The sequence below is a fragment of the Erwinia plantamica genome, from assembly GCF_043420595.1.
Taxonomy (GTDB): domain Bacteria; phylum Pseudomonadota; class Gammaproteobacteria; order Enterobacterales; family Enterobacteriaceae; genus Erwinia; species Erwinia aeris.
The window spans coordinates 167,510-279,330 of record NZ_JBGCUC010000006.1 but is presented as its reverse complement, the minus strand read 5'-3'; the positions used below and the strand labels follow the sequence as shown (position 1 = coordinate 279,330).

At 54.8% G+C, this 111,821-nt stretch carries 116 protein-coding genes, 1 tRNA gene and 3 pseudogenes (2 of these 120 running past the window's edge); 63 read left to right on the top strand and 57 right to left on the bottom strand.

What is annotated here, in order from left to right; all coding sequences use genetic code 11:
* The 10 genes from miaB to AB3U87_RS08780 form a co-directional block, all read left to right on the top strand.
* Positions 1-318, top strand: the 3' portion of a protein-coding gene (gene miaB / locus AB3U87_RS08825) for a tRNA (N6-isopentenyl adenosine(37)-C2)-methylthiotransferase MiaB (RefSeq protein ID WP_253454906.1). 1,107 nt of this gene lie to the left of the window's left edge; the window shows 318 of its 1,425 coding nt (coding positions 1,108-1,425); its start codon lies off the left edge, out of view; it ends in the stop codon at positions 316-318.
* 212 nt (positions 319-530) lie between these two features.
* Positions 531-1,592, top strand: coding sequence for a PhoH family protein (locus tag AB3U87_RS08820; protein WP_253454907.1), 1,062 nt, complete (start codon positions 531-533; stop codon positions 1,590-1,592).
* The gene (gene ybeY, locus AB3U87_RS08815) at positions 1,589-2,059 is read left to right on the top strand and encodes an rRNA maturation RNase YbeY (RefSeq protein ID WP_301252594.1); all 471 of its coding nucleotides are present in this window, start codon (positions 1,589-1,591) and stop codon (positions 2,057-2,059) included. The genes AB3U87_RS08820 and ybeY overlap by 4 nt, the downstream gene beginning before the upstream one ends.
* 67 nt (positions 2,060-2,126) lie before the next feature.
* Positions 2,127-3,005 (top strand): CNNM family magnesium/cobalt transport protein CorC, encoded by an 879-nt coding sequence (gene corC, locus AB3U87_RS08810; protein WP_125288572.1) that lies wholly within the window; start codon positions 2,127-2,129, stop codon positions 3,003-3,005.
* A gap of 7 nt (positions 3,006-3,012) precedes the next feature.
* Positions 3,013-4,545: an apolipoprotein N-acyltransferase gene (gene lnt / locus AB3U87_RS08805; protein WP_253454909.1), complete on the top strand. Its 1,533-nt coding sequence runs from the start codon at positions 3,013-3,015 to the stop codon at positions 4,543-4,545.
* Positions 4,546-4,681: 136 nt separating this feature from the next.
* On the top strand, positions 4,682-4,903 hold the full coding sequence (locus tag AB3U87_RS08800) for a hypothetical protein (protein WP_253454910.1): 222 nt from the start codon (positions 4,682-4,684) through the stop codon (positions 4,901-4,903).
* Positions 4,904-4,982: 79 nt separating this feature from the next.
* On the top strand, positions 4,983-5,885 hold the full coding sequence (locus AB3U87_RS08795; protein ID WP_394148853.1) for an amino acid ABC transporter substrate-binding protein: 903 nt from the start codon (positions 4,983-4,985) through the stop codon (positions 5,883-5,885).
* 190 nt (positions 5,886-6,075) lie between these two features.
* On the top strand, positions 6,076-6,816 hold the full coding sequence (locus AB3U87_RS08790; RefSeq protein ID WP_253454913.1) for an amino acid ABC transporter permease: 741 nt from the start codon (positions 6,076-6,078) through the stop codon (positions 6,814-6,816).
* Complete coding sequence (gltK, locus tag AB3U87_RS08785) at positions 6,816-7,493, top strand: glutamate/aspartate ABC transporter permease GltK (RefSeq protein WP_253454914.1); 678 nt, start codon at positions 6,816-6,818, stop codon at positions 7,491-7,493. Before AB3U87_RS08790 ends, gltK begins: the two co-directional genes overlap by 1 nt.
* The gene (locus tag AB3U87_RS08780) at positions 7,494-8,219 is read left to right on the top strand and encodes an amino acid ABC transporter ATP-binding protein (protein ID WP_253454915.1); all 726 of its coding nucleotides are present in this window, start codon (positions 7,494-7,496) and stop codon (positions 8,217-8,219) included.
* A gap of 104 nt (positions 8,220-8,323) precedes the next feature.
* Here AB3U87_RS08780 and AB3U87_RS08775 read toward each other — a convergent pair whose 3' ends face one another.
* Positions 8,324-8,806, bottom strand: coding sequence for a zinc ribbon-containing protein (locus AB3U87_RS08775; protein ID WP_253454916.1), 483 nt, complete (start codon positions 8,804-8,806; stop codon positions 8,324-8,326).
* A gap of 241 nt (positions 8,807-9,047) precedes the next feature.
* Here AB3U87_RS08775 and leuS point away from each other — a divergent pair, with 241 nt between their 5' ends.
* The 14 genes from leuS (at position 9,048) to lipA (ending at position 23,166) form a co-directional block, all read left to right on the top strand.
* The gene (gene leuS / locus AB3U87_RS08770; RefSeq protein WP_394148852.1) at positions 9,048-11,630 is read left to right on the top strand and encodes a leucine--tRNA ligase; all 2,583 of its coding nucleotides are present in this window, start codon (positions 9,048-9,050) and stop codon (positions 11,628-11,630) included.
* 14 nt (positions 11,631-11,644) lie between these two features.
* Positions 11,645-12,238 (top strand): LPS assembly lipoprotein LptE, encoded by a 594-nt coding sequence (gene lptE / locus AB3U87_RS08765; RefSeq protein ID WP_301252591.1) that lies wholly within the window; start codon positions 11,645-11,647, stop codon positions 12,236-12,238.
* Positions 12,235-13,266, top strand: a complete 1,032-nt coding sequence (gene holA / locus AB3U87_RS08760) for a DNA polymerase III subunit delta (RefSeq protein WP_253454919.1) — start codon at positions 12,235-12,237, stop codon at positions 13,264-13,266. Before lptE ends, holA begins: the two co-directional genes overlap by 4 nt.
* Positions 13,259-13,918 (top strand): nicotinate-nucleotide adenylyltransferase, encoded by a 660-nt coding sequence (gene nadD / locus AB3U87_RS08755; protein ID WP_253454920.1) that lies wholly within the window; start codon positions 13,259-13,261, stop codon positions 13,916-13,918. The genes holA and nadD overlap by 8 nt, the downstream gene beginning before the upstream one ends.
* 161 nt (positions 13,919-14,079) lie before the next feature.
* Positions 14,080-14,217, top strand: a complete 138-nt coding sequence (locus AB3U87_RS08750) for a hypothetical protein (protein ID WP_394148851.1) — start codon at positions 14,080-14,082, stop codon at positions 14,215-14,217.
* Positions 14,218-14,627: 410 nt separating this feature from the next.
* Positions 14,628-14,945: a ribosome silencing factor gene (gene rsfS, locus AB3U87_RS08745; RefSeq protein WP_253454921.1), complete on the top strand. Its 318-nt coding sequence runs from the start codon at positions 14,628-14,630 to the stop codon at positions 14,943-14,945.
* Between the two features lie 3 nt (positions 14,946-14,948).
* Positions 14,949-15,419, top strand: a complete 471-nt coding sequence (rlmH, locus tag AB3U87_RS08740; RefSeq protein ID WP_253454922.1) for a 23S rRNA (pseudouridine(1915)-N(3))-methyltransferase RlmH — start codon at positions 14,949-14,951, stop codon at positions 15,417-15,419.
* 28 nt (positions 15,420-15,447) lie between these two features.
* Positions 15,448-17,352, top strand: coding sequence for a peptidoglycan DD-transpeptidase MrdA (gene mrdA, locus AB3U87_RS08735; RefSeq protein WP_253454923.1), 1,905 nt, complete (start codon positions 15,448-15,450; stop codon positions 17,350-17,352).
* Between the two features lie 2 nt (positions 17,353-17,354).
* Positions 17,355-18,467, top strand: coding sequence for a peptidoglycan glycosyltransferase MrdB (gene mrdB, locus AB3U87_RS08730; RefSeq protein ID WP_253454924.1), 1,113 nt, complete (start codon positions 17,355-17,357; stop codon positions 18,465-18,467).
* A gap of 9 nt (positions 18,468-18,476) precedes the next feature.
* Entirely contained in the window at positions 18,477-19,616 is a 1,140-nt protein-coding gene (gene rlpA, locus AB3U87_RS08725; protein ID WP_394148850.1) for an endolytic peptidoglycan transglycosylase RlpA, read from the top strand.
* A gap of 133 nt (positions 19,617-19,749) precedes the next feature.
* On the top strand, positions 19,750-20,961 hold the full coding sequence (gene dacA, locus AB3U87_RS08720) for a D-alanyl-D-alanine carboxypeptidase DacA (protein ID WP_253454926.1): 1,212 nt from the start codon (positions 19,750-19,752) through the stop codon (positions 20,959-20,961).
* 109 nt (positions 20,962-21,070) lie between these two features.
* Positions 21,071-21,334: a DUF493 family protein YbeD gene (gene ybeD / locus AB3U87_RS08715; RefSeq protein WP_013201269.1), complete on the top strand. Its 264-nt coding sequence runs from the start codon at positions 21,071-21,073 to the stop codon at positions 21,332-21,334.
* 76 nt (positions 21,335-21,410) lie between these two features.
* On the top strand, positions 21,411-22,061 hold the full coding sequence (gene lipB, locus AB3U87_RS08710) for a lipoyl(octanoyl) transferase LipB (RefSeq protein WP_253454927.1): 651 nt from the start codon (positions 21,411-21,413) through the stop codon (positions 22,059-22,061).
* 139 nt (positions 22,062-22,200) lie between these two features.
* A complete protein-coding gene (gene lipA, locus AB3U87_RS08705; RefSeq protein ID WP_253454928.1) occupies positions 22,201-23,166 on the top strand; it encodes a lipoyl synthase in 966 nt (321 codons plus the stop codon).
* Positions 23,167-23,239: 73 nt separating this feature from the next.
* On the opposite strand, the gene tatE is transcribed toward lipA, so the two are convergent.
* The 6 genes from tatE to AB3U87_RS22605 form a co-directional block, all read right to left on the bottom strand.
* Entirely contained in the window at positions 23,240-23,446 is a 207-nt protein-coding gene (gene tatE, locus AB3U87_RS08700) for a twin-arginine translocase subunit TatE (protein WP_125288552.1), read from the bottom strand.
* A gap of 280 nt (positions 23,447-23,726) precedes the next feature.
* Complete coding sequence (locus AB3U87_RS08695; protein ID WP_301252587.1) at positions 23,727-24,530, bottom strand: deaminated glutathione amidase; 804 nt, start codon at positions 24,528-24,530, stop codon at positions 23,727-23,729.
* Positions 24,530-24,985: a GNAT family N-acetyltransferase gene (locus tag AB3U87_RS08690; protein ID WP_253454930.1), complete on the bottom strand. Its 456-nt coding sequence runs from the start codon at positions 24,983-24,985 to the stop codon at positions 24,530-24,532. Before AB3U87_RS08690 ends, AB3U87_RS08695 begins: the two co-directional genes overlap by 1 nt.
* 673 nt (positions 24,986-25,658) lie before the next feature.
* Positions 25,659-25,868 carry a transcription antiterminator/RNA stability regulator CspE gene (gene cspE / locus AB3U87_RS08685; RefSeq protein WP_004156612.1) on the bottom strand — a complete coding sequence of 70 codons (210 nt, stop codon included), beginning with the start codon at positions 25,866-25,868 and terminating at the stop codon, positions 25,659-25,661.
* Between the two features lie 150 nt (positions 25,869-26,018).
* Positions 26,019-26,594 carry a lipid IV(A) palmitoyltransferase PagP gene (pagP, locus tag AB3U87_RS08680; RefSeq protein ID WP_253454931.1) on the bottom strand — a complete coding sequence of 192 codons (576 nt, stop codon included), beginning with the start codon at positions 26,592-26,594 and terminating at the stop codon, positions 26,019-26,021.
* 806 nt (positions 26,595-27,400) lie between these two features.
* Positions 27,401-27,484 carry a small membrane protein YohP gene (locus AB3U87_RS22605; RefSeq protein ID WP_445084017.1) on the bottom strand — a complete coding sequence of 28 codons (84 nt, stop codon included), beginning with the start codon at positions 27,482-27,484 and terminating at the stop codon, positions 27,401-27,403.
* 426 nt (positions 27,485-27,910) lie between these two features.
* On the opposite strand from AB3U87_RS22605, the gene AB3U87_RS08675 reads away from it, so the two are divergent.
* Positions 27,911-28,156: a hypothetical protein gene (locus AB3U87_RS08675; RefSeq protein ID WP_253454932.1), complete on the top strand. Its 246-nt coding sequence runs from the start codon at positions 27,911-27,913 to the stop codon at positions 28,154-28,156.
* Positions 28,157-28,188: 32 nt separating this feature from the next.
* Here AB3U87_RS08675 and AB3U87_RS08670 read toward each other — a convergent pair whose 3' ends face one another.
* Together AB3U87_RS08670 and AB3U87_RS08665 are read right to left on the bottom strand one after the other, a co-directional pair.
* A complete protein-coding gene (locus AB3U87_RS08670; RefSeq protein ID WP_253454933.1) occupies positions 28,189-28,602 on the bottom strand; it encodes a CesT family type III secretion system chaperone in 414 nt (137 codons plus the stop codon).
* An 18-nt stretch (positions 28,603-28,620) separates the two neighbouring features.
* On the bottom strand, positions 28,621-29,529 hold the full coding sequence (locus tag AB3U87_RS08665) for a hypothetical protein (protein ID WP_253454934.1): 909 nt from the start codon (positions 29,527-29,529) through the stop codon (positions 28,621-28,623).
* Positions 29,530-29,660: 131 nt separating this feature from the next.
* Here AB3U87_RS08665 and AB3U87_RS08660 point away from each other — a divergent pair, with 131 nt between their 5' ends.
* Positions 29,661-30,605, top strand: coding sequence for a lytic transglycosylase domain-containing protein (locus AB3U87_RS08660; RefSeq protein ID WP_301252579.1), 945 nt, complete (start codon positions 29,661-29,663; stop codon positions 30,603-30,605).
* 48 nt (positions 30,606-30,653) lie between these two features.
* Here AB3U87_RS08660 and AB3U87_RS08655 read toward each other — a convergent pair whose 3' ends face one another.
* Positions 30,654-31,295 (bottom strand): hypothetical protein, encoded by a 642-nt coding sequence (locus AB3U87_RS08655; protein WP_301729848.1) that lies wholly within the window; start codon positions 31,293-31,295, stop codon positions 30,654-30,656.
* Positions 31,296-31,699: 404 nt separating this feature from the next.
* Here AB3U87_RS08655 and AB3U87_RS08650 point away from each other — a divergent pair, with 404 nt between their 5' ends.
* From AB3U87_RS08650 to AB3U87_RS08600, 11 genes are all read left to right on the top strand, one after another.
* A complete protein-coding gene (locus AB3U87_RS08650) occupies positions 31,700-32,659 on the top strand; it encodes a sigma 54-interacting transcriptional regulator (RefSeq protein WP_253454937.1) in 960 nt (319 codons plus the stop codon).
* Positions 32,660-32,766: 107 nt separating this feature from the next.
* Positions 32,767-32,997 (top strand): hypothetical protein, encoded by a 231-nt coding sequence (locus tag AB3U87_RS08645; RefSeq protein ID WP_253454938.1) that lies wholly within the window; start codon positions 32,767-32,769, stop codon positions 32,995-32,997.
* A 73-nt stretch (positions 32,998-33,070) separates the two neighbouring features.
* Positions 33,071-33,433, top strand: coding sequence for an EscI/YscI/HrpB family type III secretion system inner rod protein (locus tag AB3U87_RS08640; RefSeq protein ID WP_301252577.1), 363 nt, complete (start codon positions 33,071-33,073; stop codon positions 33,431-33,433).
* 6 nt (positions 33,434-33,439) lie between these two features.
* Complete coding sequence (gene sctJ, locus AB3U87_RS08635) at positions 33,440-34,213, top strand: type III secretion system inner membrane ring lipoprotein SctJ (protein WP_253454940.1); 774 nt, start codon at positions 33,440-33,442, stop codon at positions 34,211-34,213.
* Positions 34,214-34,216: 3 nt separating this feature from the next.
* Positions 34,217-34,795 carry a type III secretion protein HrpD gene (locus AB3U87_RS08630; RefSeq protein ID WP_394148849.1) on the top strand — a complete coding sequence of 193 codons (579 nt, stop codon included), beginning with the start codon at positions 34,217-34,219 and terminating at the stop codon, positions 34,793-34,795.
* The gene (sctL, locus tag AB3U87_RS08625; protein ID WP_301252576.1) at positions 34,782-35,372 is read left to right on the top strand and encodes a type III secretion system stator protein SctL; all 591 of its coding nucleotides are present in this window, start codon (positions 34,782-34,784) and stop codon (positions 35,370-35,372) included. Before AB3U87_RS08630 ends, sctL begins: the two co-directional genes overlap by 14 nt.
* A gap of 96 nt (positions 35,373-35,468) precedes the next feature.
* Positions 35,469-35,696, top strand: a complete 228-nt coding sequence (locus tag AB3U87_RS08620) for a type III secretion protein HrpF (protein ID WP_253454943.1) — start codon at positions 35,469-35,471, stop codon at positions 35,694-35,696.
* Entirely contained in the window at positions 35,683-36,066 is a 384-nt protein-coding gene (locus AB3U87_RS08615) for a type III secretion system chaperone (protein ID WP_253454944.1), read from the top strand. The genes AB3U87_RS08620 and AB3U87_RS08615 overlap by 14 nt, the downstream gene beginning before the upstream one ends.
* A 13-nt stretch (positions 36,067-36,079) precedes the next feature.
* Complete coding sequence (gene sctC / locus AB3U87_RS08610; RefSeq protein WP_253454945.1) at positions 36,080-38,173, top strand: type III secretion system outer membrane ring subunit SctC; 2,094 nt, start codon at positions 36,080-36,082, stop codon at positions 38,171-38,173.
* Between the two features lie 11 nt (positions 38,174-38,184).
* On the top strand, positions 38,185-38,370 hold the full coding sequence (hrpT, locus tag AB3U87_RS08605; protein WP_125288536.1) for an HrpT family type III secretion system protein: 186 nt from the start codon (positions 38,185-38,187) through the stop codon (positions 38,368-38,370).
* Complete coding sequence (locus AB3U87_RS08600; protein ID WP_253454947.1) at positions 38,367-38,684, top strand: hypothetical protein; 318 nt, start codon at positions 38,367-38,369, stop codon at positions 38,682-38,684. Before hrpT ends, AB3U87_RS08600 begins: the two co-directional genes overlap by 4 nt.
* Before the next feature lie 278 nt (positions 38,685-38,962).
* Here the strand turns inward: AB3U87_RS08600 and sctU are convergent, their stop codons facing one another.
* Both sctU and sctT read right to left on the bottom strand, forming a co-directional pair.
* Positions 38,963-40,048, bottom strand: coding sequence for a type III secretion system export apparatus subunit SctU (sctU, locus tag AB3U87_RS08595; protein ID WP_253454948.1), 1,086 nt, complete (start codon positions 40,046-40,048; stop codon positions 38,963-38,965).
* Positions 40,048-40,848: a type III secretion system export apparatus subunit SctT gene (gene sctT / locus AB3U87_RS08590; protein WP_394148848.1), complete on the bottom strand. Its 801-nt coding sequence runs from the start codon at positions 40,846-40,848 to the stop codon at positions 40,048-40,050. The genes sctU and sctT overlap by 1 nt, the downstream gene beginning before the upstream one ends.
* 405 nt (positions 40,849-41,253) lie before the next feature.
* Between sctT and AB3U87_RS08585 the strand changes: the two genes are divergently transcribed.
* Positions 41,254-43,023 carry a hypothetical protein gene (locus AB3U87_RS08585; protein ID WP_253454950.1) on the top strand — a complete coding sequence of 590 codons (1,770 nt, stop codon included), beginning with the start codon at positions 41,254-41,256 and terminating at the stop codon, positions 43,021-43,023.
* 282 nt (positions 43,024-43,305) lie between these two features.
* Here AB3U87_RS08585 and sctS read toward each other — a convergent pair whose 3' ends face one another.
* Genes sctS through sctW form a run of 9 tightly spaced genes read right to left on the bottom strand, consistent with a single transcriptional unit; the run spans position 43,306 to position 51,831 of the window.
* On the bottom strand, positions 43,306-43,566 hold the full coding sequence (gene sctS / locus AB3U87_RS08580; protein ID WP_253454951.1) for a type III secretion system export apparatus subunit SctS: 261 nt from the start codon (positions 43,564-43,566) through the stop codon (positions 43,306-43,308).
* 7 nt (positions 43,567-43,573) lie between these two features.
* The gene (gene sctR / locus AB3U87_RS08575; RefSeq protein ID WP_125288530.1) at positions 43,574-44,227 is read right to left on the bottom strand and encodes a type III secretion system export apparatus subunit SctR; all 654 of its coding nucleotides are present in this window, start codon (positions 44,225-44,227) and stop codon (positions 43,574-43,576) included.
* 4 nt (positions 44,228-44,231) lie between these two features.
* Positions 44,232-45,251 (bottom strand): FliM/FliN family flagellar motor switch protein, encoded by a 1,020-nt coding sequence (locus AB3U87_RS08570; protein WP_253454952.1) that lies wholly within the window; start codon positions 45,249-45,251, stop codon positions 44,232-44,234.
* The gene (locus tag AB3U87_RS08565) at positions 45,248-45,850 is read right to left on the bottom strand and encodes a type III secretion system HrpP C-terminal domain-containing protein (RefSeq protein ID WP_253454953.1); all 603 of its coding nucleotides are present in this window, start codon (positions 45,848-45,850) and stop codon (positions 45,248-45,250) included. The genes AB3U87_RS08570 and AB3U87_RS08565 overlap by 4 nt, the downstream gene beginning before the upstream one ends.
* The gene (locus tag AB3U87_RS08560; protein ID WP_301252571.1) at positions 45,847-46,308 is read right to left on the bottom strand and encodes a type III secretion protein; all 462 of its coding nucleotides are present in this window, start codon (positions 46,306-46,308) and stop codon (positions 45,847-45,849) included. Before AB3U87_RS08560 ends, AB3U87_RS08565 begins: the two co-directional genes overlap by 4 nt.
* Positions 46,292-47,653, bottom strand: coding sequence for a type III secretion system ATPase SctN (gene sctN, locus AB3U87_RS08555; protein ID WP_394148847.1), 1,362 nt, complete (start codon positions 47,651-47,653; stop codon positions 46,292-46,294). The genes AB3U87_RS08560 and sctN overlap by 17 nt, the downstream gene beginning before the upstream one ends.
* Entirely contained in the window at positions 47,650-48,552 is a 903-nt protein-coding gene (locus tag AB3U87_RS08550) for an FHA domain-containing protein (protein WP_394148846.1), read from the bottom strand. The genes sctN and AB3U87_RS08550 overlap by 4 nt, the downstream gene beginning before the upstream one ends.
* 10 nt (positions 48,553-48,562) lie before the next feature.
* A complete protein-coding gene (gene sctV / locus AB3U87_RS08545; protein ID WP_301252567.1) occupies positions 48,563-50,671 on the bottom strand; it encodes a type III secretion system export apparatus subunit SctV in 2,109 nt (702 codons plus the stop codon).
* Positions 50,668-51,831 (bottom strand): type III secretion system gatekeeper subunit SctW, encoded by a 1,164-nt coding sequence (sctW, locus tag AB3U87_RS08540; protein ID WP_253454958.1) that lies wholly within the window; start codon positions 51,829-51,831, stop codon positions 50,668-50,670. The genes sctV and sctW overlap by 4 nt, the downstream gene beginning before the upstream one ends.
* Positions 51,832-52,112: 281 nt before the next feature.
* Here sctW and AB3U87_RS08535 point away from each other — a divergent pair, with 281 nt between their 5' ends.
* From AB3U87_RS08535 to AB3U87_RS08525, 3 genes are all read left to right on the top strand, one after another.
* On the top strand, positions 52,113-52,655 hold the full coding sequence (locus tag AB3U87_RS08535; protein WP_253454959.1) for an RNA polymerase sigma factor: 543 nt from the start codon (positions 52,113-52,115) through the stop codon (positions 52,653-52,655).
* A gap of 192 nt (positions 52,656-52,847) precedes the next feature.
* On the top strand, positions 52,848-54,338 hold the full coding sequence (locus AB3U87_RS08530; protein ID WP_253454960.1) for a PAS domain-containing sensor histidine kinase: 1,491 nt from the start codon (positions 52,848-52,850) through the stop codon (positions 54,336-54,338).
* Entirely contained in the window at positions 54,335-54,976 is a 642-nt protein-coding gene (locus tag AB3U87_RS08525) for a response regulator (protein WP_253454961.1), read from the top strand. The genes AB3U87_RS08530 and AB3U87_RS08525 overlap by 4 nt, the downstream gene beginning before the upstream one ends.
* Here AB3U87_RS08525 and AB3U87_RS08520 read toward each other — a convergent pair.
* Positions 54,954-56,075: a hypothetical protein gene (locus AB3U87_RS08520; RefSeq protein ID WP_253454962.1), complete on the bottom strand. Its 1,122-nt coding sequence runs from the start codon at positions 56,073-56,075 to the stop codon at positions 54,954-54,956. The genes AB3U87_RS08525 and AB3U87_RS08520 overlap by 23 nt on opposite strands.
* A gap of 702 nt (positions 56,076-56,777) precedes the next feature.
* Between AB3U87_RS08520 and AB3U87_RS08515 the strand changes: the two genes are divergently transcribed.
* A complete protein-coding gene (locus AB3U87_RS08515; RefSeq protein ID WP_301729851.1) occupies positions 56,778-56,999 on the top strand; it encodes a hypothetical protein in 222 nt (73 codons plus the stop codon).
* A 622-nt stretch (positions 57,000-57,621) separates the two neighbouring features.
* On the opposite strand, the gene gntT is transcribed toward AB3U87_RS08515, so the two are convergent.
* Positions 57,622-58,941 carry a gluconate transporter gene (gene gntT / locus AB3U87_RS08510; RefSeq protein ID WP_394148845.1) on the bottom strand — a complete coding sequence of 440 codons (1,320 nt, stop codon included), beginning with the start codon at positions 58,939-58,941 and terminating at the stop codon, positions 57,622-57,624.
* A gap of 316 nt (positions 58,942-59,257) precedes the next feature.
* Positions 59,258-59,602 (bottom strand): hypothetical protein, encoded by a 345-nt coding sequence (locus AB3U87_RS08505; protein WP_253454966.1) that lies wholly within the window; start codon positions 59,600-59,602, stop codon positions 59,258-59,260.
* A 590-nt stretch (positions 59,603-60,192) separates the two neighbouring features.
* Between AB3U87_RS08505 and AB3U87_RS08500 the strand changes: the two genes are divergently transcribed.
* From AB3U87_RS08500 to AB3U87_RS08480, 5 genes are all read left to right on the top strand, one after another.
* Complete coding sequence (locus tag AB3U87_RS08500; RefSeq protein ID WP_125288515.1) at positions 60,193-61,617, top strand: cytochrome ubiquinol oxidase subunit I; 1,425 nt, start codon at positions 60,193-60,195, stop codon at positions 61,615-61,617.
* Position 61,618: 1 nt separating this feature from the next.
* Positions 61,619-62,626, top strand: a complete 1,008-nt coding sequence (cydB, locus tag AB3U87_RS08495; protein WP_125288514.1) for a cytochrome d ubiquinol oxidase subunit II — start codon at positions 61,619-61,621, stop codon at positions 62,624-62,626.
* A gap of 22 nt (positions 62,627-62,648) precedes the next feature.
* Complete coding sequence (locus AB3U87_RS08490; RefSeq protein ID WP_125288513.1) at positions 62,649-62,798, top strand: DUF2474 domain-containing protein; 150 nt, start codon at positions 62,649-62,651, stop codon at positions 62,796-62,798.
* A gap of 216 nt (positions 62,799-63,014) precedes the next feature.
* Entirely contained in the window at positions 63,015-63,269 is a 255-nt protein-coding gene (locus AB3U87_RS08485; RefSeq protein ID WP_125288512.1) for a CsbD family protein, read from the top strand.
* Positions 63,270-63,614: 345 nt separating this feature from the next.
* Entirely contained in the window at positions 63,615-64,946 is a 1,332-nt protein-coding gene (locus AB3U87_RS08480) for a carbohydrate porin (protein WP_394148844.1), read from the top strand.
* Between the two features lie 85 nt (positions 64,947-65,031).
* Here AB3U87_RS08480 and AB3U87_RS08475 read toward each other — a convergent pair whose 3' ends face one another.
* The 3 genes from AB3U87_RS08475 to pqqU all read right to left on the bottom strand — a co-directional run bounded on the left by AB3U87_RS08475 (position 65,032) and on the right by pqqU (position 70,959).
* Positions 65,032-66,135 carry an ABC transporter substrate-binding protein gene (locus AB3U87_RS08475; RefSeq protein ID WP_301252557.1) on the bottom strand — a complete coding sequence of 368 codons (1,104 nt, stop codon included), beginning with the start codon at positions 66,133-66,135 and terminating at the stop codon, positions 65,032-65,034.
* A 171-nt stretch (positions 66,136-66,306) separates the two neighbouring features.
* Entirely contained in the window at positions 66,307-68,700 is a 2,394-nt protein-coding gene (locus tag AB3U87_RS08470) for a glucose/quinate/shikimate family membrane-bound PQQ-dependent dehydrogenase (protein ID WP_369895017.1), read from the bottom strand.
* Positions 68,701-68,847: 147 nt separating this feature from the next.
* The gene (pqqU, locus tag AB3U87_RS08465; protein ID WP_394148856.1) at positions 68,848-70,959 is read right to left on the bottom strand and encodes a TonB-dependent receptor PqqU; all 2,112 of its coding nucleotides are present in this window, start codon (positions 70,957-70,959) and stop codon (positions 68,848-68,850) included.
* Between the two features lie 463 nt (positions 70,960-71,422).
* Between pqqU and AB3U87_RS08460 the strand changes: the two genes are divergently transcribed.
* The 3 genes from AB3U87_RS08460 (at position 71,423) to AB3U87_RS08450 (ending at position 73,679) form a co-directional block, all read left to right on the top strand.
* Complete coding sequence (locus AB3U87_RS08460; protein WP_253454970.1) at positions 71,423-71,803, top strand: hypothetical protein; 381 nt, start codon at positions 71,423-71,425, stop codon at positions 71,801-71,803.
* 41 nt (positions 71,804-71,844) lie between these two features.
* Positions 71,845-72,981 carry an iron-containing alcohol dehydrogenase gene (locus AB3U87_RS08455; protein ID WP_394148843.1) on the top strand — a complete coding sequence of 379 codons (1,137 nt, stop codon included), beginning with the start codon at positions 71,845-71,847 and terminating at the stop codon, positions 72,979-72,981.
* A gap of 305 nt (positions 72,982-73,286) precedes the next feature.
* Complete coding sequence (locus AB3U87_RS08450) at positions 73,287-73,679, top strand: RcnB family protein (RefSeq protein WP_253454972.1); 393 nt, start codon at positions 73,287-73,289, stop codon at positions 73,677-73,679.
* A 100-nt stretch (positions 73,680-73,779) separates the two neighbouring features.
* Here the strand turns inward: AB3U87_RS08450 and AB3U87_RS08445 are convergent, their stop codons facing one another.
* The 11 genes from AB3U87_RS08445 to AB3U87_RS08395 form a co-directional block, all read right to left on the bottom strand.
* Positions 73,780-73,977, bottom strand: coding sequence for a hemolysin XhlA (locus AB3U87_RS08445; RefSeq protein WP_253454973.1), 198 nt, complete (start codon positions 73,975-73,977; stop codon positions 73,780-73,782).
* Positions 73,978-74,261: 284 nt separating this feature from the next.
* Positions 74,262-74,705 (bottom strand): RcnB family protein, encoded by a 444-nt coding sequence (locus AB3U87_RS08440; protein WP_253454974.1) that lies wholly within the window; start codon positions 74,703-74,705, stop codon positions 74,262-74,264.
* A 188-nt stretch (positions 74,706-74,893) separates the two neighbouring features.
* Complete coding sequence (locus AB3U87_RS08435) at positions 74,894-75,298, bottom strand: type III secretion system chaperone (RefSeq protein WP_301729860.1); 405 nt, start codon at positions 75,296-75,298, stop codon at positions 74,894-74,896.
* A gap of 11 nt (positions 75,299-75,309) precedes the next feature.
* Entirely contained in the window at positions 75,310-80,406 is a 5,097-nt protein-coding gene (locus AB3U87_RS08430) for an AvrE-family type 3 secretion system effector (protein WP_301729861.1), read from the bottom strand.
* 285 nt (positions 80,407-80,691) lie between these two features.
* The gene (locus tag AB3U87_RS08425) at positions 80,692-81,945 is read right to left on the bottom strand and encodes a c-type cytochrome (RefSeq protein ID WP_394148842.1); all 1,254 of its coding nucleotides are present in this window, start codon (positions 81,943-81,945) and stop codon (positions 80,692-80,694) included.
* Between the two features lie 6 nt (positions 81,946-81,951).
* Positions 81,952-83,721: a GMC family oxidoreductase gene (locus AB3U87_RS08420; RefSeq protein ID WP_125288500.1), complete on the bottom strand. Its 1,770-nt coding sequence runs from the start codon at positions 83,719-83,721 to the stop codon at positions 81,952-81,954.
* A 34-nt stretch (positions 83,722-83,755) separates the two neighbouring features.
* Positions 83,756-84,481, bottom strand: coding sequence for a gluconate 2-dehydrogenase subunit 3 family protein (locus AB3U87_RS08415; RefSeq protein WP_253454978.1), 726 nt, complete (start codon positions 84,479-84,481; stop codon positions 83,756-83,758).
* Positions 84,482-84,785: 304 nt separating this feature from the next.
* Positions 84,786-85,280, bottom strand: a complete 495-nt coding sequence (locus AB3U87_RS08410) for a DUF1198 family protein (protein ID WP_253454979.1) — start codon at positions 85,278-85,280, stop codon at positions 84,786-84,788.
* Between the two features lie 98 nt (positions 85,281-85,378).
* On the bottom strand, positions 85,379-85,645 hold the full coding sequence (locus tag AB3U87_RS08405; RefSeq protein WP_253454980.1) for a hypothetical protein: 267 nt from the start codon (positions 85,643-85,645) through the stop codon (positions 85,379-85,381).
* A 192-nt stretch (positions 85,646-85,837) separates the two neighbouring features.
* Positions 85,838-86,797: a chemotaxis protein gene (locus AB3U87_RS08400; protein WP_301252398.1), complete on the bottom strand. Its 960-nt coding sequence runs from the start codon at positions 86,795-86,797 to the stop codon at positions 85,838-85,840.
* Positions 86,798-87,119: 322 nt separating this feature from the next.
* Positions 87,120-87,485 carry a helix-turn-helix domain-containing protein gene (locus AB3U87_RS08395; protein ID WP_394148841.1) on the bottom strand — a complete coding sequence of 122 codons (366 nt, stop codon included), beginning with the start codon at positions 87,483-87,485 and terminating at the stop codon, positions 87,120-87,122.
* A gap of 633 nt (positions 87,486-88,118) precedes the next feature.
* Between AB3U87_RS08395 and AB3U87_RS08390 the strand changes: the two genes are divergently transcribed.
* From AB3U87_RS08390 to AB3U87_RS08375, 4 genes and pseudogenes are all read left to right on the top strand, one after another.
* A complete protein-coding gene (locus tag AB3U87_RS08390) occupies positions 88,119-88,901 on the top strand; it encodes an ATP-grasp domain-containing protein (RefSeq protein WP_394148840.1) in 783 nt (260 codons plus the stop codon).
* 253 nt (positions 88,902-89,154) lie between these two features.
* The gene (locus AB3U87_RS08385; protein WP_370734501.1) at positions 89,155-89,289 is read left to right on the top strand and encodes a hypothetical protein; all 135 of its coding nucleotides are present in this window, start codon (positions 89,155-89,157) and stop codon (positions 89,287-89,289) included.
* A 465-nt stretch (positions 89,290-89,754) separates the two neighbouring features.
* Positions 89,755-89,859 (top strand): annotated as a pseudogene (locus AB3U87_RS08380) (DUF3289 family protein); the annotation flags it as partial.
* Positions 89,860-89,894: 35 nt separating this feature from the next.
* Positions 89,895-90,299, top strand: a complete 405-nt coding sequence (locus AB3U87_RS08375) for a DUF943 family protein (RefSeq protein WP_394148855.1) — start codon at positions 89,895-89,897, stop codon at positions 90,297-90,299.
* Positions 90,300-90,372: 73 nt separating this feature from the next.
* Here the strand turns inward: AB3U87_RS08375 and hxsD are convergent, their stop codons facing one another.
* Entirely contained in the window at positions 90,373-90,621 is a 249-nt protein-coding gene (gene hxsD, locus AB3U87_RS08370; protein WP_394148839.1) for a His-Xaa-Ser system protein HxsD, read from the bottom strand.
* Positions 90,622-90,991: 370 nt separating this feature from the next.
* Here hxsD and AB3U87_RS08365 point away from each other — a divergent pair.
* Positions 90,992-91,269 (top strand): annotated as a pseudogene (locus tag AB3U87_RS08365) (tyrosine-type recombinase/integrase); the annotation flags it as partial.
* Between the two features lie 666 nt (positions 91,270-91,935).
* On the opposite strand, the gene AB3U87_RS08360 reads toward AB3U87_RS08365, so the two are convergent.
* The 3 genes from AB3U87_RS08360 to AB3U87_RS08350 all read right to left on the bottom strand — a co-directional run bounded on the left by AB3U87_RS08360 (position 91,936) and on the right by AB3U87_RS08350 (position 95,158).
* Positions 91,936-93,015, bottom strand: a complete 1,080-nt coding sequence (locus tag AB3U87_RS08360; protein WP_394148838.1) for a hypothetical protein — start codon at positions 93,013-93,015, stop codon at positions 91,936-91,938.
* Between the two features lie 177 nt (positions 93,016-93,192).
* The gene (locus tag AB3U87_RS08355) at positions 93,193-93,930 is read right to left on the bottom strand and encodes a hypothetical protein (RefSeq protein ID WP_394148837.1); all 738 of its coding nucleotides are present in this window, start codon (positions 93,928-93,930) and stop codon (positions 93,193-93,195) included.
* A 337-nt stretch (positions 93,931-94,267) separates the two neighbouring features.
* A complete protein-coding gene (locus AB3U87_RS08350) occupies positions 94,268-95,158 on the bottom strand; it encodes a LysR substrate-binding domain-containing protein (protein ID WP_394148836.1) in 891 nt (296 codons plus the stop codon).
* A gap of 156 nt (positions 95,159-95,314) precedes the next feature.
* Between AB3U87_RS08350 and AB3U87_RS08345 the strand changes: the two genes are divergently transcribed.
* The 4 genes from AB3U87_RS08345 (at position 95,315) to AB3U87_RS08330 (ending at position 98,577) form a co-directional block, all read left to right on the top strand.
* Positions 95,315-96,160 carry an MBL fold metallo-hydrolase gene (locus AB3U87_RS08345; RefSeq protein ID WP_370734469.1) on the top strand — a complete coding sequence of 282 codons (846 nt, stop codon included), beginning with the start codon at positions 95,315-95,317 and terminating at the stop codon, positions 96,158-96,160.
* Between the two features lie 473 nt (positions 96,161-96,633).
* Positions 96,634-97,071: a hypothetical protein gene (locus AB3U87_RS08340; RefSeq protein WP_394148835.1), complete on the top strand. Its 438-nt coding sequence runs from the start codon at positions 96,634-96,636 to the stop codon at positions 97,069-97,071.
* A 39-nt stretch (positions 97,072-97,110) separates the two neighbouring features.
* Positions 97,111-97,734, top strand: coding sequence for a hypothetical protein (locus tag AB3U87_RS08335; RefSeq protein WP_394148834.1), 624 nt, complete (start codon positions 97,111-97,113; stop codon positions 97,732-97,734).
* A gap of 339 nt (positions 97,735-98,073) precedes the next feature.
* Positions 98,074-98,577 (top strand): hypothetical protein, encoded by a 504-nt coding sequence (locus tag AB3U87_RS08330; RefSeq protein WP_394148833.1) that lies wholly within the window; start codon positions 98,074-98,076, stop codon positions 98,575-98,577.
* A 179-nt stretch (positions 98,578-98,756) separates the two neighbouring features.
* On the opposite strand, the gene AB3U87_RS08325 is transcribed toward AB3U87_RS08330, so the two are convergent.
* The 14 genes and pseudogenes from AB3U87_RS08325 to AB3U87_RS08260 form a co-directional block, all read right to left on the bottom strand.
* Positions 98,757-98,981, bottom strand: a complete 225-nt coding sequence (locus tag AB3U87_RS08325; protein WP_394148832.1) for a hypothetical protein — start codon at positions 98,979-98,981, stop codon at positions 98,757-98,759.
* On the bottom strand, positions 98,971-99,189 hold the full coding sequence (locus AB3U87_RS08320; RefSeq protein ID WP_394148831.1) for a hypothetical protein: 219 nt from the start codon (positions 99,187-99,189) through the stop codon (positions 98,971-98,973). Before AB3U87_RS08320 ends, AB3U87_RS08325 begins: the two co-directional genes overlap by 11 nt.
* The gene (locus AB3U87_RS08315) at positions 99,182-99,400 is read right to left on the bottom strand and encodes a hypothetical protein (RefSeq protein ID WP_394148830.1); all 219 of its coding nucleotides are present in this window, start codon (positions 99,398-99,400) and stop codon (positions 99,182-99,184) included. Before AB3U87_RS08315 ends, AB3U87_RS08320 begins: the two co-directional genes overlap by 8 nt.
* The gene (locus AB3U87_RS08310) at positions 99,400-99,831 is read right to left on the bottom strand and encodes a hypothetical protein (protein WP_394148829.1); all 432 of its coding nucleotides are present in this window, start codon (positions 99,829-99,831) and stop codon (positions 99,400-99,402) included. Before AB3U87_RS08310 ends, AB3U87_RS08315 begins: the two co-directional genes overlap by 1 nt.
* A 201-nt stretch (positions 99,832-100,032) precedes the next feature.
* Positions 100,033-100,137: pseudogene (locus AB3U87_RS08305) on the bottom strand (phage terminase small subunit P27 family); the annotation flags it as partial.
* Positions 100,138-100,586: 449 nt separating this feature from the next.
* Positions 100,587-103,370, bottom strand: a complete 2,784-nt coding sequence (locus AB3U87_RS08300) for a DUF927 domain-containing protein (protein ID WP_394148828.1) — start codon at positions 103,368-103,370, stop codon at positions 100,587-100,589.
* On the bottom strand, positions 103,363-103,719 hold the full coding sequence (locus AB3U87_RS08295) for a hypothetical protein (protein ID WP_394148827.1): 357 nt from the start codon (positions 103,717-103,719) through the stop codon (positions 103,363-103,365). Before AB3U87_RS08295 ends, AB3U87_RS08300 begins: the two co-directional genes overlap by 8 nt.
* Complete coding sequence (locus AB3U87_RS08290) at positions 103,716-104,048, bottom strand: transcriptional regulator (RefSeq protein WP_394148826.1); 333 nt, start codon at positions 104,046-104,048, stop codon at positions 103,716-103,718. The genes AB3U87_RS08295 and AB3U87_RS08290 overlap by 4 nt, the downstream gene beginning before the upstream one ends.
* Complete coding sequence (locus AB3U87_RS08285) at positions 104,041-104,748, bottom strand: host cell division inhibitor Icd-like protein (RefSeq protein ID WP_394148825.1); 708 nt, start codon at positions 104,746-104,748, stop codon at positions 104,041-104,043. Before AB3U87_RS08285 ends, AB3U87_RS08290 begins: the two co-directional genes overlap by 8 nt.
* Positions 104,748-105,335, bottom strand: coding sequence for a BRO-N domain-containing protein (locus AB3U87_RS08280; protein ID WP_394148824.1), 588 nt, complete (start codon positions 105,333-105,335; stop codon positions 104,748-104,750). The genes AB3U87_RS08285 and AB3U87_RS08280 overlap by 1 nt, the downstream gene beginning before the upstream one ends.
* A gap of 13 nt (positions 105,336-105,348) precedes the next feature.
* The gene (locus tag AB3U87_RS08275; RefSeq protein WP_394148823.1) at positions 105,349-105,768 is read right to left on the bottom strand and encodes a hypothetical protein; all 420 of its coding nucleotides are present in this window, start codon (positions 105,766-105,768) and stop codon (positions 105,349-105,351) included.
* Entirely contained in the window at positions 105,768-105,971 is a 204-nt protein-coding gene (locus AB3U87_RS08270) for a helix-turn-helix transcriptional regulator (RefSeq protein ID WP_394148822.1), read from the bottom strand. Before AB3U87_RS08270 ends, AB3U87_RS08275 begins: the two co-directional genes overlap by 1 nt.
* Positions 105,972-106,628: 657 nt before the next feature.
* Entirely contained in the window at positions 106,629-107,843 is a 1,215-nt protein-coding gene (locus AB3U87_RS08265; protein WP_394148821.1) for a tyrosine-type recombinase/integrase, read from the bottom strand.
* Between the two features lie 166 nt (positions 107,844-108,009).
* Positions 108,010-108,086, bottom strand: a tRNA-Arg gene (locus tag AB3U87_RS08260).
* A gap of 183 nt (positions 108,087-108,269) precedes the next feature.
* On the opposite strand from AB3U87_RS08260, the gene folD reads away from it, so the two are divergent.
* Together folD and ybcJ are read left to right on the top strand one after the other, a co-directional pair.
* Positions 108,270-109,136: a bifunctional methylenetetrahydrofolate dehydrogenase/methenyltetrahydrofolate cyclohydrolase FolD gene (gene folD / locus AB3U87_RS08255; RefSeq protein WP_253454987.1), complete on the top strand. Its 867-nt coding sequence runs from the start codon at positions 108,270-108,272 to the stop codon at positions 109,134-109,136.
* Positions 109,136-109,348 (top strand): ribosome-associated protein YbcJ, encoded by a 213-nt coding sequence (gene ybcJ, locus AB3U87_RS08250; protein WP_301252378.1) that lies wholly within the window; start codon positions 109,136-109,138, stop codon positions 109,346-109,348. Before folD ends, ybcJ begins: the two co-directional genes overlap by 1 nt.
* Before the next feature lie 91 nt (positions 109,349-109,439).
* On the opposite strand, the gene cysS is transcribed toward ybcJ, so the two are convergent.
* Positions 109,440-110,828, bottom strand: a complete 1,389-nt coding sequence (gene cysS / locus AB3U87_RS08245; RefSeq protein WP_394148820.1) for a cysteine--tRNA ligase — start codon at positions 110,826-110,828, stop codon at positions 109,440-109,442.
* Positions 110,829-111,059: 231 nt separating this feature from the next.
* Here cysS and ppiB point away from each other — a divergent pair, with 231 nt between their 5' ends.
* Positions 111,060-111,554: a peptidylprolyl isomerase B gene (gene ppiB, locus AB3U87_RS08240; protein ID WP_125288486.1), complete on the top strand. Its 495-nt coding sequence runs from the start codon at positions 111,060-111,062 to the stop codon at positions 111,552-111,554.
* Positions 111,554-111,821, top strand: the start of a protein-coding gene (lpxH, locus tag AB3U87_RS08235) for a UDP-2,3-diacylglucosamine diphosphatase (RefSeq protein WP_394148819.1). The gene runs 458 nt beyond the window's last position; only the first 268 of its 726 coding nucleotides appear in the window; its start codon is at positions 111,554-111,556; the stop codon falls past the right edge of the window. Before ppiB ends, lpxH begins: the two co-directional genes overlap by 1 nt.

Sequence of the window (111,821 nt, the reverse complement as noted above, 5' to 3'; positions counted from 1 at the left end):
AACCAGCAGGCGATGGCATGGAGCCGCCGGATGCTGGGCACCGTTCAGCGTATCCTGGTGGAAGGCACCTCGCGTAAGAACGTGATGGAGCTGTCCGGCCGTACGGAAAACAACCGCGTGGTGAACTTTGAAGGCACGCCAGAGATGATCGGCAAGTTTGTGGATGTTGAGATCGTCGATGTCTATACCAACTCGCTGCGCGGCAAAGTCGTACGTACCGAAGAGGAAATGGGCCTGCGCACTATTGAATCCCCGGCTTCCGTAATTGCGCGCACGCGCAAGGAAAACGAGCTGGGCGTTGGCCTGTTCCAGCCCTGATCCCACCGAATTTTTGCGGCGAATCTCACAGGTTCGCCGCCTGAAAACGCGTACGCGGCTTGCTTTCTGCGCACTGTGCCCAAATATCTTCACCTGCGCTTGCGCATTAGGGCGCAGCCATAAATAATTCCCTTATGGTCACGGCGTTACCGGCGTGACCAGCCTGTAAAAAGCCATCCTCAACCTGGCCCTGAGCGACCCAAAGGATTAGTTTGAATATTGAAACACGCGAAATCACTTTAGATCCTGCTGATAATCATCGCCTGCTGAGCCTGTGCGGCCCGTTCGACGACAATATCAAGCAGCTGGAACGCCGGTTAGGCATTGAGATTAATCGTCGCGATAACGCCTTTAAGCTGACGGGCAAATCACTGATTGTCGACGCCGCCGTTCGTATTCTGCGCGACCTTTATGTCGATACGGCTCCCGTACGCGGCAATATCCCGGATATCGATCCCGAGCAGATCCATCTGGCGATCAAAGAGAGCCGGGTGCTGGAACAGTCGGCGGAGAGCGTGCCGGAATATGGCAAAGCGGTCACCATCAAGACCAAACGCGGCGTCATCAAACCGCGTACGCCTAACCAGGCGCAGTACGTGGCAAATATGCTCGATCACGATATCACTTTTGGTGTCGGCCCGGCCGGTACCGGGAAAACTTACCTGGCGGTAGCCGCGGCGGTAGACGCGCTGGAGCGTCAGGAAGTGCGCCGTATCCTGCTGACGCGTCCGGCGGTGGAAGCTGGCGAAAAGCTGGGCTTTCTGCCCGGCGATCTGAGCCAGAAGGTCGATCCTTACCTGCGTCCGCTGTATGACGCCCTGTTTGAAATGCTGGGCTTCGAGCGCGTGGAAAAGCTGATTGAGCGCAACGTGATTGAAGTCGCGCCGCTGGCCTATATGCGCGGCCGCACGCTGAACGACGCCTTTATCATTCTGGATGAAAGTCAGAACACCACCATCGAACAGATGAAGATGTTCCTGACCCGCATCGGCTTCAACTCCAAAGCGGTCATCACCGGCGACGTCACGCAGATTGACCTGCCGCGCAACCTGAAATCGGGCCTGCGTCACGCGATTGAAGTGCTGGCCGACGTGGAAGAGATCAGCTTTAACTTCTTCCACAGCGAGGACGTTGTGCGTCACCCGGTGGTCGCCCGCGTGGTTATCGCCTATGAAGCCTGGGAAGCCGCCGACCAGAAGCGCCGTGACGCGCTGGCCGAAGAACGTAAACGCGAGGCGCTGGCGCTGCAGCAGGCCGCGCAGGAGCAGAAATGAGTACCGTAATACTGGATTTACAGCTGGCGTGCGAACAGCCGGAAGGTTTACCGGCCGAAGCGGATTTTCAGCGCTGGCTGGAAGCGGTGCTGCCGCAGTTTCAGGAAGAAAGCGAAGTAACGATCCGCGTGGTGGATGAGGCAGAAAGCCGCGAGCTGAACCACACCTATCGCAGCAAGGACAAACCCACTAACGTGCTGTCGTTTCCTTTTGAAGCGCCGCCGGGCATTGAGCTGCCGCTGCTGGGCGACCTGATCATCTGTCGCCAGGTGGTGGAGCAGGAAGCGGCAGAGCAGGAAAAACCGCTGCTGGCGCACTGGGCGCATATGGTCATTCACGGCAGCCTGCATCTGCTGGGCTATGATCATATCGAAGATGACGAAGCCGAAGAGATGGAGGCGATCGAGACCGAGATAATGCTTGCTCTTGGTTATGCCGACCCGTACATTTCGGAGAAAGAGTTCTAAACCGCGTCCCTTCCCCACCGGAAGGGACACCCTTAATCTCAGCAAGAGTGACAGAAACAAAAACGCCATGAGCGATGACCATTCACAGAACAACGACAGTCCCAGTAGCAAAAAGGGATTTTTCACCCTTATCCTCAACCAGCTGTTTCACGGTGAGCCTAAAAACCGCGACGATCTGCTGGAGCTAATCCGCGATTCCGAGCAGAACGAGCTGATAGACCAGGATACCCGCGACATGCTCGAAGGGGTCATGGATATCGCTGAACAGCGCGTGCGTGACATTATGATCCCGCGCTCGCAGATGGTGACGCTGAAGCGTAACCAGTCGCTCGACGAGTGCCTGGATACCATTATCGAATCCGCCCACTCGCGCTTTCCGGTTATCAGCGAAGATAAGGATCATGTCGAAGGCATTCTGATGGCGAAAGATTTGCTGCCTTTTATGAGTAGCGAATCCGCCCCGTTCAGCATCGAAAAAGTGCTGCGTCCGGCCGTAGTGGTGCCGGAGAGCAAGCGCGTCGACCGGATGCTGAAAGAGTTTCGCTCGCAGCGCTACCATATGGCGATTGTGATTGATGAGTTCGGCGGCGTATCCGGTCTGGTCACCATTGAAGATATTCTGGAGCTGATCGTCGGCGAAATCGAAGACGAATATGATGACGAGGAAGATCGCGATATTCGTCAGCTGAGCCGTCATACCTACACCATCCGCGCCCTGACGCCGATTGAAGATTTCAACGAGGTCTTTGAAACGCACTTCAGCGATGAGGAAGTGGATACTATCGGCGGGCTGGTGATGCAGGCGTTCGGGCATCTGCCCGCGCGCGGCGAAAGCATCGAAATTGAAGGCTATCAGTTCAAGGTCGCCATGGCCGACAGCCGCCGTATTATTCAGGTGCACGTCAAAATTCCGGAAAACGCGACGCAACCGATACTGGAAGAATAATTTCCCTATGGCTATTGCCTCTTTATACCAGCGCCAGCGGGTTCGCCTGCTTTTAGCGCTGCTGACGGGTGCCGCTGGCACCCTGGCGTTTTCGCCTTATGATTTCTGGCCCGCCGCGCTGGTTTCGCTTTGCGGCCTGCTGGCGCTGACCCTTAACCGCTCGACGCGCCAGGCAACCGCTATCGGTTTCGTCTGGGGTTTCGGCCTGTTCGGCAGCGGCGTTAACTGGGTCTATGTCAGTATCGCCACGTTTGGCGGCATGCCTGGCCCGGTCAACGTTTTTCTGGTGATCCTGCTGGCGGCTTACCTTGCGCTCTACACCATGCTGTTTGCCGCTCTGCTGAACCGGCTGTTCCCCAAAACCTCGCTGACGCGGCTGGCGCTGGCCGCGCCCGTACTGTGGCAAATCACCGAGTTTCTGCGCGGCTGGGTGCTCACTGGCTTCCCGTGGCTGCAATTTGGCTACAGCCAGATTGACGGGCCGCTAAAAGGGCTGGGGCCGCTGACGGGCGTGGAGGGCATTACCTTTGTCCTGACCATCGTCGCCGGGCTGGTGGTCTTTGCTGCGGCAAAACGCAGCTGGATAGCGGCCGTCGGCGCGCTGGCGCTGCTGCTGCTGCCCTGGCCGCTGCGCATGATTAGCTGGTATCAGCCGCAGCCCGGACGCACGGTAAATGTCGCGCTGGTGCAGGGCAACATTCCTCAGTCGCTGAAATGGGATCCCAACCAGCTTATCAACACGCTGAAAACCTATACAGCGCTGACGCGGCCTTACGTTAATAAGACGCCGCTGATTATCTGGCCGGAGTCGGCTATTCCCGATCTGGAAACCAATCAGCAGCCTTTCCTGCAAACCATAGACCGCGAGCTGCGTTCCCAGGGCAGCAGCCTGATCACGGGTATTGTCGATTCGCGACTGGAAAATAATCGCTATCACGATTACAACTCGATCATTGTGCTGGGTGATAAACAGCCCTACAGCTACGAAAGCGGCAGCCGCTACCAGAAAAACCATCTGGTGCCATTTGGCGAATTCGTGCCGCTGGAGGCGTTATTGCGTCCGCTGGCGCCCTTTTTCGATCTGCCAATGTCTTCGTTTAGCCGTGGCGCCTATCGCCAGCCGCAGCTCCAGGCGGGCGGCTATAAGCTGACGGCGGCAATTTGCTATGAAATCGTGCTGGGCCAGCAGCTGCGGGATAATTTCCGTCCCGATACCGATTTTCTGCTGACTATCTCTAACGATGCCTGGTTCGGTCATTCCATTGGGCCGTGGCAGCATTTCCAGATGGCGCGGATGCGCGCGCTGGAGCTGGGCCGACCGCTGCTGCGCGATACCAACAACGGCGTGACGGCGGTAATTGATGCGGACGGCAGCGCGGAAGAGATGATCCCGCAATTTGTTCCGGATGTACTGGCAACCGGCGTTACGCCAACCCGTGGACTTACGCCGTACGCGCGTTTCGGCAACTGGACGGTATGGATTGTGACAGCGCTGTTTGCTGCGGCCGCCCTGTTTACCGGCCGGCGGAACAGACGCTGATAGTTAAAGCGCAGGGCGTTTTGCCGGCTCCCTGCGCTTTATTTCCTCCATGCCTTTCACATCCCGTTTTTCTGCTTTCTTCCGAACCTTTCCCGCGTAAAAACCACTCACAACAAAGCCATACGGAAAATCTGGCATGGCGATTGCAATTTATTTCCCGACTACGCTGAAAACGTCAGCGACAGCGACCGGCTGGCCGGAAATGCACCATAACTGCTCGTCCTCTGCGCCACCAGCGGGCAGCCCTTCAGGCAATGCATTATTTTGGTGCGGCACGCTTCGCAAAACCGAAACTTTATTGTTTCATACCGTTAACATTCAGCTATGTTATGGCTATCCGGCGCGGCCCTGGCGCTGAAAATACAACAATAAACGGTTACAAACACAACATCACAATCGGCGCACCGTTATGGCGCTTTACAACGAAGGAGTTGGAGATGAAATTTCGGAAAACTGGGCTGTGCCTGCTGGTACTGGCTGGCCTGTCCTCCGCCGTGGCTCACGCAGCTGATGCCCCGCAAAGCACGCTGGACAAAATTGCCAAAAACGGCGTTATCGTCGTCGGCCATCGTGAGTCTTCCGTTCCTTTTTCTTACTATGACAACCAGCAAAAAGTCGTCGGCTATTCGCAGGATTATTCCAACGCCATCGTGGCGGCGATCAAAGCCAAACTGAACAAGCCCGATCTGCAGGTGAAAATGCTGCCGATCACCTCGCAAAACCGTATCCCGCTGCTGCAAAACGGCACCTATGATTTTGAGTGCGGCTCTACCACTAATAACGCGGAACGTCAGCAACAGGCGGCCTTCTCCAATACCGTCTTTGTTATCGGCACCCGTTTGCTGGTGAAAAAAGGCAGTCCGATTAAGGATTTCCCGGATTTGAAAGGCAAAACCGTGGTGGTCACTTCCGGCACTACCTCTGAGATCCTGCTGCACAAGCTGAACGACGAGAAGAAGCTGGAGATGCGTATCATCAGCGCTAAAGATCACGGCGACTCGTTCCGTACGCTGGAAAGCGGCCGTGCCGTCGCCTTTATGATGGACGATGCGCTGCTGGCAGGCGAACGCGCCAAGGCCAAAAAACCGGATAACTGGGAAATCGTAGGCACGCCGCAGTCGAAAGAAGCCTACGGCTGTATGTTGCGCAAAGGCGATACCGCCTTTAAACAGCTGATGGATGAAACCATCGCTAAAGCGCAGACGTCAGGCGAGGCGACAAAATGGTTCGACAAATGGTTTACCCAGCCTATTCCGCCTAAAAACCTGAATATGAACTTCGCGCTTTCTGAAGATATGAAAGCCACGTTCAAAACACCGAATGATAAGGCGCTGAATTAATAACAAAAATAAGGGCGGCGTGCCGCCTTTGATTGTTGAACACGGGCAAGGACAGACAGCGGCCTGAAAAGTTCGGCACCAACAAGCCGACAGTCAGGCTGACGTTTGCCGCGGTCGTTCCCCACGGTAAACACGCCTCTCATCAATCTTCAGGGTAGCGCTGCTACCCTTTTTTCTACCGGAGTGACTTATGTCTATTGATTGGAACTGGGGTATTTTCCTGCAGCAGGCCCCGTTCGGTAATACCACCTATCTGGGATGGCTGTGGTCCGGCTTTCAGGTCACCATCGCCGTCTCCGTCTGCGCCTGGATCATCGCCCTCTGTGTCGGATCGCTGTTCGGTATTTTGCGTACCGTACCCAACCGCTGGCTTTCCGCTCTTGGCACTTGCTACGTGGAGCTGTTCCGCAACGTACCGCTGATCGTACAGTTTTTTATCTGGTATCTGGTGGTGCCGGAGCTGCTGCCGGAAAGCGTCGGCATGTGGTTTAAGTCAGAGCTGGATCCCAATATTCAGTTTTTCACCTGTTCTGTACTCTGCCTGGGCCTGTTCACCGCCGCTCGCGTCTGCGAACAGGTGCGCGCTGCCATTCAGTCGCTGCCGCGCGGTCAGAAGAATGCCGGCCTGGCAATGGGATTGACGCTGCCGCAAACCTACCGCTACGTGCTGCTGCCCAACGCCTACCGGGTAATTGTGCCGCCGATGACCTCGGAAATGCTGAACCTGGTAAAAAACTCCGCTATCGCCTCAACCATCGGGCTGGTCGATATGGCGGCACAGGCGGGTAAACTGCTGGATTATTCCGCGCACGCTTATGAATCCTTTACCGCAATCACCGTGGCCTACATCGCCATTAACGTCGTAATCATGCTGCTGATGAGCCTGGTCGAACGCAAAGTGCGCCTGCCCGGCGGCATGGGAGGCAAATAATGTACGAGTTTGACTGGAGCACCATTGTTCCCAATCTGCCCTACCTGATTAACGGCATGATTATCACGCTGAAAATCACCGCTATCGCCGTGGTGTTCGGCATTATCTGGGGCACGCTGCTGGCCGTGATGCGGCTGTCGAGATTTAAGCTCGTCAGCTGGTTCGCCAAACTGTACGTTAACCTGTTCCGCTCCGTCCCGCTGGTGATGGTGCTGCTCTGGTTTTATCTGGTGGTGCCCAGCTTTTTACAGCAGGTGCTGGGGATCTCCCCTAAAACCGATATCCGGCTGATCTCCGCAATGGTCGCCTTCGCCTTGTTTGAAGCCGCCTACTATTCGGAAATTATCCGCGCGGGCATTTTGAGTATCGCGGGCGGTCAGGGCAAGGCCGCGCTGGCGCTGGGCATGACGCAGTGGCAGGCGATGCAGCTGATTATTCTGCCGCAGGCGTTTCGCGCCATGGTGCCGCTGCTGCTGACTCAGGGTATCGTGCTGTTTCAGGATACTTCGCTGGTGTACGTCCTCAGCCTTGCCGACTTCTTCCGCACCGCCGACACTATCGGCATCAATAACGGCACCGAGATCGAGATGGTGCTGTTTGCCGGCGCGGTTTACTTTGTTATCAGCCTTAGCGCTTCGCTTTTGGTCAGCTATCTGAAGAAAAAAAGGACGGTTTAAATGATTACCCTGAAAAACGTTTCTAAGTGGTATGGTCACTTTCAGGTACTGACCGACTGCTCTACCGAAGTTAAAAAAGGCGAAGTGGTCGTGGTCTGCGGCCCTTCCGGCTCCGGCAAATCGACGCTGATCAAAACGGTCAACGGTCTTGAACCCGTTCAGCAAGGCAGCATCGCCGTCAACGGCACGGCGGTGACGGAGAAGAAAACTAATCTGGCGCAGCTGCGCGCGAAAGTCGGCATGGTTTTCCAGCATTTTGAGCTTTTCCCGCATCTGACGATTGTGGAAAACCTGACGCTGGCGCAGGTTAAAGTGCTCAGGCGTAATAAAGAAGAGGCGCGTCAGAAAGGCCTGAAGCTGCTGGAGCGCGTAGGGCTGTCTGCGCACGCCAATAAACATCCCGGTCAGCTTTCCGGCGGTCAGCAGCAGCGCGTGGCTATCGCCCGGGCGCTCTGTATGGATCCCGTCGCGATGCTGTTTGATGAACCCACTTCCGCGCTGGATCCGGAAATGATCAACGAAGTGTTGGATGTAATGGTCGAGCTGGCGAACGAAGGCATGACCATGATGGTGGTGACGCACGAGATGGGCTTTGCCCGCAAAGTGGCGAACCGGGTGATCTTTATGGATGAGGGCAAAATTATTGAGGATTCGCCGAAAGACGATTTCTTTAATAATCCCAGCTCCGATCGTGCGAAAGATTTCTTAGCCAAAATTCTGCACTAGTCCCTGAGCCAGCGCGGGCAGTAAAAAGGCCCGGCGCTTTAAATGGAATTCGACCCAGGATCTGCCGCGCGGGCAGTAAAGCAGCCCGCGCGTTTACCTGCTGCTCAGGGTTCAAAAGCCTGACGCTGAAACTGATCGTTGCCGCATTCCGGACAGCGCGTCAGCGTTTCCGGCGTATAGATAGCTCGGGTAAACTGGCATTTTTCGCAGACCAGATTGCCCAACCCGACCACCTCGCCGCTCTGATAAACGCCGTGATGATTTAAATCCTGGAAAACCTCGCGCCACTCCAGCTGGCTCTTGTCGGTGATATCCGCCAGTTCTTTCCAGACGCTTTCCCGAATAACCCGCATAAAAACGCTGTCGCCGCTGTCCGCCTGATTTTCCGTATAGCTGCGGGCGAACTCTTCCAGATCGCGGCGCACGGCGCGGGTAACGTCGTCAATCTGACTGCGCGTCAGTTCGCCGCGATTATTCATGCGCTGCCGGGCGGCCTCCACCAAAGCATCAATATCATGCTCGCCTTTATTAATTCTCTCGGTCAGAGAGGAAACCAGTTCACGATAATACTGAGCAACCTTGTTCATTTTATCTCCTGAGCGTGCCGATATATGCTTCATTCAGTTTAGCGCTAAACGGATTATTGCAGCGGGACGGCGGTGAAATTTGCCTGCCATCTTCCAGCTTGCAGAGAAATGCCCGTTGTCGGGGCGGTTACTGTTGTTGCGCCGGGGGCGGATCAGCTATGCTATGCGGATCTGAACGAACATTAAGCCCGGCGCGACTCACCAGGTGCCCGGCGCTATTTACAAAGGACCACTGGCTGCCATGCAAGAGCAATATCGCCCGGAAGAGATAGAATCCCGTGTTCAACAGCACTGGGACGAGAAGCAAACCTTTAAAGTCACCGAAGAGGAAGGCAAAGAGAAGTACTACTGCCTCTCCATGCTGCCCTATCCTTCTGGCCGCCTACATATGGGCCACGTGCGTAACTACACCATCGGCGACGTGATCTCCCGCTATCAGCGCATGTTGGGCAAAAACGTGCTGCAGCCTATCGGCTGGGATGCGTTTGGCCTGCCTGCCGAAGGCGCCGCGGTAAAAAACAACACCGCGCCAGCGCCGTGGACCTACGACAATATCGCCTATATGAAGAACCAGCTTAAGCTGCTGGGCTTTGGCTATGACTGGAGCCGCGAACTGGCAACCTGCCAGCCGGAATACTATCGCTGGGAGCAGTGGTTCTTCACCAAACTGTATGAAAAAGGCCTGGTCTACAAAAAAACCTCCGCCGTTAACTGGTGCCCGAATGACCAGACCGTGCTGGCTAACGAACAGGTTATCGACGGCTGCTGCTGGCGCTGCGACAGCAAGGTCGAGCGTAAAGAGATCCCGCAGTGGTTTATCAAAATCACCGCCTATGCCGACGAGCTGTTAAACGATCTGGACACGCTGGAAAGCTGGCCTGAGCAGGTCAAAACCATGCAGCGCAACTGGATTGGCCGCTCCGAAGGCGTGGAAATCACCTTTGACGTCAAGGACAGTGAAGAGAAGCTGACCGTCTATACCACGCGTCCGGATACCTTTATGGGCGTGACCTATCTGGGTGTTGCTGCCGGTCATCCGCTGGCCATCCAGGCCGCAATGAACAACCCCGTGCTGGCGGATTTCATCGCTGAATGCCGCAACACCAAAGTCGCCGAAGCAGAAATGGCGACAATGGAGAAAAAAGGCATGGCGACCGGTCTGTTCGCCACGCATCCGCTGACCGGCGAACAGCTGCCGGTGTGGGTCGCCAACTTCGTGCTGATGGAATACGGCACCGGCGCGGTGATGGCCGTTCCGGGCCACGATCAGCGTGACTGGGAGTTTGCCACCAAATACGATCTGCCGGTGAAGCCGGTTATCCTCAATGCGGACGGCAGCGAGCCGGATCTGAGCGCGGCAGCGATGACCGAAAAAGGCACGCTGTTCAACTCCGGCGAATTCGACGGCCTCTCCTATGAAGAAGGCTTTAACGCCATCGCCACCCGCCTGGCGGAGAAAGGCGTGGGTGAGCGCAAGGTCAATTACCGCCTGCGCGACTGGGGCGTTTCCCGTCAGCGCTACTGGGGCGCGCCAATCCCTATGGTAACGCTGGAGGACGGCACGGTTATGCCGACGCCGGAAGATCAGCTGCCGGTGATCCTGCCGGAAGATGTCACCATGGACGGCATCACCAGCCCGATTAAAGCCGATCCCGAGTGGGCAAAAACCACCGTCAACGGCCGGCCGGCGCTGCGTGAAACCGACACCTTCGACACCTTCATGGAGTCATCCTGGTACTACGCGCGCTATACCTGCCCGGATTTCGACAAAGGGATGCTGGATCCGGCTGCGGCCAACTACTGGCTGCCGGTCGATCAGTATGTAGGCGGCATCGAGCACGCGATCATGCACCTGCTTTACTTCCGCTTCTTCCACAAGCTGCTGCGCGACGCCGGTCTGGTCAGCTCCAATGAGCCAGCCAAACGCCTGCTCTGCCAGGGCATGGTGCTGGCTGACGCCTTCTACTGGCTGGGCGCCAACGGCGAGCGCAACTGGGTATCGCCGGTTGACGTAACCGTCGAGCGCGACGAAAAAGGCCGCATCGTGAAGGCCACCGACGAAGCGGGCCACGAGCTGGTGTACGCGGGCATGAGCAAAATGTCCAAGTCGAAAAACAACGGTATCGATCCACAGGTCATGGTCGAGCGCTACGGCGCGGATACCGTGCGTCTGTTTATGATGTTCGCCTCTCCGGCCGAAATGACGCTGGAATGGCAGGAGTCCGGTGTGGAAGGCGCTAACCGCTTCCTGAAGCGCGTGTGGAAGCTGGTCTTTGAACATACTGCGAAAGGCCCGGCTGGCGCGATCGACCTGAACAGCCTTAATGAAGATCAGAAGTCGCTGCGTCGCGATCTGCACAAAACCATCGCTAAAGTCTCGGACGATATTGGCCGTCGCCAGACCTTTAACACCGCCATCGCCGCCATTATGGAGCTGATGAACAAACTGGCGCGCGCGCCGCAGGAAGAACCGCAGGATCGGGCGCTGATGCATGAAGCGCTGCTGGCCGTCGTGCGTATGCTCTATCCTTTCACCCCGCACGCCTGCTTCACCCTGTGGGAAGCGCTGGGCGGCGAAGGCGAAGTGGATAACGCGCCGTGGCCGCAGGCTGACGACGCCGCAATGGTAGAGGATTCTCTGCTGGTGGTGGTGCAGGTAAATGGCAAGGTTCGCGGCAAGATCACCGTTCCGGCGGATGCGACTCAGGAGCAGGTGCAGGCGCGTGCCGCACAGGAGCATCTGGTCGCAAAATATCTTGATGGCGTAACTATTCGTAAAGTGATTTACGTTCAGGGCAAGCTGCTTAACCTGGTCGTGGGTTAATGTCAGGAGGAAGCGTGCGACAGATTATCTCTTTGCTTATCGCCGGGCTGGTGTTGCTTACCGCCGGCTGTGGCTATCACCTGCGCGGAACCACGTCGGTTCCGCACGAAATGAAAACCATGATCGTGGATACGGGCGATCCGTACGGGCCGCTGGCGCGTGCCGTTCGTGAGCAGCTGCGTCTTAACAACGTAACCGTGCTGGAAAAACCGGGCCTGCGCAAAGACGTGCCGTCGCTACGTCTGGGTACGGAAACTCAGGGACGCGACACCGCGTCTATTTTCCAGGATGGTAAAACCGCCGAGTACTCGCTGGTGATGACCGTTAACGCGCAGGTATTGATCCCGAATAAAGGCATCTATCCGCTGAGCGCCACGGTTTATCGCTCCTTCTTTGATAACCCGCTGGCGGCGCTGGCGAAAGATTCCGAGCAGGACATCATCATCAGTGAAATGCGCGTGCAGGCTGCCCAGCAGCTGGTGCGTAAGCTGCTGACCGTCCACGCGGCGGAAAACGACAGCTCCGTCAATACGCTGGGGAATTCACCGCCTGCGATTGACCAGACTTCATCGCGCGCTGTTTTACCAGATAGCTCTTACGCCAGATGATCAGGATCTATCCTGAACAGCTTGTCGCGCAGCTCCGTGAGGGGCTGCGCGCCTGCTATATTCTGAGCGGTAATGAACCGCTGCTGCTGCAGGAGGCGCAGGATGCCGTACGAGCCAGCGCCCAGCAGCAGGGCTTCACCGAACATTTCAGCGTCGCGGTCGATCAACAGACCGACTGGGACGCCATCTATTCAACCTGTCAGGCGCTCAGCCTGTTCGCCAGCCGCCAGACGCTGCTTTTATCGCTGCCGGAAAACGGCCCGAATGCCGCGATAGCGGAAAAGCTGCTGACGCTGTCCACGCTGCTGCACGAGGATATTCTGCTGCTGCTGCGCGCGCCTAAACTGACCAAAGCTCAGGAAAACAGCGCGTGGTTTAAAGCGCTCAGCGTCAACGCGGTTATCGTGCCCTGTCAGACGCCCGAGCAGGCTCAGCTGCCTCGCTGGGTAAACGCGCGCGCGAAAAGCATGCGGCTGACGGTGGACGATGCAGCCGTGCAGCTGCTCTGCTACTGCTACGAAGGCAATCTGCTGGCGCTGTCGCAGGCGCTGGAACGCCTTTCGCTGCTCTGGCCGGACGGCAAATTAACGCTGCCCAGAGTGGAACAGGCGGTTAATGACGCCGCCCATTTTACGCCCTTTCACTGGGTGGATGCGCTGCTGGCCGGCAAAAGCAAGCGGGCGCAGCATATTTTGCGCCAGCTGAAAGCGGAAGAGAGCGAGCCGGTGATCCTGCTGCGCACGCTGCAAAGAGAGCTGCTGACATTGCTGACGCTACAGCGGCAAATGCAGCAGGCGCCGCTGCGCACGCTGTTTGACCAGCATCGCGTCTGGCAGAACCGTCGCCCGCTGTTTACGGAGGCCCTGCAGCGGCTGACGGCGAAACAGCTGGCGCAGGCGGTGAGGCTGCTGACGCGTATCGAACTGACGATCAAGCAGGATTATGGTCAGGCTGTCTGGCGCGAACTGGAAACGCTGTCGCTGCTGCTCTGCACCACTGCTTTTCCCGAGACCTTCTGCGATGACTGAACCGGCCACGCTCCAGGCGCTGTTTGGCGGCACCTTCGATCCTGTCCACTACGGCCATCTTCGCCCGGTGGAAACGCTGGCCGCCCGGCTTGGCCTGCAAAAGATTACCCTGTTGCCCAACAACGTGCCGCCCCATCGCCCTCAGCCGGAAGCCTCTCCGGCCCAGCGCGTAAAAATGCTTTCTCTGGCTATCGCTAATAATTCACTTTTTGATATCGACCAGCGCGAATTACAGCGTCAGACTCCCTCGTGGACGATTGATACATTAATTGAGCTTCGCCGGGAGCGTGGAGAACAGCAGCCGCTGGGGTTTATTATCGGTCAGGATTCCCTGCTGACGCTGCATAAATGGCATCGCTGGCAGGAGCTGCTGGATTATTGCCATCTGCTGGTTTGTAAACGTCCCGGCTATGCCGAAAACATGGCCACGCCGGAACAGCAGCACTGGCTTGACACGCACCGCACAGAAGATATTTCGCGGCTGCATCATTTTCCCGCCGGATCGGTTTTTCTTGCTGATACGTTGCTGCTGCCGATTTCCGCTACCGAGATCCGGCAACGCCGCCGCGCCGGCCTTTCCTGCGACGGGATGCTGCCAGAGGCAGTGATTAACTGGATAAACCAGCAAAATCTTTATCCGGCACAAAAATAATTATTTCGTTCATAACGCTGCTTTATATCCCTTAAATAAAGCAGCGGATTTTGTACGAAGCTGATTCAGCCTTTTTACAGAATGCCTTTCCTTTTTTATCAAGCCTTTACTTTTAGCAAAACTTGTCCTTCTTATAAGCGCATTGGATTAAAGCGGCTGGCATGGTGCCTGGTTTCGGCGTAACGGCGCAGGTCATCAACGGTCGTGTCGAGTGCGGCGGCAGCGCCCTGCCCATCTACCGGGAAATGAACTGGGATTACAACGCAAAAAAATCCGGGCGGCAAAAGCTACGCCTGTAAGCGGGTAGGTTAGCAAACGCCTTATAGCGCCTTCAAAAAAGGCGACTATACCGAATGCGTTAAAACGCATTTTCCCGCCCTGGTGATAACCGACAAATAACCGTTAACGGCATAAAGCTACAACTTCGTTAACACAGGCGGAAGAGCCGTTGCGCGCTTACGCTTTTTTCTTTCTGTCGACGGCCGTACCTCTGCGGCCGTCATCTCTTCTCCGGGGCAACTATCGGCCCGGCAGCCATTGACTCTCAGCCGGGGGCTGTTATTCTCCGCTGCCATGTTTTTTACCCGGCGGCTACACAAGCTCACAATTATTCGACTCAGGAACGTGGATCTTCCGCGCCGACGTGGGATAATAGCGCTTCCGCCTGGCGGACAGACATCTCATTCAACCGTATTCAGAGGGGAACCTTTTGCAAGGTCAAGCACTCCAGGAATTCGTCATCGATAAAATTGACGATTTGAAAGGCCAGGATATTGTCACTGTTAACGTACAGGGCAAATCCAGTATCACCGACTGCATGATTATCTGTACCGGTACCTCAACGCGCCATGTCGCCTCTATCGCCGATCACGTGGTGCAGGAATCGCGCGCGGCGGGGCTGAAGCCGCTGGGCGTTGACGGCAAAGCCGCCGCCGAGTGGGTGGTGGTCGATCTGGGCGATGTGATCGTCCACGTGATGCAGGAAGAGAGCCGTCGTCTCTACGAACTCGAAAAGCTCTGGAGCTAATCCGTGAAGCTGCAGCTGGTTGCCGTCGGCACGAAAATGCCTGACTGGGTGCAAACCGGATTTATGGAATACCTGCGCCGTTTTCCCAAGGATATGCCGTTTGAGCTGACTGAAGTGCCGGCCGGCAAACGCGGGAAGAACGCCGACATCAAACGCATTCTGGAAAAGGAAGGCGAAATGATGCTGGCGGCGGTGGGCAAAGGCAACCGCATCGTGACGCTGGATATTCCGGGGCAGCCGTGGGAAACGCCGCAGCTGGCGACGCAGCTGGAGCGCTGGAAGCAGGACGGCCGCGACGTCAGCCTGCTGATCGGCGGCCCGGAAGGCCTGGCGCCCGCCTGCAAGGCTGCCGCCGAGCAGAGCTGGTCGCTCTCCACGCTGACGCTGCCTCACCCTTTGGTGCGCGTGCTGGTGGCGGAAAGCCTTTATCGGGCATGGAGTATTACCACTAATCACCCTTACCATCGCGAATAGCCCTTAACTGGACAGATTAACGCAGCGGATGAAATTACAACGTAACGCCTTTCGTGACTATACCGCCGAGCAGACGCTGTTTGTTCGGCGGGCAATGATCGCTTTTTTCGGCATCTTACTGCTTTCCGGCATCCTGGTAGCTAATCTCTATCATCTGCAAATTATCCGCTACACCGATTACAGTACCCGCTCCAACGAAAACCGCATCAAGCTGGTGCCTGTCGCGCCAAGCCGCGGCATTATTTACGATCGTAACGGTACGCCGCTGGCGCTGAACCGCACTATCTATCAGATTGAGCTGGTGCCCGAGAAGGTCGAAAACCTCGAAAAAACGCTGCTGGCGCTGCGCCCGGTGGTCGACCTGACCGATGAAGATATCGTCGCCTTTGAAAAAGAGCGCAAGCGTTCGCGCCGCTTTACCTCTATTCCGGTAAAAACCGGGCTGAATGAGGTGCAGGTCGCACGTTTCGCGGTGAATCAATACGCTTTTCCCGGCGTGGAAGTCAAAGGCTACCAGCGCCGCTACTATCCTTACGGCTCAGCCCTCACCCACGTGCTGGGCTATGTTTCCAAGATCAACGATCGCGACGTTGAGCGACTGGATAAAGAAGGCAAATGGCCTAACTACGCGGCCACGCACGATATCGGCAAGCTGGGCATAGAGCGCTACTACGAGGATATGCTGCACGGCAAAACCGGCTATGAAGAGGTCGAGGTCAATAACCGTGGCCGCGTGATCCGCCAGCTACACGAACAGTCGCCGCAGGCGGGTCAGGATATCTGGCTGACTATCGATCTCAAGCTGCAACAGTATATCGAAACGCTGCTGGCGGGCAGCCGCGCCGCCGTGGTGGTAACCGATCCGCGCAGCGGCGAAATCCTGGCGATGGTCTCCATGCCCAGCTACGATCCGAACCTGTTTGTCGACGGCATCAGCAGCAAAGATTACAACAAGCTGCTGAAGGATCCGAACCGCCCGTTGATTAACCGTACGACTCAGGGCGCCTATCCGCCAGCCTCCACGGTAAAACCCTATATTGCCGTTTCGGCGCTTTCCGCCGGCGTAATCAATAAAAACACCAGCCTGTTCGATCCGGGCTGGTGGCAGCTGCCCGGCTCTGAAAAGCGCTTCCGCGACTGGAAGCACTGGGGCCACGGCCACCTTAACGTCACCAAATCGCTGGAAGAATCCGCCGATACCTTCTTCTATCAGGTCGCCTACGATATGGGCATCGACCGGCTTTCCGAATGGATGGGTAAATTTGGCTACGGCCATCTTTCCGGTATCGATCTGGTGGAAGAAACCGCTGGCAACATGCCGACCCGCGAATGGAAAATGAAGCGCTTTAAAAAACCCTGGTATCAGGGCGACACCATTCCGGTAGGTATCGGTCAGGGCTACTGGACGGCCACGCCGGTGCAGATGAACAAAGCGATGATGATCCTGATTAACGACGGCATCGTGCGTACGCCGCATCTGATGATGGCCAACAAGGTGAATAACGTTACCGTGCCGTGGAAGCAGCCGGCGATCCCGCCGGTCGCCGATATTCATTCCGGCTACTGGGAAATCGCCAAGGACGGCATGTATGGCGTAGCCAACCGACCTAACGGCACGGCGCGCAAAAGTTTTTCCGACGCGCCTTATAAAATCGCTGCCAAGTCAGGAACGGCGCAGGTATTCGGCCTGAAAGAGAACGAAACCTATAACGCCCATAAAATTTCCGAACTGCTGCGCGACCATAAGCTGATGACCGCTTTTGCGCCTTACGATCATCCTCGGGTAGCGGTGGCGATGATCCTGGAAAACGGCGGCGCGGGGCCAGCGGTCGGCACCATTATGCGGCAAATTCTCGACCATATTATGCTCGGGGACAACAATACCAACCTGCCAGACGCCGCTCCGGTGCCGTCTGGCTATGAAGGCGAATAACCATGAACGATCGGCACCAGAAAAGCACTATCTGGACGAGGATCCACGTCGACCCGACCTTTTTTATTCTGATTTCCGCCCTGCTGGTTTACAGCGCGCTGGTTATCTGGAGCGCCAGCGGCCAGGATCCGGGCATGATGGAGCGCAAGCTGGGCCAGATTGCGATGGGCGTGGTGATCATGCTGGTCATGGCGCAGATCCCGCCGCGCGTTTACGAAGGCTGGGCGCCCTATCTTTACATCCTTTGTGTGATCCTGCTGATAGCCGTGGACGCTTTCGGCCATATCAGTAAAGGCGCGCAGCGCTGGCTGGATCTGGGCGTGGTGCGCTTTCAGCCCTCGGAAATAGCCAAAATAGCCGTGCCGCTAATGGTGGCGCGCTTTATCAACCGCGACGTCTGTCCGCCCACGCTTAAAAACACCGCGATTGCGCTGGTGCTGATCTTTATGCCCACGCTGCTGGTGGCGGCGCAGCCCGATCTGGGAACGGCTATCCTGATCGCCTCCTCCGGCCTGTTTGTGCTGTTTTTATCAGGCATGAGCTGGAAGCTGATCCTCGTGGCCGTGATGCTGGTCGCCGCCTTCATTCCGGTGCTCTGGTTCTTCCTGATGCACGACTACCAGCGCGACCGCGTCATGATGCTGCTGGATCCGGAAAGCGATCCGCTGGGCGCGGGCTACCATATTATTCAGTCCAAAATCGCTATCGGCTCCGGCGGGCTGCGCGGCAAAGGCTGGCTGCACGGCACCCAGTCGCAGCTGGAGTTTTTACCCGAGCGTCACACCGACTTTATCTTTGCCGTGCTGGCGGAAGAGCTGGGCCTGGTCGGCGTGCTGGTGCTGCTGGTGCTCTATATTCTGGTGATCATGCGCGGCCTGCTGATGGCGGCCAGAGCGCAAACCACCTTTGGCCGCGTGATGGCAGGCGGCCTGATGCTGATCTTCTTTGTTTATGTCTTTGTGAATATTGGCATGGTCAGCGGTATATTACCCGTGGTCGGCGTCCCGCTGCCGCTGGTAAGCTACGGCGGCTCCGCCCTGATTGTTCTGATGGCCGGGTTTGGCATTATTATGTCGATCCATACCCACCGTAAACTGTTGTCGAAAAGCGTTTAAGAGGCTTATATGCGTAAGGATTGGCTCTGGATTAGTCTGGCAGCGGCGCTGCTGGCAGGCTGTGTTACTGAACAACAGCAGGCACCGGTTACACAGCAACAGCAAACCTATAACGGCCCGGTCGTTGAAATCGGCGGCGTCGAGCCGCGCTACGAGCCGTTAAGCCCCAATGCCAACCAGGATTATCGGGTCAACGGCCAGAACTACCGCATCGTCACCGATCCGTCTAATTTCAGCGAAACCGGGCTGGCCAGCTGGTATAGCGAATCGGCCGACGGCAGCCGCACGGCGATTGGCGAGCAGTACGATCCGCAGGCGCTGACGGCGGCGCACCCTACTCTGCCGCTGCCGTCCTATGTGCGCGTCACCAACCTGGCGAACGGACGACAAATCGTGGTGCGGGTCAACGATCGCGGGCCTTACAAGCCGGGCCGCATTATCGATCTGTCCAAAGCGGCGGGCGATCGCCTGAATATTTCCAATAACTCCCGCGTGAAGGTGGACTTTATTAAGGTCGCGCCGGACGGCTCGGTTTCCGGCCCCGGCACCATCGGCACCACGGTCGCGAAACAAAGCTACGCGCTGCCGCCTCGCCCGGATCTCAGCGGCGGCATGGTGGTAATGGGCGGCGCGGCGGCGGCACAGGGCATGACAAGCGCGCAGGAAAGCACCGGCGCCTCGTCTTCTGAACAAATACCGCCTGACGTCCGGCCCGTGGATAACAGCACGCTCAGCAGCGACGACAACCTGGGCGCGCCGGTACGCAGCAGCGGCTTTTTAGGCGCGCCGCAGCCGTTGGCCAATGGCGTCCTGGAAGGCAGCGAGCCTGCACCAGCGGAACCGGCACCGGTGCCGACTCAGCCAGCCCCTGTCTCGGCGCCAGCCGCAGCGACTTCGGCACCGGCCGCAGCCGGAACGGCCTTTACGGTGCAGGCGGGCGCGCTGAAAGATGGCGCACGCGCACAGCAGCTGGCGGCCTCGCTGAGCAAACAATTTGGCGTGCCGGGCAGCGTTGACGCGCGCGGCGGCGTTTATCGCGTGCAGCTGGGGCATTTTACCTCGCGTCAGCAGGCGGCAGCGCTGCAGCAACGGCTTGCCAGCGAAGCCAACCTCACCTCTTTCGTGACCACGGCAGCTGGCAAAATGTGATAACGATCCGGCAATCCATCTTTACCTGGCGTTACGCTGTATGAGCCAGGTAAAGACGGATGCCGCTCCGAAATGCATTTGCTATAGTGAGTCACTTTTTTTTAACTTAGCCATGGATGTTGTTGTCCCCGACATGAATACTCTGACCTCTTCCCAACTGTTCAAACGCCTGACGGCAGGTTCGCTGATCGCCCTCAGCCTTACCGCCTTCGCCCACGCTGAAGACGTGAACATCAAAACCATGATCCCGGGCGTGCCGGATATTGATGCCGAAGCCTATGTGCTGATCGATTACAACTCTGGCAAAGTGCTGGCGGAGAAAAACGCCGACGCGCGCCGCGATCCGGCCAGCCTGACAAAAATGATGACCAGCTACGTGATTGGCCAGGCGGTCAAAGCGGGCAAAATTCATCAGGATGATATGGTCACCGTGGGTAAAGATGCCTGGGCGACCGGCAACCCGGTGTTTAAAGGCTCTTCGCTGATGTTCCTGAAGCCGGGCGATCGCGTGCCGGTTTCGCAGCTGACTCGCGGTATCGTGCTTCAGTCCGGCAACGACGCCTGTGTGGCGATGGCCGACTATGTCGCAGGCAGTCAGGACACCTTTGTCGGCCTGATGAATAACTACGTTAAGGCGCTGGGTCTGCAAAATACCCATTTCCAGACCGTACACGGCCTGGACGCCGAAGGTCAGTACAGCTCGGCGCGCGATATGGCGCTGATCGGCCAGGCGCTGATCCGTGACGTGCCGGATGAGTACTCGGTCTATAAAGAAAAAGATTTCACCTTTAACAATATCCGCCAGACCAACCGCAACGGCCTGCTGTGGGATACCAGCCTGAACGTTGACGGCATCAAAACCGGCCACACCAATGCGGCAGGCTATAACATCGTCGCTTCCGCGACCGAAGGCCAGATGCGTCTGATTTCGGCCGTGCTGGGTGGACGTACCTTTAAAGGCCGCGAAGTAGAGAGCAAAAAGCTGCTGACCTGGGGCTTCCGCTTCTTTGAAACCGTGGCGCCACTGAAAGCCGGTAAAGAGTTCGCCTCCGAGCCGGTGTGGTTCGGCAACAGCGACCGCGTGCAGCTGGGCGTGCAGAAAGACGTTTACCTGACTATCCCTCGCGGCCGCATGAAGGATCTGAAAGCCAGCTACACGCTGAGCAACACCGAACTGCACGCGCCGCTGGCGAAAAACCAGGTGGTCGGCACCATCAACTTCCAGCTGGACGGCAAAACCATTGAGCAGCATCCGCTGGTGGTGCTGAACGATATGCCGGAAGGCGGATTCTTCGGCCGTATCGTTGACTACATCAAGCTGATGTTCCATCACTGGTTTGGCTAAATCTGTCGCGTTCCGCGCTTGATTTCGGCCTGAATGGCCCGCATATTGATATTATCTGTAGGCTCCCGCTGTTGGCGGGAGTCTTTGTTTTAGCGTTACCGGAGCCCCTATGAAAACCAATCTTAAAGAACTGCTCGAATTTCCTACCCCGTTCACCTATAAAGTGATGGGTCTGGCGCAGCCGGAGCTGGTTGATCAAGTAGTTGAAGTCGTACAGCGCCATGCGCCTGGCGATTACTCTCCGGATGTAAAACCCAGCAGCAAAGGCAACTATCACTCGGTTTCTATTACCATTACGGCGACCCATATCGAGCAGGTGGAAACGCTGTATGACGAGCTGGGCAAAATAGAAATCGTGCGGATGGTGCTGTAGCCATCACCGATCGGGGGCTGACCACGGCCCTCGTTCGGCGTTATACTCCCTTCTTTACTCCCTGACCGGACTTTCCATGCATCAGGATACCCTACTCGTTCGTCAGCTCGGTTTGCAGCCCTGGGCGCCCGTCTCTCAGGCCATGCACGATTTTACCAATCAGCGCGGCGCGGAAACGCCTGACGAAATCTGGCTGGTGGAACACCCGCCGGTATTTACTCAAGGCCAGGCCGGTAAAGCGGAGCATCTGCTGATGCCGGGCGATATCCCGGTTATGCAGAGCGATCGCGGCGGACAGGTCACCTATCACGGGCCAGGTCAGCAGGTCATGTACGTGCTGATAAACCTGAAACGGCGCAAAACCGGCGTGCGGGAGCTGGTTACCGCCATTGAGCAAACGGTGATTGCCACGCTGGCGCACTACGATATCGAGGCCGCTGCCCGGCCGGATGCGCCCGGCGTTTACGTCGAGGGCAAAAAAATTTGCTCGCTGGGCCTGCGCATCCGCAACGGCAGCTCTTTTCACGGGCTGGCTTTGAACGTGGATATGGATCTTGCGCCTTTTCTGCGCATCAATCCCTGCGGCTACGCCGGGCTGGAGATGACACAAATCAGCGCCTATAAAAAGGGCGTGACGCTGGCCGACGTGCAGCCGTTGTTAATCAAGCATTTTGCCCGCGAGCTGGCGATAGCGGACGTAAAGTGGCTGGACGAGCGAACGCCATAAATTTACAATTCCGTCACATTTTCTCCTCTGCCCTGGCTGAAACCCGCGCCGCGAGGTGATATAATTTTTGCGCTTTTCTCAAAAAAATTTGAACGTCACGCGGCTGATTAGCGCATGCCAACCTGGAAACAGCAAGATTATGAGTAAACCTATTCAGATGGAACGCGGCGTTAAGTACCGCGACGCAGATAAGATGGCGCTGATCCCGGTCAAAACCGTGGTCACCGAACGCACAGAGATTTTACGTAAGCCGGAGTGGATGAAAATCAAACTCCCTGCCGACTCCAGCCGCATCCAGGGCATTAAAGCCGCCATGCGTAAAAACGGTCTGCACTCCGTCTGTGAAGAGGCTTCCTGCCCTAACCTTGCAGAATGTTTTAACCACGGCACCGCCACCTTTATGATCCTGGGCGCGATTTGTACCCGCCGCTGTCCTTTCTGCGACGTGGCACACGGCCGTCCCGTGCAGCCCGACGCCAACGAGCCGGAAAAGCTGGCGCAGACCATCGCCGATATGGGCCTGCGCTACGTGGTGATCACTTCCGTTGACCGCGATGACCTGCGCGACGGCGGCGCTCAGCACTTTGCCGACTGCATCACTGCTATCCGCGCTAAAAATCCGACTATTAAAATCGAAACGCTGGTGCCGGACTTCCGTGGCCGTATGGATCGCGCGTTGGATATTCTGAACGCCACGCCGCCGGACGTGTTTAACCACAACCTTGAGAACGTGCCGCGCGTATACCGCCAGGTTCGTCCCGGCGCCAACTATGAGTGGTCGCTGAAGCTGCTGGAGCGCTTTAAAGAAGCGCATCCTGAGATCCCGACCAAATCAGGCCTGATGGTGGGTCTGGGCGAAACCAATGCCGAGATCGTGGAAGTGATGCGCGATTTACGCCGTCACGGTGTGACCATGCTGACGCTGGGGCAGTATCTTCAGCCAAGCCGCCACCATTTACCGGTACAGCGCTACGTCAGTCCGGCGGAATTTGACGAAATGAAAGAGGCGGCGATGGAAATGGGCTTTACCCACGCGGCCTGCGGCCCGTTCGTGCGTTCTTCCTACCATGCGGATATGCAGGCGAAAGGCCTGGAAGTGAAATAACTCTTTACATATTTGCAACAAAAACAAAAACGGATGACCCTGTCATCCGTTTTTTTATCGCTTAACGCGGGCGTTACTCTTTATGAGCAACCTGTTCAGCCGCTTTTTCTTCAGCGACAGGCGCTTTCTTCGCGGAGGTGTCATCGTCGCTCATCGCCTTTTTAAAGCCTTTGATCGCCGAACCCAGATCGCCGCCCAGCGAGCGTAACTTGTTGGTTCCAAAAAGCAATACAATCAGAGCGCCAATAATCAGCAGTTTGGCAATACTGATACCTTCCATACACACCTTCTTTATTTAACCGGACCGGTAAAGGTCAATAAGCATAAAGTGTATTAACGCGCAGATTGTCGGTCAATACAAACTGCCATCTGTAACAGAGTAATATCTGCACAGCGGCCTGCGAAATGATATCAGATAAAGCGGCTCAGGAAAGCCTGAAATCGCGGATGTTGGGGGCTGGTGTACCACAACGCGTTATCAATGCCACACCATTGTTCCATAGCGGTATGGTGATATCACCCGTTGCCCTCTCACTCCGAAGCGTTCCTTACCCAATATTTCAAAGCTTCCGCGAGCTGATAAGTTCAGGGCGAGCAAAACGGCGATTCTCCAGCACCGGCAGCACGCTACGCGCATGAGCGATACGGGCGGGATCCAAATCAGCAAAAAGCAATATCGGCGCTTCAGCCGCCCTGGCTATCGCCACGCCCAGCGGATCGACCGTCAGGCTGCAACCAATATTACGCGGGCCGCAGTCGCCGACGGCCACCATATAACAGGTGTTTTCCAGCGCACGCGCCGTTACCAGCACCTCCCAGTGCATCTCCTTCAGCGGCCCTCTCACCCAGGCGGCTGGCAGCACCAGCACTTCCGCGCCGTCCAGCGCCAGACGACGAGCCTGTTCAGGAAAACGCACGTCGTAACAGGTCATCAGACCCACTTGCATACCGGCAACTTCCACCAGCGGCGGCACCTCGTCACCGGCGGTGACATTGCGGGATTCCTGCATGGTAAAAGCGTCATAAAGATGCAGCTTGTCGTAGCGGGCAAGGATTTCGCCATTGCGAATGACGATAAGCACATTCAGCGCTTTGCCGTTATCGGTCGGCACGTGTACGGTCATTATTGTGGTTAACCCGTTGCCGCGACTGGCTGCACGGATTTCGTTTAAAAATGGCCCGTCCAGCGGCTGAGCGGCTTTCAGCACCAAATCCGGATCGGCGATATCACGAGCCAGCACGGCTTCCGGTAAAACGAGCAGATCGGCACCGCCGGCAAGCGCCCTGGTCATTAAGTCCGTACAGGTTGCCGCATTCTCCTGCCAGCTGCGGCTGACCGCAAACTGTCCTGAAGCCACTTTCATTATGTCTCTCCGTGGGGATAAAAAGCGTGCGCATCGAGATTTTTAATCAGGTAGCGGGGAGCCTCGCTATAGCCTTCCCGGCTATAAAAGGCGTTAGCCTTGGTGCGCTGCTCATGGCAGTGGACTTCCATCCGATCGCAGCCGTGGGCTTTTGCCAGCTTCTCGGCGTGGCTTAACAGTTGATGTCCGACGCCTTCGCTACGCTTGCCGTCCGCGATACAAAAATAGCTGATGCGCGCGAAATCCCCCGCCAGCGCCAGCTGCGGAATAAAATGTAGCGAGAGAAAGCCTAATACGGTGCTGCCCTGCTCGGCAATCAGCAGCTGTTCTGCCCTGTCGTCGATCAGCTGCGCCAGACGACGCTCAATAAAGACTTCGGTGTTGGCATAGCCCAGTTCGGTTAACAGCGCGCTCAGGGCAAAACCGTCGTGCGTATTCGCCAGTCGGATCCTCATTCTCTCTCCTGTTAATTGCGGCCCGCTCAGGGCGTCAGCGCTTTTCTTCTACAGGTTATATAGCCTGACTGACACGATAAGCAACCCGACCGACGCCGACGCCTGTTACAGAATAAGCCGCGTTTGGGCTTCACAGACCGCAAAACAGGCATCTGCACCCGGCGCAGTTAACGATGACTGTTTCGTTTATCACGTTTTGGCACAATCTTTACGCAAGCAGGAAGAAGCGCTAACAGGACAGGATCTTTGCGCACGCAAGCAGAGAGCAGGACTCGCAGGCGGAAATCTGTGCGGCACGCATGCACTGAGCATTAAGGGAACCTACGCGGCACGCCAGCAAAGGGCGGTACTTACAGACGGTAACCTGCACGACACGCAAGCACAGAGCATTAAAGGAACCTGCGCGGCAGGCCAACAGAGGGCGGAACTTACAGGCGGCAATCAGCGCGACACGCATGCACAGAGCATTAAGGGAACCTTTGCAACACGCAGGCAAAGAGCGGTACTTACGGCGGGAACCTGCGCAATATGCAGGCACAGAGCAGTACGGGAACTTTCGCAACAGCTATCCGGCTTACAGGCTCACCTGGCCGGGCATTTCATGGAGACGAGGCATCACTCAGGCGAAAAAAAACCCGCCATAAGGCGGGTTTTTAAAATTCTGTCTGATAACTTAAATAGCGGCAACGTTAGCAGCAGATGGGCCTTTGGCACCGTTGGTGATTTCGAACTCTACGCGCTGACCTTCAGCCAGAGTTTTGAAACCGTTGCTCTGGATGGCAGAGAAGTGAACGAACACGTCTTTGCTACCATCTTCAGGAGTAATGAAACCGAATCCTTTGGACTCATTAAACCACTTAACGCTACCTTTGATCTTAGACATCTATATTACCTTTACATGAAAAATGGACACTAAACTGTGTCGACGGTTAGTACAGCAATTGCTGAGCCTTTTGTCCAGTGGCCTTTCACGAAAAAGTGATAAATATCGCTTTTTTTACGCATCAATTTTAATTTTAGCGTGCGCCTGTTGTTAAAACTGCCAGCGCAGCCAGGCAAAATAGACGTTGCCGTTGTTGTAAGTCCCCGGAATATAAGTCATCTGGAAGGTGGCATCACGAAAACCTATTGAAGCAAGCGGCAAAACCGCCGGAACCGGGATATATTTCCAGTTGTCTCTTGCCGTTACCCCAGCCGTATAGCCCAACCCCAGCCGAAAATCTTTATTGCGCAGCGGCTGCCAGATTTTTTCCCAGCCGTAGCCGCCGAAGGGTTCCCATTTGTTAAAGGAGTCCTTGAAGGCCATCACGTACAGGCCGTTCCAGTTGCCTTTTTCGTCATAGCGCGACATGCCGCCGCCTGCACCCCAGGGGCGCTCGTTGTATTTATCAATATGCGCCTGGTCGTAAGTCCAGCGGTTGTGCCAGGTGATAGCCGGCACGTAAAGGTCGTAATGCTGCGGCTCGTTCCAGGTCGTGCTGACGCCGTCGCTAAAATTTTGCCAGCCGCCGGAGATCGCGGCGCCCAGTGTTTGTGCCTGAGCTGTAGCGGACAGGCTTCCTGCGCCTGCCAGGCTCAGGAAAAGAAGAAAAAAGCGAAAAAATGTCATTTTAATCTACCGCTCACCCGTGGTGCTGTTAAAAAATCTCTGCCGTTGCTGATTAAAAACGGCAGGCCTGGTCATATTGTTAATCCGGCCCCTATTGTAATTACCGCCATTAAACGGTTCATGAATGCACAGCGAACAAATTTTCAACTGTGCAAATTTTTTTAAAGTTGAGCCGGTCGACATTGCGGTTATGCAAAGTTCTCTTTTTTTTCTGATTAAAAACGGGACGAAATAATGCGCTAATGGGGTCAGTTACAATCATGAATTGTTTTAATGGAGTTTGATCTGGATCATTTATTTAGCGCAATTAATGCTTATTTAACCAAAAAAAGAAATAAAAGCGCCCAAAGTAACAATATTCATCGTCTCCCTATTGTAAATAAAAGGAAAGAACTGGGTTATCTCTTTTGAATCATGTTGTTATGGGTTAATATCATTTCACGAAACTGATAAATATTATTTATCGATCTATACGCGTTTTTTGGTAAAATTAATCCTGGTTAACACAGAAATTTAAGGAGCCGACGTGAGAATACGATGCGGGAGATGTGGGCACGCAGAGCTCATTTTCACGACTCGCGGCGACCGCTTTGGCGATCATCACGGGGCGATATGTGCGTATTGTTGGAAACCCATCACCTTAAAAGATTGCCTGTTTCGTCAGGCTATCGCGGTAACAGAGCAGGATGAAGCCGACATATTCCATCAGTTACCGGATAAAAAGGAAAAAATGACCGCGGCGTCCGCTCTGGCGAAACCGGCGGGCAAAAGGTGACAATACGCGCGTATTGCCACCTGATGACTAATCAGAAAAGTACTTTAAAGACGCCGGTTAACGTCAGCAGGCCGACAATAAAAATAATCGCAATAATCCAGAGAATAATCTTCATTCCATTTTCCTCAGCCAGATAAAAAAATTACTACTGTGTAGCCACTTGATTATAGAAGAAGATTTCCGTCCTGCCGTTTTCGCCGTCCGTTTTTTCCGGCCGCCGCCCGTGGTAAAACAGCCTCCGTCGCTTTTCATGATGACCTTTTACCGCTTCGTTCGCAGACGTTCCTGACCTCTGCCAGCAATTTAGTACCATTTTTCGCCTTTTATCCTTAAATCATTGTGATTTCAGGCACCTTCACGGTGTTTAAATAAAAATAGTTAAAAATCAATGAATTAAATAAATATCCAGCCATGCATTTTTTAAGCGACAGCGATCGCACTTTGCGCTTTCTTTACAGAGGAATCTTAGGCGCGCAGGCAGGCGCTGGCTAGACTTAACAGGGCTTGCGATACCAATCCCTGACGGTAATAAGGAGATCTTATGAGCACTCTGGACAGCAGCCTGGGTCGATACAGCCTGAAGGCAAAAAACGAGGGCGATCATATCCACGGCTCAATTGCCATTAATGATGAAGGCGGCTCGCCGCTGACGCTGCAGGAGTTCGATGAGCATTATCTGGATGATGTGATCAATAACGTTATCTATCCTGTCACCGGCGGCAACCGTGCCATTACCAACGCCTTCAAAGAAGAGCTGGTGAAGGCCGGGTTTAAACAGCCGCACTGACAGCGTAAGGGCCAACTTTCGTGGCCCTTTTTTTATGACGAGCCTGTGGTCGGCAGGGTCAAAAAGCGCTGCATGCTTTCCGCCTGTGCGATAAAGCGTTCAAACAGCGCCAGCAGCTGGTGCGGCTCCAGTAAAATAAAAGGCTCGCGGGTCCACAGCAGCACGCTTTGCTGCTCCGGCAGCGTGGCGGTCAGCACCGGCGGATGCGCCAGCCCCAGCAGATTGCACTGCAACAGCATGTTCAACGTGGCGGGATCGGCAAAATCACTTTCGCGCATCGGCAGCTGACAGCTTAGCGTCAGGTAATCTCGCGGGCTCTCCTCCCACAGCAGCGCGATGCCCTGCGCTTCCATTACGTAGCTTCCGCTCTCTTCCAGCTGCGCCTCATCAATGCGCAACTGACGCAGCAGCGGAGCCAGTAGCGTTTTCAGTCGACTGATAGCCATAATTTTCCTGTTAAGCGTTTACACGCCGCGGTTAATGTTGCGCATCAGCTCCGCCACCTCTGTACGGGTCGCATCATCCTGACGACGGCGCCGGGATTCATACACGGATCGCTTCATCTCTGGTTTTAGCTCGGTGGCATCGCCGCCGCTTTCGGTTTGATAGTACACATTGATATTTTTCGAGGCCTGATATTGCTGATACAGCCCGCCACCGTGGCGCCGGGCAATCTGTTTCAACGAGCTGAGATCCTTACTGTCGATAGGCTGCCCCTCCCGCCGCATCTCGCGCTGGTAAAGCGCATTGACTTCCTCGCGGCTGGCCTTGTCGCCATGCACTAATCGCTCCCGCACCTCGGGATTAGCGGCCTGCGGCGCGTACTCTTTCACGATGCGATAGCGTTTGGACAGGTCGTAGTTCTGCTCTTTGTCGGCACGGCCATAGAGCGGCCAGGCATCGGAATAGATGCGCTCGCCGTTGATGCGCCTGTCGCCTACCATCACAAAGGCGTGATCGCCATCCAGCGCGCTGCAAACGGCTACCGGCTCGCTGATGCCGGAGGAGGCCAGCAGCAGGCCGTTTACCGCCGCCATTTCGCCGCAGTTTCCGGCCCGAAAGCGGGCGGCGCGCCATGGGCGGTTATCCTCAGAGCTGTTTTCGGCCCGGCAGGCGACCGTACGTTTTACCACGCCGCCGCGCGTGTGCAGGATGTCGTGGATCTGGTTAGCAGACCCCTTATCTAATGTTTTCCAGGTGTCTTCGATCGAGCGATTCGCTTTTTTCAGGATCTGCTGCTGGCTTTCCGTCACGGTGATGATGCGGCCATTGCGCGTCCCTTCCAGGCCCGGCTTGCCCGGCAGCATTACTTTCGCGTCATGACGGGTGCGGTGGCTGGCGCCAGAAGAGGTACCAAAAAGATTAAAGGGCATAAATTTTCCATCTGGTAAAAATCCGTAGCAGTAAGTGGCGTGACAAAACGGGAAGTTCCCCTCAGGCGGAACCCATACCGCCTCCGGGCCACTAATCATCACTCTTCCCTGGTCTACGCTTAAGGAAATTCATGATGACCCCAATTTCTTCCGCTAACGCTTTGCCGCCGACTATCCCCGGCCTGGATAGTTTGTTGTCGCCCGGCGAAGATTTACTTAGTCCGCTTAATGAAAAACACCAGGCCTCGATTAATTTCGCGCAGTCAGGCAGCCAGGGCACCTCGCTGGAAAGTCTGCTTGATAATAACGGCAACGACACGCAGCAAAACAGCGACCTGTCGCAGCAGGTATCGCAGCTGATATCGGAAATCATGAAGGCCGTGCTGCCGCTGATCCAGCAGCTGCTTCAGGGCCAGCAGGCCAGCAGTGGCGAAAACGGCGCTACCGGTTCAGGAAGCACCACCGCGCCAGTAACGTTCAAAAACAGCGGTAACCCAGCGGAAAACAGCGGAGCGCAAACCGCTGTCCCAGCGCTGTCCGCAGCCCAGACGAGCGCGACGTCAGGCAGCTCTCCGGCCCTCTCTCTCGGCAGCAGCGATCTTCATCTGCCCGACTCGCTCAAGCCTTTTGAGGCCGACATTCAGGATGCGGCGCAGGCTACCGGCGTGCCTGCTAACGTGCTTGCCGCGCAAATCTGGCAGGAGTCCCGCGGCAATCTGGGCGCGGCGACGGTCAACGGCGGCAACGGGCTACAGGATGCCGGTCTGATGCAGGTCAACAGCAATACCTTTGCCGATCTGCAAAGTAAAAATCCGGATTTGCTGGGCGCCAACGCCAGCCCTGATAACGCGCATGACAATATCATGGCGGGCGCGCTCTACATGAAAGAGCAGCTCGGCGCATTTGATGGCAGTATGGGCGCAGCTCTGCGCGCCTATAATTCCGGGCCAAACAACGTCAACACCGCTGATTTAAGTGATATTTCCAAAACGGGCACGGGCGACGCGACCTATGTCGATAAGGTGATGGATTTTGCCAATACCATTGCTACCGGTAAAGGCACGCTGCCAGCCTGATAAAAAAAGGGCGATCGACGATCGCCCTGAAAAGGTATGCCGGAAAACCTATTTGCTTTCGCCGCCGCCCTGCGCACCAGCGCCGCCGGAAAGGGCTGAAAGAATGGCGCCCAGGCCCAGCATCTGCAGGGCACCGCCCAGCTTAGCAGCCAGCCCGCTGCTGCCCTGCTCGTCTTCGGCTCCCTTACCACCCTGCGTTGCGCCGCCCGAGCCTCCTGAGCCACCCTGGCCGGATGCGTTGGCGCCTTCAGATGACTGCCCCAGCATCTTTTTAATCATCTCCATCAGCTGGGTCATGATATCGCCGCTGCCGGCGGCTTCCTGAGCGCCGGACGTTCCGTTGCCAGAGCCCGAAGAGCCAGAGCCGTTTTTATCGCTGTTCGCCTCGCTGCCTTTCAACAGCTCCAGAATGGCGTTCAGCAATTGCGTAATACTGCTTTCGTTGCCTGTCGACTGGCTGCTGCCGTTACTGCCGTTACTGCCATTCTGGGCAAGCGCCTCTTTGCTGCCAAACTGCACGCCCTGGCCGCCGCCGCTGTTTGACGCCGAAGTAGCAAAATTCAGGATATTACCCAGTCCCGGGCTGCCCTGACCGTTATTTTGCTTGTTGCTGAGTGGTAGCTCCAGACCCGCATCGCCACCCGTTTTGCCGCCGCCAATCGCGCCGTTTACACCGCCGCCTATTTTCATGCCGCTTCCTCTGTTCAGTGAAATGATCGTCACGAGTCCACCCGTCAAGGCTTCGTCTCCGTGTTGGGTGGCGATCGGGCCGGGCATGTTCCATTGGCGCTGGTAAAGTCTTAATTACGGTAAATTAAATTACACATTCTTAACGTTTTGTAATCTAAATAATGCGCTTGTTTACATCAGCTTACCGCTGCGCTGCGAAATTTGTGTAGGGATTTCCCTACCTTGCCCCACGGAGATCCCCACAACAACTTCAGAGGAAACTGATAGCCTCTCAAGGCCGCGCTAGTAAATAGTAAACGAATATTGAGTGTTACCCCGAGCAGCCCGCCGCTGATCCCGTGTTGTTTTCGCTTAAGTTGCAGCAGATTGCTAACTGCATAGTCCGAGGGTAGACAGGAGAAAATATGGTAACGGGTAGTGAGAAACAATCAGGCAGTATCCGTCACGATAAAGTCACGGCTTTCCTTACCGAGCCTGGCGCAGCCAGAACGGATATCCACGCCAGCCTGCATCCGCTGATCGACAACCTTGCGCCGCTGAAAGTCGATCTGCTGCTGGAAGGCGAAACCGGGACGGGCAAAGATACGCTGACCCGCCGCATCTACCAGCTTTCGGGCGCGAAAGGGCCGCTGATTTCCGTGAACTGCGCGGCTATCCCGGAAAACCTGGCGGAAAGCGAACTGTTCGGCGTGATCGCCGGCGCCTACACCGGCGCCACGCATTCCCGGCCGGGCTACATTGAAGCCTCTGACAAAGGCATTCTGTTTCTGGATGAAATAGACAGCATGCCGCTGATATTACAGGCGAAGCTGCTGCGCGTGCTGGAAACCCGCGCCATTCACCGGCTGGGTTCCACGCAGCCCGTGCCGCTGGATCTACGCGTGATCGCCGCTTCCCAGACGCCGCTGATTGAGCTGGTGGACGCAGGACGTTTTCGCCGCGACCTCTATTTTCGGCTTTCCACCATCAAGCTGGAGACGCCGACGGTGCGTTCCCATGCCGAACTGATTATCCCGCTGTTTCGCCGCTTTACCCAGGAAGCGGCCATGCGGCTACAGCAGCCTATTCCGCCGCGTTCGCTGGCGCTGGACGAAGCCCTGCTGCTGCACAGCTGGCCCGGCAATATTCGCGAGCTGAAAGCCGCGGCGGAACGCCACGTGCTGCATCTGCCGCCGCTGTGTAATATCACGCCGGGCGAAGGCGAAGCGACATTATTAAAAGATCGCCTGCGTCGCATTGAGCGCAGCCTGATTAAAGAGTGTCTGCATCGCCACGGCCATAAGATTGATGACGTGGTGCATGAATTAGGTATTCCGCGCCGTACCCTTTATCACCGTATCAAATTGTTGAATATTGTTGCCTGATGCGTTTATAAAAATAATTTATTTTCTTTGGAACCCTTTTTGCGCCACACCCACTTAATTAACGAATATGCTAACAACCACCCCTTAATATAATCAGGAGCCACACTATGTCTTCAGTATCCTCAGGTATCTCTACTGCAGCTACAGCGGCAACAAGAGTTGAAAGCGCAACTGATGGCGCAAGCTTTATGTCACAGATGCAGGATGTTCAGGGCCAGATGCAGCAGGATATGGTCGATAAAGCCAAGCTTGATGCACAGAACAACAAAATGAACGGCGTTGCAGACAGTGCCAGTAAGGCGGGTTCTGCTGCCGCTCAGGTAAAAATCCAGTACTAGTTTCGCCTGCTGGTGCGGGTCTGCGCCCCTGACCCGCACCGCTTTTCGTTCTGTTATCCAGCGCGAGATCGTTATGAAAATAAATTCCTCCCCGGCAGATTTAACCGAGCTTCCGCAAATAAAAACCACGGCGGAGCCGCAGCAAAGCGACGTCGATTTTTTTTCGGCCCAGCTTAAAGAACCGCAGGTTGAAAAAGTTTCCGCCCCTGCCGAAGTCACGAATTTTCTTTCCGGCATTGCCAGTTCATTAAGTAATAATGAACACCAGAGAAAAGAAGCCTATCAGGATTTACAAAAAGCTTCCCGCTCGTCCAATTTATTAGAATTTAGTCAGGCTAATGCCGCCTTATCTAATTACTATATTGAAAATTTAATGAATGCAAAAATCGTCGCCAAAGGCGTTCAGAGCATTGATAAACTGACCAACCTACAGTAAGCCCCTATGAAACTTTTGCTGAAATGGCTAATGATTAGCTCGCTGGCGCTTTTTCTGGTCGGCTGCGGCGATAAAACCGTGCTGTACAGCGGGCTGGCGGAAAGCGACGCCAACGATATCATCGCCGAACTGAATCAGCATCAAATTGCCGCGCAAAAGCTGATTGAAAAAGCGGGCATTTCCGTGTCGGTCGATGCGGAAAATATCGAGCGCAGCGTAAAAATCCTCGACTCCGCCGGGCTGCCGCACAAGGCGCGCACCAATCTTGGCGAGGTGTTCCAGAAAAGCGGCGTGATTTCCAGCCCGATGGAGGAGCGCGCCCGCTATATCTATGCGCTTTCGCAGGAGGTGGAATCGACGCTGGCGCAGATCGACGGTGTGGTGGTGGCGCGCGTGCACGTAGTGCTGCCGGAAAGGCTGGCGCCCGGCGAGCCGGTACAGCCCGCTTCCGCCTCGGTGTTTATCAAATACCATAACACCCTGGATCCGGACAGCATTGAGCCGCGCATCCGCCAGATGGTTTCCACCAGCATTCCGGGCCTGGCGGGCAAAAGCGATAAGGATTTAGCGATCGTTTTTGTGCCGGCGCAGACCTATGAAGACAAGATTGAAGTGGTACAGATGGGGCCGTTTCAGCTTTCGCCGGATGAGTACGGCACGGTGAAATGGGTATTCGCGCTGTTCGCCATCGTGCTGCTGATCGCCTTCGCTTTGCTGCTGTTCAAACCCGGCCGGAAAAAAGAAAAACCGGCCAGCGCCGCTGCGGCGACAGGAAAATAAGCCGTGGAGCAGGCTTCCATCGCGGACTGGCTGCACTGGTGGCAGCAGGGCTGGTGGCAACAGGCGGAGGCGGGCTGGACATCCGACTTTTTCGCTCTGCCGCCGGCGGCGCAGCAGGCATTGAGCTGGCAGCAGCCGCAGGCCGTCGCGGCCAGCTTCGGCATCTCCCCCGCCCTGCCGCCGGAACCGTCAGCGCGGATGCTGGCGCTGATCGCGTTCGACGACGAGCGCTGGCAGCGTCTACTGGCGCTGCTGGCCGCCACCTGCGCCCCGCAGGCCGCGCCGTCCGGGATGGCGGGCAGCGATTTGATCTGGTGTCGGCGCTTAAGCAAAGGCCTGCGCTGCGACAGCTGGCTGGATGCCGCCTGCTTTCATCCCTGGCCCATCGGCGGCCTGCTACTGCTGCGCGCGCTACATCCGGAAAGCTGGCCTCGTTTACGGCTGCGTTTTCCCCCTGAATGGGCCGCACAGCTGGAAGAATACCCCACGTTAACGCTGCCGCACGCCAGGCTGGCGGCGCTTTACGACGCGGCCATCTGGCAGTGTCAGCAATCAGGAACCGAGCCGCATGTGGATCACTAAAAAACTTGCCGTGCTGGCGATGCCTGCCGGGCCGCTGCTGAGCCGCGAAGCGCTGGTTGACCATCAGCAGGCGCTGAGCCTGCTGCAAACGGCGGAACAACAGGCGCAGCAGCGGCTGGCCCGTGCCGAAGAAGAAGCCGATCGGCTGCTGGAAGAAGCCAGAACGCGCGCGGACGCGGCCGTTGCCGATCGACAGCAGGCTTTTGTCGCGCAGGCGGAGCAGTTTTTCGCCGACTGGCAGCAGCAGCAGCAGCAGTGGCAGGAGGCGCTGATCCCCCAGGCCGAGGCGCTGCTGAAACAGGCAATGAATCAGCTGCTGGCGGCGCTGCCCGCCGATGACCGCCTGACCGCCATGCTGCGGCAGCTGCAACAGGCGCAGGGCCGTCAGGCTGCCGCTACGCTAAGCTGCGCGCCCGTCCGACAGGATGAAGCTGCCGCCTGGCTGAAGCAGCATCCGCTCGACTGGCAGCTGGTCAGCGACAGTTCGCTGGATGCCGACACGCTGCGGCTGACCACCGACAACGGCGAGCTGAGCCTGAGCTGGACTCAGGTTTGCGCGGCGCTGATCCCCGACTAGCGCCCTTCTTTTCTGTCACAACAATTTTTTCGCCTCGTCGGAACCCGCTCGCGTTCTCCGCCACTTAATGGCACCCCCCAACCGGAGACTGAAACGATGAGCTATGAAGATTCGATCCAGCGTCGCCTGACCAGTCAGGTCGCGCACGCGCAAAAAGATATGTATCAGTTCGCGCAAGAGAGTCAGGACCAGCCGTTTAACGTCAGTGATATGTACGCCTTCCAGAACGAGATGCTCGACGTCTCCAACGCCAACTGGGCCAGCTCGCAGTACACCCAGTACAAGCATGGTATCCGCAAGGCCATCATTGATGCCATCAACTGATGTCGCCGATCTGATTGAAGCCTGTCTGGATAAAACCAACGGCGAGCTGGCGCTGTGGATTGACGAGATGCCGATCACGCTACAGCGCCTGCCCGGCGGCTGGTTTTTTTTTGCCGAGCTACAGCTGCCTGTGCCTGTTAATGATGCGCTGATGCAGCGGGCGCTGCGGCTGACCGACCCGGCGCTGCATCACTTCGGCGACCTTACCGCCGCGCTTTGCCTGCATCCGCAGCGCGAAACGCTTTGTCTGCTGGCGCGGTTAAAAAGCGACGCAAAAGAGGCCGCCGTCGCGCTGTTAGAAAGTCTTTGTAATCAATGTGAAATCTGGCAGGACACCCTGCTGATGCTAATGCGGCCAACGAGCCTGTAACAAGGAGAGAAGCGTGCCTACGCCGTCTGCTTTTTTACCCTTTCGCCCTTTGCTGCTGGCTTTGGCGATCGGGCTTTCTGTCTCACACAGCTACGCCACTACACCGGAAGAATGGCGCGAAGGCGCCTACGCCTATTCCGCTGACAATACGCCGCTCAGCGTGATCCTGCAGGATTTCGCCGGCAGCCACGGCGTGGATGCCAACGTCACCGGCCTGCCCGATACCTTTGTCACCGCGCGCCTGCGCTCCGACAATGCCGAGGCCTTTCTGAACAGGCTGGCGCTGGAGTATCGCTTTCAGTGGTTCGTCTATAACAACACGCTTTATGTCAGCCCGCAGTCGCAGCAGACCTCGCGTCGTCTGAAGATCAGCCCGGATGCCGCGCCCGATATCAAACAGGCGCTACAGGGCGTCGGCCTGCTGGAGCCGCGATTCGGCTGGGGCGAGCTGCCCGACGACGGCGTGGTGCTGGTCACCGGGCCGCCGAAATATGTCGATCTGATTGCGGATTTCAGCAAAAAATCCGAGCCGGAAACCAGCGAAGACAAGCAAATGATGGCGTTTCCGCTGAAATATGCTGACGTGGCGGATCGCACTATCAAATATCGCAACCAGACGCTGGTGGTGCCCGGCGTGGCCACCATGCTTAACGAACTGCTGGGGCAAAACAGCAACGGTTCGGCCAACGGCGCCACCACCACGCAGAACGGTCGCGGCGGCAGCGACAGCCCCTACCAGGCGATGCAGAACGAAAGCCGCAGCATCATGGAACAGATGATTGGCCGCAATACCCGGCTTGGCCGCAGCAACGAGCAGCAGCCGGGCAAAACGCTGCAGGGGAAAGTCTCCGCCGACGTACGCAACAACACGCTGCTGGTGCGCGACAACAAAAAGCTGCGCTCGGAGTATCAGGAGCTGGTCAGAATGATCGACGTGCCGCAGAAGCTGATTGAAATCGATGCGGTCATCGTGGATATCGACCGCAACGAGCTGGCCCGTCTTTCCACCAACTGGTCCGGGCAGTTCGGCAACGTAACCGCCGGCGCGTCGATGCTGAACGGCGCCAGTACCCTGTTCGTTACCGATTTTAACCGCTTCTTCGCCGATATTCAGGCGCTGGAAGGCGAAGGCACCGCGTCGATTATCGCCAATCCGTCGGTGTTGACGCTGGAAAACCAGCCTGCGGTGATCGACTTCAGCAATACCGCCTTTATCACCGCCATCGGCGAGCGGGTTGCGGACATTCGGGAAGTAACGGCGGGCACCAGCCTGCGCGTCACGCCGCGTTCAATCGGTGATAACCCGGAAAAAGCCGCCGTGCAGCTGGTGGTGGATGTGGAAGACGGCAAGCTGGACAAAAACGAGGACGGCAGCGCGCAGGGTACGGAAAACGGCGTGATCAGCACTCAGGCACTGGTGCAGGAAAAACGGTCGCTGGTGATGGGCGGTTTCCACACCAAGCAGAGCGGCGATGACGAAGAGCGCGTGCCGATCCTCGGCAAAATTCCACTGCTGGGCAAGCTGTTTACCTCCAACAACCGCACCACTTCTCAGCGCGAGCGGCTGTTTATTATTACGCCGCACCTGATTGGCGACCAGGTCGATCCTTCCCGCTACGTTGATGCGCAAAACAGCGCGCAGATTAACGATGCGCTGCGGGATATCAACCGACGCCATCAGTTCGGCGACATGAAGCGCACCATCGAAAATGCGATGCAGGATCTGGCCGAAAGCCGTCAGCCGGGCGGTTTACAGCCCAGCCAGACGGGGCTGCCGCTCGGCTCGCTCTGTTCGGTACCGCTGACCTTCCGCGCCAGCGCTCGCCAGCAGTGGTACGGCAACGACGCGATGCAGATTTCGGTAGGCGTGATCACCAACACCAGCGGAAAAGAGGCGCGCTTTGACGAGGCATCCTGCCGGGGCGATCGCACGCTGGCCGTGGCCGCCTGGCCGCATACCCGCCTGCAACCGGGCGAATCTACCGAGGTGTACGTGGCTTACGATACGCAGGCGCCGGCCAGACCTGGCCGCGTGTCGCTGCTGCAATCGGCGCCGGTGTCGCTGTCCACCAGCGGCGTAAAAACGACGCGCCTGCTGTCGCGCTAATGAGGCTGATAATGAAAAAACCTGTTCTGATCCTGCTGATGGCGATGCTGCTTACCGCCTGTGCAAAGCCTAAGTTCGCGGGCTGTAGCGAGATGTCTTGCCGCCCGGTGTCGGACGATCGGGCGGTCACCATCTGGTGGCAGCCGGATATGCGCAACGGGCCTTTTGACTATTCACAGGCTTCGGTTAATCAGTGATCCGCGTCGATTCCCATCGCGCCTTTCTGGCTGCATGGCAGCGTGGTGAGGCGTGCTGCTGGTGCGATCCCGTCGGACACGAGCTGCGTTTTTATGCGCAACCCGTGCCGACGCTCCAGCTGCTGCCCGCTCCTTTTTCCCCTTTCCGGCTGCGTGAGGCGCTGATGCGCCGCTTTCTCGCGCCCGGCCGTTACGAAGGCTGTTATCTTTCCGCTACGCCCGAAGGCGCGCCGCTGCTGATGCTCCAACTCACCGGCAGCGAAGTGCCGCAGGATGCGATCGGCACGCTGTATTCGCTGGCGGATATGACGTAGCCAGCAGGCCCCGACATAAAACGGGGAAACGTATAATATAAAAAAGCGTATTCCCGTTTAGGCTACGGATTATCTGGCACTAAATTTCCTTAAGCAGTTTCCGTAGCGGAAAGGTTTCCGTATTCCGGGAAATAAGCCGTAAACGGCCATCTTCAAATGGAAGCTTTACCATTAATATATTGATTTTAATGATATAAATCCAATCAGCCAACTTTGAACTTACTAAAAATGACATCACACCCGAGCTCAGTAAAGCGGCCCTGGCATTGCACGCTCTGTTACTCTTCGATTTCCAGCACTTCATCCAGCTGCTGATCCTCCAGCTCTTTCAGCAGGCGATAGACCTGGGCGACGGCCTTCAGCGTTTCTCGCGGGATATAGTCGCCTTCATTCACCGTTCTGAACAGCGTGCGGGTCAGCCAGACGAAACGGATCACCGGCATCTGCCGTTTTTTGGCTTCCTCAATAATATCCTGCGCATCTAAGCCTTCCGCCTTAAACAGCAGGCGCGGCAGCGGCGTTTCACCGGCGCGGTAATAAAGCCCGACGGCAAAGTGCGTAGGGTTGACCAGCACCATATCCGCCTCTTCCACCGCCACTTCTCTTCTGGGCCTGGGCTCTTCGTTAAGGATCTGATGCGACAGCGATTTGCGATGCCCTTTCATGTGTGGATCGCCTTCGCTCTGCTTGAACTCGTTGCGGATATCGTCATGGCTCATACGCTGCTGTTTGAGGAAGAAATATTTTTGCAGGCCGAAATCGAACGCGCTCAGCACCAGCAGCAGCGCCAGCGTTTCCCGCACGATTTTTATAAACAGCGCCAGCACCGCCTGCCAGAAGCCGTTGAGATCCTCGCCGTAGGCCAGCTGCGCCAGCGGCCCCAGGTCGGGTTCGATCGCCAGGTAAAAAATAACGCCGATGGCGACCGCCTTCAGCACGCTGGTCAGCAGCGTGCTCAGCTGTTTGCCGGAAAACATATTCTTCAGGTGGCCGACCGGATTGATGGCGTCGAACTTTGGCGCCAGCGCCTCGGTAGAAAACAGCGGGCCGAACTGTAGCCAGCCGCCGATAATGCGCAGCAGAAAAATCAGCGCGCAGACGATGCCGCAGAAATAGCAAAGTACCATCACCCCGTCCAGCATCACTTCCTGCATGGCATGGCCGAAAGGATCGTTCAGGCGGGCAAGCGGCAGCATAATCATCGCCTCCAGCCGCTGCATGCCGCCGCCGACCAGCGCGAAAATCGTCTCCATCACGCCCACGCAAATCAGCAGTTTGGGAATATCCGGCGTCTGGGCGACCTGGCCCTTTTTGCGCGACTCCTTGAGCTTTTGGGGCGTGGCGTCTTCGGTTTTTTCCGCCATCAGCGCGCCCCTTTAAACATGTCCGCCAACTGCGGCACCAGATCTTTTAAATCGAACAGCCGCTCGCCCGCAACGTAATTCAGGATCGGCAAATAGAGCACAAAGAACAGCATGCCCAACAGGCATTTGGCGGGCATCGCCAGCACGGTAGCCTGAAGCTGCGGGCTGTAGATGCTGAGGATGCCGACGCTAAAATCCACCAGCAGCAGCAGCGCCACCAGCGGCCCGGCGTAAAGCACCATATGCGTGAAGATACCGCCCAACAGCTCCAGATAGACCTTCAGCCCGGCTTCGCCCGGCAGCGGCAGCCACTGCATCGGCGGCCAGAGGCTATAGCTGTCCCAGATAATCTGCGTAATGGTCGACAGGCCCAGCCCGACTACCAGCAGCAGGATAATCGACTGCTGCATCAAAAAGCCGAGCGGCGTGGCGTCCGGCCCGAGCTGCGGGTTGAGCTGGCCGCCCGTCAGCGCGCCACGCTGGTTATCAAACAACGCGCCCACCGACTCGAACAGCCAGAACGGCATCGCCATCAGCAGGCCGATCGCCACGCCGATAATCACCTCTTTCAGCGCCAGCGCCGCCAGCAGAAACAGCGAGGGATCGTCCGCCGCCAGCTGCTGCTGGATCATCGGCGCGGGAAACAGCGCCAGCGCCAGCACGATGCCGGAGCGCAGGCCGCCTTTAATGGCGTTGAACGAGAACACCGGCGACAGCAGCAGGCAGGGGAAAATGCGCGCCATCGCCAGCGTCAGCGCAAGGATAAAGTGGTAGCCATCAAAAAGGACGTTGTTCCACATATTGCTAAATCTTTCGGGTTGCCGTTTATAGCTGAGTGGCAGAAAACCACAGAAAGTTCACTAAAAAAGCTATACGGATGTACGGATTACTTAAAGATGGTAAGCGCCTGCTTACGTTCATTGCGGGCAAGATTATTCTTACAAGATATTTTAAGAAAAACCCCCATCACAAGCCCCTTGCAAAAAAAATAAAAAAAGGTAAATCGCGCCCTGAAAAATAATATTAACGATCATCGTAAAAAAATCATATTCGTAACGAATTTCCCATGTTAAAAAAGAAAACAGACGCAGTTAAGACCCTTACAAGGTTACATAATATTAAATGAAACCGGATATTTAAGATTAAATATCCAATGGGTTAACTCGCCTGGTTAATTAAAAATTATTTTTTCATTGGAGAAAAAAATGCCCACTACTACTGTTAATGACGTACATACGAAAAGCGTTGCCACTTTTAACGATCTGCGCAAGCTTGCCCCTGCCTATGAAGGCGAAAGCGTGCTGCTTCGCTGTCACACCGCCCCTGGTGAGGCCATTTATAAAGGCACCGGCGGCGGCTGGTTTGTCGGCTCGCTGACGGCAGCAACGGACGATGGCGGCACCATTGCCAATACCGCCGGCAACGCCTACCACTGGCGTCGACAAATCAATAACCTGGCAGATTTAAACATTGGCGACTTTGGCGCCGTACCGGATGGTAAAACGGACGCTATCGCCGCGATCAAAGCCATGTATAACTTCACGTTTAAGCATTCAGGCGAGGCATATAAAGCCTGGATTACTTTTCCTGAAGGTAATTATGCCGTATCCAGCCTGAATATTTCTTCTGTTTACCTGCGTATGCTGAGAATTAATGGGCCTACCGTTGCTTACGGCTACTCGCCTGTGGCAAAGCTCACGCTTATAGGCGATGAAGGCAGTTTTGTTTTTAATACCAATGCTCGCCGCACGGAAGTTTCCTGCCTCGAAATTTATGGTCAGTACGATTTAGCAAAAAATACGCGCGGCTTTATGACGAATAAATGCGCCGAAGGACAGTACTATCAGTGCGACAGGCTTAATATTAGCCAAACGGGCGGCATCGTATTTAATATGATCGATACGCTGGATACGAAGTTCAACAGCTTTTACACCAGCAATACTTACGACTCTATTTTGAAAGGCCGTCCGTCTTATCAAAATTCATGGAATCATCTTACCGCTATCGAACTCAGCAACTTTAACGTGCAGGAAAGCCACTCTACTACGCCGGCCTTTGATTTACCGCGCGCCACCCAGTGCTGTATCTACAACGGCTGGATGGAGAAATGTAACTACCCGATGGATATCAGTAACGGCGAGTGGACCATTGACGTGTTCAGTATGGAAGGCGCAACGGTGCCTGCCGATATCACCTTTACAAAAGCTATTTTGCGCCATATCAATTTGCAAAACGCCGCGTTTAACCGTAATAACGCCACGGTAGTGCGCTATCTCGGCGGTTACGATATGGGCTACCGTCGTGAAGAATCTTTTGGCACCACGCTGGCCGGATCCATGGCGGCTAACTGGTACAGCTCCAATCTGCGCTTTAACAACACCACCGAAGCGCCGGTATGGGTTTACGTTGGCGACTATGTCACCACGGCCGAAAGCGATCAGGTTACCGTGCGCTTTTTAGGCGCCCGTTCTGAGAGCCCGGCAGCAAGCGGCGCCATTAATAATCTGACCAATAACTTTGGCGGCGGGGAAGCTATCCTGCGTATGCGCCGGGCGAAAGGCGACGATACGGTTAAAGCAGTGGGCGCGGTGGAAGTCAGGGGATCGAGCCCGGTAACCGATATCCGGCTAAACCGGCCCTATGCGAATAATGTGAGCATCTATGTGAAGCTGCCCGCCAACAGCGGCTACGTTCACGTACAGGTTGAAAGCACTACCGACAGCCGTTTTCATGGCGGCAAGTGCTTCCTGTGGACACCGCGTGGCGAGGTCGTGGCAGATACGGTAGTCAGCAAGCTGAGCTCTCCGTGGACACCGGTTGATGCCGCTGCTTTTGGTACGCTTAGCGGGCACGGCATCGCTTTTGATACCGACGGCACGCTGGTGCTGACCACGAAAGCACTGCCGAAAGACAACAAGCTGCGCGTGCGCATCAACGGTATTAACTATCGTATTCCGTTGGAAATCGATTCCTGACTATCAGCCGGTTTTTATGACCGGCCAACATTAATGGCACGACGGTAAAAGGCAGCGGCAGTAAAATTTATGTTGATGGCGAGCTGCAACAGGCACTTACGAACACCTCGTTTCCTGGCGGCGAAGCTGTCGCGGCACGCAAAATAACGGCTATGAAGTCGCTGACAGAGAAATTTACAGCGCCTGATTGCCAGAGCAGTCGCGTGAATAAACCTGTCCTTTACCCTGTAATAACAACCCGCCGATCCGGCGGGTTTATTTTTTTATAAAGCTAACTTCTGGTTAGTACTTCACGTTAGGCATCATGGCAAAGGCGCTTTGCGTGAGTTCGGTCAGCTCCACGCCAATCCAGCGGCCGGTCAGCGCCAGCGCGACGCCCACCGCCACCAGCTTAATGGCGAAAGGCAGCGTCTGATCCTGAAGCTGCATCACCGCCTGCAGCAGCGAGACGATGACGCCGACGATCACCGCCACGATCAGCGGCGGCGCGGAAAGGATCACCACCAGCAGCATCGCCTGGCGGAAAAGGGTCAGGATATCCATTTTTCCCTCACAGATAGCTGTAAAACAGGCCGTCGAGCAGCCGCGTCCAGCCGCTGACCAGCACGAACAGCAGAATTTTCAGCGGCAGCGAAATGGTCATGGGCGACACCATCTGCATCCCTAGCGCCAGCAGCACGTTGGAGACGATCAGATCCACCACGATAAAGGGAATAAAAATCAGAAAGCCGATCTTGAAGCCGTTTTGCAGCTCCGACAAAACAAACGAGGGGATCAGCAGCAGCGGGCTGTCGTGAGATACCGTGGCCGACATCTCTTTTGGCCACATGCGCTGCGCGTTTTCCTGTAGGTGGATCAAGATATCCGGGTCGGTATTCTTCACCATAAAACGCTTCAGCGGCTCCGCGCCGTTGCTGACCGTATAGTCGAGCCGCTCCGCGGACTGGGTGTCAATCGGCACCGTTTTTACCCGCTGGCTGATTTCGTTGAAAACCGGCGCCATCACAAACAGCGAGGCGGCCAGCGCAATGCCGTAAATCGCCATGTTGGGCGGCACCTGCTGCACGCCCATCGCGTTGCGGGTCAGCATCAGCACCATAGAGATTTTTAAAAAGCAGGTGCAGACAATCATTAAAATCGGCACCAGCGACAGCGCGCCAAGAAACAGCGCCAGCGTCATCGGGTTCAGCGATAAAGCATCCATGCGTCTACCGCGCCAGCGGGTTGTGGCCCGGCAGCATCTGGGTGATTTGCAGGCCAAGGCGGCCCTCCACGTCGACCAGCTCGCCTTTCGCTACCGCATAGTCGCCGTGGCAGAGCAGCGCTTCGCCGGGCGTCACGTTATCGATCATCACCGTCGCGCCCGGAGCGAGGGCAGAGAGTTCTCCCAGCGTCAGCTGCAGCTGGCCGCAGCGTACCGACAGCGCCAGCGGCAGTACGGAGAAATCCGTGGCTTCCGTCGTCGATCCCTCGTCCCACTGGGGATCGGGAGTGATCGGCTGCTCAAACTCGTCAGGGGGCAAAGTCACGTCATCGTTCTCCATCTCGCTAAGATAAAAATGAGCCGTCGTACCGGGCGTTATCCGCAACTCTCCGTGCAGCAAACGCCCGGCGCAACGGATCGTTCCACGCCCGTCCGGGGCAAAAAAAGGCTGCGGCGGCAGCACCACATCACCGCGCTTCAGCGCGCCTGGCGACAGCTCGACTTCGCCGATAATCAGCGGCAAAGCCAGTGGTAAATCGGGCGGTAGCGGCATGGCTTCTCGCTGCCAGCCGGGTTTGCTCAGAAGACGCGACAGGGTGTCGGCTGAAAGCGCCAGCAGACTGCGCGCCTCTCTGTCTCCCCATGCCAGCGTCATCACCAGCAGAAATTCGCCCGCTGCTTTTTCTTCCGTTACAGCTATGTGGCCGAACAACGCCAGAAGTTCGCCAGAAAGTTGACTTTGCCACCACGGCCAGTACCAGCTTTGTTCCGGCGCGGTCGCAGGCAGGGCAAAAGTAGGCGTGGCGGCCATCAGCGACAGCACCGCCTGCGCGTCGGTAAATGCCAGCGTGCCCGCTTCGCACTGCCAGACGCTCATTTCGCCGGGCTGATAGCCGTCAGCCAGCGCCAGACGCAGCACGCCCGGTTCACCGGCCAGCTGCCAGGGATAAAAACAGCCCGCGCCGATTTGCCCGCGCAGCCGCGCGGCCTGTTTACTGAGTTTTTTTAGCGACAGCCTGTTCATGCTTCCTGCTCCGACGAGCGTCGTTCGAAACGCAGCCGTACCTGGCAGGCCATGCGCTGACGCAGCGACAGACGACAGCGCTCCTGATGCGGCAGCAGGACGCGCCAGGCGGCGGGCTGCAGCTGCAGGGCGATATCCCAACCGCCTGCGGCCAGCGCGGAAAAGCGGGCGTCGACGTGGCCCAGCTTCGGCAAGAGCAGCGTCAGCGTCATCTCAGCGGGCGGGCGCTGCTCCGTGGCAGCGAGCAGATCCGTTTCGATTTCCTGCCACATCGCCATCGCGGGCGGCGCGCCGTAAGCGCTGCTTTCATCCAGCTGCGCAAAGCCCTGCTGCTGAGAATCGGACTGGCTGAAAGGCGGCGGCGTAAACGGCCTCTCGCCCTCTTCCAGCAGTTCGCTGAACAATGCATCTTCTTCACGCGCGGGCTTGCGCGGCTCGCGGCGTAGCGCAACCTTTTCACCGTCGTCGGCAGGCTTCTCTTTACGCTGCGCGATGCGCGCTTCGCCGCGCTGCTCCCTGTGGCGTTCCGTTGTCTGGCGCTGGAGATCGTGCTGCTGTTGCAGCCGCGCCGCCTGTCTCTGTGCGGAAAGGGTAATCATTCGCTTACCTCCTGCTGTAGTAAAAATTCCAGTTTCTCCACATCGCGCTGTCGCTGCCGCGTCTCCTGACGCGCCGCCTCGACGCGCTGCTGCTGATCATGCTGAGCCTGGGTCAGTTCGTGCAGCTTCAGCTGTCCGCTGTGCACCTTTTTCAGCGCCTGCTGCTCCTGTTCGAGGGCGCGTTCCAGCAGATAGCTGGCCTGACGCACGCCGCAGTTTTGCGCCGCGAAACCCGCTCTCAGCTGCTGATAGCCCTGCCGCCGCTCGTTCAGCTGTTCGCCAGCCCGATCTGTTTGCGTCTCCAGCTGGCGCAGCGTCTGCTCCTGCTCGCGCTGCTGTCTTTCGCTGCGGTTCAGCCGCTGACGACGGATCGGCAGCAGCAGATCCAGCGTGCGCCGCAGCTCAACGGCGGCGACGTCGGCAACCGGCTCCGGTTCCGGATTAACGTGACGGCGCATAGCGGCTCACCTCTGACAGCTGAAAACAGGTCTGCTCGAAGCCGGACGGCGCGCGCATCGCCTGTTGCAGATAGCCGTTGATGGCGTCCTGCGCCTCTACCGCCGCATCCGTCAGGCTGTCGTTGCCCGGCTGGTATTCGCCCAGCCGGATCAGCATTTCCACCTGCTGCCAGGCCGCCATCAGCTGGCGCACGGCGGTCGCCTCTTTAATCTGCTGGCGCGCCACCACGTTGCTCATGGTGCGGCTGAGGCTGGCAAGAATGTCGATAGCCGGATAATGACCGCGCTCCGCCAGCTTGCGCGTCAGCACGATATGGCCGTCAATCAGCGAGCGCACCTCGTCCGCGACCGGATCGTTCATCGAATCCTGTTCAATCAGCACCGAATAGAGCGCGGTGATCGCGCCGGTAGTGGTTTGTCCGGCGCGTTCAAGCAGGGTTGGCAGCAGCGTATAGACCGAGGGCGGCAGGCCGCCACGTCCCGGCGGTTCGCCGAGCGCCAGGCCGATTTCACGCTGCGCGCGGGCGAAACGGGTCAGGGAGTCCAGGATCAGCAGCACGCTTTTGCCCTGGTCGCGAAAGGCTTCGGCGATGGCGGTGGCGGTAAAAGCCGCGCGGGCGCGCTCCATGCTGCTGCGATCGGACGTGGCGCACAGCAGCACCGTACGGCTGCGCAGCTCGCTATCCAGCTCATGGTCAAGAAACTCACGCAGTTCGCGGCCGCGCTCGCCTATCAGACCAAACACAATTACGTCGCACGGCGTATTGCGCGCCAGTTCGGCCAGCAGCGTGGTTTTGCCGCAGCCTGCACCCGCAAAAATACCCACGCGCTGGCCGACGCCCAGCGTCAGCAGCCCGTCGATGGCGCGCATCCCGGTCGGCAACGGCGTGTCGATCCTGGGTCGGGCCGTCGGCGGCGGCGCATCGCCCAGCACCGGTTTGACATTGTCCGCTTCGCCCGGCAACGCAAACGCGCTGACGCTGCCCGCTTCAATCGGGCGACCAAAGCCGTCCAGCACGCTGCCCAGCAATTGCTCAGACACGCGGATGCTGTGCGGCAGAAACAGTGGCGTCACGCGGGCGCCCTGGGCGATGCCGTCCAGCTGGCCTAAGGCGGAAAGCAGCGTGTGCTGAGGGTTGAATCCCACCACTTCCGCCAGCACCCGCGTGTTGTTTTTGCCCTCAATCTGGCAGAGATCGCCAATGCGGGCGCCCGGCAGGCTGCTTTCCAGCAGAATGCCGCTGATGCCGGTGATGCGCCCGTAAATAGCCACCGGCGAGAAGCGCGCCAGCCGCTGCTGATGGGCGGCAAACCAGTCGTCAAGCAGAGGAAAATCAGACTTCACCAGTTCACCTTTATCTGTTCCCGACCGGCGAATTCAACTTCGCTGGAGGTGATCGCCACCAGCCGCAAATCGCCAACCTGATCGCCGACAAACAGCCGTTCGCCGGCGTCCGTCACCACGTTAGCCCGCTTGCCGGTGGTGATCTGCACGATGCGGAAAGGCAGCTTCGCGCTGCGCAGTCGCGTATGGTTAACCAGCTGCGGCAGCACGTTATACTGCGCCTGAAAGCGCGTCAGCATCCTGTCGAGGATCTGTAACCGCTCTTTGCTCAGCTCGCCGTTCAGGATCAGTCGCCCTTTATCCATATCGATTTTCACCCCCGGCGTCAGGCCTCGCTCCCGCAGCATCGCCAGCAGCGGCGGCCGCACCTCCTGTAAGGTTTCCAGCATTTTGCGGCTGGAAGGCGTGGTGGCGGTCTGCGCCACGGTGGGCTGAAGGATCCAGCTGATAATCGTGAAGCTCAGCAGCAGGATCAGACTGACCGACAGCACCTGAATACCGCGAGAAAAAAGGCGCGAAGGCGCGGGCGCGGGCGCGGAGGCAGCAACCGGTGCGGCGACGGCCGCAGGTGCAACGGGCAGCGGCGCCGCGCGCATCGCTTCCCAGGGCTGCTCCGCCGGCGCCAGACAGAGCCAGACCTCGCCCAGCGCAAAAGGCGTATCGGGCGACAGCGGATCCAGCAGCGTCAGCGGCTCGCCCTCCGCCTGACGCACCTGGCCTTCAATGCCGTGCAGCTGCCAGCGCTCGTCTTCAAAACACAGCGCGGCGTGCTGAGAAGCCACGCCGTCGTCAGTTAATTGCAGATCGGCCTCTTCGCTGTGGCCCAGCGTCCAGCGCCCGCCGCTGACCGGCAATGCCGCTCCCTGATGGCGGCCCGTGAGTACGCGTAGCTCAAACATAATCCGCTCCTCAGGCATCGAAAGCGTCGATGCCCTCCTCCAGTTCAAGACGACCGACAACGTTAATCGCCAGGTTGGTTTGCAGCTCGGCAAACGACAGCACCGGCACCTGATGGAACTCATCCTGAATCAAACCGCGCAGCGGACTGCGCAGATCCTGTGCCACCAGCAGCACCGCCAACGCCGACTGTTCCGGCATAAAGGCGCTGCGCAACTGGGTCAGGATGGCCATCGTTTGTTCCTGCGTCAGCGCAAAAAAGACCTCGTTCTGCGTCTGGCGCAGCGCGTCGCGCAGCTGCTCTTCCATCTCCGGCGTCAGTAGCCAGACGTGCAGGCCATCATCCTGCGCGTACTGATAACAGATGTGTTCTTTCAGCGAGATACGCACCAGATCGGTCAGCAGGCTGATATCCCGCTCGTGCTGACCGTGTTCGATCAGCGCTTCGGCAATGGCGCGCACCGAGCGCAGCGGGATGCGCTCCGCCACCAGGTTTTGCAGCACGTTAGAGAAACGCGCAATCGGCATCACCCGCTGGAGCTCCTGCGCCAGCTCGGGCTGTTCGCTCTCCAGCCAGCCCATCAGCGCGCGCGTCTCCTGCAGACCGATAAAGTTGGGCGCGCTCGCGTGGATGGCGTTTTCCATCCTTTTCATCAGCAGTTCGTGAAAACCCCAGCGCGGCACGTTTTCGTCCTGGAGCACCGCGTGATCGGCAGGCAGCCACAGCAGCGTCGTTTCTCTTCTGGCTTCCGTGCCGGGCTGCACGCCCTCCTGCGCCGCCAACGCTTCATGTTCGTGGCGGCTGACGGCAGGCGTCGTTACGCCAAAAGTGCCGATAACGCGCGGGATCTCGTAGACCGAATAGCGAAACTCATCGGCGGGCTGCTGCTCCTGAAACTCGATATCAAAAGCGGGCAGCGTAAAGCCGTAGTTATAAACGATGCTGTTGCGCAGGCGACGGATAGCCTGCACCAGCTCCAGCGTTTCCGCCGTGCCGCGCGCGTTGGCCGGAAATTGCAGCAGGTAGGGCCGCGTGGGGTTGAACTGGCGTAAATCTTCCGTGCCGTTCAGCTCGGGCGGGATCACCTCGTTTTCCATCTGCGGCTGGCTGGCTACCAGCTCTCTTTTTGTGCGCCACACCTGAAAACTGCCCGAGGCCAGCGTCAGCAGCGCCAGCACCACAAAGACGCCGGTCGGCATCCCCGGCAGCAGTGCAAAGCCGAACATGCCGATGGAGGAAAAAATCCAGGCTTTAGGCTGGCTGGTGAGCTGCTCCGCAATTTCCCGACCGATATTGTTATCCATGCTGCTGTCGCCGTCGGACGAAACGCGGGTGATAATCATCCCGGCCGTCAGCGAGATCAGCAGCGCCGGGATCTGCGCAATCAGGCCGTCGCCGATAGTCAGCACCGAATAGGTGTGCATCGCATCGCCTGCCGGCATTCCCAGCTGCATTACGCCGATGCTGAAACCGCCGATCAGGTTAATAAAGAGGATAACTAACCCGGCGATCGCATCACCTTTTACAAACTTCATTGCGCCATCCATTGCGCCGAACAGCTGGCTCTCTTTCGCCAGATCGACACGTTTGCGTTTGGCGGTATTCACATCAATGATGCCCGCGCGCAAATCGCTGTCGATCGACATCTGCTTGCCCGGCATCGCGTCCAGCGTAAAGCGTGCGGCCACCTCCGCCACCCTTTCCGACCCTTTGGTGATCACCAGGAAGTTCACCACGGTCAGGATCAGGAACATCACCATCCCCACCGCAAGGTTGCCGCCGACCACGAAGGTGCCGAAAGCGGCCACGATATGGCCCGCGTCCTGCTGTACCAGGATCTGTCGCGTGGTGGAAATCGACAGCGCCAGCCGGAACATGGTGGTCAGCAGCAGCACCGCCGGAAAGCTGGAAAACGCCAGCGGCTTGGGCAGATACATCGCCAGCACCACCAGCAGCGAAGAGAGACAGATATTGACGGCAATCAGCGCATCGATCAGCCCCAGCGGCAGCGGAATAATCAGCATAAACACGATCGCCAGCGCAAACATCGCGCCGATGATCTCGGAGCGCTGCATGGCCGCCAGCGCGATGCGGTTGAGGATCAAAAACAGGCTGTTCATACCGCTCCCTGACTTCCCGCGCGGTTCTGGTCATTGATAAGTTTGGTGATGGTGGCGCGCAGTAGCGTCGCTGCTTCCGGCTGATTTTTCTGGTCCCGCCACAGCTTCGGCGGCATATCGTTGACCAGCGGCAGCAGCCCGTTCAGAAAGCGCATCCGCGCCTGCGGCTGTTCGACCTCAAACTCTTTCACGATGGCGGTGATATCGCGCGGCTGTAGCCCCATCTCCGCGATGCCCAGCAGACGTCGGGTCATCGCCAGGCCGTCGAGCGCAGAGAGCGGAATTTTCCCGCCGCTGCGTAGCCGGTTAAGCAGTTTGTCGCTGTGAGCGATCATTTGCGTCAGCTGCCCCGCCTCGCTCAGGGCAACGTGGATTTTGTGCAGCGAGCGCGAAGAGAGCGAAGGCGTCAGCGAGGCAATATCCTCCGCCAGCGCGCGCTGTAGAGTACGCAGTCCTGGTACAAACTGCTCGCGGCCAAAACGCTCCAGCAGGCTGTCCAGCATTACCGCCGCCGACTGATGCTTAACGATGCCGTGATAGTAGAGATGACGTATCGCCTGCTTTTCCGTGGGATCGGTGGTAAAGCTGGCGATGGCCGAGGCAGTATTCAGCCCGGCCCTTACGCTTTCGCCGTACTGCTCGTCGAGTTTGTTCAGCGCCTCGCCAGCGGCGTTGGCGGTCGCAATATCGCCGCTGCGATCGGCTTCGCGCAGCGTCATCCGCAGCAGCAGATCGCAGCGCGCCGGATCGTCGTCCACAGAGGCCACCAGCTGCTCCGCATCCGGCTCCCGCCCCAGCACCCCTTTCAGGGCACCAAGCCGCGCCTCCAGCTTCTCCTGCTGTTCGTCGTCCAACATCTGGTAGAGTTCGCCAAGCCGCTCGATGCGCTCTACCGCGCCGCGATTGCTGCGTAGATGCTGGGTATTGATCTGCCGACGGTTCAGTCCCTTGGTTTTTTTTTCTACCTTTTCGCTGAACATCATGCCGATCTCTTCCAGCGAATCGGTCAGCGAGGCTGCCGCCAGAGGGGTGTTTACCGGTCTTGCCCGAACCTCCGGGCCAGTGCCCGTGCCCGTTGCTGCCGGACGCGGTATATCCTGCTTTAACACCGTTTTGGCCAGCGCCTGTTGATACTGAAGAGAAGATTGGACTTTTATCATCCCGGCCCCAAAGGTTGATTTCGCGATGGGATTAAGTGGTAAAAAAACGAAGCCGGTTCCCCAATAAATAAAAGTAAAAAAAAGACGACCAGCTGAAACTTTCAACCTCCGTTATTAGTGTAAAAACTTGCACAACTCTTTTTGCTTTTTTGTCGCTATTTGTCTCAGATGATTCTTAATTAATTCACAACAACCGCGCTATGACTGCTATTTCATCTTTTTTCTGGCCTGGCACACCCTTTGCAATAACAACGTATCTGAATAATGCCAGGAGCAAAAAAATGTTAACTGCCACGCCAATTGAAATGTCTTTTACCCCTGAAGCCCCGGTCGCCGTTTTATGGCAGGAAATTCTTTGCCAGCAAAATCGCAAGCTGCATAATTTTATTCGCAAGCGTGTTTCAAATCGGGAAGACGTGGAGGACATTGCGCAAATGACCTGTGTGGAAGTGCTGCGCAACAGCCATAAATTTTTAGGCGCGTCGCGGCCGGAAACCTGGCTTTTTGGCATCGCCGCCAATCTCATCCGCAACTACTACAAAACGCATCAGAACCGTTTCCTCTTTGACAGCATCAACGAAGACAACGTGCTGGAGCTGATTCAGGAATGCGATCCCAGCGATATTATCGCTAACGATCAGCTACTCAGCGTAATGGCCGCGTCGATCGATCGCCTGCCGGAAGAGACGCGGCGGATGCTGACGATCCTGGTGGAGCGCAACGGGAGCTACCAGGACGTGGCGACCTCGCTGAATATCCCTTTAGGCACGGTAAAATCGCGCCTGTCGCGCGTGCGTGAATCGCTGAAAAGCACGATAAGCTGAGGAACAGGATTTTTGCAGGCTGATGCGCGTAATAATTAATTATTTGCGATCCGTCACCATTTTCAGAGTCAGGTTAATGGCCTCCTGACAAAATATTTGCTGTACTGAGTCAGTTAAAAAATTTTTCTGAGCTGCACGATAAGCTGTAATAATTTATGCTTATTATCCCTTTTTCATTAAACAGAGAGAGAAATGCTTTCGTCTGAGATATTTAGCCTTAACGTCAGTAAAGAGCCTTATAATGGCCGCGCCATTCTGCCCGACTTCGCGCTTGACCGCGTTAACGACGCCATCTATTTGGTGCGTCAGGATGCCCAACTGGCTTATATCAATAATAAAGCCTGCGAAATGCTCGGTTATAATTACCAGGCGCTTATTCGATTAAGCTATTCCGATATTGAAGGCGAACTGCAGGATCCCGACGTCGCCGCGCTGTGGTGGAAACTGAGCCTGCGGCCGGAAGGGATCCGCTTTACCTCGCAGCACCGTATGCATAACGGCGAAATCATCCCGGTCGAGGTTAACTCCAGCGCCTGGGAGCACGAGGGCGAAATGCTGGTGCTGTGCGTGGTGCGCGACGTGCGCGAGCTGAAGCAGCGCACGGAGCGCTATTTGCAGCAGGAGCAGCAGTTTCGCTCGCTGGTGGAAAACTCGCCGGATCTGATAGCCCGCTTCGATACCGATCTGCGCTGCCTTTATGCTAATCCGCGCGTGCTTGATTTAATCGGCTGTAGCGAAGAGAAAGCGCGCGGCTGGCGGCTTACCGACAGCATTCCGTTTGATGAGCCTGGTATGCAGCTGTTTCGCCTGGTTTCCAATACGCTGGCAAGCGGCGAAAAGAGCGAATCGGAACTGGAGGCGCGCTTTGGCGAACGCGCGATGGTGCTGCACGTGCGCTGCGTACCGGAATACGATTTGAAAGGCGAAGTGGTGACAATCCTGGCCGTGGGCCGCGATATCACGCGCCTGCGGGAGGTGGAAAACGAAGTACGCGCCGCGCATCATCAGCTGCGCCTTCTTGCCAGTAATCAGCAGGAGCGCACCGAGCAGGAGCGCAAGCATATCGCGCGGGAGATCCATGACGAGCTGGGCCAGCATTTAACCAGCCTGCGCGCCGGGCTGTCGGTTATCGGCATGCAAAGCAAAAATCCCGCTCGCGTTTCCAGCCAGGTGGATTACCTGATGACGCTGATCGACAGCACCATCCAGGTGGTGCGCGACGTCTCCACGCGGCTGCGCCCCAATATGCTGAACATGGGGCTGATGCCCGCGCTGGAGTGGCTGCGCGACGAGTTTGTCAAAAACGGCGGCTGTAGCTGTATGCTGATCGTCCCGGAAGGCAAGCCGGTAGCGCTCTCCGACCAGGTGGTGACCACGGTGTTTCGCATCGTGCAGGAGTCGCTTACCAATATTTCCCGTCATGCCCGCGCCAGTAAGGTATCGATTATCGTCCAGACCACCCGCGACGCGCTGGTGATCCAGGTACGTGATAACGGCCGCGGTTTCCAGATGCACTCCGTGCGTCACGACGCCTTCGGGCTTTTAGGGATTAAAGAGCGTGTGGATATGCTGAATGGTCAGGTGACCATCACCAGCCGTCCCGGCGAAGGCACGCAGCTGGAACTGACCCTTCCTTTAAAAAACCAGGCCTATTTTCCGTCAGCAACCAGGGATGCAGGATGAATGATGTCATAAGATTAGTGATCGCCGACGATCACGCTCTGATGCGTGAAGGGCTGAAACAGATATTTGCGCTCGACGACCATATCACCGTCGTGGGCGAGGCTGGCGACGGCGGTCAGGTACTGGAAAGGCTGCGTCTTGGCGGCCTCGATCTGCTGCTGCTGGATATCTCTATGCCCGGCATCAGCGGCGAAGATCTAATTAACCGTATTCGCTCGCAGTATGAAGATCTGCCTATTCTTGTGCTGAGCATGTTTAACGAACCGCAGATCGCCCGTCGCGTGCTGAACTGCGGCGCGGGAGGCTACATCACCAAGGACAAAAATCCGGATGCGCTGCTGGCGGCGATCCGCAGCGTGGCGCGCGGATCGCGCTATATCGACCATGATCTGGCGCAGGAAATCGTCTTTGCCGAATACCAGAACGGCAACCGCGCGCTGCACGAAACGCTGACGACCCGCGAACGCCAGATCCTGCTGATGCTGGCGCACGGCGAAACCATCAACGCCATTGCCGAAGCCCTGGCAATCAGTAATAAAACCGTCAGCACCTATAAGTCGCGCATGATGGAGAAAATGCAGTTCAGCAGCAACGCCGATATCGTCAGATACGCGATCAGCCACCGCCTGGTGCAGTAGCTTCAGGCGTTTTGACCTCCGTTTCTTCCACGGGCGGCGTCTCTGCCGCCTGTGGTTTCTCCGGCTGCCAGGCGCGGTGGTGGCGCTTGCTGACCAGGAAAATCGGCGTGGCGATAAACAGCAGCAGGCTGCCCGCCATGCCGCAAACCAGCAGGCTGATGCCGCCCGGCCAGCCCGCGCCGGAGGTTAATCCGGCCACGACCAATGCCAGGATAAAGAAGAAGGAAAGCGTCAGGCTGACCGGCCAGATATTGGTAATATCCATATCGCTGAGCGCCATTTTCACCGGTTTTACCGCGCGCTTCTCGGCCTCTTTCTCTGCCCGGATCCTGCCTTTTACCGCTTCCAGATCGATACCCGGCGCAATAAAATCGCCCAGCTGCTGCGGATGATGCAGCTCGTCAAAGACGCGCGCGACGGGCGGGAAAGTCAGCGGCCAGCTGGCGCTGTGCACGCCGTAGGCGGTCAGCGCGGGCAAGGTAATGCGCGGCAGCTGCACGGGTTGCAGATAGCGGTTGTTGTAAACCACCCAGCTCTGGCGCGTTTCACCCCGCATAACGTGATAAAGCCGAAAGCGATCCGCTGGCGGGTAATGCAGATGACTGACGCGCGCGCGTATCGAAGGAATATGGTGATAGCGACAGTAGTTGACCCGCCCCTGTCCCTGCGCGGCCAGCAGCACGCCCAGCGCAGGTAAAAAATACCAGGAGGTACCATCCGCCGCGAACGGGCCATTAAGATGCTCAAGAAACCTTGCTTCGCTGCTGCCGTTCAGATGTTCAGGCCACCAGCGCCAGCTGCGGCCAATTACGCGTTCGGTCGGCACGTTAAATACGCCCATCGGCTCCGTTTCCGCAGGCAGAATGGCAAAAGGAAAAATCTTGCTGAAAAAGGTCAGCGCGTCATCCGCCCCATCCCATTCACCGCCTGCTTCCAGGCCATGCAGATTCGAGGTCAGCTCCGCCCAGCCGTTTTTACCCAGCAAATCGACCTGATATTTGGTATCCGCCAGCCTTTTACCCAGCCGCAGAATCGACGACGGAATGCCGTCCAGCGGCAGATCGGGCACCTGGAAAGCGATGTCTGTTTGTTCTTCCATACTGCAATAATCCCCAAAGGCGAGCGCCCGCCCATTCGGTCAGATAATAAAAAGAAGCCGCAAGGCTGAATATAAAAAGCTGCGCCAGCGGCCGACGGCAGCCACGCCAAAAAATTTGGCTTAAGTTAAAAAGTCGCGACAATTCAAAAGATTATACGTACCAGCCTTGTTATCTGGCAACCAATGAAATAACCCGCGACAAGAAAAAGGATGAGGTTCGCCGCGCCAGGAAAATAGTCGTTAAAAAAGAAAAGGTAAGCGTAGACGGTTAATCCACAATTAAAGTAGCAGAATAATGAAAGGGAGCGATTCGGCAGAATAACTACGCTTAAGTTAAATTGGCGGTAACAATAACTTTTGTTTTTTTGCCACGTCGGCCGATGCTTTCTGATAGCCAGACGAGCTGATGCGGCTCGCAAATCACGCCAGCCTTGTTTCATGCATTTTCATTATTTTATGCGCCGTTATCCAAAACTAAAAAGCGATACCCTTCTGCGGCCAAAAAGCGCCTGTTCGTTATTGACGGAAAAAATGAGAGGCATAAAGTTGATCCGCACCGCAGCAAAACGGCACTGGCCTGAAACATCAGCGCGGCAGCACTCAGGAGAAGCAAAGCGATAAGGTGAGGCAGCATGGTAAACGCGAATTATCCCAGCTCGCGGGCCGGTCGTTTCAGCAGGAAGCAACGCAAAAGGAGAAAGCATGCAAGTCAAAATCGCAAAACTTGAATCTGACGTGGATAACATCAAAAACCATATCAGCGATATCAGAACGGACCTGCGGGAGATGCGTTACGATATCGACAAATTAAACATCAATCTGCGTCTGGAAATGAAATCCGACTTTCGGCTGATGTTTGCTGTGCTTATTACCTCGGTGCTGGGGCTGGCGGCGCTGATGGCGAAAGGTTTTTACTGGTTTTAAACCGGCACAGGGCAAACCGGCGCAGCCGTTGCGCTTACGCCAGGCCTACCGCAACCCTACGTACAGCATCACAACCTTTATCGCTCTGCTTCAGGCTGGCCGCCACTCTCTTACCGCAATGCCACAGTCAGAGGGCAGAAAGGGCTGAGCGGATAAACGGGCCGTTTGGCGCATGGACGCGCCAACCGAGCCTCCAGGGAAGGATTCACGGCATGTCCGTGTTCCGATCTGCCCTTTCTGCCTTACATCAGGCTTGCCGCCACTCTCTTCCCGCGATGCCCATGCCAGGGGGGCAGAAAGGGCTGAGCGGATAAGCGGACCGTTTGGCGCACGGACGCGCCAACCGAGCCTCCTGGGAAGGATTCACGGCATGTCCGTGTTCCGATCTGCCCTTGCTGCCTTACATCAGGCTTGCCGCCACTCTCTTACCGCGATGTCCATGCCAGGGGGGCAAAAAGGGCTGAGCGGATAAGCGGACCGTTTGGCGCATGGACGCGCCAACCGAGCCTCCAGGGAAGGATTCACGGCGTGTCCGTATTCCGATCTGCCCTTTCTGCCTTACATCAGGCTTGCCGCGACTTTGACTCCAGCATCACTGCCTTGCGCCAGCTCCGCCGCGACATTACACCAGCGCCATCTGTAACAGCAGGCAGCCTGCCAGCCCACATACCGCAATAATTGTTTCCAGCACTGACCAGGAGCGCAGCGTCTCCCCGATACTCAGGTTAAAGTACTCTTTAAACAGCCAGAAACCCGGGTCGTTAACGTGCGAGAAAATCACGCTGCCGGAACCCACCGCAATCACCATCAGCTCCGGGCTGACGCCCGTGGTGACAATAATCGGCGCCACAATCCCGCCTGCGGTGATCGCCGCAACCGTGGCCGACCCCAGCGCCAGACGCAGCGCGGCGGCAATAGACCATGCCATCAAAATAGGCGATACCGAACTGCCCTCCATCAGGCTGGCGATATATTTATCCACGCCGCTGTCGACCAGAACCTGCTTAAAGGCACCGCCGCCGCCGATAATCAGCAGCATCATGGCGATGATTTTAATGGAATCGCCCAGCGTGTCCGTAATTTGCTCCATGGTGCGGCCACGATTCAGCCCAAACGTAAAGATGGCAATCAGCACCGCAATCAGGGTGGCCATAATCGGATCGCCGAAAAACTCCGCGTACGGCAGCAATACATGCCCTTTTGGCAGCACCATCTCCGCCACCGCGCGCACCGCCATCAGCACTACCGGCACCAGCGCCGTCCAGACGCTGACTGCAAACGTCGGCATCTCCGCTTCGCTAAAGCTCTTCGGGTTATACAACCCCTGCGGCACCGGCTTATCAATGCCTTTTAAAAAGCGTGCAAATACCGGCCCGGCCAGGATTACCGTCGGGATCCCCAGCAGCGTGCCGTACAGCAGCGTTTTACCCATATCGGCATGAAACAGCGTTGCTATAGCCGTGGGGCCTGGGTGCGGCGGCAGAAACCCGTGCGTCACCGAAAGCGAGGCCGCCATCGGCACGCCAACAAACAGCAACGGCACGCGGGCCGCCGCCGCGATCGACAATACCAGCGGCAGCAGCAGCACAAAGCCAACTTCGTAAAACAGCGCGAAGCCGACGGTAAAGCCAGTCAGCACCACCGCCCACTGAATGTGATCCTTGCCAAACTTATTGATAAGCGTAGTGGCGATGCGCTGCGCGCCACCGCAGTCCGCCAGCAGCTTCCCCAGCATTGCGCCAAATCCCATAATCAGCGCCAGGCTGCCCAGCGTACCGCCAACGCCGGCTTTTATTGAGGTGATAACTTTATTGACGGGCATTCCCTGCATAACGCCCACCGCCAGCGCCACGAGGATCAGGGCGATAAAACCGTTCAGCTTGAAACGAACCATCAGCAACAGCAGCAGCGCTACGCCGATGACGACAAAGAGTATTGGCATGATGTTTCTCCGGCAGCCTGTGGGCCGCTTCTGTTTTTCTGCCAGATGGCGGCAGGCGTAAGTAGGGAACAACAGACAGGTAGTGACCTGCTGCTGGCATGTTAACGGTAACATGGCGCAACTAAAATGGGCTGCCGCAGAGGAATTTACAATTTGAGATGAAGATCAAACTTTTGTTACTACCGTTTTTTACGTAACGATAACAACTTTGAGAAGAAACGAGCCTGACCGCAAGGCCAACCCTGTTTTAAACGGCGGTCTGCCTTTTAATCAACAAGCCAATACCGGCAGCGCCAAAAAGAGCGCAAAAGCTGCCTCAATCAGACGCCGCACACAGGTAAGTTTGGGCGGCTATAGCGGTTTGGAAAAGCGGCGTATAGCTGCCGAATACCGCCCGGCACGGAAAGCCACTCATAACGTCAGCAGCTAAAGCCAGCGAGGGCCGCCTGCCCTGCCGTATCGCCACGCTCATCATGGCCAGATTGTCTGGGCCGACGCTAAGGAAGCCAGATACATCGGTAATAATGTTAACAATATGGCCGTCATCCTCCTGTCCCTGTGGCAAATCCATACACATACTTTTTAGTCCGCCGACTTGACCTGCAACAAGCAAATTTGACTTAAAGCCAAAGATAATGTAACAAAATAATTCTTTATGCATCGAAATGCGTTTTTCTGGTTTAACATTTACATTGCTTTGCGTAACGATGATTGCTTTCGGGAACTATCAGCCCGGTGGTAACAATCATTCACGCAATTTTTAAACCTCAGAAATCCTAATGGCAACATAAAGATAACATTAGCTTCTGTAGGGGCGTTAATCGGCAGTTTAATTTCCAATTTGTGCGCTTATTCGCAGGATTGATATTCTGTTAAGTTTCTGTGCTACGCGCTATTATAAAAAAAAGATAAGTTTCTTTTTTTATTGGCTCCCCCGTTCACAGGCGTCAAAGCGCAATGAAAACGCTTTCACGCGCTGAAAAGCACATTATTTTTACACAAATGTAGCAAGAGGTAATTATAGTTTAACAATAGGAGTCAATAATTTAACGCAGCGGTGAAACAATTCATCGCAAAGATCCATGCTGTTATATCTGAGATTCCTATTACTGTTGCTACTCCTTCTCCCGATTTGGTCTCAGGATCAAACTTCGTTGAAATGACCGCATAAACAGGGACTGCACTGCAGCTCTATTGTTAACGTGCGGTAAATAAAAAAGAAAGGCAGTTTATGTTAGATCGAGGTCAGCAATGTTTGGATTAGATGCGTTCCACCTGGCGAGGATACAGTTCGCGTTTACCGTTTCCTTCCATATTATCTTCCCGGCTATCACCATCGGGCTCGCCAGCTTCCTGGCGGTGCTGGAAGGTCTGTGGCTGAAAACGAAAAACGAAGATTATCGTGACCTGTACCACTTCTGGTCGAAAATCTTCGCCGTCAACTTTGGTATGGGCGTGGTGTCCGGCCTGGTGATGGCGTATCAGTTCGGCACCAACTGGAGCGGCTTCTCGCAGTTTGCGGGCAGCATCACCGGTCCGCTGCTGACCTACGAAGTGCTTACCGCATTCTTCCTGGAAGCCGGCTTCCTGGGCGTGATGCTGTTTGGCTGGAACCGCGTGGGGCCGGGCCTGCACTTCTTCGCGACCTGCATGGTAGCGCTGGGCACCATCATCTCTACTTTCTGGATCCTCGCCTCTAACAGCTGGATGCAGACGCCGCAGGGCTATGCCATTCAGGATGGGCTGGTGGTGCCGGTAGACTGGTTTAAGATTGTCTTTAACCCGTCCTTCCCGTTCCGCCTGCTGCATATGTCCACCGCGGCTTTCCTGGCGAGCGCCTTCTTTGTTGGCTCTTCCGCTGCCTGGCATTTGCTGCGCAAAAACGACACGCCGGCAATTCGCAAAATGCTCTCTATGGCATTGTGGATGGCGCTGATCGTATCGCCAATCCAGGCGGTGCTGGGCGATGCCCACGGTTTGAATACGCTTGAGCATCAGCCGGCGAAAATTGCGGCGATTGAAGGCCACTGGGAAAACCCGCCGGGCGAACCTACCCCGCTGATCCTGTTCGGTATCCCGGATATGGAGCAGGAAAAAACCAAATACGCGCTGGAAATTCCTTACCTGGGCAGCCTGATCCTGACGCACAGCCTGGACAAGCAGGTGCCGGCGCTGAAGACCTTCCCGAAAGAGGATCGTCCTGACTCGCTGATCGTGTTCTGGTCATTCCGCGTGATGGCCGGCCTGGGCATGCTGATGATTACCCTGGGCGTGGTCAGCCTGTGGCTGCGTTATCGCAAACGCCTGTACACCTCGCGTCCTTTCCTGTGGTTCGCGCTGCTGATGGGCCCTTCCGGTCTGATCGCGCTGCTGGCGGGCTGGTTCACCACCGAGATTGGTCGTCAGCCGTGGGTGGTTTATGGCCTGCTGCGTACCAAAGACGCGGTATCGGCGCACGGCGAGATGCATATGAGCATCAGCCTGCTCGCCTTTATCCTGGTCTATATGTCGGTGTTCGGCGTGGGCTATATCTACCTGTTTAACCTGATCAAAAAAGGACCGAAACAGGGCGAAGGCCACGATGAACCTGAAGGCGGCCCTGGCACACGTCATACTCAGGCGCGTCCTCTGTCTGCCGTGAAAGAAAAGTTAAACGCGCCGGAAAAGGATAAATAACGTGGGCATTGATACTTCTATTATCTGGTTCACCATCATCGTCTTCTCGACGCTGATGTACATCGTGATGGACGGATTCGATCTCGGTATCGGTATTCTGTTTCCGTTCAATAAAGATGCCGCCGAGCGCGACATGATGGTCAATACCGTCGCGCCAGTGTGGGACGGCAACGAAACCTGGCTGGTACTGGGCGGCGCGGCGCTGTATGGCGCCTTCCCGCTGGCCTATGCGGTGATCCTGGATGCGCTTTCCGTGCCGCTGACCCTGATGCTGATTGGTCTGATCTTCCGCGGCGTGGCGTTTGAGTTCCGCTTTAAGGCAACCGAAGTGCACCGTCCGTTCTGGGACAAGTCCTTTATCGTGGGCTCGTTCCTGGCGACCTTCAGCCAGGGCGTGGTGCTGGGCACCTTTATCAACGGTTTTGAAGTAACTAACCGTGCCTACAGCGGCCCTGAGCTGCTGTGGCTGACGCCGTTCTCGCTATTCTGTGGTCTGGGTCTGGTCGTGGCATACGCGCTGCTGGGCAGCACCTGGCTGATTATGAAAACCGAGAACGAGCTGCATCGCAAAATGACCGCGATCACTAAGCCCCTGCTGCTGGTGCTGCTGGCGATTATCGCTATCGTCAGCGTCTGGACACCGCTGGAACACGCCGACATTATGCATCGCTGGTTTACGCTGCCTAACCTGTTCTGGTTCCTGCCGGTACCGGTGCTGGTGCTGCTGGCTTCCATCGCGCTGTTGCGCGCGCTAAAGCGTCATGCGCACTACTCGCCGTTCCTGCTGACGCTGGCGCTGGTTTTCCTGGGCTTTACCGGTCTGGGGATCAGCGTGTGGCCAAACATTATTCCGCCACACATCACCATCTGGATGGCGGCGTCGCCACCGCAGAGCCAGGGCTTTATGCTGGTTGGCGGGCTGCTGATTATCCCGGTTATTCTGTTCTACACCTTCTGGAGCTACTACGTGTTCCGCGGGAAGATCAAACCGGACGAGCATTACCATTAATTACGGCTTATCGGAGGATAGTATGGTTGAAACTCAGCAGGCGCCTAAGCTCCCGGTGTGGAAACGCATCCTGTGGCTGGCCGTCATTTATGCAGGCAGCGTGCTGGCGCTTGGCGTTGTCGCGACACTGTTTCGCTTTATGATGACCGCAGCTGGCATGAAGTCTCACTGATACTCTGATTGCCGGTTGTTTGAAAGCCCACGCCCGCGTGGGCTTTTTTTATGCCTGGCGTACTTAAAGCGCGTAAGGCCAGGAACTATCCGAGCCTTTTACCGCTTTTTCTTTACATCATTCATAAATTTACACACAACCGCAGCGGCAAGCCTTCACTGATGGTCTATGCTTTAATTTCTCATGAGGAAATCATGTCATCAAGAAGGAGGCACTATGAGTCTACTAGATAAAGCTAACGATAAAGCCGAAGAAGCGCTGGGCAAAGGCCAGGAGCAGTTTGGTAAGGCCGCCGAGTCTCCGGAGCATGAGTTCAAAGGCAAGGTTCGTCAGGGCGCAGCCAAAGCTTCTTATGCCGTTGACGATGCGCTGGACTGCGTGAAGACCAAAACGCAGGATTCCCCTTTCGTTTCGCTGGCGATTGCCGCGGGCGTGGGCTTCCTTGCCGCGAAGATTTTCGGTCGCCGCTAGTCGCGTAACGTTACTGCATCAGGGCCGGTTATCCGGCCCTTTTTTTTGCCCGTCATTCGTCGTTTTGTCCTTTTTCCCCCCGCCCTCGCCCGCACAGGCCCTGCAAACCGTGATCCATGCCGCTTTTTTGGCAAAACCCGGACTTATTCAGCACTATTTATAACAATAAAATTCCGAATTAGTGCTTTCATTCTGCCGCACAGGCCATCGCTCCCGCCTTTAGTCAGCCGTTTCCTCCTTACAGTACGCATTGTGCCGGAGATAATGCTGATAAAAGCATGATGGCCGCGACAGCGTTTCCGCTTGTGGAAGCGCAGCGCTATCACTAAAACAGGGTTTCCCAATATGAAAAGCGAATCCACCTTGAAAAGAACAGTGGCGTTCTGTGGTGTTGGATTACTGCTGGCCTCCGGCCAGGCGCTGGCGGACTACGCGCCGCTCAGCATCGACTCGCCTTACGCCTTTGGCGACTGGGGCGGCAACCGTAGCCAGCTTGAGCAGGACGGCGTGCAGTTTCAGGTGAACTACACCATGGAATCCGCCAGCAATTTCTCCGGCGGCTATAACCAGTCCACGTCGGCACGCTATACCGATCAGTGGGGCTTCGGCACCACGCTGGATCTGGAAAAGCTGCTGAACTGGACCGATACCCAATTTCAGGCAACCGTTACCAGCCGTAACGGCCAGAACCTGACGGATTATATCAACGATCCGCGCTCCGGCGGCCTGTCATCGGTGCAGGAAGTCTGGGGACGTGGACAAACCTGGCGTCTGACGCAGTTCTGGATCAACAAAGGCTTCTTTGACCACACGGTGGAAGTGAAAGCGGGTCGCGTAACCGTGGGTGAAGACTTCGACAGCTGGCCAAGCAAGTTCCAGAACCTGGCGTTCGGCGGCGGTCAGGCGGGCAACTGGCGTGGCGATCGCTGGTATAACTGGCCGGTTTCCCAGTGGGGCGGCCGCGTGAAGTTCAACTTTACGCCGGAAGTCTTCCTGCAGGTCGGCTTCTATAACCAGACGCCTTCCAACTACGACACCGGCAACGGCTTCCGCCTGGACGGCAGCCCTACCGAAGGCAATCTGGTACCGGTCGAGCTGGGCTGGCAGCCGACGCTGGGCGCGGATAAGCTGCAGGGCAACTACCGCGCGGGCTTCTACTACTCTTCGGTAAAAGGCGACAACTACAGCTCTTACAGCAACGGTCAATACGGCGAGGATAACCACTCTTACGGCGGCTACCTGCTGTTACAACAGCAGCTGTTCGCGATGGGCGGCGATAACAAGCGCGGCCTGAGCATTGTGGCCCAGGGCGTAATGAACGATCACAAGACCTCGAAAACCGACAATTACCAGTCGCTGGCGCTGGTCTGGACCGGGCCGTTTAACTCCCGTACGGAAGATGAAATCGGTATCGGCGCGGCGCGTATTCACGTCAATGACGACTACAGCAAAATGCTGCGCCAGACCAACCGTGAAAACGGCGTGAACGATTACGATAATCCAACTTATCTGCCGATCCAGAGCGGTTCGGAATATAACTACGAGATTTATTACAACGCGCATGTCACTAACTGGATGAACCTGCGTCCTAACCTGCAATACGTTGCTTCGCCGGGTGCAATCAGTGAAGTGAAAGACGCCTTTGTTGGCGGCATTACCGCAACCATCAACTTCTGATGGTGTTCAGGCGGGCTTTACGGCCCGCTTTTTTTCCCCGCAATGCCTCTTCCCTTACGTTATCAATCCACACAAACGCCGTCGTTTACTGCTGCGCATAGCTGAGGGTGACGGGCGCATCAGGCAATTTAGTAAAGCGGGTAATAATCTGGTGGAAATCGGCGGTGGGATCCAGCTTGCTGAACGCCTGTGGATAAAGATCGCGCGCCAGAATTTCCATCCCGATAATGTTATACGGGTGATTGTAGAAATGATGGTAAATCCCGTACACCCTGCCCTGCTGCACCGGCGTAATCTGCTGAAGTCCGCTGCGGTTGACCAGCGTGGTAAAGGTCGTTTTTACCTCCTGCGGCAACACGTTATAGCCAAACGGCAGCACGTTTTTATTCGGCCGTTTCGAGCCTGTCATAATATAAACGTCCGGTTTCATGGCGATAATTTTCTCCAGCGCGACGAAGCCTGAAGCCCCGGGCAGCAGCGCCGAGCCGATGTTTTTACCGCCAACGGCTTCTACCAGACCGCCCCAGCCGTTATGGCCGTGCGTAAAGCAGCAGCTGTCCGAGTTGCCCGCTATCGGTTCAATAAAGACCGTAGGTTTTTTAGCGATCTGCCCAATGGTTTGCTGCATGGCATCAAAACGCTGGTTATAAAAATCCGTATAAGCCTTCGCGCGCGGCTCCTGGTTCAGCACCTTGCCCAGCAGCGTGATGCTGTTGGCAGTGTTCTGCGCCGGGTGCAGTTCATAATCGATAAACATGACCGGGATATGCAGGCGCTGCAGCGTATCCAGCACGCCAGTTTGCTTTAATGCCGCTTTGGCGCGCAGCTGAGCGATCATCAGATCCGGCTGCTGTGCCACCACGCTTTCCAGATTCACCTGTCCCTGGTCATTAAAGCCCATATCAATGATCTTAGCTGCTTCCGGCCAGGTTTTACTGAGCAGCGCCCAGGTCTGCGGATCCTGCTTTTTCGGCAAATTATTCCAGGCTACGACGCGATGAAAAGGGTTCTCCCGATCAAGCAAGGCGAGCGCCATGATGTCACGACCGTCCTGCAGGATGACATGCTGCGGTTCTTTGGCCAGGGTGATTTTTTGATTATCCATATCGGTAATCTGTAGCGGATAGGTAGTCGCGGCGGCGCCCGCAGACACAGCCAGGGAAGCCAGTAACAGCCAGCGGCGGATCATTGCATCTCTCCTTTAAAAATAAGCGAGGCTGACTATACCGATAATCATTCTGCATTGCTTCTCTTTCGGCGGCGCTCCTCTTGGGCAGGGACGGGCCCTGTCGTCAGCCTATAAAAAAAGGGCAGCCCGAAGGCCGCCCTTGTTATCCGTCAGAAGCCAGCGGCTTCGGACTTATTTTTTCGCATCGTCCGGTAGCGCATAGGCAACGATATAGTCGCCCAGCTTGGTGCCGAAGGAGCCGTGACCACCTGCCGCGATCAGCACGTACTGCTTGCCGTTCACTTCATAGGTCATTGGGGTTGCCTGGCCGCCAGCTGGCAGACGCGCTTCCCACAGTTTTTCGCCGTTGGTAACGTTGAACGCACGCAGATAGTTATCCGCCGTTGCGCCGATAAACATCACGTTACCCGCCGTAGAGATTGGGCCGCCCAGCATAGGCATACCCATTTTGAACGGCAGCGGCACCGGCGAGCTGTCACGAACGGTACCGATGCGTTTTTTCCACACGATATCGTTGGTTTTCAGGTCAACCGCAGAGATGTAGCCCCATGCTGGCTGCTTACAAGGGAAGCCCAGCGGAGACAGGAACGGGTTCAGGGTCACGCCGTACGGCACGCCGTACTGCGGCTGAACGCCAGTCTCGCTGCCGCTGCCGCCTTTGTCGTTCTCATCCGGCCACATTGGGTTGTTTGGACCACGTGGGATCAGACGGGAAACGAACGGCAGCGCCATTGGGTTGGTAATGGCAATCTGACGATCGGTATTAACTGAAATACCGCCCCACTCGAACATGCCCAGGTTACCCGGGAATACCAGGGTGCCCTGCTCTGACGGTGGCGTGAACGGGCCTTCATAACGCAGGCTGTGGAACATCACGCGGCAGATCAGCTGATCGTAAATCGTCGCGCCCCACATGTCCGCGCCGGACAGCTTGTCTTTTGGACGGTAGGTCAGCTCAGAGAAGTGCTGAGTAGGAGACAGACGGTCGCCTTTTGCCGGGCCCTGAGGCACTGGCGTTTCTGGCGCAGGAACGACTTCTTTACCGCTACGACGATCCAGAACGAAGATATCACCGGTTTTGGTTGGTACATAGATAACCGGAACGGTGCTGCCGTCTTTAACGGTAATGTCCGCCAGCGTCGGCTGGGCCGGCACATCCATATCCCACAGATCGTGGTGAACGGTCTGGTAGAACCAGGCCACTTTACCGGTGGTCGCATTCAGCGCCAGCATACCCGTCGCGTAACGCTCCATTTCTGGCGTGCGGTTACCGCCCCAGATATCCGGCGTAGCTACGCCAATTGGCAGGTAAACCAGATCCAGTTTGGCATCGTAAGCAGCAGGCGCCCACGAGTTAGGTGAGTTAGCCACATAGTGCTGCTCGCCTTCCGGCACCACGTTCGGATCTTTCGCGCCCGGATCGAATGCCCACAGCAGTTTACCCGTGTTGACATCGAAACCACGCACCACGCCAGAAGGCTCTTTGGTGGAGTAGTTATCGGTTACCGCACCGGCCACAACGATAGTGGTATCGGTAACGATTGGCGGAGAAGTCGGTTCGTAAGCACCAGCACGCGCGTTAGGCATGTTCTGCTGCAGGTTCAGCTTGCCGTTTTCACCGAATTCCGGACACAGCGCGCCGGTTTCCGCATCCAGTGCGTACAGGTGACCATCGTTCACCGGCAGGATAATGCGACGTGCGCACAGCGCAGGCTTGCCGCCAGCCGGCACATCGGCCGCCGCCGGGGTTTCATGATAGGAAACGCCACGGCAGGTTACGTGCTGGAAGGAAGGATCGGTTTTCAGCTGCGGATCGAATTTCCACTTCTCTTTACCGGTAGCCGCATCCAGCGCAAACAGGATCTGGTGAGGCGTACACAGGTAGAGGGAATCACCGATTTTAATCGGGGTGACTTCGTCAGTCATTTCGCCCGGATCGGTTGGGCGCTTCATATCGCCGGTACGGAAGGTCCACGCTTCTTTCAGCTGGCCAACGTTTTTATCGTTGATCTGCGTCAGCGGCGAATAGCGAGTGCCGGCCTGGGTACGTCCGTAAGCAGGCCAGTCGCCGGCAGCGATGCCGTCAGCCGATTTTTCAGCGTTCGCCGCCTGTTCCGTGCTGAGCGAGCCGTTGATTTCCTGCGGATCATTGAACACCGCGTAAGCCAGGGCGATAACCGTAACCACCAGCACCGCGCTCAGCGCGCCGCGTGCCGCTTTGCCCTGAGACAATCCACGGTAAACGAAAGGCAGCACCAGCCACAGGCCGAGGAAGAAGGTCACGTCCAGACGCGGCGTCAGCGCCCAGAAGTCTGAGCCTACTTCCCACAACGACCAGATAAGCGTTGCCAGCAGGAATACCGCATACAGCATCAGCGCTGAAGAACGGCGACGGAACAGCAGCCAGGCGACAACCAGTTCAACCACACCCGCGATGATGTAGTAGAACGAGCCGCCGAGTTTGGCCAGCCAGATACCGCCAATCAGCAGGTATAACCCGCTGAGTGCGGCAAATACAGCCGTAAGGATCACGAGAGTCCGTGATAACGGTGCTTTACTTTGCATAGTATGGACCTTACCAAAATTTAACGTCTTCGATTAGGCAGCAGCCCAATCGTAAAAAAACACCCGGTTACATACAGCTTATCCATCCCGGTGCTTTGAACCTGCCGCCAGGCTTACGCCCGACGGCTGGCTGTTCTGGATTAGAGTTTACATAAAGGTATAAGTGAGCGTTGCGCCGACGCCGTAATTCCGTCCCGGCGCCGGTTCGTAGTAGCGTCCGTTGCCTTCGTTAACGATGACCGATCCGACGTACTCTTTGTCAAACAGGTTATCGACGCGGGCAAAGGTATCGAGCGACCACTTATCCCAGTTAAAACGATAGCCGCTATTCAGGCTGGCAACGGTATAGGATGGCGCCTTAGCGTCATTTTCATCGTCGGCCTGAATGCTGCCCATATAGCGGACTTCCGCGCCCGCGTGCCAGCCCTCTTCCGGCAGCCAGCCTAAAGAAGCGTAGCCCATATTCTTCGCCACACCCGGCAGGCGATTGCCGGAAGGCGTACAGCTGCCGGCGCTATCGCAGGTTTCGTTGCGGTAGGTAGCGTCCAGCAGCGTCCAGGCCATCTTCAGCTGCCAGTTTTCGGCGAACTGTTGATCGAGCGCCAGCTCCAGGCCGCGACGCCGGGTTTTACCCGCGTTTTTATACACGGAGCGGCCGTTGCTGCTTTGCGCCACCACCAGCTCGTTATCGGTATTGGTCTGGAACAGCGCGGCGGTAAATAAACCGTAGCCGATACGGGTTTTGCTGCCCAGCTCGAAGGTGTCGCTGGTTGACGGCTTCAGGCCCAGGTTCAGCCCGGTCTGGCTGCCGCTGATGGAGCGGTAGGAAAGCTCGTTAATCGTCGGCGTTTCAAAACCGCGACCGGCAGAGAAGTAAAGATTGGAGGCGTCTGTCAGCGCATAATTCAGCGAGCCCATCGGCAACAGTTTGTGATAGCGCTTGCTGCCGCTGTCGTCACCGTTGCCGGCGGTCATATAATAGTCGGTGGAATCAAAGCTGACGGTGCTGTAGCGCAGCCCGGCATCCAGCGTCCATTTTGAGGTCAGGTTCCAGCTGGTTTGCAGATAAGGATCGAGATTCCACATCACGTTCTTTTCGTTGCGGCGCTGGCTGCCCTTCTCGCCTAACAGCGTGCTGCCATTATCGATACGGTAATTTTCAAATCCCTGACGACGTTCGGTCAGGGTTTCATAATCCAGGCCGCCGATCAGGCTGAACGGCACGGAACCGAGCCGATCGTCGTGCTGCCAGCGCGTATCCACGCCGGAATATTTACGCTCCAGCACGATCACGCCGCCCGGATAAGCCGGGTTTTTCTGTACGGCGACGGGGATCGACTGATACTGCGTGGTGTGACGCTCGCCGTGCCAGGCCGTCAGCGTAAGCCGATCGTTATCGCTCATTTCGCGCTGATAGCGCAGGCCCAGCTGGGTCTGGTCAAGACTCTTGCGAGTATTGTAAGCCTCACCGCGCGGCGACTGGCGAGGGTTCGCTTTCCACTCGTCGCGGGTCAGGCCGCCCGGATCGTTGGCATCCACCGAAACGCTGTTAAACATCAGCGTCAGCGTGCTGACATCATCGATACGCACGCCGAATTTGCCGTTGCCCAGGCTTTTTTGCGTGCCGCTCTGGTCGCGGAAACCGTGCGTGGTGAAACGCGACCCGGAAATCATATAGTTTACGTCGCCCGCATGCGTACCGTCGCCGGTGGCGCCGCTCGCTTTAACGCTGTTGCGCCAGCTACCGTAGCTGCCGTAATAAGTGCCTGCGGTTAAGGTGGTCGGCTGGCTGCCGGTTTCGCTGTCGATATTTACCACGCCGCCGGAAGCGTTGCCGTAAAGGGCGGAGTAAGGGCCGCGCAGCACTTCAACCTTATCAACCGAATTGATATCTATATTAGACGTCTGGCCCTGCCCGTCCGGCATGGTGGACGGGATGCCGTCAACATAGACGCGCACGCCGCGCACGCCGTACATGGAACGGCTGCCAAAGCCGCGAACGGAGAGCTGGAGATCCTGTGCGTAGTTCTGTCGATTCTGAATTTGCAGGCCGGGCACGCTGCCCAGCGTTTCTGACAGATTCACCTGTGGCGCGCTGTTGCGCAGCTGCTGACCGCTGACCACGCTGACGGCGGCTGGCGTATCCAGTTCAGAAAGCCCGCTGCGCTGTTTGATGACCATCAGCGAGCTCTCCGGCGTGGAGGCGGCATCCTTCTGCGCGGCGGCAGACTGTGCATGGCTGGTCGCAGGCTGAAGCAGGACCAGCGGCGTCAATAAAAGAGCAGATTTTCTATTCACAGGATTGGTTCGGTTGATCAATTCGTTGCCAGAATGCGTGCAGCCTGACGCCCGATAAAGCTTCTCTGCTGTCGATAAAATCGCCAGCGCAGAAAAAGTATACAAGCTGTTTTGAAACTTGCCTGCTAATCCCCTGCAAAATAAGGGTAATTGCGCTTTCCGCCCGTGCAAACGCCTGTGCGCAGGCTGAGAATAAGATGAAAGTATCAAAAACGTCCGGATTGTAGCACTCAATAACCTGTTTGCAACCGTTGTTAAAGATTTGGCTGAACTGATTCAGCAATAAGCCACAAAATGATAATAGGTTCGTTACATCCCCGCGCGGCGCGGCTTGACCCCGCTTTTTGTGCGGTTTTGCGCTTTTACAGGGCGGATCCAGAGCGAAGGCTATACTTAGGCCATTATCCGTTGTTAAGGGAATATCATGCGCTGGCTGGATCCACTAAAACTTTCCGACCTTTTCCCCACGACGGCTTTACTGATTGCGGCCCCGCTGCTGCTGTCTGCCTGTTCCTCCGGCAATAGCGGTATGGTTTGCGAAGGTAAAGTCGAAACGCTGAGCGGCCAGGTTCTGGGCAATACCGAAGGTAAAATTATCGACCGCTTTACCTCTTTTCACGTCACTATGGACAAGCTGAAGCTGGAAAGCGGCGAGCTTTACTCCAGTAACCCGCAGCAATATATTCCTTCTGCCGTGACCAGAGAGGGCTGGCTGGCGCAGCGGCTTTCCGATACCCGCTTTAGCGTGATCAACGCGCAGCAGGACAGGATGATTACCTTCAGCTGCCCTGCGCGCGCCATCTGAGTGCGCAAACCTGTTTTTATTTTAAGTGCCGAGGGACAGAAATGATCGTCAGTCAGATAGCAAACCGACAAACCTTTTTTGGCCGTGGCAGCCTGAACAAGCTGGTGCCATTGCTAAGCGAAGATCCGCAGCCGACGCTGCTGTTTTGCGCCAACTCATTTTTACAGAGCGAAGCCTGGCAAAAAATAAAAGCCGGGGTGGAGCCGCTGCTGATCGGGATTGAAGTGGTGCGCCACGAAGCATCGCCTGAAGAAATCGACGGCTGGGTGGCACGCTGGCGCGAGCGGGCCGCGCGCGTGGTGGCAATTGGCGGCGGCAGCGTGCTGGACGCCGCTAAAGCCTTTGCCGCCGTAAGTCAGCATCCGTTAAATACTCTGCGCTATCTGGAAAAGGTGGGCGATACGCCGATAAGCGGCAACACGCTGCCCGTGATTGCGGTACCAACCACGGCCGGAACCGGCAGCGAGGCGACGCAAAACGCGGTGGTAACAGATAAAGCCGACATCAAAGTGAAGGCTTCGCTGCGTCACGCCCATTTTGTGCCGCACGTTGCGATCCTCGATCCCGATCTGCTGCGCGGCGCGCCAGACCACGTGCTGGCCTGCTGCGCTATCGACGCTTTCACCCATCTTTTTGAAGCTTATCTGTCTGCCAAAGGCAATCTGTTCAGCCGTCACGCTGCCCTTAGCGGCCTGCGCGCTTTTCTCAGCGCGTGGCCTTATCTGAACGATCCTGGCGAACAGGGCGATTTGGCCCGCGAACAGATGATGATTGCTTCCTGGCAGGGCGGGCTGAGCCTGAGCATGGCCGGGCTGGGCGTAATCCACGGTATTGCAGGCGAGCTGGGCGCGATTAAAGATTATCACCACGGCGAAGTGTGCGGGCGTCTGCTGCTGCCGTTCTTACAGCTGCTGAACGACAGTGAAAATGCGCAACAGCAAAAGCTGATGGACGAGCTGGCCGTCGCGCTTTTCCCCGGTTTTACGCTGCCGCCCGCGCGTATGCTGGCCTCATGGCTACAGGATAAAGCCATCACGCCTTTCTGGCAGGATCCGCCGCCGCTCACGCAGGCCGAGGCCGACTGGATCCTGACACGCGCCAACAGCAAGAACGCGTTGATCGAGTACAGCGAGGCGCAGCTGCGCTTTATGCTGGAGCAGGCGTTCCATATCGCCTGATATTTGCCGTAATCCCGCTTTACCGCCGCGCCCGACAAGCGCGGCGAACTTTGCCTCACCTTTTGCGAAAACGGGCTTTGCCGCTCGTGCCTGACAGAAGCGGCAAACTTTGCCTTACCTTTTGCGACAACAGGCTTTACCGCCGCGCCCGACAGAAGCGGCGAAGCCTGTCAGCTTTCTGCCAGCAAAGCGTAAATTAACCGTTAAACCTCTGCTTCTTAAGAATAATGATATTGTTAAGCGCCCGCCTGCCCCCCAGATTAACGCCATCGACCAGAAAAAATCAGACCTGCAAGGAAATGAAAATGAAAAAGTCAGGCGCTATTGCCCTCTCCGCGCTTTTATTCGCCACCAGCCTGAGCGCGTTTGCCGAGGGGCCACGGCAGGACGGCCAGCCGCCGGTTAAGCATGAGCAGCAGCACGGCAATCCATCGCACGGCAATTCACAACCAGAACAGCACCGCGACCCCCGGCACAACGCGCATCCGGCAGAGCGCCGTCAGGCAGCGCATCCGGAATTCCGCAAGGGCCGCCCGCTGCCGGAAAAATATCGCGGCGAAGGCTATCAGGTAAATGACTGGCATAAACGCGGCCTGAAAGCGCCACCGGCGGGCCATCGCTGGCAGAACATTGATGGTAACTATGTGCTGATTGCCATCGCGACCGGCGCAATCGTCTCGGTGATCGCGCATCACTAACGGCAGTTAATCTGCCTTACCAGACCGATCGGGGGGCTGTCCTTTTTGAACAGCCCTTTTTTATCCCTGTTGAGATGGTCAGGAAAACAGGGGCATTCGTTTAAAAAATCAGCCTGGCCACGCCCAGCCCAACGCCCAGCACCACAAACAGCGCGGCGATTAGCCAGATGGTTTGCGTGTTGAGCGAGGAATGTAGCTCTTTTCTGACGCTTTCTATATCGACTTTCGTGGCGTAGTTCGCTTTGATAACGGCAACGTCAATCAGCAGCTTCTCGACCTTTCCTTCCAGTAGCTTCATCTTTTGCTCCATTTTTTTCTCCCTTTAGCCTAAGCCAGCCTTGATGCGATCATAGGATATGAACAAAAAAACACCAGCGTTTTTTTGCGAGGAAAATGCGGCAATCCTCTGAAATATTGATGAAAATTACTGCAACAAAGAAAAAGAATTTCATTAGTCGGATAGCGGGATTTGGGCAGCGGTCTACTTTGGTGAAAGGGGCAAAAAAGCCAACGGGTGAAATGCGTGAAATGCGTGAAATGCGTGAAAATATGCCGACATCCTGCGATGTCGGCAAGTGGCTTTTAGTGAAAAGCGTTGTTCAGCAGAATAGAGGTAATGACGCCTGTCGCAGCGGCAATCAGCACATAGTTACCGTCGATAGAGGCCCAGCGCTCGCCGCGCGGTGGCTCGTGCAGGCCGCGAGCATGCCAGTCGTTTACCCGGTAATCGTTACCCCGGAAGCGAGGCGGCAACGGCTGGCCGCGATGGAATTCATGCCCCTGCCAGGCAAAACGGTCGCGCTCTTCAAAATGGCGATCGGGGCCATGACCTCTGTGACTATCGAAATCGGGGCCGCGATCCGGGCCACGTCCAGGCCTGTCACGATCGCCCGGGCCGCCGTGTCCTTCATGTCCGCCCTGATGATGCCACGCCTGTCCCGGAGGGCCGTCGGCCTGCGTAACGGTTGAAAAGAGCGAGCTTGCTGAAAATACGGCAATCAACAGCGCCAGGGTCGTTTTTTTCATGGTTATATCCTCGATTTGCTCACGGCTTTTGTCGCACCGTTGAACGACACTATCGTCTAACCCTGGCCTTAAAAATATCGCTAACTGTCTTAAAACCTCTTTAATTACCGTACTTTACCTCGCCCTGACCCTTTCTTAACACTGTGAATGAATTGTGGATCCGCTGCCCGGCAATAATTTGCGTTAAGTCAGGCGGCGCGGTGATTTTCGGCCAGAAATTCGCCGACTTCGTCTGCCTGCACGATAAACGCATTCAGCGCTGCGCTAAAGCCTGTGGCATCCAGAGAGGCCAGCGGCTGTTGGCTGCAAAGCCGCAGAACGTCGTCGCCATCCATCGCCAGCCAGCAGCCGCGCATCGCATTCATCTCAAAATTCAGCGCCAATAGCGTGCGCAAGTGACTTTCCGCAGCGCTTTGCAGATCCTCCAGCCTGCGGTGGAAAATCACGCAGTCGCTGTCCGGCGGCAGTTCGATAATGGCAACCTCGTGCCGGTTGCGCATCAGCGCGCACACGCCGTTTTTCAGGCCCAGGCTAAGATTGAGGCGGCGGCCATACCCGGCCAGGAAGTGATTAAGCTGCTCTGTTGCGTTCATGCCTGTCTCCGTTAGCTTTTAAGCACAAAGTGTTGTTCCTGCCCCTGGCGCAGCGCGCCGGCAAGTTCCGTCGTGGCTTTGGCGATACGCCCTTCCAGCGCATAATTGACCGGTTTATCCTGATCTTCGCCGTAGCTGAAGTTGATTTTCCCCAGGTTACGCTTCATGGAAACCGAAGCGCTGTTGGCGCCGCCAAGCAGAAAAGCGGGCGTGGCGAAGCCGTCCGTTTTTACCTGCGACTTGGTGAAGGCGATGGATTTAAGCCGCAGATTATCGCGGTTGGTCAGCTCGGCCTGCATCTCTTCCGGGCTGTTGCCCTGCTCCAGCCAGCGCTGCTCTAATCTCTCCCGTACCTCGTCCTTCAGCTCCAGCGTGACGGTCGCCTCGGTGCTGACGTTGTCCTGTAGCGCTGCAATCAGGGTTTGCAGCTGGTGGTCGTCCTTCATCAGCTCGCGCATTTTGTTGGCGTTGCTGGCATTCAGGCTGCCGTCGAGCAGATGCGAAAGCTGATGCCACAGCCCGTTGCTGTCGACCTTGCTCAGGTTGGCGTAGGTTGTCTGATATTCGCCGCCCTGCAACAGTTTTTGCCCCCGCTCCGCCGCGCTTTGCTGACGCAGATGCTTATCAAGATCGCGCAACGCGGCCTGCTGTTCGTTGCTTTTTTCGCGGAGATCGCGCGGCGAAAAATGCGCGTCCAGCTTGTCCAGCTTCTGCCTGGGCGTCAGCGGCGTTTCATCGTCTTTATCCTTCAGCGACGCGATAAGCGCCGCCGTAGCCGGATCGCTGAATTTTTTCCCCAGCGTTTCGGTCAGCTTGTCGATATGCACTTCTGCCAGCGGCCGGGCCGTTTTGGTTTCTATCGCCAGGCTCTGCTTTGTCCTGTTATCTATCGAAAGCTGCACGCTGGCGGCCGGCCCGGCGAACATCGGCGTCCGTCCCGTTTCGCCCTTAATCAGCACGCCGGTCGGCAACGCAAAGTTCACGCCCACGCTGGCTTTGTTCAGACCGCGCGGACGGTTATTGCTGCGGCTGATGGCGCTGCTGCTTTCTTTGGTGGTGGCGCCTCTTTCCCGTGTGCCGGAAAGCACGTTAACGCCTGCATAAGCGCCGCCGCCCACGCGGAAGCTGGCAGGCGTATCCTTTTCATGTTTGTTGGTCAACGGCACGCCCGCCGAAGCCAGCGCGGCGGCATTCGCGTCCAGGCTGACGTTCAGCACCTCGCCATGCTTCACGCTGTGATTTATTCCACGGTTGAGCAGCGCCAGCGGATCGAGCGTGCCCTGCGTCAGCCCTTCGATAAAAGCGGGCAGTTCCGCTTCGGTAATCTCGAAGCTGACGCTGTTTTGCTTTTTTAGATCCAGCGGCGTGACGGAGAAGACCCCGCCCAGCCGAACGGCAGGCGCCAGATTGCGCTGCTGATCGACGGCGACATCGTGCGCCGGATCTTTCATATAGCCGGTCAGCAGGTTGTAGCCCAGGCCGGTAAAGGCGGTTAACGCGCCGCCGCCGTCGCGCCCGAAGCTGACGGTCACGCCGCCTTCGCCTCGCGTCAGGCTCATGCTGTAGCCGCGATCCAGACTGCCTCTGCCGCCTACGCCCGCAATGACCTGTGAACCCGGCAGCGCGCTGATGGTGGTTGTTGCGCCGTAAGCCCGGCTGAAAGAAAGGCTTTCGCCCTTATCCATGTCCAGCACCGTGGTTTCCAGCCTGCGGGCAAGCAGCTGCTGATCCTCGGCCTGCATCACGGTGCGGGTGGTGACGTTCATCGCGTGGTTCGTTTTGCTGAACGCTTTGGTCATGGATTTGATGGCGTCGTAGTTGGCCTCCAGCCTGTCGTTCCCGGTAAATCCCTGGCCGGTGAGCTGTTTAAGCGGATTATTTTCCCACTCGTCATCCCGCAGCTCGCGGAACTCTCTCCCCAGCGCCTGCAACGCTTTTTCACGGGGTTCTCCCTGTAAATCCAGCGCGCGCGTCAGGCGCGTCGTTAAATCGTGCATTTTGACGTTGGTCAGGCCGTCGAGGATCAGGCGGGATTTCGTCAGCCCCATCGGATCGTGCTTGTCGCGATTTATCCCTGCCGGGATCGCCTCCGTGGGCTTTTGCCAGGAAAGCGTGACGTTGCTCTCGCGCATCGCCGCCAGGGAGAGCTGCGCGTGATTGCCTTTACCGCTGGGATGCAAGGCGTAAAGCTGTTGCAGCTTGTTCAACAGATCGTCGCCCTGGCTGCTGGCCGGATTCAGGCTGCCGGTCAGCTTATCAAGCTGCCTACCTGCGCCGCTCTGCGCGCCATAATGCTGCTGAAGCAGACCGGCCTGATGCGCGGCGCTGTCTGCCAGCACCGTATTGAATTTTTGCATTTCGCCGAACCAGCCGGGCAAATCTTCCCGCGCGGCCAGCGTTTTCAGCTTCAGGCTGAGCGGCTCTTCCGCCCTGCCTTTTGGCTGACGTTTAAGATGCTGCGTCAGCGCCGCTATCTGCTGCGACTGCTGCTGATAGATCGCCGTCAGGCCCTGACGACCGCCGTGCGCGTGCTGCACAAGATTGCCCAGGTTTTTTAGCGGGCGCGGCGTCTCCAGCGTGGGACGGAATACAAAGGTGCTGAGCCGCGTGCGGAAAGGCGTATGGACTTTGTGTCCGTCGTGACCGGACTGCCCGAAGGTGTTGACCTCGCGCTTGTAGGTAAGACCGGTTTTACTCAATTTGGCATCGCGCGTGGCGGCGCTCAGTCGTTCAAAATGCCGATCGGCCTGATTTTCCGTATCGTGCACGCCCGCAGAAATATCGGCGGAAACCGGATGCCAGTCGTGCTCGTCTCGCGTCAGTACCTGTTTATTATCCCTCTCCAGCAGCAGCGTGCCTTTCTGGTTGCCATAAAATTTAACCGGCAGCGCCTCGGCGGCTTCGCCAAGTTCATCTTTCAGCGGCGCAGGCAGCCGCTCCGCCTGCATGTCGGTAACTTTTCCTTGCTGCCAGCTCTCGGCAGGCAGGCTGAAAACTTTGCCTTTATCGCTCAATATAAACAGGCGGTTTTCCGGGCCAAGCACTATGTCTTTGGCTTTATGCTCAAGCCGATCCTCAGGAAGACGGCTCAGTACCGCACCGGCCTGATTCATCGCCTGGCTCAGCGCCTGACGCGAAAGCGTCTGCGGCAGCCGCTTGTTACGGCGGCTTTCCGTATCAACGTGATGAAAATGGATATCGCCCTGCTCTTCCAGCGTGACGAAACGCCCGTCGTCCAGCGCGCTGGCCGCGACGGTTTTCTGTTTTTTATCCAGACCGGGCATCGCCAGCTCTTCACTGACGCTTTTTTTCACCTGGTGCAGCGCAAAGGTATTCTGCTGAAAATTGATTTTGTTGCTGGCTACGTTGACCTTCAGCCTTTTCAGCTGGTTATCTTTCAGCGCCCAGGCCTGGCCGTCCTGCCCGGCGCGCAGCTGGTCGGCTTTGACCTCTGTCGCTTCCCAGCTGCTGGTCAGCTCGTTAAAGAAGCGCACCTTGCCGTCGTGCAGCGCCAGCTTGCCGTTGGCGCCAATAGAAACAATATCGGTACGGGCCGGCGTGGGTTTTGGCAGGCCTTTCTGGTAATCCATCACCAGGCTGTCGCTGAGGTTCCAGCCGGAGGCCGTCTGCGGCCTGTCTGCATGAGGGTTCAGCGCGATAGCGTGCTGCCTGTCCATGCTGTCTTTTACCACCGCATGCAGCTGGCCGTTTTCGCCGCACAGCAGGCTCTGTACGTGAAAGCGGTCGCCGATAGCGTCGGCGATTTGCTGATGCAGCGCGTCGCGCAGGCTCAGGCTTTGCGCGTCGCCAAAATTAAGCTCGTTCGCCTCGCCGGGGCGGTTTGCCACCAGCAGACGGCCCTGATGATCGGCGGCGATAACCAGGCTGTCGGTCTGCGCTACCGCCGCCAGCGAGGTTTTAGCCGGTATTGGCTGTAGCGTACGGTGTTGCGCTTCCGGGCTGTCGATGCGCGGCAGCAGCTTAATGCTTTGCTGCTTGCTCTCTTCGCTGGCAAGCAGCACGATTGCCTGACCATCCGCCGCCACAGAGGCGCCGCTGATTTTATCGGCAAAGCGCGCGCTCTGCGTTTGCGTCGATAAATGATGCAGATGGCGATCGTCATGGATCAGATAGAGCGAGTTGTCGCCCTGACGTGACAGCTTCGACTGGTCTTTGTCGTCGCCGAAAAGGTCGACCTTCTGCCAGCCTTCTTCATGCGAAGCCAGCTGATAAAGTTTGTTGTCGCTGAGGCAAAATGCGCGGCTGCCGTCGGGCGTCGCCTGATGATGCACGCCGGTAAGCTGGCTGAGTACGGCGGCATCCGGTAGCTTTACCTCGGCTGCTCGTCCGCCGGGGGCATCGCTACGACGAATTTGCACGCTGCCGCCGTCCTCGCTGAACGTCAGCTGGTGGTCAACGACCTCTGCCGCTTTACGCCGGGGAAATGCGCTGCCCGGCGTCTCTTCTCTTGCCCAGGCCGGTTTGCTGTGGGCCACGCCGACCAGCGTATCCCGCGATGAGTGCAGCGACAGCAGTTTACCTTCGTCGCTCAGCAACGCGTGCTGCTGGCCGTTTTTATTGGCCGCCACGCTTTGATAGTGCATTTTGGGATGGCCAACGGTCTGCTTAAGCAGCGCGCGCTGAGCGTCACGGCCCGCAGGCGCGGCGATAGCGGCGTTGCGCTTTGCGGTCAGCTGCACGCCCAGCGAGCCTTTCTCCTCCGGCTGATGCGCCAGCCGGTCGGCCAGCGTTGTCATAATCTCCTGCTCCAGCGCGCCTTCGGCTATAGAGGGAATGGCAACGTCCAGCTGGTTTAGCGGGCGCAGCGGATGGCTTTCCGGGTTGGCTATCGTCGCGCGGGCGTGGTTTTTCTTAAACAGCGGAAGATGGCTAAAGGCACGAAAACGTCCCTGGCCGGGCGCACGCGCCGCGCTGCCCTGCTGCAAACCCGCGGTGTCTGGCGGCTCGCTGCTCTGTAGTGTGCCGCCACCGCGCTGGCTGGGCGAAGCGTCCTGCTGCCGGAGCATGTCATGACGGGTTTGCGATGAAGTGGTGCGCTGTGCGCTGCTTGATGCTGATGCGAAAGCTGTTCTGATCCCCGATAGCACGGTATATCTCCTTAGCCGGAACGTCTGATTAGCCGGAACGTCTGATACCTGAGCTAAGTGGCGGAAAATACAGTGGAGTTCCGCTGTCACTGATTATTCATATTGATAAGCGATGCAAACGACGCAGCCTGGCGATCCTTGATAACCGTTTGATATATAGGTTAAAGGCGTAAAGCTGGCTAAATACACAGAAGTGGCCCGCATAACGTTGGATTTTTTTCTGATATAACGGGAAAGGCGGTTCAGGCATAAAAAAGGAGAGGCGTTGCGCCTCTCCTGTTACCGCTAGTGCTTCAGCGTTTCGCGCACTTTTTTCACGTCGTCGGCTTTCACCGCAGCGGCTTTATTGCTCCAGCCCTGACGGATAAAGGTAGCCAGCTGCGCGACCTCCTCGTCGTTCAGGCGGGCAGCAAAGCCCGGCATCGCCAGCGTGGAAGGCGCTTTCGCCGTAGAAGGCTGCTGTGCGCCGGCCAGAATGGTATGGATAAGCCCTGTCGGATCGCCTGCGTTAACGATAGTGGCCTGATCCAGCTGCGGGAAGACGCCAGGCGCGCCCTTGCCCGTCACAAAATGGCAGGCGCCGCAGTTATCCAGATAGAGACGCTCGCCGGTGGTCAGGTTTTTGGCCGCCGTCAGCTTAGCCTCCGTCGCGCTGGCCGCTTTGTCGTCACCGGCAGGCAGTGAAGGATTGCCGCCCAGGAACTTCAGATAGGCCGTGATCGCTTTCAGATCTGCCTCGCTCATATAAGAGGTGCTGTGCTCCACCACCGAGGTCATCTCGCCGCCTACCGCAGCCTTATCGTTGCGGCCCGTCGCCAGGTAATCGATGGTTTCCTGCTCCGTCCAGCGCGGTAAGCCGCGCAGCGAAGGCACTTCCCAGTCGTTCAGACTGCCGCCGGCAAGGAAATCCTTGTCGCCGCTGTCGAGCGCCTTTTCGTTCATGCCCAGTCCGCGAGGCGTGTGGCAGCTGCCGCAGTGGCCCAGGCTTTCGACGATATAGGCGCCGCGATTAACCTCGGCCGAAGCGCCGCCAATCGGCCGGAAAGGCTTATCGGAAGCAAAGGCCCAGTTCCAGAAGCGCATGCCCCAACGCTGGCTGAACGGAAAGCTCAGATCGGTTTCCGGCGGCTGTTCCGCGCTCGGCTTCACGCCCTGCATAAAATAGGCGTAAAGCGCGTGCATATCCTCGTCGCTGATTTTAGCGTAATCAGGATAAGGCATAGCCGGATACAGCCGCTTGCCGTCAGGCAGCACGCCTTTACGTACCGCGTCGGAAAACTGCTGTTCGCTGTAATTACCGATGCCATGCTCTTTATCCGGCGTGATATTGGTCGAATAAATGGTGCCCAGGTTTGACTCGATCGCCAGGCCGCCGGAAAAAGCCGGTTTGCCGGGCAGCGAGTGGCAGGCGCTGCAGTCGCCCAGGCGTGAAAGATACTCGCCCTGTTTAATCAGTTCGCCGTTGTCTGCCGGAGCCGCCAGCGCCGAACCTGCACTGAGCAGCACGGCATTGGCGAGTAAAAAATGTTTAATCTTCATCGTCGCTTACGCCTGTACCATTGGACCGGGATTTTTCAGATAGATATCTTTGATTGCCTGCGCCGCCATCAGCGTCAGCGCGCCGATGGTATCGGTCGGGTTCGCCTGGAAGTTTTGCGGGAAAGCGTTGCCGCCCGGCACAAAGACGTTATGCACATCCCAGCTTTGCAGATACTTGTTCAGCGCCGAGGTTTTAGGGTTATCGCCCATTACTGCACCGCCCACGTTATGGGTCGAGACGTATTTGGTCAGGTCAAAATGCGCGTCCATCGGCAGGAAGCTTTCGCTGTAGCTGTCCGGGTTCAGCTCTTTGGTGATGTTGCTGACCACGCCTTTCAGATACTGCTGCAGCTTCAGCTCGTTCTGTTTCCAGTCGAAGGTCATACGCAGCAGCGGATAGCCGTATTCATCCTTGTAGTTCGGATCCAGATCGAGATAGATATCGCGATAGGACTGGCAGGTAGTGGTAATGCTGATTTTCATCGAATGGCCGTACCACTCTTCCAGCCCCTCTTTCCAGCCGGTTCCCCACGACGGCGTGCCTTTTGGCAGCGCGGTGCTGATTGGCGTGCCGGTAGCCTGCGAACTGTGAATTTTCGCGCCGCCGATAAAGCCCAGCGACGGGCCGTCAAAGTTGCCCGGCGAAATATCGTTAATCATCTGGCCGGTAGCGCCAGCCGTAGCGAACGGATTAAAGTTTTTGTCTTTGAAGAACAGCGTGGCGCCGCCGTTGCTCAGGAAAGCGTAGTTACGACCAATCACGCCCTCTTCGGTGATAGGGTTGTAAGGTTGACCGATGCCGGACAGCAGCATCAGGCGAACGTTACAGAACTGGAAGCTGCTCAATACCACGATTTTCGCGGGCTGGAAGCACTCGTTGCCCTGCGCATCGATATAAATCACGCCCTTAGCCGTTTTCTTATCGTCATGCAGCACCACTTTCATCACGTTGGCGTGCACTTCATAAGAGAAGTTATCCATGCGCTTAAGCGCATCCATAACGGCGGTCTGCGGCGAGGCTTTGGAGTAGTTCAGGCACGGATATTTACTGCAGTAACCGCAGTAGTTACAGGGCGCGATCTGGTTGCCGTAAGGGTTGGTCCAGGCACGGGAAACGCAGGCGGACGGGTTAGGGAACGGGTGATAGCCGAGCTTTTTCGCCGCTTTCGCAAACATGCTGGTATTAAGCGTATCTTCCAGAGGCGGCAGCGGGTAAGGCTCTGAGCGCGGCCCTTCAAACGGGTCGCCGCCTTCCAGGATCTGCCCGCGCAGGTTGCCGGTATTGCCGGACTGGCCGCAGATATTTTCAAATTTGGTGTAATACGGCTCGATTTCATCCCAGGTGAACGGGAAATCCATGATGCGCATATCTTCCTGCAGGATGCCTGGCTTGTAGGCCTGATCCGCATAGGTTTTCAGCTTCAGATCGGTTGGCGTTGGACGGATCAGCACCGCCGTCCAGTGCAGGCCGGAACCGCCCACGCCCGTACCTGGCGCAAAAGCGCCCCATTTACGCGTCGGCAGCGCCGTCTGGCTCATGTTGTAACGCACGGTCACCGCCGCTTCCGCCGGGGTCGCCATCACTTTATTACGCACGGCGTAGGCGTATTCATCGGCCGGTTTAGGATAGGCGAACTCTTCATATCCCCGATCGCCGCCGCGTTCCAGCGCGCGCACTTTTAATCCGGCCATCGCCAGCTCGATGCTCATCAGCGAGCCAGCCCAGCCCAGGCCGACGACTACAACGTCGACTTCTTCTTTATTGATTGTTGCCATTTTTAATCCTGCCAGTCTGTAATCAGAGAAAAACTCAGGCTCGCTCGCCTTTAATGCTTATCGGGCCCAGCGGATACGGCACGTTGTGCTGCTTCACCCATTCCATATAGCTGGCGCGCGCGCCGGGGAAGCCGATGGCAATCCAGGCTTTCATCCCTTTATTGCCGCCATACATCGGATCGGAGAGGTAGCCATGCTTGGTATTGGAGAGTAATTCGCTGAAGAATTGCGATCCCTGCAGGGCGCTTTCGCCCAGGTCGGCAAAGACGATCTGGTTTTTCTGCACCTGAGTCAGTACGGCTTCACGATCGGCTATTTCCAGCTCGTGGAACGCCTTCTGATGCTGCTGCTGGCACCAGCTGTTGACCAGCCGAATACCGGTTTGCAGGATTTGCTGCGGACGGAACGGGATTTGATACCCCATGGTGGCCGGCGCATGAGGGTTGAACGGCCCCTGCATATAGATTTCGCTGCCCATATCGCCATGCATTTGCTGATCGATAAAAATCGGCACGTTGGTTTCCAGCGCGCCTGGCGCCTTGCCTTTGCCACCGGCCGGGATCAGGCGATCGCAGGCGGCCATCACGAATTGCCATTCGTCGGCAGAAAAAAAGATGGGTTTATAATCGAGCAGCTCGGGTGCGGCCATTTCAGCAGCCTGCGCCGCCGTTAATCCTTTAAAGACCAGCTCGCCGAGCGGTAATGCTAACAGCGACCCCAGTAAAAACTTGCGCCGGGTAGTTTCTTTTTGTAGCAACATAACATTACGACTCTCACATGATAATAAAATGTAATTTGAGTTAATAGATTTTGTTATCGACCAGAAAAAAAGTAATGTTATGGATAAAATTATTTCTAAATGTAAAAATTAAACTCTAATTATTTTTAGTTAAGCTTTATAACTTTGTTATAAAACTGCAATAGAATTGATACCCGAGTGTTGTGTACAAAAAAAGCGCTTCGCCATTCCTTTCCTGCCCGATTAAGGCACTATTTCCTTATAACCGCTTAAAAATAATTCAGATAAGTGATAATGCCCACACTGAACAGACGGGAAAAATTATTCAGTGGTGATGAGAATGAGAATGAATCGATACCACATTATTGCTTCCGTTCTCCACCGTATTGCTATCGGGTGCAAACCGGGCGTTATAGCGCAGGCGAAATGCGTGCATTTCCTGCGCGTCCGGCTCCAGCTCGCGTAAAAATTTCAGCGCCAGCCGAACGTGTTCGCTGGAAAGCTCGGTCGGCAGCCAGGCTTCGCGCAGTACGCCACGCCAGAAAGCGATATTTTCTTCCGATTCATCCACCAGGCAAAGCTGCCAGATTAGCAGCACGCTTGCCGCATTGCTTAAATGCGCCTCGTTATCGCGAGAAAGATAGGCAACAAACTCTTCTCCGGCCGTTCGCCCCATCAGGCTGAGCAATGATTCAACGTAGACCGGATCGATATTCAGCCGCTTCGTCAGCGCGCTGGTCGCGCGGCGGGATCGTGAATTCAGCACGCGAAAGCCAATAATAAAAACCACCACCAAAGTCAGAAGCATCAGCCAGATCATTTTTTTACCGGGAATTGCGGGCACAGGGGGCGTCAGAGTAACAGCAGCAATGTGGCGAGGCAACCGCGTAGAAAAGCTGCCCGCAGGCAGCTTAAGCGCTACTTTTGCCAGCTGGCGCGATGGTCGACGCAGGCCGCGACCGCCAGCCTTAACGCCGCTTCGGGCGTTTCCTCCGCCAGCGGCACGCTCAGCTCGTCTACTTTCGTCCAGACGGCCCAGGACAGCTGCCCGATTTGGTGCTGCAATGAGATATGCACCAGAACCAGCGCGGCGCGTCCGGTTTGATCGGCCAGAATAGCGTATTTGAGAAATTCGCCCTGTTCGTCATTAAGATAAAGAACTTTTATTTGTTCCAGCATTGTCATCCTGATCTCCTTATGGTCTGACAGCGGCTGAATAATAAATGACTTCCCCTTCTTTACCTATAGATAACGTTCTGGCGCATCGTCAGGCATTTACTGACATTAATATGAACTTTAAAGAAGCAGTATTTTTTATTTCGCCTTATCAGCACATCATTGTTATCAGGCGGCCTGTTAACCGCCGATAATAACAAATCAGTTACCGGCTTCTTCCAGCACTTTGTGGATCACGGCGGAAAGCTCGTTGATCTCAAATTTAGCCACGTAGCCGTTGGCGCCGACTTTACGCACGTGGTCTTCGTTAGCGCTGCCCGAAAGCGAAGAGTGGATCACTACCGGGATATTTTTCAGGCCCAGATCGCTCTTGATATTGCGCGTTAAGGTAAAACCGTCCATTTCCGGCATTTCAAGGTCGGTTAATACCATCGCGATTTTGTCGTGAATGGAAACGCCTTCCGTCATCGCCTGCTGCGCCATCAGCTTGATTTTTTCCCAGGCTTCGAGGCCCGTGGTGTGCATAACGGCAGGGATGCCCATCACCTTCAGACCCTGCTCCAGCATCTGGCGCGCGACCTTAGAGTCTTCCGCTACGATAGCGACCGATCCGGGCCTGATATTAAACTCTTTCACCTTAACGTCTTCTGCTTTTACGTCCCGCACGGAAGGAATAACGTCATGCAGGATCTGCTCTACGTCCAGCACCATCGCCATGCTGTTAGTTTTGTCATCCAGGCAGGCAATGCTGGTGATATTACGGCTGCTGATACCGGATTCTGCCGTATGGATCTGGCTCCAGTTCAGGCGCACGATATCGTCCACGGATTCCACGGCGAAAGCCTGCGTGCTGCGGGCATATTCGGTAACCAGCAGCAGGTTTAAGCCTGTTTCCGGCGTGCAGCCTGCAACGGCCGGCAGATCGATAACCGGGATAAACTGGCCGCGAATGTTCGCCATGCCCAGCAGAGGTGATTTCATACCCGCCGCTTTGGTAATAGTCGGCATAGGGACGATCTCGCGCAGCTTAAACACGTTAATACCGAAAAGTTCTGATTTCGCATCGTTCTGATCTGAGCCTAAACGGAATAACAGAAGCTCAAACTTGTTGGATAAGGCGAGATTCGCTCTCTCATCAATCTCTTTCTGGAAATTATCCATTACTACCTCTGGGTTGCCTGACTGTTTGTACGCTGGTAAGCGGCGCACAACGGCACGCGGCTTATCACTCTGTGAGTGTTATCGGCACCGGTGAAGAAAAGTACAGGGCAACAAAGAAAGGGTGAACCGAATTAATTACTAAGCGTTAAAGCCAGACAGCCGCAGCGCAGGGAATCAACGCCGGGCCTTACCGGCTCACGGGTTGACTGACTGAACGACTGACAATAACTGCTGACAATGACTGAATGAATGACGGCGGCTGGCCGAGTGATTCTGTGTCGTGACGATTATGTATAAGGTACTGGCTTGATAACGTCTTTAACTAACGGTTAGTTCGACAGCAGTCCGGGCCGTTTTTTAACGCATTGTATTTTCTGAAGGCGGCTGGCGGCTTATGGTATTTTTTAGCAAAAATGCGGGTAAACGTCTGCTGAGATTCATAGCCGTATTTTTGTGAGATAGTCATCACCGTTTCGGTGGTTTTGATTAAGTCCCCTGCCGCCAGCGCCAGTTTGGTGTCGCGAATGTAGTTGCCCAGATTTTTGCCCATCACGCGCTGAAACATCCTCTGCAAATGCCATTTTGAATAGCCTGCCTTTTCCGCCACGTCGTCGATTTTTAACGGCCGATGGATGTTGGCGTCTGTCCAGGCCGCCAGCTCATAAATGATGATCTGCTCTCGCTGCATTGTCTTTTCTCTTCTGCCGCTATCGTCTTTAGTATGTTGTAATTAAATAGAGTTATATGCCGGTTTTAGCTTGTTCAGGGCTTATATAGCCATAGCGTGAGGAAGCATAGCAGCTAAGGTTCGGGACATTTATAGGCCATATGGAGTTAAAGCTATGAATGCTGCTCATTAATCGGCAACGTGCTGATGGCAGCAATGTTTCCCCTGCCGCCGATAAAAAATTTGCCTCAGCCATTTTCTTTCCCGCCTGCCACTTAGCGCACGCCCTGCTTACCCAATATTTCTGAGTACGGTTCATTTTGGCAGGGTAAAAAATGCCGCTACAGCATTAAGTGCTTTTGCCGCTGGCCGATGCCGCTTTGCTTATCGTCAAAACAGCGTTATAAATATTGCTGCCTTGAGCGGCCTGGTAAATAGCTGCCAGCATACTCATCTCAGGAGCTTCCGTGCCTTATTTAATACTCGGTTTCCCTTTCTGGCCATTGGGCTGGTATTAGTTTATTCAGGCCGGAGGAAAAAAGAGAAAAATTACTTTGTTCCCGCTTTCGTGATGCCGATCGCCGCTTTTGTCAATATCGTTATCGGGCTGGGTATGGGCTAAAGGACTGCTTGTGCAAAGAAAAGGAGAATTCAATGCAAATTATCTATCCCAGCGAGTTATTTCAACCAAAACGTCCTGATGAAGCCTTTGCGCAAGAGTATTATTGCGCGCGTGAAAAAGGTCTGCATTGCCTGCTGTTGTCGTCAGATGCGGCGGCTATGGGCGATTATCATTTTTCCTCGCCTTTTCTGTCCGACCACATAATTTGGCGCGGCTGGATGATGTCGGCACCGGAATATCGGCAGCTGCATCATGCCGTAACCGTGCGTGGGGCCGCGATGATGATGTCGCCAGAAGAGTATCTTCGCTGCCATCATTTGCCGGGCTGGTATAATCTTTGCCGCGATTTCACGCCGGAAACGAGAGTTGTTCATCCCGATGTAGATTTTGATGCCCTGCTGGCTGAGCTACAGTGGCCCGTCTGTTTTGTCAAAGACTACGTAAAATCTTTAACCACGTCCCGAGGATCGGTTGCGCATAACGCCAATGAGATCCGCGAGATTGTTCAGCTGCTGAAAAAATTTCGTGGCGAAATCGAAGGCGGTATTTGCCTGCGTCGTTTTGAATCTTTTAAACCTCACAGTGAAAAGCGCTATTTTGTGCTGAACAAACAGGTTTACGCCGCCGACGGCGATGTATCGACAAGCGTAAGAGAGATAGCCAGCCGGATAGACAGCTCGTTTTTTACGATAGATATGATTGAGAATACGCTCGGAGAACCACGGCTGGTGGAAATTGGCGACGGGCAGGTTTCAGATCTTAAGGAGTGGCCGGTCACGCGGTTTGTAGAGATGCTGGCGAAGCAGATGGAATAAATTCAATAATATAAGAATAGAGAGTTATGGCCTGGATCTACAATGTAATAACCAAGAAATTCTCCCGCAATGGCGACTATAAATTTAGCGCTGAGTATGCGGGATCGCCGGGTTACATAGACAACCCTGATTATGAGTGCGTTAAGAATAAAGGGCCGCTGCCGCGCGGCAATTATCATATAACTGGCCCGGTTGCAGTTCACCCTACGGCAGGAAGATATGTTATCAGGTTTAATCACATAGCGGGAACAACATGTGCGGGCGTGAGGGTTTTTTGATTCATGGTGGTAATGGCAGAGGAACCGCATCCAATGGCTGTATTATTTTGATGCGGGGATACAGGGAAAAGATAATAGAAAGCGGCGATAAGGAGCTGATTGTACAATGAAAAAATTCACAACCGCTCTTCTTATATTGCTGCTCAGCGCTTGCGCATTAAATAGCTCAGAGGATAAGCTTTACAGAAAGGTGTTAATGGCCATTAATGAACAGAAAACCGAAAAATTCTCTGATACGGATTACGAGAACATATTAGAGTACTTATCTAAAGGACAGGATCGCTGGATAAATCCTTACCCTGCGCTCGACAAAGAACCCTTTTTAAGCATCACTTATTTTCAGGAAGGATTACATATTTCGATGGCTGAAGCATTGATAAACAATACCACAGGAACATTACAATATCTCAACAAAGACAATATCGAGCATATTTGCGGAATTCCCTTTATTGAACCAACAGTTGAAGAAATAGATGTATATTACATTAAAGCACGAGCGGCGCTGAAAGTAGCTTCTGCTAAAAGCGGTTGGAAGGAACTTTGTATTTTACAACTTGAAAATTCATACTCTGGATTTCAGAATATGGTTCGTCCTACAGAGGGCAAAGCATTTTGCTCAAAAGCCATTTTTTACAAATTTTGAAGCAACCATAACATTGACCGGAGAAAACAATGTTTAAATATAAAAGGATTGGAGCAATTTTAGTTTTTTTTAATATCAGCATATTGCATATGGATTGCTGCAAGGCCAACCAAAATAGTCAGAGTAGATAATGGTGCTGTTTTTGTAGAGCACTTACCAATGACTACTGAAGGAAAAATAAAATGGTGGTTAAAAAACAGAGAATTACTTCAGAATAAATCTCAAATTATTAATACTCCTGATAACTTCACAGTTATCGTCATGAATTTCAATGGTTACGAGAAACTTCCCAAAGGCACCAGAGATGGTTCAATAGATGACTATACCTGCTTTGATGATACGAATGGCGAGCATAATAATTGTGTGTATAACAGCATCGCATTTGTTGTTAGAGGAAGCATAGATGGAAAAGCATTTATAAATATAGGTGATAAAACGTATATCCAGAGCTCTGATGGCAAGGTATCCTTAAAATAACAAAACAGGATACTTTGCATAAAAATACATTATAGTTTAGATAAGCTACCTTAACAGTTGAACTGTATCGGATTCATTGAGCAAGTCTCAAATTGATGCTCCTCAGAACATTGTCGATGATCAAAGTTCTAATTTCTCCAGTATGTACCTGCAGCTTCTCCCTGAACCTGGAGTCATTCAAGATCTGCTCAAACTCTAATTTAACCTCGTCATTAAACGTCTCAAACGATACCAGCCAATTCTGCTCGTCTTCCTTGATCTTCCAGCTAATAATAGTACTCATCCAATAAAGTCCATTTCTGATTACCCATTCAGAAACCATTTTTCTATGTTTTTTTTCACAACATTACCATCCCGAAAGTAATGCGACAAAAAGGAGAAACTTAACTTACTAGTTTCAAATCATAAAATCGCTCAGTAAATTAAATTTAAACATCAAAAAAAACAATCTGTTGTTAAATATAAGATTTCATATAAAAATTTGACGGTGGTTTTTATTGCCTATATTCGGATCCACTTTTATTAATATTTTTTTCGAAAGCCTCACAGAAAACAAAAATAAGATTATACAGTTTATTGTTTTGCGCGTAGATGTGCAACCGTGATACCCATTTAAGGTATGAGATGAGAAAATGATTAAGAGGAGTGATTTATTGACTGAAATTCAGCAAGAATATGTGCCTCCGGTCAAAAACACTGCATGGCGGGCAGCGTTAATCAGGAAGGCATTAAGGATTTCCGCTTTCAAGATTTGCAACACACCTGGGCGAGCTGGCTCATTCAGGCCGGAGTGCCGCTTTCTGCCTTACAGGAAATGGGTGGCTGGGAGTCGATAGAAATGGTGCGCCGGTATGCGCATCTGGCACCGAACCATCTGACCGAGCATGCGCGTAAAATTGACTCACTTTTGGGGAGTGACGACACAAATACGACACAAGGAGGAAATCAGGTGGGATTGAAACTAGCGTAAGCTATTGAAAAGTAATGGTACGCCCTACAGGATTGTGTAATAAATCATATCACCATGTAAATTAAAGACATTTACCCAATCAATAATTTAACATACCCCCAAAAGTACCCCCAATTAATTTAGAGTCACTTTCTATTGGGTGTTTTTTTGAGCAGTCTTTTAGGCTGGGTCTAGTTTTTGCTCCTACTAAATTTTCTAATCCTTCATAACACTCCTTCGTTAAATATTATCACCCAGCTTAATATTGTCTGTTACTTACTTCAAATTTACTTATATTCCTATGTTGTAATTTAAGCATTTTTTTGCACTTCTAACTCGTCATGTGGGGCTAAAAAGCGTTTAACAGTGAATGATGTTACATACAGCTTCGATAGCGCCTGTAATGTACTCATCTTTATCATCCACGTTCCTAATTAAAAGGAAGATGTCCGCTATGAGCGAGAAGCGGAAGTTCATCCTTTTATGTTGATGAAGATTTCACGAACAATCCAAAGTGTTAATTAATGGGGAGCAGGTCAAGGCGTTTTAACGTCCCATATGTCACATGAGACGATTTTGCGCGATAGAATTTACGGCTTATCAGGAGTCATTCTTGAGCTCCTATTCCTCTGAAAACATAATTAGCCATATCTGTGACCTGCTCTTCGTTAGTAAGGTATGCGAATATTAATCTGAGTCCATTTTCCCAAACTCTGTCAAGCCGACAACTGAACCACCAGCAACATGAGCTTGCAAACCCGCTTCCTGCATTTCACTCAGATCCACTGCTTGACTATCCTCTAATCCAATAGAGAACATAGGATAGGCCCAGTTCCAATGCTGATCAGGAATCAAACTATTATTCTCAATCTTAAAAAAACTGACCATGAGATGATGGTTCCCCTGAATTGCCTCGTCATCATAGATGTTTGCCAGTACACCAAATTGCTTGTAGCCTGCTTGTTCATTCTCGTACATTTTTATCTTCGTGCCGTTTCTGATCATCCAAAAAGAATGGTTCCCAATGGCATCAGTGGCTTGCCAGTTGGATTCGTCAATTTCCCAATCAAGGTATTGTTTATAATTTGGCTGAGGTTTTAGTTTTTTGTCATTACTAAACCAATGTATTGGAGGGAGTGCAGGTTGAAGTCCTTTCGGCAGGGGGGATTGACCCGCGGCAATGGAATGCATGATCTTTGTCATTGATGGAAGCCCCATTAAATGCCATACATCATGTTTATCCTTTTTAAGGATAAGAAGCCCTTTAGATACGCCATCCGCGTAAGTTGACTTTAAACGGATTAGTATGTCCTTGTTACCGTCTTTATCGAGGTCTTCAATGTTCATTGAAGATGCCACGACTTCATCATTCTCTGCGCCTGGGATAATTGCCCAGTACCCAATATCGTAGAATCCTGGTCTGCCAATCACTTTATCTATTAAACTCTGTCCAGAGGGTTCGAAGATCATCAGGAAGCGGCTAAGGGCACCATTAGCGCTCACAGCTTTTCCGTAGACTACTACGGAATTTGATGTGCTTAGGTCGAGTGACTCACTTGTCACTGAGTCAAATACCACAGAGGTCAAATTTGTGGCAAGTTGCTGCTGCATGCAGGCTCGAGCCATTTCTACTAATTTTTCGCGAACATCAGAAGATCGTATAGGTTGTGAAGTAAAATGGAAAAGCCCTATTATAACCACTACACCTAGTATTCCCGATATAACGTAACCTAGAACCTGCTCTTTGACCAATTTCACAACACTCATCAATATCTCCTTCAACTTCACTTTAGCGCCTTAGTACTTTTAAAGTTGCCATGCTGAAATCCGTTAATTATTAATTCACTCTCGATGACAATACCAATCCTGCCAGACCTAATATTAATTTCCGTCTAAGCGCACGAAAATATTACAGCCAGTAGAAGCAGAATTGTCAGGTACTGCTTAATGATTTTCACCCATCTGTGCTTGGTAAGTTAAAATCGCGGTGTTCAACTCTTCAACATAGCGCTCAAATTCACATGAGACATACATGAGAAATTTTTCATCCATCAGTACATTATTAAAAATAGTCATTGAAATACCAGCATTCTCAGCCTTAGCGCGATGAATGGCTCGCAAGAGTCGCTTTTGAGCGTCATTTTTTTTGGTTTGCTTGCATGAAAGCATTTTATAGTTATCTGCAACACCATCGCTATGAGCCATGATGTTTCTGATCACCGATAGATGATCGATATCCTTAATGTTTTCACCGCCGAAATTCTGCTTGAGGCGTTTATGGCAATCCTCAACTGTCTTGTATTTTTTATCCGTAATTTTACATGATAGGTGATCCATAAGTTCTAGACAATCAACCATACGGTGTTCAAACAGACCAAAAATGGTAAGAAAAGCTGAGCGACGGGTAAGTTGCGCTATCAGATGCTTATATTCAGATTTAACTTCATTTTCATCATACCCTATGCATGATCCACAGGAATAGTATGTGCGTTGATACGTTGAAACCCCTCCATCTTCATGATGTCTTTCATCTTGAAACTCTCCAGACTCAATGGTCCCGGGCTTATCGGCATCGTTTAGCACACGGGATATATTTGTTTCTGCCTGCTCCGCAAGCATTTTCATTACGGGAATTGAGGCGGTCGCTCCCCATAACTTCGCGTTAAAGTAAAATTTTGCCACACTCTAAATTTCCATTAAAAACAGATTATTGACCTCAGATTCTATCGCTAAACTAGTAAGTATCCTACTCAAATTGGCCATGTGCTTTTGTTATCTGGCCTAACAAGCCGTAATGTTGTAGTGGCTCATTAAATTTGGTAATCCGAACAAAGGTACACCACGTCCGCTCCTGGCACAAAGCGGACTGAAAAGTAGGTCAATGTCCGCTATGAGCGAAAAGCGGACATTGAAGTAGTATTACTGGCAGTGATGAATAATCTTCACAGGGATTATTGCCCTGGAGCATAGTCGCAGTCACATAATGATTCGAGAGTGCAGCTCTTAAATAACGGCGAAGCTATGTGCCCGGGTTAATTTCCGCCAGTAGCCAACGCTCGAAGACATTCAGCGCCGTCTCATTAATGCCTGTTTCAGCCGGTTTAATTAAACAAAACTTTTTACTGAGTGAGATAGATTCAGGCCAGGGGGCAACAAGCTCCCCGCTATTTAACTCTTTTTCGACATACATGCGCGGCACTATTGCGACGCCTTGTCCTGATAGCGCAGCGGCGATAGACATTTCATGAAGATCATAGCGGACTCCCTGCGCTGGATTATCGAGTTCGATCCTGGTTTCCTGCGCATAGCATTGCCATGCCTGCGGATTCTGACGACGGTGAATCCGTGGCAGTTTGTTAAGTTGCGCGTTGTGTTCTTTGCTTTTTACCAGCGCTGGATGACATACAGGTAGCAGCGTTTCCTGGAAAAGAAACTGCATATGCATACCTGCCCATGCCGGATGATCAAAATGAACTGCGGCGTCAAAACCACTGCCGGTGAGAATAAAAGGATCGGTTCTGGCGACAATATTCACTGTGATATCTGGATACTGAGTGTAAAAGCTGTTCAGGCGGGGGATCAGCCAGCGGCACGTAAAGGTCGGCAGAGCGGCAATATCCAGATTTTTACTGCCTTCAGGCATACCCATGATTGATTGTGTATCTCTTTCGAGCCGCTCAAGCGTTTCGCGTATCTGATATGCATAGCGGGCGCCAACCGGATTGAGCTTAACGCGACTGCCGGTACGATCAAATAATCTGCAGTTCAGCATGGACTCAAGGCGTGCGATTTGCCGACTGATTGCGCCCTCGGTTAGTGATAACTCCTGCGCCGCGCGCGCAAAATTACCGTGCTTTGCTGCAGCCTCAAAGGCCAGCAGGGAGCGGCTACTGGGAATTTTCATGGGCATTATCGTGGCCTTAAATGTCTATGCGTAACTTGTTTCAATGACAAAAGCTCACTGAGTCATGAAATAATGTCGATTTTAACAGGGAAATAACTTGTTTAACATGATGAAAAGTCATCAGGTAGGATGTTGCTCGCCTACAATTTTTATGAGGTATTCATGCACTCTGTTATTTTTCCAACCTGTCAGATTGGTGGTTACCAGGTCATCGCGCTGAGCGATGGCACAATGGAAGCCACGCTTGATTTACTTTCAGGCATTGAGATCGCTGAGGCTGAGGGTATCCAGCGCAATGCCGGGATCGAGAAGTACGGGCGTATCCATATCAACTGCTATCTCATTCGCGGATGCGGGCGCACCATCCTGGTTGACACCGGTGCGGGCGGGCGCGACAACGTGGGAGGGCAGCTCCGGTTGAAACTTGCGATGCTCGACATCTGCCCTGATGACATAGACACGATATTATTGACGCACGGCCATCCCGATCATATTGGCGGTCTGCTGCATGAAAATGGAGAGCCAGTTTATAAAAAAGCTGAGCTCCACCTGCATCCGCTCGAAATTGCACACTGGCAGGACAATGAAAAACAACAGGCAGCCAGCGAGCGCGGCAAACGTAATTTCACACTGGTTCGCAAGACCTTAGACGCCTATGCCGGAAGGATATGTTTGCTTGATGAGAGTGAAGTAATGCAGGGAATTCGTCCTGTATGGCTGCCGGGCCATACACCAGGGCATACCGGATTTCGTATTCATTCCGATAAAAAAGAGTTGTTAATATGGGGCGATATCGTTCATTTCCCACATATTCAGTCATCACATCCCACTGTATCAATCATGTTTGATGTCGATCCTATGCAGGCCGAAGAGACAAGGAAAAAAACGTTGAAACAGGCTGTAGATGAAAAATTGATAATTGCCGGCATGCATCTGGATCAGGCAGGATTCTCCTGCTTCAAGCAGTCCGGGGAGGCCTATTTCCTTTGCAAGTTACATCAGGAATAGCAAAAAAATATCCCCGTTACCAATAGATAAAAGAAAATCTAACAAGCTTTCACAATGCCTGGCAACAGGTCCTTTAAGTGTGCAACGTCCGCTTCTGGCACAAAGCGGACAAATAAAGTTCATTGCTTATTGTGCCTGTAAAAATTTTTCGATATACAAGTGTCGCTTTATAACTGATCCAGAATTTTTTATATGTCTTATATATGCTAAAAGATCTGGCTCACTAAGAAGGTAAACGCATGCTGAGACATTGTTTCGCGCTCGCATTATTTATAAGCAAAAACGTGTCGTTCAGTTGGTTCAGTTGGTTCAATTTGTAAAGGCAGTTGTTTTAAAAGGACTAATTTCTAGAAATTGAACCAACATATCCCCGGATTGAACCAACAACGGGGCTACCTGAACCAACAAATCCTTGTGTCTTACATTGTCTTACGATGATAAAATAGCCGCCTGTTCCCTCAACGTGGTGCGTCATGAGCAAATCCTTGTCCGTTACCTTCCGCGTTCCTGCTGAGTTAAGTGCTGCCTTTACCAATGCTGTTGGCGCCTCTGGTGGCGATAAAACCGCATGGCTTGTCGATGCCATCAGGCAGAAGCTGAGCCTGCCAGAGAGTAATCCTGACGCTCGCTTAATGTCGCTGGTGGAACGTATGGAAGTGGCCGCCGCTGCTCTTATCGTCGGTAAGCAGGGTGTGCCGGGACATTCATATGATGAAGCTGCGGTAATTCGCATAGTTGCGGAGACTATCAATCAGGGCTTTAACAATGGTCGCATCATTGCAGAGCGACTCAACGATGCAGGCTATCAGACAAAAGCTGGTAAGGCGTGGACTAAGGATATTTACAGCGCATGGAAACGTCAGGCAGACCATAAAACAAAAGTCGGTGCAGCCATGCCCAGAAATGAGTAACCTGAATGGGTAGGCTTGTTGATGTTGCATGGATGGAAAATGAAAAAACGCTTTTGGCTAGTTCCGGGTATTGTGTTTGTTACTGTGTTCTTTGGAATGAAAGCTCTATTGGGAGGTGGGTGTTCAGATGGCTGGCAGTCATCGTCGATTGGTATACAGGGAGCGTGCTCACATCATGGCGGCGTTGGAGGCGGAGGGGGAATATCGCTTATTTGTGCCCTAGCTCTGGCTGGCTATAGCTTTTACAGATTAGACAAAGCGGAAGCCAAAAAAAACCGTAGGATACACGAATCATCAAAGCAGAATGAGTGGTTCAGGCTTGATCTAACTTCGGCACCATTCAATCCACAAGAACACTATTCAATTAAGGGAAATGCCCTCTCACATGCCTACCTTCCCAGCATTGATTCTAAGCCTGAATCTTTAACAGTGACAATTAGTGATACTGATTCAACCAAAATAGAGAAGTTGGCGCGCGCTTTATCCTCACATAGCTACGCCCCGGATATGCTGGCCCTCGACGGTCTCAATGTTTCCCTAACGATGAATATCGGTGAGATAACATCCTTCCAGGCGCACCAGATTTCAGATATTAGTTCTTTGGGAAACGCTGCTATTTCTCTCAAAGAGACGCTGGATAAGCATTTATATCCTAACGCTTGATATTTCTTCTTTCAGCCGGCTTTTGCCATTTAGCCCCTGACGCAGCCATCCTCTGCTGGTGGCGCTCTTTAGCCTGAAGTGCCTGAGCTTTTCCGTTCCTGATGGTGTACAGCGTACGCCTGTACAGTGGCTCACCGTCCTGGCGGGCAATATGTAGCAGCGTCATCTCAATCGGCTGTCGGTCAATCAATTCTCACCGCTTGTTTACAGTGAACGCTTATGCTAAATGAGGCTGGTGGCGTCAAACTCGATCATGGAAACCACTGATCATCTGTCAGGATGGTGAATATTTGGTCTTGCAGGTAGGTTTATAGCAACACCTCACATGGATTTATGATTATGGATAAGTTTGACCGCTCCATTCAGCTTGATTTGATCCAGGCGCTTTATGATTCTTCTCCCGAAGGGCTAACACATGATAAGTACAACGAAATAGAGGGCAGATTTGGTGGCGTCATTAACACAGTCGCTAACCTCAAATACTTAGAAGGGCACGGCCTGATAACTGTTCGGATTGACCGTTATATCAATAGTTCTTACGAGGTTTCTTCAGAGTTGATGGGTATAACCCCCAAGGGGATAGACTTCATCCGTGATGATGGTGGGCTTGGGGCAATACTGAATGTAGTGAACATCCGACTTCACAGCGACACCATCAATCAGCTTGAGGCAATAATTAACAGCTCAAGTGCGCCGGCAGAAGAGAGGGCGAATTTGATTTCAACACTTCGCAAGCTTCCTGAAGATGCCATAAAACATTTGAACCTGAAATTACTGGATGCGGGGCTGGCTCACCTGCCGAACGCGTTTCACGCAATTCAAACAGCGATCCAAAACCTGTAAGGGCATTCTGCTCTTTTACTTTACTGAATCTGCCCCATCCGATTTGTCGGCTGAGAAGAATCCAGAAGTCTTGACTGTGCTCTGCCTGTATAAAAAAGCCGTTATGATGGAAATACGCACTGTAGATTTTCATGGTTACTAGATCCTCGCTTAACTTATGAGGTTCATGCGGGATAACATCAAAACCCCTCACGCTCAGCAATCTCTTCGGCCGCTTGCTTCAGCGGTTTGCCAAATACTTCTTTGCTCCAGCAATCAGCAGCTGTTCTGTAGCCAACATGGTCAAAGGTGCCATCCTCGCGCACATAGTTCGCTCTGACAGGTGGCAGTGGCCCGTCAAAGGATTTACTACCCTGCTCTTTTGCTAACCTCTCCAGCGCAGCCAGGCGGGTTTTAATGCTCATCGTTACCACCCACCAGCAACGCCCTCAGCTCTGAGGACTGCGGGAAACTGTACCCACGCACTGACAGGCGCTCTATGGCCTTCTCATACGCTCCTGAAGGGACATTACTTGCTAACTCGTCCATCAGGGCAGAAATCACCTGCACATCACCATCTTTCAGTGTCATGGCCTTTTCCAGCCGATTTAATCTTGCCAGCAGACTACCCATGATAATCACCCTTTTGAGTAAGCTGATTATGGCGCTGTGCTTCTTCAGCCGTGGCGTTACGGAAAAGCCCTTTATCCTTCACGCAGCCGCCGCCAGACTCGCGGGAACCGTCAGGGCTGACACCGATAAGCCAGATTTCATCAGGGCCGCTGCTGGTAGTCTGAGCGCCAATAGTGGCCTCCAGCGCTTTAATTCTTCGTAACAGGCTCATTATTCGTTCCCCTGTGTTTTCTCCAGCTCTGCGATACGCTCAGCCAGTTCTGAAATTTCGATAATCTTCGCCATGTTTGCCAGTCCATCCAGAATCATTTTCCCCTGGTCGGCCGGCAATTCTCCCGCGGCTATCGCCTTAATTACCGAACGGGCCGCTGCTGGTAAATCGCTGTCGTCCAGATCGAACGATACCGGCTGATAAACCGGCTTATTCGGTGGCACTACTCTGTCCAGGATGAGGCGGCAGGCGGCCATATCGCCTTCTTTAGCCGCGTCCATGATGGTTTTCACAGCATCATCAGCGCCACCTTCCAGTACACGCCTCAGTTCAGCTGCTTTACTGCTGCGGCCACCTGGATTACCCGATGCGCCTTTTTTCCATTTGCCGCCTTTATCACGGCTGGCCTGTTCTTTCGTGCTGTCAGGCATCTTTCTGCCACCTTGCGCTATTTCTCATACCCGTTTCACCTTGACCAAACTCAACAGGATTGTGACTCCTGAGTGAGCGCTTTATCTAACAGGCCGCGAGCTATGACGTGGATAGTCGGCGCGATGCCTAAAGACGATTTGGCGCGTTCCTGCTCCTGAATTTTGCGCAGGGCTTCGATTTGTTCAGCTCCCCGAATTATTGGGTACCCCTTTCTCTGGCCTAGGTTCGTTCTGATTTACCGGTCGTTTGGATGGGTTCCCCCTCACCAAAACCAGGTGTGACGGGGTTTTCGGTGGTCCGGACATGGGGGAAACTCCACTGAGAGGGTACATTGGGGGTACCCATAAAAAAGTTTTCTAACCTGCGGCGATGCGAGAAAAACTCAGGCGGCGGTCCTCTGGGGCGCAGGCTCTGAACTCTCAGCGCGCCCTTCCCCTCTCTTTGCCTTGATGAGAATTATTCTCGACTGATGGTATTTATTTATATTTCAACAGGCTGCTAATGGGTGCCCAGATATCGGTTTATTGTACCTGTCGAACTCTTCCAGCCAGTAAGAAGCTGCTTTTGCGGGCTGCCTGTGAGCTATAGAACCTCACGTTATCAGGCTGGCAGGTAAATTTGTTGGTTCAAAACAGCCGTTTGTTGGTTCAGTGTTGGTTCAGTTTCTGAATTAAAATCCTTATAAATCATTACGCTTTACAAATTGAACCAACTGAACCAACTGAACCAACACTATTTCTCTCACGTATGAGATTTATTCCCCGGCTGATTCATCCTCTGGACGGTACTGGATCACATAGACGTTATACTGCCGCTTGTTAATCCTCGGTGACTTCCGTTGGTAACCCCTGCCGCTGGCTGGCGGTGTCAGCATCCCGCTTTCCACCAGCACGCGGGCAAACTGCTTGGGATTGAACCCGCTGGCGATCTCCTGCTCAAACGTTGCCGGGAAGGTGTAGAACACTATCGGATCATCGTCATGGCTGCCGCTGGCGCGATAACCCGCCATATCGCGTACAGGCAGCGATTGAGGGTCATACGGGAATGGCGCAAACCGGCTGTAGCCGTTGGCGTTAAGAAACGCCTCACACTGGGCGATGATCTGCTGATGTTCTTTGTTGCCGGTGCCGAACTCTCTCACCCAGGCGTTATAGCTGTGCTGAATGGCATCCCGGCACGTCTGCTCGTCCCACCCGGTGATAACGCGGCCCAGTAGCAGTGAGGCCTCAAGGATGGCAAAGCGAGCGCCTACGCGGTGAACCTGCTCGCCGTATTCTGCCGGTATCAGGCTGCGCCAGCGTTCCTCAGCTTTCCTGACCGCCTCCATAGCCATACGCTGATTACCCGCTAACCACTTAATCCATTCCTTTCCCGCTGCGCCGTGGTGGTTCTGCCAGGCATCGTTGAGTGCGTCAGCGTGCTGTTTGCCGTTCGCATGCTGGTGGAATCGCACCGCCTTACTCAGCGGAATGTTCAGCAGTCTGACCAGCTGGCCCGCTTTGGCTTTTCGTCCGGCCATAGCGATGAACGTTTCTAAATCCATCTCACCTGTGCTGATGGCCACGGTGCGCCAGCGCTTCAGGTCACGGTTGCCGCCTTCTTTAGCTCCCTGCAGTTTCCCCACACCGTTGAACAGCGCATAAGCTGACTGTGAGACGCTAACCGGATCAGCGCCCTGACCCACCTCATCCAGCGGCATCAGCGCATCGTTGTGGGCGGCGGCCTCGTTAGTCAGTCCCAGTGCGGTGCCGTACCACGTCAGACGCAGCTGGTCAGGATTACCGTAGAGGCTGCTGGCAATGTTCGCGGTTGTGGTTTTACCGGCGCTTGATTGCTCATAGAAGTGAATGCCGAAGCCATCCGCACCCGCCAGGCCAATCAGGGGCGCAGCCAGCGCGGCGGCAACGCCAGTCATCATCGAATAATTACCGGCAGCCAACGCTCCAACGTTTTGACGCCAGCTCTCTGCGCTTCCCCGGCAGGTGTAACCGGCTGCGGCAGAACTGCGACCGCTGAAGAGTACCGGCTTATCGGGTGTGCCGATAACCTCCCCATCCGGCATGATATAAGCGCCGCACTGCCACCCTGTAGCGTGCGCCACTCTCCAGACTTCTCTTGACCCGTTACGCTGTAGCCAGTCCGCCAGAATCGCTCTCAGGCCGCTTTTGGTTGTAACGTTCACGCCACCAGCCTTGAGTGTTCTCCACCCCTCACGTTCGCCAATGTCAGCCAGCGGGATTGCCTGTATGGTTTCACTGTCTGACCCCCATGCCTGCCAGCGCAGAATCAGAAACTGGTCTTTATCATCGCGCCCGGTGCCGATCACCTGCAGGGGGGAGCACAGCCAGCTTTCGCGATTAATAATCTCCCCGGTCTGCTTATCGGTGTTTGGCTCAACCCAGTACACACCATCCTGACGGCTTTCAATGCGTGGCTTGAGCGCATCACGATCCGGCGCTGCTGTTTTGCCGCCTTCAATCACTTCCAGTTGAGCGCCCATGTTTTCCTCCTGCGGTTGATACATTCCAGATGCAAAATATTTTGCTGCTGCTTCCAGTCCGTTTTGCTGACGGTAATCGTCCCAGTCCGCCTTGTAGCGGGTCGGGGGTAATGACACTGAGCCATTGACGGCTTCGGCGGCTCTTTCAGCGAATACCTTGCCGCTGTTCACCTTCGGCTTACCGCTGGCATCGGGTTCTCCTGGCTCATGCCAGTCGTTATCACCGGCGATGATGAATGTGGCATTCGGATACAGGCTGCGCATAGCCTCCGCAACGGGCGACAGATTACCGGCGTCAAGCGCCACCACTGCCAGCGCATCAGGCCGCATCAGGTGAGCGGTGAGGGTTGTTGCCAGCCCTTCACCAATGATGACTTCCTTCACTTCCTGCGGCTGGTTAACGAGGTACCACGATCCTCGCTTGGCTGAGCCATAGAGCACTTTCTTTTCACCCTGCGGCGTGATGGTCTGTGCTGCGGCCACACCGCCGGATTCGTCCACCAGCGGCAACAGAATTGAACCATCGGACAAGCAAGGCAGCGTGAAGCCGTTCAACCCCCTGGCAATCAGATATTCGCTTTCGCCTGCCGTGGTTTGCGCTGCGAGCCTCTGATAGTGACTCACAAAGCTGTCGCGGCGCTGTGCTGCTTCTGCCGCCTCCTTCTGCTGGCGCTCCTGCTCATGCTGGTGGCGCTGTTCGTCAAGCTGCTGCCTTCTCTGGCTGGCGGCTTTCTGGTCTGTTTCTGTCCCACGGTAATCAATACCCAGCACATCAGCCGCCATGCGGGCGGCCTCAGTGGTGCCGCACTGATTAACCTTCTGGATCAGGTCTAAACCATCACCCGCGCCGCACTGGTTGCAGAAGAAACTACCGCGCCCTTTATCATCGAAACGGAAGCGATCTTTACCGCCACAGGCGGGGCATGATGCGTGCTGGCGGGGTGAACGGGGGACGTCAATGCCCAGCTGGCTCAGCACCATCGGCCAGCGGTCAGCCGCTGCAGTGGTCGTCTCCCGAATAAGGTCATAGTTACGCATGGAAACTCACCTCCCCTTTAGAAAGAGAGGCGCCCATGTCATTAATCATGCTCTGCCAGATGCTTTCACCGCGCTCAGTGAGGCTGCCGCCGTCTGTGCAGAGGTTCAGCAGATTGCCCGCCAGTGCCTCCCAGTGCGGATATTCCTGCTTTATCGGCTCAAGCAGATAGCTGTCCACCAGCAGCCTGATACCGTCTGAACCGTCCACAATGGCAACCTCAACCCGCTGGCCTTTAATTTCCATCGGGAACCAGTCGCCGCCGCTCTGCCGTTTGAGATGGTCATAAATTGCTGCTGAATACTGGTTCGCCAGCGCATTAAGTCGGAAGTTTTGGGTAATTAGCGTCATTGTTTGGCCTGCCCTTCCTTGTCTTTAAAATTGCGGCCAGCATCTACTGACACTTTGTGCGTCCTGGATTCTCTTTGCGCATCGCACTCTTCAAAGCGGGTCAGATTATGGATTTCTTCCACCCAGCGATAAACCTCTTCACGCAGAAGCTCGGGGGATGTGTTGGGGATCACTTCCGTCAGCAGGTGGCATAACCCGGCCTGCGCACGTAGCAGTCGGTCGCGTGAAATGTTCTCTATCGTGGCGGGAACAGGCGCAGCTTCACGGCCAACGACAGCCAGAACGCGACGTATGCTGTCTTTGTACGAAGAAAGGTTGTTATCACGCATGAGCCACCTCCTGAACCGGCAGGCGGGCAGCTAATGAAAGAATGAAATTGGGTGCCAGAACGCGTCGGGCTTCTTTCTCGCTGGTGGCTTCAACGGAGACGCGGCAGGGTTTAGCCAGCATGTCAGCGCGTGACAGAGCCAGAAAGCGAAACTGAAATTTGGGTGTAGCTTGGGTGAGGGTAGTAGCCATGGTGGCAGCCTCCTGTAACTGGGATTTAATCCCACCACCGGAAACGCCAATTTCACTGGTGGTGAGCTGAACAGGGTTGGCGTAACCGGCGTTACAGGAAACCGGCGCGGATTTCTCCGCCCCCATCCAGCCCACCATAACTTCGTGAGCGACACGGATTATAACCATATCGCCGAAAAAAGGGTGAACAGATGCGAGGACACAAAAAAAGACGCAAGGCGCGTCGTGTGTCGCCTGTAACATTAGCAGGACGCCAATCCTGTCACCGGATTTTGCCGGTGAGGTCTGAGCATAGTCCGAAAAATGAGAGCGGGGCAAGCGGTTTTTTAACTGTTTGTGATAACCCGCACTACCAGTGTAAGACACTGCCTTACACAACGTGGAGTTAGCCGCTGTCAGGCACAAAGCCATATTTTTGGCTGAGTGGATGTCAGGTTTTGACAGGTTCCCAGGGCTAACTTTGGCTAACAGGCCAGCCAGCGGGCAGGATGCTTTCAGGAAGGTGTTCATTAGTGAACCTCCGGCAATTTAGGTTGATACTTCAGCCAAAGTGCGGCCTCTTCAACAGCAAGGCTGGCTTTCTCCCCCTTACACGCCTGCAGGTCTTTACCGCGCTTGCTGGCCTTCTTGTCATACGCAGCCTGGCGTTTACTGTGGTCGTTCAGGAATGCAAATGGCACACCGTATGAGCCGGTTTTGCGGATTGATGGGATAACCTCACCAAACACCCATTCGCTGAATCGATTGGCTGCTGTTCCGGGGATCGATGCTTTACGGCTCCGCGCTATAAGTTTGTAAAAACCGGACTCAGAGACAATTGTCATAGTCTGAATGCCGCCAAGGGTGGGTATTGAATACCCCTCCTTTTCATTGTCATTCAGGCGGCGCATTGGAACTTTGTGATCGACGATTTCCAGGGCAGCACAAATATCTTTGGCAACAAACCAGGGCTCACCAAATGCGCTGACTATGCGCACGGAGACGCCTTCAAATTTGACAACGGAAATATCACCTTCGTCAGCGGTGAAAATAGCGCCCATCCTGGTGGCGAGCTGAGGGGCGGCCTCAGAAATTAATCTGCTTTTTTCAGTTTTCATTTATCAGGCTCCGTTAAGCGGCGTTGAGCGCATCCGGGTATAGGGAAAGAATGTCGTTAATCTCACGCTGAGCCAGGCCGGTATAGCCACCAGCAGCGGCATTGTTATTAACCAGTTGAATAACTCGCATCACGTCAGCGCGACAGGTGATCCGGTAACGGAAGTGGCTAACAATGCCATCACCGTTAGGCTCGTCGATGCGCTCAAGGCGAATATCAAGCCTTCTTTCCAACTCTGTTGCGTAATTATGGGAGCTGGATAACCGGCAGTAACGTAGGGTTTCATTCTCAGTAAATCCATTAACGCCGGTACGCATCATATAGACGCGAGCACGGTGTTTCTTTGGTGTTGGCTTAATGATTGTGGCAGGCGTAATATCAGAGGTGTCAGCTCTCTGATTAGCCGCCTGTGATGGGCGTTTTTTAATTTCCATTAGGCTACCTCACCACGAGATTCAGCGATACGCTGGTCAATCCAGTCATCTATCTCGCTTTCGACAAAAGCAATTGAACGCGCTCCAATCTTTACTGATTGAGGGAAGCGGCCTTGAGCAATAAGCTTATAAATCCATGCTTTACTGTAACCAGTGCGGGTAAGCACTTCAGTAAGTCGGACTAACTTTTTAGATGTTTTCATGAGTTTCTCCTTTGCTGCAGGCATAAAAAAAGCCCAATCTAATTAGAGAGGGCTCTTTTTCATTTCCAGATTGTAGGTATGACAAAATCCACAGCATGATGAACATGTGCGGTATTTATGAAAGTAAGGTTGTAAAAGCAGATTTAATCACGGTTACGTGACAGGGCTGCTCGCCCTAATGATAGATTTTAAAGAATAGGTACTTTTTAGTTGATGGCTAAAGTCTCCACAGGTGCGGAGAACGGACTCAGTATTCTAAAGTACACGGCTGTGTTCTGGCAGCGCCATGTATACTGCCTTTACCCTTTACTGGGTGAACAATGATCACATCTCGGTGATCTCTCCTGCTTCAGGAGTGCCGCGGCTTTAAAAGAGCCTAAATCCTTTGAAACGTGAAAAAACTGTCTTAAACCATCTTCCGACAGATGCTGAGGGATATTGGCCAGACACCTCTTCGGCATAGGGCAAAGGATTCAGATTTTGAAAAGAGCGATGTGATAAATGTTGTATCTCATGCTAACAATATTCGTTTATCAACGACGTTGGCCGAAGCCTTTTTTAAAGAACAGAGCTCTTATCCAGAGCGAGGTTTTAAAGAACATAAATTAATCTACTATTGTGTAATATAGATCACTACTGTTTACTTTTCCAGTGTTTTTAAGCCAGTTTCCCAAATCGTCCGTGAACCACGTTCTCCCCTTTCTCCAGCGCATCCATATAGTCGGCATACCACTGAAGCATTTCACGGCGTCCATCCAGGTATTGGGCGTGATTATAGGTACCGCGAATGCTGTTCTTATCGGCATGAGCCAACTGAGTTTCAATCCATGCAGTGTTGTAGCCCTGCTCATGCAGAATGGTGCTCATCGTGTGGCGGAAGCCATGCCCGGTAGCTTTACCGTCATAGCCGACACGTTTGATCACCTGATTGATACTGGCTTCGCTCATTGCCTTACCGGCATCGTTGCGCCCAGGGAATACAAAGCGCCCTCTTCCCGTCAGCTGGTGGATTTCTTCAAGGAAGGATTTAGCCTGGATGGAAAGCGGCACTACGTGAGGGCGGCGCATCTTCATCCGTTCTGCAGGTATCTGCCAGATTCCTTTCTTTAAATCGAATTCAGCCCATTCAGCAGCACGCAATTCAATCGTGCGCGTACCAGTAAGCATCAATAATCGGGTGGCGTTTTGTGTAACCCTACTGCCAGTATATTCACTGAGTGCGCGAAGGAAGCCGCCAATCTGTTCAGTGAGAAGATGAGGAAAGTGCTTTTGCTTTGGCGACTTGAGTGCGCCGGCGAGATCGGTAACAGGGTTATGCTCTGCCCTACCAGTGATAACGGCATAGGTAAAAATTTGACGGCAAGCCTGGCGGGTTTTCTTCAGCTTATCCAGAACGCCGCGCTGCTCCATTTTTCTAAGCACCAGCAACATTTCTGCTGCTTTGATTTCTGCGATGGCACGCTTACCGATAAATGGGAACACATCTTTCTGCAGATATTCCAGAATGTCGCTGGCATAGCCCTGTGACCAGTTAGGGCGCTTGTGCTCGTGCCATTCAGTCGCCAGTGCTTCAAAGCTATTGCTTACAGCCAGAATCTTAGCCTGCTTTTCTGCCTGTTTAACTTCGCCTGGATCACGACCAGCAGCCAAAATGCGCTTTGCTTCGTCACGCTTTGCCCTGGCATCAGCCAGAGATACATCAGGATATACCCCCAACGCCAGCAGCTTTTCTTTTCCTGCAACGCGATATTTTAAGCGCCAGTAGCGTGAGCCATTAGCGTTAACCAGAAGGTACAAGCCGCCGCCATCGGAGAGCTTATAGGCTTTATCTTTGGCCTTTGAAGTGTCCACTGTGCGGGCATTGAGTTTCAATTTGGGGGTATCTCATTTCATTGAACAGAACCATACCCCCAAATGTACCCCCACATGGATGTTGATTTCAATAGATGTTAGTAGACGTTGAAATAACTAGATTAGCGGGAAATCCCTTACTGGCTGGGGTTTTGTAGACTTTAGTAGACGACGGGAGAAGTAAGAATGGTACGCCCTACAGGATTCGAACCTGTGACCTACGGCTTAGAAGGCCGGTGCTCTATCCAACTGAGCTAAGGGCGCATGGGGAACAGGGTCGGATTATACGGCGCGAAGCCGTCGAGTCAACGATTTTGCTTACTAAGCCAATCTGTTGCTGCACTATTGAACAGCCTGCTCCGAATCTGTGCCTGACAGCGGCGCGCGCTTCTGCCAGAATAGGCGCCATCTCCCGTTTCAACTCAACACAGATGGATCCTCTCTCTGATGGCAGCAAAGATTATTGACGGTAAAACGATTGCGCAGCAGGTGCGCCTTGAGGTTGCAGAAAAAGTGCAGCAGCGTCTGGCCGCGGGTAAACGCGCGCCTGGCCTGGCGGTGGTACTGGTAGGTGAGAACCCGGCTTCACAAATCTACGTGGGCAGCAAACGCCGTGCCTGTGAAGAAGTGGGCTTTATCTCCCGCTCTTACGATTTGCCGGCCTCCACCAGCGAAGCGGAGCTGCTGGCGCTGATCGATAAGTTGAACAACGATAGCGAAATTGACGGCATTCTGGTGCAGCTGCCGCTCCCGGCAGGCATTGATAACGTAAAGGTGCTGGAGCGCATCTCGCCGTCAAAAGACGTCGATGGATTCCATCCTTATAACGTTGGTCGCCTGTGCCAGCGCGCGCCTAAGCTGCGTCCCTGTACGCCGCGCGGCATCGTCACGCTGCTAGAGCGTTATAACATTGACACCTTTGGCCTGAACGCCGTGGTGGTTGGCGCGTCCAATATCGTTGGTCGTCCAATGAGCATGGAGCTGCTGCTGGCAGGCTGCACCACTACCGTTACCCATCGCTTTACCAAAAACCTTCGTCACCATATCGAACATGCCGATCTGTTGGTGGTGGCCGTAGGTAAACCAAACTTTATTCCTGGCGACTGGATCAAGCCTGGCGCGATCGTGATTGACGTGGGCATTAATCGTCTGGAAAGCGGCAAAGTGGTTGGTGACGTAGATTTTGCTGCAGCTTCCGAGCGGGCAGCTTATATTACGCCGGTTCCAGGCGGTGTTGGCCCAATGACCGTGGCAACGCTGATTCAGAATACCCTGCAAGCCTGCGAAGAATTTCATGATGGAGCAGTACAATAATGGCAACTTTTTCTCTGGGTAAACATGCCCACGTCGATTTATGCGATCTGCTGAAGCTGGAAGGTTGGGTGGAAAGCGGCGGTGCGGCAAAAGACGCAATCGCGGACGGCCAGGTTACGGTAGATGGCAAAACAGAAACCCGTAAACGCTGTAAAATCGTTGCGGGCCAGACCGTCAGCTTTAACGGCAACAGCATCACCGTCGCTGAGTAAAGTCAGCTGCAGGCTGCATTTTAAAAGCTGAGCGGTCGGTGAAGAAAGTAAAAACCATTCAGGAGCCAATTGGCTCCTGAACTTTTTTAGCTTATTTACGACGCCAGCTGGTTCCCTGCGGGCCGTCTTCCAGCACGATCCCCATTTCGACCAGCTTGTCACGCGCCAGGTCAGCCTGCGCCCAGTTTTTCTCTTTACGTGCATCCAGGCGCATTTTGATCAGCGCTTCGATCTCGGCGACCTCATCGTCGTTACTTTGCGCACCGCTCTGCAAAAAGACTTCAGGATCCTGTTCCAGCAGGCCCAGCACGCCAGCCAGCTGACGCAGTTTTGCCGCCAGCCCGTTTGCGGCCGCCCTGTCTTCGGTTTTCAGGCGGTTAACGTCGCGCGCCATATCAAAGAGCACGGAATAGGCTTCCGGCGTGTTGAAATCGTCGTCCATCGCCTCGCGGAAACGGGCTTCAAAAGCCTCGCCGCCCACGGCTTCAGCCTGCGGATCGGTGTTGCGCAGCGCGGTATAAAGCCTCTCCAGCGCCGCGCGCGCCTGCTTCAGGTTATCTTCGCCGTAATTCAGCTGGCTGCGATAGTGGCCCGACATCAGGAAGTAGCGCACGGTCTCGGCATCGAAATAGCCCAGCACGTCGCGCACGGTAAAGAAGTTGTTCAGCGACTTGGACATCTTTTCACGGTCAACCATCACCATGCCGGAATGCATCCAGTAGTTGACGTAGGGGCCGTCATGCGCGCAGGTAGACTGGGCGATTTCGTTTTCATGATGCGGGAACATCAGGTCGGAACCGCCGCCGTGAATATCGAAGTGCTCGCCAAGCTGCTTGCAGTTCATGGCGGAACATTCAATATGCCAGCCCGGACGCCCCTGGCCCCACGGCGAACGCCAGCCCGGCTCATTGGCCTTGGACATTTTCCACAGCACAAAATCCATAGGATTACGTTTAACGTCGGCGGCCACCTCAACGCGCGCGCCGGCCTGGAGCTGTTCCAGATCCTGACGCGACAGCAGGCCGTAATCGGCGTCGCTGGCAACAGAGAACATCACGTCGCCGTTGCTGGCGACGTAAGCATGGTCGCGCTCAATAAGCTTGCTGACCAGTTCAATGATGTCGGTGATATGGTGCGTAGCGCGAGGTTCCAGATCCGGCGGCAGAATATTCAGCGCGGCGAAGTCAGCGTGCATTTCCGCGATCATCCGATCGGTCAGCACGTCGATAGTTTCGCCGTTTTCGTTGGCGCGCTTGATGATTTTGTCATCAATATCGGTGATGTTACGCACGTACTTCAGCGAGTAGCCTAAATAGCGCAGATAGCGGGCGACCACGTCAAAGGCAATAAAGGTGCGCCCGTGACCAATATGACACAGGTCATAGACGGTGATGCCGCACACGTACATGCCGATTTGACCGGCATGAATAGGCTTAAATTCCTCTTTTTGACGACTCAGGGTGTTGAAAATCTTTAGCATTGAGACATTCCGTTTTTAACGTGTGCGATCGTGATAGTAACAGGCATATTCTGCCGTATTGTTAACGCAAGCGCCACGCAAAGCAAGGTTCGGCACGCTTCCGTTTATGCGGCGGTGCTGACTCGTCATCACATTTTGTGATATAAGAGCCCTCTATTTTATCGCCTGTCAGCCTGATTATTCCGCTGACGGCAGCTAAATCCACCCCTTCAACCTTTACAGGATGAGAATATGGTCACTTTCCAGACTAACCATGGCGATATCGTTATCAAAACCTTTGACGATAAAGCGCCTGAAACTGTTAAAAACTTCCTGGATTACTGCCGTGAAGGTTTTTACGACAACACCATTTTCCACCGTGTTATCAACGGCTTTATGATCCAGGGCGGCGGTTTTGAGCCTGGCATGCAGCAGAAAGCCACCAAAGCGGAAATCCGTAACGAAGCCAACAACGGCCTGAAAAACACCAAAGGCACGCTGGCGATGGCCCGTACCCAGGCGCCACACTCCGCGACCGCGCAGTTCTTCATTAACGTGGCGGACAATGACTTCCTGAACTTCCGTGACGAAAGTCTGCAGGGCTGGGGCTACTGCGTCTTTGCTGAAGTTGTGGAAGGCATGGACGTGGTTGAGAAAATCAAAGCCGTTTCTACCGGCCGCAGCGGAATGCATCAGGACGTGCCAAAAGAAGACGTCGTGATCCAGAAAGTCACCGTTAGCGAATAATGTCGCATACGCTGTTTATCGCAGATTTACATCTGTGTGAAGAAGAACCGGCAATCACTGCCGGTTTTCTTGCTTTTTTGCGGCGTGACGCGCGTCAGGCCGATGCGCTGTACATCCTCGGCGACCTGTTTGAGGCCTGGATTGGCGATGACGATCCCAATCCGCTTCACGCCAAAGTCGCCGCCGCGCTTGATGAATTAAGGCTCGCGGGCGTTCCCTGCTACTTTATTCACGGCAACCGCGATTTCCTGCTCGGTCAGCGCTTTG

Excerpts from the sequence above, each read along its gene's own strand:
- ybeY (WP_301252594.1), top strand. The coding sequence starts at position 1,589 with ATGAGTACCGTAATACTGGATTTACAGCTGGCGTGCGAACAGCCGGAA.
- corC (WP_125288572.1), top strand. The coding sequence starts at position 2,127 with ATGAGCGATGACCATTCACAGAACAACGACAGTCCCAGTAGCAAAAAG.
- lnt (WP_253454909.1), top strand. The coding sequence starts at position 3,013 with ATGGCTATTGCCTCTTTATACCAGCGCCAGCGGGTTCGCCTGCTTTTA.
- AB3U87_RS08800 (WP_253454910.1), top strand. The coding sequence starts at position 4,682 with ATGGCGATTGCAATTTATTTCCCGACTACGCTGAAAACGTCAGCGACA.
- AB3U87_RS08795 (WP_394148853.1), top strand. The coding sequence starts at position 4,983 with ATGAAATTTCGGAAAACTGGGCTGTGCCTGCTGGTACTGGCTGGCCTG.
- AB3U87_RS08790 (WP_253454913.1), top strand. The coding sequence starts at position 6,076 with ATGTCTATTGATTGGAACTGGGGTATTTTCCTGCAGCAGGCCCCGTTC.
- gltK (WP_253454914.1), top strand. The coding sequence starts at position 6,816 with ATGTACGAGTTTGACTGGAGCACCATTGTTCCCAATCTGCCCTACCTG.
- AB3U87_RS08780 (WP_253454915.1), top strand. The coding sequence starts at position 7,494 with ATGATTACCCTGAAAAACGTTTCTAAGTGGTATGGTCACTTTCAGGTA.
- AB3U87_RS08775 (WP_253454916.1), bottom strand. The coding sequence starts at position 8,806 with ATGAACAAGGTTGCTCAGTATTATCGTGAACTGGTTTCCTCTCTGACC.
- leuS (WP_394148852.1), top strand. The coding sequence starts at position 9,048 with ATGCAAGAGCAATATCGCCCGGAAGAGATAGAATCCCGTGTTCAACAG.
- holA (WP_253454919.1), top strand. The coding sequence starts at position 12,235 with ATGATCAGGATCTATCCTGAACAGCTTGTCGCGCAGCTCCGTGAGGGG.
- nadD (WP_253454920.1), top strand. The coding sequence starts at position 13,259 with ATGACTGAACCGGCCACGCTCCAGGCGCTGTTTGGCGGCACCTTCGAT.
- AB3U87_RS08750 (WP_394148851.1), top strand. The coding sequence starts at position 14,080 with ATGGTGCCTGGTTTCGGCGTAACGGCGCAGGTCATCAACGGTCGTGTC.
- mrdA (WP_253454923.1), top strand. The coding sequence starts at position 15,448 with ATGAAATTACAACGTAACGCCTTTCGTGACTATACCGCCGAGCAGACG.
- mrdB (WP_253454924.1), top strand. The coding sequence starts at position 17,355 with ATGAACGATCGGCACCAGAAAAGCACTATCTGGACGAGGATCCACGTC.
- rlpA (WP_394148850.1), top strand. The coding sequence starts at position 18,477 with ATGCGTAAGGATTGGCTCTGGATTAGTCTGGCAGCGGCGCTGCTGGCA.
- dacA (WP_253454926.1), top strand. The coding sequence starts at position 19,750 with ATGAATACTCTGACCTCTTCCCAACTGTTCAAACGCCTGACGGCAGGT.
- ybeD (WP_013201269.1), top strand. The coding sequence starts at position 21,071 with ATGAAAACCAATCTTAAAGAACTGCTCGAATTTCCTACCCCGTTCACC.
- lipB (WP_253454927.1), top strand. The coding sequence starts at position 21,411 with ATGCATCAGGATACCCTACTCGTTCGTCAGCTCGGTTTGCAGCCCTGG.
- lipA (WP_253454928.1), top strand. The coding sequence starts at position 22,201 with ATGAGTAAACCTATTCAGATGGAACGCGGCGTTAAGTACCGCGACGCA.
- tatE (WP_125288552.1), bottom strand. The coding sequence starts at position 23,446 with ATGGAAGGTATCAGTATTGCCAAACTGCTGATTATTGGCGCTCTGATT.
- AB3U87_RS08695 (WP_301252587.1), bottom strand. The coding sequence starts at position 24,530 with ATGAAAGTGGCTTCAGGACAGTTTGCGGTCAGCCGCAGCTGGCAGGAG.
- AB3U87_RS08690 (WP_253454930.1), bottom strand. The coding sequence starts at position 24,985 with ATGAGGATCCGACTGGCGAATACGCACGACGGTTTTGCCCTGAGCGCG.
- cspE (WP_004156612.1), bottom strand. The coding sequence starts at position 25,868 with ATGTCTAAGATCAAAGGTAGCGTTAAGTGGTTTAATGAGTCCAAAGGA.
- pagP (WP_253454931.1), bottom strand. The coding sequence starts at position 26,594 with ATGACATTTTTTCGCTTTTTTCTTCTTTTCCTGAGCCTGGCAGGCGCA.
- AB3U87_RS22605 (WP_445084017.1), bottom strand. The coding sequence starts at position 27,484 with ATGAAGATTATTCTCTGGATTATTGCGATTATTTTTATTGTCGGCCTG.
- AB3U87_RS08675 (WP_253454932.1), top strand. The coding sequence starts at position 27,911 with ATGAGCACTCTGGACAGCAGCCTGGGTCGATACAGCCTGAAGGCAAAA.
- AB3U87_RS08670 (WP_253454933.1), bottom strand. The coding sequence starts at position 28,602 with ATGGCTATCAGTCGACTGAAAACGCTACTGGCTCCGCTGCTGCGTCAG.
- AB3U87_RS08665 (WP_253454934.1), bottom strand. The coding sequence starts at position 29,529 with ATGCCCTTTAATCTTTTTGGTACCTCTTCTGGCGCCAGCCACCGCACC.
- AB3U87_RS08660 (WP_301252579.1), top strand. The coding sequence starts at position 29,661 with ATGATGACCCCAATTTCTTCCGCTAACGCTTTGCCGCCGACTATCCCC.
- AB3U87_RS08655 (WP_301729848.1), bottom strand. The coding sequence starts at position 31,295 with ATGAAAATAGGCGGCGGTGTAAACGGCGCGATTGGCGGCGGCAAAACG.
- AB3U87_RS08650 (WP_253454937.1), top strand. The coding sequence starts at position 31,700 with ATGGTAACGGGTAGTGAGAAACAATCAGGCAGTATCCGTCACGATAAA.
- AB3U87_RS08645 (WP_253454938.1), top strand. The coding sequence starts at position 32,767 with ATGTCTTCAGTATCCTCAGGTATCTCTACTGCAGCTACAGCGGCAACA.
- AB3U87_RS08640 (WP_301252577.1), top strand. The coding sequence starts at position 33,071 with ATGAAAATAAATTCCTCCCCGGCAGATTTAACCGAGCTTCCGCAAATA.
- sctJ (WP_253454940.1), top strand. The coding sequence starts at position 33,440 with ATGAAACTTTTGCTGAAATGGCTAATGATTAGCTCGCTGGCGCTTTTT.
- sctL (WP_301252576.1), top strand. The coding sequence starts at position 34,782 with ATGTGGATCACTAAAAAACTTGCCGTGCTGGCGATGCCTGCCGGGCCG.
- AB3U87_RS08620 (WP_253454943.1), top strand. The coding sequence starts at position 35,469 with ATGAGCTATGAAGATTCGATCCAGCGTCGCCTGACCAGTCAGGTCGCG.
- AB3U87_RS08615 (WP_253454944.1), top strand. The coding sequence starts at position 35,683 with ATGCCATCAACTGATGTCGCCGATCTGATTGAAGCCTGTCTGGATAAA.
- hrpT (WP_125288536.1), top strand. The coding sequence starts at position 38,185 with ATGAAAAAACCTGTTCTGATCCTGCTGATGGCGATGCTGCTTACCGCC.
- sctU (WP_253454948.1), bottom strand. The coding sequence starts at position 40,048 with ATGGCGGAAAAAACCGAAGACGCCACGCCCCAAAAGCTCAAGGAGTCG.
- sctT (WP_394148848.1), bottom strand. The coding sequence starts at position 40,848 with ATGTGGAACAACGTCCTTTTTGATGGCTACCACTTTATCCTTGCGCTG.
- AB3U87_RS08585 (WP_253454950.1), top strand. The coding sequence starts at position 41,254 with ATGCCCACTACTACTGTTAATGACGTACATACGAAAAGCGTTGCCACT.
- sctS (WP_253454951.1), bottom strand. The coding sequence starts at position 43,566 with ATGGATATCCTGACCCTTTTCCGCCAGGCGATGCTGCTGGTGGTGATC.
- sctR (WP_125288530.1), bottom strand. The coding sequence starts at position 44,227 with ATGGATGCTTTATCGCTGAACCCGATGACGCTGGCGCTGTTTCTTGGC.
- AB3U87_RS08570 (WP_253454952.1), bottom strand. The coding sequence starts at position 45,251 with ATGAACAGGCTGTCGCTAAAAAAACTCAGTAAACAGGCCGCGCGGCTG.
- AB3U87_RS08565 (WP_253454953.1), bottom strand. The coding sequence starts at position 45,850 with ATGATTACCCTTTCCGCACAGAGACAGGCGGCGCGGCTGCAACAGCAG.
- AB3U87_RS08560 (WP_301252571.1), bottom strand. The coding sequence starts at position 46,308 with ATGCGCCGTCACGTTAATCCGGAACCGGAGCCGGTTGCCGACGTCGCC.
- AB3U87_RS08550 (WP_394148846.1), bottom strand. The coding sequence starts at position 48,552 with ATGTTTGAGCTACGCGTACTCACGGGCCGCCATCAGGGAGCGGCATTG.
- sctV (WP_301252567.1), bottom strand. The coding sequence starts at position 50,671 with ATGAACAGCCTGTTTTTGATCCTCAACCGCATCGCGCTGGCGGCCATG.
- sctW (WP_253454958.1), bottom strand. The coding sequence starts at position 51,831 with ATGATAAAAGTCCAATCTTCTCTTCAGTATCAACAGGCGCTGGCCAAA.
- AB3U87_RS08535 (WP_253454959.1), top strand. The coding sequence starts at position 52,113 with ATGTTAACTGCCACGCCAATTGAAATGTCTTTTACCCCTGAAGCCCCG.
- AB3U87_RS08530 (WP_253454960.1), top strand. The coding sequence starts at position 52,848 with ATGCTTTCGTCTGAGATATTTAGCCTTAACGTCAGTAAAGAGCCTTAT.
- AB3U87_RS08525 (WP_253454961.1), top strand. The coding sequence starts at position 54,335 with ATGAATGATGTCATAAGATTAGTGATCGCCGACGATCACGCTCTGATG.
- AB3U87_RS08520 (WP_253454962.1), bottom strand. The coding sequence starts at position 56,075 with ATGGAAGAACAAACAGACATCGCTTTCCAGGTGCCCGATCTGCCGCTG.
- AB3U87_RS08515 (WP_301729851.1), top strand. The coding sequence starts at position 56,778 with ATGCAAGTCAAAATCGCAAAACTTGAATCTGACGTGGATAACATCAAA.
- gntT (WP_394148845.1), bottom strand. The coding sequence starts at position 58,941 with ATGCCAATACTCTTTGTCGTCATCGGCGTAGCGCTGCTGCTGTTGCTG.
- AB3U87_RS08505 (WP_253454966.1), bottom strand. The coding sequence starts at position 59,602 with ATGCATAAAGAATTATTTTGTTACATTATCTTTGGCTTTAAGTCAAAT.
- AB3U87_RS08500 (WP_125288515.1), top strand. The coding sequence starts at position 60,193 with ATGTTTGGATTAGATGCGTTCCACCTGGCGAGGATACAGTTCGCGTTT.
- AB3U87_RS08490 (WP_125288513.1), top strand. The coding sequence starts at position 62,649 with ATGGTTGAAACTCAGCAGGCGCCTAAGCTCCCGGTGTGGAAACGCATC.
- AB3U87_RS08485 (WP_125288512.1), top strand. The coding sequence starts at position 63,015 with ATGAGTCTACTAGATAAAGCTAACGATAAAGCCGAAGAAGCGCTGGGC.
- AB3U87_RS08480 (WP_394148844.1), top strand. The coding sequence starts at position 63,615 with ATGAAAAGCGAATCCACCTTGAAAAGAACAGTGGCGTTCTGTGGTGTT.
- AB3U87_RS08475 (WP_301252557.1), bottom strand. The coding sequence starts at position 66,135 with ATGATCCGCCGCTGGCTGTTACTGGCTTCCCTGGCTGTGTCTGCGGGC.
- AB3U87_RS08470 (WP_369895017.1), bottom strand. The coding sequence starts at position 68,700 with ATGCAAAGTAAAGCACCGTTATCACGGACTCTCGTGATCCTTACGGCT.
- AB3U87_RS08460 (WP_253454970.1), top strand. The coding sequence starts at position 71,423 with ATGCGCTGGCTGGATCCACTAAAACTTTCCGACCTTTTCCCCACGACG.
- AB3U87_RS08455 (WP_394148843.1), top strand. The coding sequence starts at position 71,845 with ATGATCGTCAGTCAGATAGCAAACCGACAAACCTTTTTTGGCCGTGGC.
- AB3U87_RS08450 (WP_253454972.1), top strand. The coding sequence starts at position 73,287 with ATGAAAAAGTCAGGCGCTATTGCCCTCTCCGCGCTTTTATTCGCCACC.
- AB3U87_RS08445 (WP_253454973.1), bottom strand. The coding sequence starts at position 73,977 with ATGAAGCTACTGGAAGGAAAGGTCGAGAAGCTGCTGATTGACGTTGCC.
- AB3U87_RS08440 (WP_253454974.1), bottom strand. The coding sequence starts at position 74,705 with ATGAAAAAAACGACCCTGGCGCTGTTGATTGCCGTATTTTCAGCAAGC.
- AB3U87_RS08435 (WP_301729860.1), bottom strand. The coding sequence starts at position 75,298 with ATGAACGCAACAGAGCAGCTTAATCACTTCCTGGCCGGGTATGGCCGC.
- AB3U87_RS08425 (WP_394148842.1), bottom strand. The coding sequence starts at position 81,945 with ATGAAGATTAAACATTTTTTACTCGCCAATGCCGTGCTGCTCAGTGCA.
- AB3U87_RS08420 (WP_125288500.1), bottom strand. The coding sequence starts at position 83,721 with ATGGCAACAATCAATAAAGAAGAAGTCGACGTTGTAGTCGTCGGCCTG.
- AB3U87_RS08415 (WP_253454978.1), bottom strand. The coding sequence starts at position 84,481 with ATGTTGCTACAAAAAGAAACTACCCGGCGCAAGTTTTTACTGGGGTCG.
- AB3U87_RS08410 (WP_253454979.1), bottom strand. The coding sequence starts at position 85,280 with ATGATCTGGCTGATGCTTCTGACTTTGGTGGTGGTTTTTATTATTGGC.
- AB3U87_RS08405 (WP_253454980.1), bottom strand. The coding sequence starts at position 85,645 with ATGACAATGCTGGAACAAATAAAAGTTCTTTATCTTAATGACGAACAG.
- AB3U87_RS08400 (WP_301252398.1), bottom strand. The coding sequence starts at position 86,797 with ATGGATAATTTCCAGAAAGAGATTGATGAGAGAGCGAATCTCGCCTTA.
- AB3U87_RS08395 (WP_394148841.1), bottom strand. The coding sequence starts at position 87,485 with ATGCAGCGAGAGCAGATCATCATTTATGAGCTGGCGGCCTGGACAGAC.
- AB3U87_RS08390 (WP_394148840.1), top strand. The coding sequence starts at position 88,119 with ATGCAAATTATCTATCCCAGCGAGTTATTTCAACCAAAACGTCCTGAT.
- AB3U87_RS08385 (WP_370734501.1), top strand. The coding sequence starts at position 89,155 with ATGTGCGGGCGTGAGGGTTTTTTGATTCATGGTGGTAATGGCAGAGGA.
- hxsD (WP_394148839.1), bottom strand. The coding sequence starts at position 90,621 with ATGGTTTCTGAATGGGTAATCAGAAATGGACTTTATTGGATGAGTACT.
- AB3U87_RS08360 (WP_394148838.1), bottom strand. The coding sequence starts at position 93,015 with ATGAGTGTTGTGAAATTGGTCAAAGAGCAGGTTCTAGGTTACGTTATA.
- AB3U87_RS08350 (WP_394148836.1), bottom strand. The coding sequence starts at position 95,158 with ATGCCCATGAAAATTCCCAGTAGCCGCTCCCTGCTGGCCTTTGAGGCT.
- AB3U87_RS08345 (WP_370734469.1), top strand. The coding sequence starts at position 95,315 with ATGCACTCTGTTATTTTTCCAACCTGTCAGATTGGTGGTTACCAGGTC.
- AB3U87_RS08340 (WP_394148835.1), top strand. The coding sequence starts at position 96,634 with ATGAGCAAATCCTTGTCCGTTACCTTCCGCGTTCCTGCTGAGTTAAGT.
- AB3U87_RS08335 (WP_394148834.1), top strand. The coding sequence starts at position 97,111 with ATGAAAAAACGCTTTTGGCTAGTTCCGGGTATTGTGTTTGTTACTGTG.
- AB3U87_RS08330 (WP_394148833.1), top strand. The coding sequence starts at position 98,074 with ATGGATAAGTTTGACCGCTCCATTCAGCTTGATTTGATCCAGGCGCTT.
- AB3U87_RS08325 (WP_394148832.1), bottom strand. The coding sequence starts at position 98,981 with ATGAGCATTAAAACCCGCCTGGCTGCGCTGGAGAGGTTAGCAAAAGAG.
- AB3U87_RS08320 (WP_394148831.1), bottom strand. The coding sequence starts at position 99,189 with ATGGGTAGTCTGCTGGCAAGATTAAATCGGCTGGAAAAGGCCATGACA.
- AB3U87_RS08315 (WP_394148830.1), bottom strand. The coding sequence starts at position 99,400 with ATGAGCCTGTTACGAAGAATTAAAGCGCTGGAGGCCACTATTGGCGCT.
- AB3U87_RS08310 (WP_394148829.1), bottom strand. The coding sequence starts at position 99,831 with ATGCCTGACAGCACGAAAGAACAGGCCAGCCGTGATAAAGGCGGCAAA.
- AB3U87_RS08300 (WP_394148828.1), bottom strand. The coding sequence starts at position 103,370 with ATGCGTAACTATGACCTTATTCGGGAGACGACCACTGCAGCGGCTGAC.
- AB3U87_RS08295 (WP_394148827.1), bottom strand. The coding sequence starts at position 103,719 with ATGACGCTAATTACCCAAAACTTCCGACTTAATGCGCTGGCGAACCAG.
- AB3U87_RS08290 (WP_394148826.1), bottom strand. The coding sequence starts at position 104,048 with ATGCGTGATAACAACCTTTCTTCGTACAAAGACAGCATACGTCGCGTT.
- AB3U87_RS08285 (WP_394148825.1), bottom strand. The coding sequence starts at position 104,748 with ATGAACACCTTCCTGAAAGCATCCTGCCCGCTGGCTGGCCTGTTAGCC.
- AB3U87_RS08280 (WP_394148824.1), bottom strand. The coding sequence starts at position 105,335 with ATGAAAACTGAAAAAAGCAGATTAATTTCTGAGGCCGCCCCTCAGCTC.
- AB3U87_RS08275 (WP_394148823.1), bottom strand. The coding sequence starts at position 105,768 with ATGGAAATTAAAAAACGCCCATCACAGGCGGCTAATCAGAGAGCTGAC.
- AB3U87_RS08270 (WP_394148822.1), bottom strand. The coding sequence starts at position 105,971 with ATGAAAACATCTAAAAAGTTAGTCCGACTTACTGAAGTGCTTACCCGC.
- folD (WP_253454987.1), top strand. The coding sequence starts at position 108,270 with ATGGCAGCAAAGATTATTGACGGTAAAACGATTGCGCAGCAGGTGCGC.
- ybcJ (WP_301252378.1), top strand. The coding sequence starts at position 109,136 with ATGGCAACTTTTTCTCTGGGTAAACATGCCCACGTCGATTTATGCGAT.
- cysS (WP_394148820.1), bottom strand. The coding sequence starts at position 110,828 with ATGCTAAAGATTTTCAACACCCTGAGTCGTCAAAAAGAGGAATTTAAG.
- ppiB (WP_125288486.1), top strand. The coding sequence starts at position 111,060 with ATGGTCACTTTCCAGACTAACCATGGCGATATCGTTATCAAAACCTTT.